We start from the raw sequence: 111,605 nt of genomic DNA on the forward strand, positions 1-111,605 counted from the left end.
GTGTTTATCATGAAGTTTACTATCAATAGGTGGGGTGTCGGCCTTGAGATTGGCGCACTGATTATCAACTTGTTTATAGGCGATCTGTACATAAAGATCCCAAGAGTCGGTGAGTGTGCTTACAACTCTGCTGGCTTTTATCTAGACCCTTGGAAAGCTCCTAAGAAAGGCGTTAAGGAGGCTGAGTGATGGAATCAATGTCATTCGATAAGTCTGGCTTAAGGCGCTTGTGTGAGAGCCTGAGAGTTGTACGAGTGATGTACCCAGAGATGACTCTTAATGCTTTTCATGCCTTCTTGATCTCTGCTTTGGAAGAGGGGACGACAATGGCAAATATGGCAAGTAAAGCGAGTTTCTCTCAATCTTCAAGCTCAAGGAATACATCTTTGTTATCTGCTCATCATCGGTGTGGCAAGGAGGGTTTAGACCTTATTAAGGCAACTGAAGACCCTCAGATGAGGCGTAGAAAGGTTGTCCATCTGACAAATGATGGGAAGCGCTTGGCAAGCTTGTTGGCTGATATTAACAAGGTTGAGTAATTAATAGAATAACAGGGAGCTCTAATATGGTAAAAAGAGCTCTCTTTCTAGTTCACTACAGTATATGTTTTTTTGCTGCCTAATATATTATTGTCAGGATTGATGACAATATATTTAGAGGAAAACCAGACTCTATTCTCATTAATACTGTTTCTATCCAGAGATTCTTTTAGATAATCGTCTATATCTGCCTGAAAAGTTATGTAATAGGCGCCATAACTAGGGATTTCTGAAAAGTAAGTCAGGTTTTTCTGGGCTCCTTGTAATACTACTTGCTCCTCATAGAATTTAGGGTTTTCTCCTAAGTGTTGATAGTATTTAGGGTTTAGTTCTGCTTCTGATTTTATTAAGTCTCTTTCGTAATATATCTTATATATTCTTAATGAATCACTTTTTAATTTAAGCTTAATGTCATGGGTTCCAAGGTTCTTTACTTCTATAGTTACTATCAATGCCTTATTGTTTAGGTGGCTGTCATAACTGAATTCTGTAACGATATTTATATCGCTAGAGAAATTTCCTTCGAGTCTATCTTCAAGTTCTTTTATTTCTTTTTTATTCTTTTGAATTTCACCGGTTGTTTTTATTAGGTCTTCTCTTGCTTTGCTGAGATTGTATTTGGCTATTTCTTCTTGATTAAAACTATAGTAAGAAAATATTGCAAAAACAATTGTTCCAAAAGCCCCCAAACCTAGTAGTAGGAAGTGTACGTTCTCTGCCCATTTTTCATCTTTAAAAGGTGATATGAGCCATTTTTTGATCTTTCTTATAGTACTCATGTGACTGCTCTACATTGGCGTATCTTCAGAGGGTATTGCTTCTGGGAATTTATTGTCAGATTCATATAGGTAATCTTCAGAGCGGCGAAGTTTGAGTTGTAGCGATTTTTTAGTAAATTCAAAAGAATTCTCTTTTGCAACCAATTGGCTGGTCATTAAAACTTTTTCTTGTATGTTTTTTCCTATATTTGAGTGCTCTATTCCTTCTGGAAAAACTGCGTGACATTCAAAAGAATATGCAACTAATAGGGCAAAAACTACTGATTGAAGGCTTTTCTTTGAGGGGAGTCGAGTAAATATATCGCCCGGTGACATGAAGGTTTGCTGAGTTGTCAGGCTGAATTTATATTTATTGATATCCTCTGATTTAAGGGATTTGATGATATCTTCTGGTATGAAATCATCGCCTTTCTCTATGCACTGGCTAATGAAATGAGAAGCTGCTTCTAGATCATCAAGAAAGTTTGAAAGCTTTGTTGATTGTCGATTTGAAATGTAGTCTTTTTGCTCAATACGACAAGAGAAAATTACTTCGTTACTTTCATTGATGTGAAGTGGTAATAGCCACTTATCAATCAAATCGTGATTTTTTGTGATTTCAAATACTGTAAATGGGGTTTTAAATAGCCTATCAAATATTAGAGGAGTCTCATTTTTACTTTTAATCTCTCCCCATCTAACTTTACGTCTCAACTTGTAGTTACAGAAAACCTGATGCTCTTCAGATCCAGAACGTAACAATTCCGTACTTAAGTAGGAGTCATCCATTACTGTTCCAACCATATAGCCAGCAGGAGTAGTGCATATTACAACATCGTTCGGGCTAATATCGCTTATAAAACGATATATTTGTCCTGCTACATTTGAAACACTGCTCTTACTGTTGCCTTCATTCTTCTTACGATAAGCCTCTGTGTAATGAAGAGCTTGCTCTGAAGTCAGTTTCGTATTTATTAATGAGCTTGGTAGTAGCTCATCTAGATGACCTATCGCTGCAACTTGGTAGTCTTTGAATATTTTGAAGAATTCAGCTTCTTTGCCTGATCGAATAAACCAGTAGCGCTTATTGCCTAACAGCTTTGGGACTTTAATCTGTTTCATGGTATCTCAGTTGTTGAATTTTTTAGAGAAGCCTACAGTAAAAAGTCAATTACAACTGTTGTAAGTCTTCCGTGATTACAGAAGTACATTACTATAACTTTAAATTAGAGACCAATATTAATGGGGAAAAATGTGGGGGAAAAGTGTGGGGGAAATAAAAAAGCGGGCAGTCCGTAAGTCTTTGAAAACTATGGGAAACTGCCCGCTCTTAGCATCTGGTGGAGATGGGGGGAGTCGAACCCCCGTCCGCCAGTCCTCTGCCATCGGATCTACATGTTTAGTCACTTCTACTTTTTGACTGTTTACCGCCCGAAGGACAGGGTGTAACCAGCGAGCCTGATTGATCTTAGATCCTTATCCCCAGGCAGGGCATCGGATAGCATCTCGTAATTTATGATACTGCGGAATCCCGGGCTACAAGCAACCTGGGGGCAGCACACTAGCAGGGTATTAAGCTGCTAGAGCGTAGTTTTCGTCGTTTGCGACTATATAGTTGATACATGAGGATTTACGAGATCACGTATCACTCTCGACATGCACCTCAGGTTTTGTAACCGGCGTCGAAACCATGTCATCCCCGAAGTTGCGGCCATTCTAACGAATCTTGGCGGATTACGCTAGTCGCTCGCTCTGCTTCCACACTGTGGAAGCTAAACTTTTGATTTCATTAGGCGTTCTTTATCGCGCGCCCAATCTCGTTCTTTCGCACTATCGCGCTTGTCGTGGTCTTTTTTACCCGTTACCAAGGCGATCTCACATTTAACTTTGTTGCCTTTCCAGTATAGCGCCATCGCCGCACAAGTTTTACCTTTTTGCTCGATGGTTTCGATAATACGGTCTAATTCGCGGCGGTTTAGCAACAGTTTGCGTTGGCGCAAGGGTTCGCACACAACGTGTGTCGAGGCGCTCATCAGTGGTGTAATACGTGCGCCGATTAGGTAAGCCTCGTCTTGGTGGATAATGACGTAGCTGTCCACTAATTGGGCTTTGCCTTCGCGAAGACTTTTGACTTCCCAGCCTGTTAGCGCAATACCGGCTTCAAACTTTTGGTCAACAAAGTAATCGTGGCGCGCGCGCTTGTTTAAGGCAATCGTGCCTGTGCTATTTGGTTTTTTCTTTGCTTTACTCATAGGTAAAAATTATACGGTCGATAGGGCGAAAAGCCTATGCTTTTCTTGAGGTATGCGCCCTAATATAAGAAAATTCAGAACTTTAAGTAAATTCGGTGCAGGCAGCTGTTCTGCTGTATGTTTTAAAATTCGCTTAACTCATTTGAGAGCTTAATGTATGCCCGAGAGTCGCTGTTTACAAGGGATTTGGTCAAACCCTTGGATATTTATTTTTGCCGCTGCCGGTTCTGCCATTGGCTTAGGAAACATTTGGAAGTTTCCTTATATGTTAGGAGCCAACGGTGGTGGCGCGTTCCTGTTGATTTACTGCCTGTGCTTGGTCGTTGTGGGCCTGCCGATGTTGATGGCGGAGGTCGCCTTAGGGCGCACGGTGCGATCTAACCCTGTGGATACGGTGAATGATTTAGCCGAACGTCGTGTGGTGTCGAAGTTTTGGGTGGCGATGCCTTATTTGTCCGGCATCACGGCGTTGTTGATTCTGACCTATTACAGTGTCATCGCGGGTTGGGCGTTTGCTTACTCACGTCGGGCGGTGTTGGGCTCGTTAGAAAACCTCGATACGGCGAAATCCGAGGCGTTATTTCAGGCGTTTCTTGATGCGCCGGTGGAAATGATTTTCTGGCATACCGTCTTTATGGCCTTGGTGGTGCTGGTAGTGGGGCAGTCGGTAACGCGCGGCTTGTCTAATGTGGTGAAGTTATTATTGCCCGCTCTGATCACCATGATGGTGGCTTTGGCGGCTTATGCCATGCTGATGGGCAATAGTGCTGAGGCGTTACATTTCATGCTGCGTTTTGACTGGGAACAGGTCACGTTTGAAGTGGCGTTATCCGCAATCGGTCATGCGTTATTTAGTTTGGGGGTTGGCTTAGGGGCGTTTTTCTCCTATGGCGCTTATATGAGTAAGCGTATGTCGATCGCCAAAGCCGGTGCCATTGTGGTGGGGTTGGATTTGTTGGTGTCGATTCTAGCGGCGTTGATTATTTTTCCGCTGACGTTTGAGTTTGGAATCGACGCGCAATCTGGCCCCAGTTTAACCTTCGTCACCTTGCCGATTATTTTTGATTTGTTGCCAGGTGGGCAGGTCATTGGTCTGGTGTTCTTTGCCTTGTTGGCATTGGCTGCGCTGACCTCAGCCATCGCTATGATGGAGCTGTTTGTGTCTTGGTTGCATGAACGCTTCTATATTGGTCGTTTAAATGCAGCCTTTCGTTTGGGACTTGTCGTATGGTTCTGTGGCATTGCCATTGTGTTGTCGTTTAACCATTGGGACGCGAAGATTCTGCTTGGTAAGAACCTGTTTGAGTTAGTCGATGGGGTGACGTCGTTTGTGATGTTACCCATTGCGGCCGTGGCGTTGTCGATTATGGTGGCTTGGGTGCTTCCTGAGCCAATGTTGAAAAACGAAATGATTGTAAAGACCCCAAGTCACTTTGGCTGGTGGTACACTACGCTGAAATACGTCAGCATTCCGGCGGCGATCTTAATCACCGTGGCCGGATGGATAGGAGTTTAGTTTGAGTCATATTCAGAAGTTTGCTCATGTAAATTATAGTCAGAAACAAATGTACGACTTGGTGAACGATTTTGAGCAATATCCTGCTTTTTTACCGGGCTGTTTAGGGGCTCGCACTTTATCTCGTACGGAACGTGAGATCGTGGCTACATTGGATGTAGGTAAAGGACCCATTCATCAATCTTTTACCACGCGTAATGTGCTGACAGAGCCAAGCCGAGTAGAGATGAATCTGGTGCAAGGTCCGTTTAAAAAGTTGCATGGAGTATGGACTTTCGAGCCTTTGTCAGAAACAACGTGTAAAATTGCTTTAAGTATCGATTTTGAGTTGAGTGGTATGCTCAAATTCGCTTTTGGTGGTGTATTTGGGCAAGTAGCAAACGCTATGGTTGAAGCCTTTAGTGAACGAGCGAAAGTAGTGTATGGCTAAGATTCGAGTAGAGGTAGCGTACGCGCTGCCTGAAAAACAAAAGATTGTGGCATTGGATGTGGATGAAGGCTGTACCGTGATGGAAGCGGTGCGTCTATCGAACATCGATGCGTTTTTTCCTGATTTGGATTTAACAGCGCCTAAGTTAGGTATTTTCGGTAAGGCGGTTCGTAAACCTGAAGAGCAAGCATTGCGTGCGGGTGAGCGAGTGGAAATTTACCGAGAGCTGAAAGTTGACCCGAAACAAGCTCGGGCCAACCGCGCAGCGAAAGCGGACAAAGAATAACTTATTTCTCCTGAATATCTCGTAGTAGACCGTTTTGGAAGGTCAATACAAGATGTTTAACTTCGCTCTGAGTGCTGTCAGGCGTGCTGTAAAGGCTCGTGAACAAGTAGTGCCATTGGTTTGATTTGAAGGTGCTTTGCACCATAGGTGTACCGAGTACGTACAACACCTGTGATTCAGTCATGCCAAGTTGGAGTTGTTGAACTTGTTCTGTTTTAATAACGTTGCCTTGCTCAACAGTTGGCTTATAGGGCGAAGGAAGCAAGCTACACGCGCTGAGTGTGAAAAGTGTAGAAAGTAGGAGAATCGTTTTCTTCATTGGGCTTAATCCTGTGTTGGTTAGGTCAATGATAAAGTAATTATTAACGAGATCGAAATAGAGAATGACTCATGAGCAGTGAAAATCAAGAACTTAAAAAAGCTGGACTGAAAGTAACACTTCCACGAGTGAAAATCTTACAGATTCTAGAAAACGCTGGTGACCATCACATGAGTGCGGACGATGTTTATCGCACATTGTTGGATCAAGGTGAAGATGTAGGTCTAGCAACGGTATACCGTGTATTGACTCAATTTGAGACGGCGGGCTTGGTTTCACGTCACCATTTTGAAGCGGGCACTGCTGTATTTGAGTTGGCGAAAGGCGAGCACCACGATCACATGATCTGTCTAGAAACAGGCAAAGTGATTGAATTCGTCGACGACGTGATTGAACGCCGTCAACACGAGATCGCAGAAGAACATGGTTACGAAATCGAAGATCACAACCTGATCATCTACGTTCGTCCAAAGAAGAGCTAAGCAACTTCAGTAGCCAGGCTACTGAAGTTGGACATTGCCGAGCATCTCTTTAGCGTGAGCGAGAGTTTGCTCGGTAAGTTCAATCCCACCTAATAAACGTGCGATTTCTTGCGTACGGTTGGTTTCTGCCAACGATTCCACTTTTGAAACCGTTGCCTCATTGAGCACTTCTTTGCTGACGCGGAAATGCTGATGACCTTGTGCCGCCACTTGAGCCAAGTGGGTGACACAGAATACCTGGCCACGATTGCCGACCGCGCGCAACATGCGACCGACGACTTCGGCCGTGCCACCACTGATACCCACGTCCACTTCGTCAAACACCAGTGTTGGGATAACCGACGTGTGTGCGGTAACCACCTGAATGCCCAAACTGATACGTGACAATTCACCACCGGACGCTACTTTGCGCAGTGGCTGCGCAGGCTGACCAGGGTTGGAGGCGATCATGTATTCAATCTCTTCGTAGCCATTGGCGCTGATTTGATCGAGTGGATCGCAGTGAATATAGAAGCGTGCGTGAGGCATACCTAGGCCGTGAATTTGCTCTTCGACCCGTTGCGCCAGTTCTTCTTTGGCTTGCATGCGTTTCTCAGTCAACAAGGTGGCGCTCGTGGTCAGCTGTTGGTAGGCCTTTTCTTCTTTTAGCTTCAAGGCTTCAAGGCTTTCTTCTCCGCCAGATAAGCTGCTCAGTTCTGCTTCCACATCTTCTCGTAATGGAATCAAACCTTCTGGCAATACCTTATGCTTACGGGCGGTATCGTAGATATCGCTAAGACGCTGCTCCACATCCTGTAAACGTCCCGGATCTTGCTCAAGGGTATCTTGGTAATGGTTCAAGCTAGCAGACGCTTCTTCCGCTTGGATCAAGGCTTGATGCATCATCTCCAAGGCGTTTTCCAACTCTTTGGTGGGCGGATGAATGGCGCTGGCTTGCTGAATCGCTTGATGTAATAAAGAGCAGACATTGCCTTCATCACTATCGCGTAAGATGCCGCTGGCGGCATAGGCCTTGTATTGCGCATCGGCGATGTTGGATAGAAACGCTTGTTCGTTTTCCAGTTCTTCCAATTCACCTGCTTTTAAATCCAACTGCGCCAGTTCTTCCGCTTGGTAAGACAGCAGTTGTACTTTGGCTTCTAATTCCGCAGAGCGATTTTGCTTGGCGTGCAATTCTTCTTTGAGCTTGCGCCAAGCGTTGTATTCTTCGCGTACTTTGCGCGTGAGATCCGTCAAGCGACCGTATTCGTCCAGCTGTTGGCGCTGGGCACTGCGCATCAGTAGGGATTGGTGCTCGTGCTGACCATGGATGTCGACCAAGAAACTACCGGCTTCTTTGAGATCCGCTAGGGTGCAAGGACGACCATTAATGTAGGCCTTAGAGCGACCTTCTTTGCTGATTACACGGCGCAGTATGCATAAACTCTCACTTTCATTCTCAAGATCACGTTCTTCTAACCAATTTTGTACTGCTGGGTAGGCGCTGATCTCAAAAGTAGCGCTGATATCGGCCTTCTTTTCTCCGTGACGTACCACACCTGCGTCGGTGCGCCCGCCTAAGCAAAGCGATAGGGCGTCCACCATGATGGACTTACCGGCACCGGTTTCACCAGAGATGGCGGTCATGCCTGGTTTGAGTTCTAGGTCGAGGCTTTCAACGATGGCGAAGTTTGAGATAGCAATACTGGTTAGCATGATCTGCTCCTGATAAAGCAAATAAGAGTATGGTTATTTATACAGTATTTTATGTGTTTATTTATACAGTATTTGTTTGATTTTTGACAAGTGCCAGAAAAAGAAATTATTTGCGCACTTTTAATAGGGATTAGGTGTTGAAAGGTAAAAAGACGTCCCCATATACCACGCACAGACAGTGATTACTTTCTGTTATTTGGAGATGAAAATGAGTGATCAAACGAATAAAGCACAGCAAGAAGTCGAGCAAGAAGAATTGCTAAACGAAGCCGATGCAGCCATTGCTGAAGAAGTACTAGAAGGCATGGTTGAAGATGAAGCTTCTGAAGAACTGGTGAAAGCACGCGAAGAAGCGGCCCAGTACAAAGAAGTGGCGCTTCGTGCCCAAGCTGAAGCACAAAACATCCGTCGCCGTGCTGAGCAAGATGTAGAGAAAGCTCACAAATTTGCGTTGGAAAAATTCGCGAAATCGGTAATTACCGTCGCTGATAACCTAGAGCGTGCCTTGTCTTCTGCGACTGAAGGTTCTGAAAATGACCCTATGCGCGAAGGTGTAGAGCTAACGTACCGTGACCTAGTTGAAACGCTAGCACGTTTCGAAATCGCCGTTGTTGATCCTGCGGGCGAACCATTCAACCCTGAATTACATCAGGCGATGACCATGGTGCCAAACCCAAGCATGGAACCAAACACCGTCATGGACGTGGTTCAAAAAGGTTACACCCTAAACGGACGCTTGTTGCGCCCAGCGATGGTAGTGGTTTCTAGCGCAGCCTAAAAAAACTGTCATTTTTTTGACAGTGAGCGCTTGAAATAAAAATTGCCGTACCCAAATACAGAATTATCGAAACTATTAAAGAATTTTTACTGGAGATACAACCATGGGCAAAATCATTGGTATTGACTTAGGTACAACTAACTCTTGTGTTTCCGTACTAGACGGAGACAAGGCTCGCGTTATCGAAAACGCGGAAGGCGATCGTACCACCCCATCTATCGTAGCATTCACAGAAGATGGTGAAACACTGGTAGGTCAGTCTGCTAAACGTCAAGCGGTTACTAACCCAACTAACACGCTATTCGCAGTTAAGCGTTTGATCGGCCGTCGCTTCCAAGACGACGTGGTTCAAAAAGACATCTCTATGGTGCCTTACAAAATCGTTGCGGCGGATAACGGCGACGCTTGGGTAGAAGTGAAAGGCGAAAAGAAAGCGCCACCACAAATCTCTGCTGAAGTTCTTAAGAAAATGAAGAAAACAGCGGAAGACTACCTAGGTGAGAAAGTCACCGAAGCGGTTATCACGGTTCCTGCTTACTTCAACGATTCTCAGCGTCAAGCAACGAAAGATGCGGGTAAAATCGCGGGTCTTGATGTTAAGCGTATCATCAACGAGCCAACAGCAGCGGCACTAGCGTACGGTCTAGATAAAGCAGCGGGTGATTCTACGGTAGCGGTTTACGACCTTGGTGGTGGTACATTCGATATCTCTATCATCGAAATCGCTGACGTTGATGGTGAGAAACAATTCGAAGTACTGTCTACTAACGGTGATACATTCCTAGGTGGTGAAGACTTCGACATGCGCGTGATCGAATTCTTGGCAGCAGAGTTCAAGAAAGACACGGGTATCGATCTACACAACGATCCACTAGCGCTACAGCGTCTAAAAGAAGCCGGTGAGAAAGCGAAGGTTGAGTTATCTTCTTCTTCACAAACAGAAGTTAACCTACCTTACATCACTGCAGATGCGTCAGGTCCAAAACACCTTAACGTTAAGCTAACGCGTTCTAAACTTGAGTCTTTGGTAGAAGACCTAGTGACTAAGTCGCTAGAGCCTTGCCGCCAAGCACTGAAAGATGCTGACCTAACGGGTGCAGACATCGACGAAGTTATCCTTGTAGGTGGTCAGACTCGTATGCCACTAGTACAAGCGAAAGTAACGGAATTCTTCGGCAAGGCGCCACGTAAAGACGTGAACCCAGACGAAGCGGTTGCGATCGGTGCATCGATCCAAGGTGCGGTACTAGCAGGTGACGTGAAAGACGTTCTACTACTAGACGTTACGCCTTTGTCTCTAGGTATCGAGACAATGGGTGGTGTGATGACGGCTCTGATCGAGAAAAACACGACTATCCCAACGAAGAAGTCACAAGTATTCTCGACTGCTGAAGACAACCAGAACGCAGTAACAATCCACGCCCTACAGGGTGAGCGTAAACAAGCGTCTCAGAACAAGTCTCTAGGTCGTTTCGACTTGGCTGACATTCCACCAGCGCCACGTGGTGTACCGCAGATCGAAGTTAGCTTCGATATCGATGCCAACGGTATCTTGAGCGTTTCTGCGAAAGACAAAGCGACTGGTAAAGAACAGTCTATCGTGATCAAAGCCTCTTCTGGCCTAAGCGATGAAGAAGTGGAAAAAATGGTTCGCGACGCGGAAGCGAATGCGGAAGAAGACCGTAAGTTCGAAGAGCTTGTACAAGCTCGTAACACTGCGGACGGCATGATCCACGCAACTCGTAAAACTTTGACTGATGCCGGCGATAAAGCAACTGCAGAAGAGAAAGAAGCGATCGAGAAAGCCATTGCTGACCTTGAAGCGGCACTAGAGTCTAACGACAAAGATCAGATCGAAGAGAAAACCAATGCGTTGACTCAAGCGTCTGGCTCTTTGGCTCAAAAACTGTACGAGCAAGCTGATGCAGCACAGGCTCAAGGTGGCGAGCAGGCTTCTGGCCAGAAACAAGACGACGCAGTTGATGCTGAGTTTGAAGAAGTTAAAGACGACAAAAAATAAGTCTCGCGCTTAAGTTAGGTCGTCGTCCCTAGGGACTTATGCAAAACACGGGACGCTACCGTGTTTTGCTGTATCTAGGGATTTGAACTCACTCTACATATTCAGGAACACCTGCAATGAGTAAACGTGATTATTATGAAGTACTTGGTGTCAGCCGTGACGCGGATAAAAAGGACATTAAAAAGGCCTACCGCTCACTAGCCAACAAGTACCATCCGGATAAAAACCCGGATAATCCAGAAGCACTGGATAAATTCAAAGAGCTTGCGGAAGCTTACGAAGTACTGTCTTCGGAAGACAAGCGTGCAGCCTACGACCGTTTCGGTCACGAAGGCGTGAATGGCCAAGGTGGTCATGGCGGCTTTGGTGGTGGCGCAGGCGGTTTCAGTGACATCTTCGGTGATGTGTTTGGCGATATTTTCGGCGGCGGTGGTGGCGGTGGTCAAAGCCGTACGCGTCGTGGTTCAGACCTACGCTACACACTTGAGTTGGACCTTGAGCAGGCGGTTTGGGGCTGTGAAGAGAAAATCCGCATCCCGACCGCGGTAGAGTGTGATAAATGTGAAGGCTCTGGTGCCAAACCAGGGACTAAGCCAACCACTTGTCCGACCTGTAACGGTGCTGGCCAAGTGCGTATGTCACAGGGCTTCTTCTCGGTACAACAAACGTGTCCACAGTGTCATGGCCAAGGTCAGATCATCTCTGATCCTTGTAATTCATGTCATGGCCAAGGTCGTAAGCAAGAATACAAAACGCTTAACGTTAAGATTCCTGCTGGCGTAGACACGGGTGACCGTATCCGTCTATCAGGTGAAGGTGAAGCGGGCGCATTTGGTGGTCCTGCAGGGGATCTGTTCGTACAAGTATCGGTACGTCCTCATGCGATCTTCGAGCGCGACGGTGCCAACCTATATTGTGAAGTGCCAATCAGCTTTGCCACGGCTGCACTAGGCGGTGAGATCGATGTACCGACGCTAGATGGTCGTGTGCGTTTGAAAGTCACACCAGAGTGTCAGACCGGCAAGCTGTTCCGTCTACGTAACAAGGGTGTGAAGCCTGTGCGTGGTGGTCCGGTTGGGGATTTGATCTGTAAAGTTGTGGTGGAAACGCCTGTGAACTTAACCGAGCGTCAAAAAGAGCTGTTCAAAGAGTTGGCTGAGAGCATGGGTGAAAACTCTGAGCACTCACCAAAACAGAAGAGCTGGTTTGACGGCGTGAAACGCTTTTTCGAAGACATTAAGAAATAAATTAATCTCTTTGCGTTAACTAAAAAGGAGCCTAGGCTCCTTTTTCCGTTAATAGGCTGTCAATATAATGGCGCAGCAAGTTGGCGGCATTGGTGAAGCTGGTGTTGTTCGGGATAATGAAATCGGCCTTGTTGCGGATCTCAATGGTTTTCAAGGAGGCCTGACGAACGTGGCGCATATAGCGACTGGTGACTTCGTTCACGTTGCGGCCACGCTCGGCGATATCGCGTTTTAGGCGACGCACTATGGCGATGTCCATGTCGGTATCGACAAACAGCAAGTAGTCCACTGCATCACGAATAGCGGGATCTTGGAACATCATATGGCCTTCGACCAGAACCACTTTAGACGGTTCTAGATTACGGTAGCCGACGCGCTTGTGCTGCGAGTGATCGTAAACAGGAATTTCATTTGGCTGCTGCTGATTTTTGCAGTTATGGATCGCCAAACAGATACTTTCTAGATCCAAAGAGTTAAGATCATCAAAGTTATAGACGTCCGGGTCGATGTTGCCGCAGCCTTTGTAGAAACTGTCCTGACAAATAACGGTCAACTTATTTCCTAAGCCTTCTGCTAACAGCGAGCACAGGCGGCTTTTACCGCTACCAGAAATACCGGTGATGCCGATTACGAGTGCCATGAGCTACCTCAAGAAAAAATGAATTTGCATTACGGGGTGGAAGAATTAGGCTCTAATTGTATCAAAGAAGCGTTAAAATCGCTTCTTGACTTACTGGTTAATATTGCAAAGAAAAAGAGATCATGTGGAGTTTTCGTCCCGCTTTTAAAAGTGTGTTGCTGGCTACCTGTCTAATGGGAGCCATGGCTTGGGCAAATGAGCCTGAGGCTTCTACCCCAGCTGCAGAGGAAAGTGCCCCTGCAACGCCGGTTTATTCCAAAGGCGCTGAGCTGTTTGGTATTGAGTTTAATGATTTATCGAAAGCCGAGTTCGAGCAACATCTGTCGAAGATGGGCTTGGAACCCTACCCATCGTACCGCCAAGGTGTGGCGAACTATAGCTTAGGGGCAACCGGCATTTTGGGGATAAAAGAGCTCACGGTTGTATACAACCAATATGAGTTCGTTGAGCGTGCGACCATGTCTGGCGTCGTTGAAGATCCAGTTTTGCGCGCGAAATTAGGCACTGTGCTGGAGAAGAAATACGGCCCACCATCGGTTGGTTTTGTGCGTGATGGCTACGGTCGTGCACGTTGGGTCTTGCCAGATGGTACCGAAATAGAGTTACATAACACGACTTTTGATGTGTCGGTGATCTATATGGACCGTTTGCCTAAGCGCATTGCTCCATCTGGTCGTATCGACGTCGAGGCACTTCTTAAACGTAATCAGTAAGTGTATTGATGGACCTAATACTCAACTTTAATATGGATATGGCGCACAAGTTGCGTCCTTACCTACAAGACATTTCTTTAGCGCTGGTCGCGACCATGCTGGTGATTTTCGGCGATCATGTGAACCGAATCCTCAAGCGTGCGGTCGCGAACTGGGTGTTTATCGCTCGCATTGGCGCCTTCGTTTTGATGTGTACCTTTGGTTATGGCGTGCTGACTCTATGGGGGCAGCCCTTGGTCTTTTGGTTACTGACGCATCTTACACCAAGCTTGCGCCCGATCGTGATCCTGTTTTGCTTCTGTTTGCTGGGTGTTTTGGCGGAAAGAAAGCGTTATTTATAAAAAAAATTAAGAAATTTTCATTCATTTTCTGTATGTAAATTACGTAAATTTATGAGATTTCGACCGGTCATTTCTGATAAAACTCTCTAATGTTGTTATTTAATAACATACTTCTGATAGTTACGTTCTTTTCATAAAAAAATGCCCTAAAGCCCCGTTTTTAATGGTTTTTTGTTGCCTTGTTACAATTTGATGTTAGTTCTGTGAATGGGTAGACTGCGCCCAATTTGATGCGAAACGTTTGTTTTTCTCGGGGGCAGATAAATGGCAAACACTTGGTTAGAAACGGTTTCCAAAGTTGAATCAATGATTCCTCTTTTGGGTAAGTTAGGTCGCGAACAATCAGTTAAAGTTCAGCTAGCTGGACAAACACTGATGTCTGATTCAGTTACTGGTTTGGTTGCTTTGTTTGACCAATATCCTGCTGTAGATCTAGCGCGTGTGTATCAAGTGTTAGAGCAATTGATCGCAAACAAAACTGCTAACGCAGTGGTTGAGCTTGAAGAAGCACTAGCAGACGCTGACATCGCGTCACTAGAAGGCTTTGCTCAAGCGGGTTCTGCAACACCAGTGGTACTATACGGTTTTGGTCGTATCGGTCGTCTACTGACACGCCGCATGTGCACACTAGGCCACACTACGCCTGGCATGTACTTAGCAGCAATCGTAGTTCGTAAAGCAGCGGATAACGATTTGGCGAAGCGTGCTAGCCTACTGAAATTTGACTCAGTTCACGGCACTTACGAAGGCGTTGTTAAAGCAGATGAGCAAAACTCTCAGCTAATCATCAACGGCCAGCCAGTTAAAGTGATCTACGCGTCTGATCCAAGCGAAGTAGACTACAAAGCTCACGGTATCGACAACGCATTGCTAGTGGACAACACTGGTCGCTGGCGTGACCACGATGGACTAAGTGTTCATCTTGCGCGTCCAGGTATCGATCGTGTGGTATTGACGGCTCCTGGCAAAGAAATGAAAAACATCGTCTTCGGTGTTAACGATTCTGATATCCAATCCAGCGATCAGATCCTATCTGCTGCGTCTTGTACAACGAACGCGATCACTCCGATCCTGTCTGTACTAGAAGCTAAATACGGCATCGAATCTGGTCACGTTGAAACGGTTCACGCTTACACTAACGACCAGAACCTAATCGACAACGTTCACAAAGGTGATCGTCGTGGTCGTGCGGCAGCGATGAACATGGTAATGACTGAAACGGGTGCGGCAAAAGCGGTTTCTAAAGCGATCCCTTCTCTAGAAGGTAAGCTAAGCGGCAGTGCAATCCGTGTTCCAGTGATCAACGTATCGATTGCAGTACTAAGCTTGAACCTTAAAGCGGCAACATCAGTTGAAGAAATCAACGAAGTTCTGAAAAACGCTTCTGCAAGCGCAGCATTGGCTGGCCAAATCGGCTACAGCGCTGAAGCGGATGCCGTAAGCTCAGACTTCATCGGTAGTGAACAAGCAGGTGTGCTGGATTCTCTATCTACTAAAGTACGTGGTAACCAAGCAACGCTATACGTTTGGTACGACAACGAATACGGCTACAGCTGCCAAGTAGTGCGCCTAATGGAAAAGTTGGCGCAAATGGCTCTAGTTGATAGCAATGCTGTAGAAACTGCAGCAGCGTAATTGACCGGACACATTTAAGCATGTGTGTTAGTTCGGCGACCTTAGGGTCGCCGTTTTTTTTGCCTAAAGAAAAGTAAGTAGATAAGGATTCAGTCACAGCATAAATTTTGGGCAAAAAAAATCGGGCCATGGGCCCGATTAAAATAACTAGCAGTGTTGTGACGTGTGGCGCTCACCAACATCACAGCCTAATACATGGCTGTGGGGGCATGTATTAGGAGAGGCATCAACATCAACAAGGATGCCGAGGTTTGGAAGCAGTACTACCAAAACATGTGGCCCATTTTAGTGGTTGCTAAAAATTCCACAAACGATATAAACTGGGTTTTTGGATTAGCAAATCTAATGCAAGAGAGCCTATGAACAAAGTCTCGTTACCCTTCCTGCACACCTTTGTGGTCGCCGCAAAACATCTTAGCTTTACCAAGGCAGCACACGAACTGTTTTTGACTCAAGGGGCTGTAAGTCAGCAAATACGGCTATTAGAGCAACGCTTAGGTTTTTCCTTATTTGTCCGATACCATCGTAGTCTCGAGTTGACGCCAATGGGTGCTAGGTTGGCGCTACATTTGCGTCACATGTTTGCTGACCTAGATGGGCTTATTGAAGAACTGCGAGAAGAGCGGGACTCTAACATCATTACCTTATCGGTGATGCCTTCCTTTGCCACGCGTTGGCTGATGCCGCGCTTAGGGCGTTTGCAGGAACTTCATCCTGGGTTGCAGTTGCGTATTCAAGCCAATGATCGTGAAGTGAACTTTACCCGTGACCGTATTGATGCGGCGATTGTGCATAGCCATATTCATTCCGGCAGCGCCTATACGGTGCCGTTATTGGTGGATCATGTGTTTCCTGTATGTAGTCCGGCGTTTGCCGAGCAAAATCAATTGCGTATCCCAAAAGATCTGGCCCGTGTGCCCTTGATCAACGATGACTCAGAATGGCGTTTCTTTAGCCCTTATGCGGAGTGGGAAGCCTGGCTGAATAAAGCGGATGTCAAAGGCGCTCGACCAAGTCGCGCCATGAGTTTTAACCGTGGTGACTTGGCGGTGCAGGCGGCCTTATCTGGGCAAGGGGTGGCGCTTGGGCGCACGCCATTGGTGATGGACGATATTCGTGAAGGGCGCTTGTTAAAGCCGTTTGAGCAAGTGTATGACAATGGCCATGTGTATTTGTTTGCTTGCCCAAATGAATACCGCGACCGTGAATCGATTCAACAGGTGCTAAGTTGGTTACAAGATGAGTGTCGCCGCTATATCGAAGAGACGCCTTTATAGTGATTAGCTAGCGCTGATGAGTTTAATGGATAGTGCGATACACATCACAATCACCATCGGGCGGATCAAAGTACTGCCACGGCTTATCACTAGACGTGAACCTATTTGGGCGCCAATCCATTGCCCCAGTCCCATAATAAGACCAATGCCCCATAGTACGTGACCGGTGAAACTGAATAATATGAGTGAGGATAGGTTGCTGGTGGCATTTAGGATTTTGGTATGAGCTGTCGCGGCAATGATGGAATAGCCCATGAGGCAGATAAAAGCAGTGGAAAAAAATGCGCCAGTTCCAGGGCCGATAAGGCCGTCATAAAAGCCAATAGTGAAGCCTGCCAATAGGGCAAACTGCGTCATACTGATGCGCACAAATTTAGCAATCATAGGCTGAATCTTAGGTAGAAGATAAAAGAAAATCGCCACAGCAATCAAAATGGCCGGAATCAGCTTGATCAGCAGACTGCTATCTAGGTAAGACACCAATGCGGTCCCAGAAAAGCTACCAAGTGCGGTCATGGCAATCGGAAAACGCATATCAGAAAGGGAAACTTGCTGGGTTTTAACGAAATGGTAAGACGCTGATAGGGTGCCGGCGCAGCCCTGTAATTTATTGGTGGCAAGGGCTTCTACAGGGGACACGCCAGCGGCAATGAGGGCCGGTACCGTAATCAGTCCGCCGCCGCCAGCAATGGCGTCGATCAGCCCTGCAATAAAGGCGATGCTGAATAGTGCGACGACCGTCCAGACAGACAAATCCGAAAACCACTCCACCTGCATCTCCTTGCCTAAAAAAGTAATAGCCTCAGCAGGGCATCTTACAGTATGTTTACATTACTAAGCTAGCTGGCCTATTTATTAGACAGGGCGTTACGTATTACTACGTAGGTTGGCTTGAGGTTCGTGGCTTAAATGGCTAACTTATGGAACTGATATTGGTTATTTTTGAGGGATTGAATTGATGGCTAAACAATACGCAGAAGTGCATCAAGATGACTTTATGAAATTTGGTGGAGAGCGTCCTAGCTACTTGGATATTGAAGACGCCCTGCTGGCGCTGGGTGGACATGGCGTGTCTGGCAATAATTTCAAAAAAGAAGCACTGAAAATGGCAGGTTGGACCGGTGGTGCATTGACCACTTATGCACAGCGTCCAGTGGTTGCTGCCAACGCATTTAACAAAATCCGTGAAGGCCTAGCGAAAGTGTCGAGCGCGGATGAATTGAAGGCCTTTTTGAAAGGCTAGGCTGATGCCTATTAAAACAAACAATGTATAAGTGAGCAGGGCTAACTTATACATTGTTGCTGTGATTTATTTTGCTTCGGCGTCGGCAATCTCGCGGATGCCATATTCTTCATCAAGAATCTTACCGATGATGTTGTCACCTGCTAGGTGATGTGCGTATTGCATATGTAAGCAACGGATTTGATCCCAGTTTTTAATGCCGCCAATGCCTAATTCTTCAAATAGGTGGGTAAAGCCTTTTTCTTCGATGATTTGCTTGTGCTCATCACTCATGGCATCCCAACGACGGCGTACGTAATCCTCGTGTGATTTGTGGTATGCCGCACGCAATTCTTCATCGTCACGAAGACGTTGTTCCAATTCTTTCACCACGCCTTGGCTTTCAATGCGTGCCAGTGCTTTATCGATGGCGCTGCTCGATAGCCAGTAGAGTGTTGGGAATGGTTGGTCAAACACCCAGGTTTCCATTTCGAGAACTTGCGGTACGCCATTTGGTGAATAGTGGGCAACGCTGCGAATGCCGCTTGGTGTGCGGCCTAATTGCTGAGTAATGATGTCAATATCAGCTTGAGATAGGGTATTAGTCATTAGAAATTTTAAAGTGTGAAAGCAGGGAAGCTGGCAGCAAATTGTTTAATCCACTCCGCCGCGGCTTCGTTATAGTTTAAGCGTCGGCCTTGATGCTTGGCCTGTCGTCGGTAGTGCTCTATTTGTGAGAGCTGCTCAATCATTCGCACACAATAACAATCGTCGTTATTGGGGAACTCAATCGCAATGCGATATTCTTCCTGTTCTTTGTCGCACCAAGCTATGCGGCCCGTCACGCAAAAATGCGGGTCGATTTCTTGTAATGTGATACGCACACAAGTGCCTGCTTGGTATGACAACGGCGCTAAATAGGTGATCCCTACGAAGCCAAGCCGATCGCTACCAACAGTTGGAAAAGACTGGTCTTCGACAATCGTGATGTCTAAAGGTAAGTCTTTAGGATGTGCAACAAATTCCATCGCAACAAGCCAGTTTTTGTTCAATTAATCAGTCTATCGGCCGGACAGCCAGATGGTTTAAGAAGAAAGCGAATTGTACGCTTTTTACTCTGGCTGTACAGACGAAATTTAGGATAAATTTCAATCAACGCATAACTTTTTGTTGATCAAATATCAGAATCTCAGAGTTTTATTCATCCAAGCTAGTGTGCCATCAAAAAAGCCTTCTCGAAAAGCACGGATGCTGCCTAGTACTCCATCCTTTCTGTTCATCTGAATATGTTTCCTTATGCATAAACTAGTCCAACTAACAATCTAGCGCCTTGGTCAGTTTTGTTATGAATTGTAAGAAATGTAAGTGTGGGTACTTGCAGGTTGAACAAATAACGGGCAGTATTTTTAATTAAATGACTATTTAATTAAAAGGCTGAATCAATTTTCCATGGAGTGGTAATTGTTTGAGGCTAGGAGGATGCAATGTCTTTATCCGTTGTCCAGCGAGTATTAGTGGGATTTGTCGTGCTGTTGCTACTGCTATTTGTGGTGGCAGGAGCGGGTGTGGGTGGCTTGAACTCCGTACAACAGCGTATCGAGACTGTAACTGGGGAAATCGCCGGCATATCGGATGGCAGCATGGAAGTCAGTACCAATCTCGCCCAGACCAGCAGTGCGGTGCTGCAATATCTGGTGGCTTCTTCTGACAGCATGTTAAGCGATGCTCAAACTCAGTATCAGTCTGGCAAAGAGCGCTTTTATGTGGACGCGAACGCTCTAAAAGCTCAAGCAGCTGAGTTTTCAGAGGTGTTAGCGACGGTGGCTGAAGTTGAGCAACAAGCTCAAACATTTTTCACGTTGGCGGATGATGCTATTGAGGATCATAGCCGTATGGTGCAGCTTGAACGTGGTATGGCCGATAAAAAACTCGATTTAAAAGATGAACTCAGTTACGTCGTGGAAGATCTCGATGCCATCGCAGACTACCCAGAAAACGATGAACAAGCCTTCGCCGCTGGCCTTGCGAAAACGCAGATGGAAAGTTTGCAGCTGCTGATTGGTGACTATTTTGACTCCACAACTGTGTCTGCGTTGGCCAGTATTCGCAAAGAAATGGGGAAAGCCTTTGCCCCTGTGGACAAAGTGATCGGCAAATTAGGGGATGATTTGATCACTGAGAACATCAATAACATCCGCCAGTCGATTGAAGCCGATGAAGGGGTGGTGAATGAGTTTATGCAATATAACCAAATCCAAGTCGACTCAGAGCAGGCAGCGGCTACTTTATTAAACAGCTTGGTGGATATGAAAGCTTTGCAAGATGTACTTGAAACGCAAGTCACTACGCTGCGTAATCACGCCAAGCTGAACGCCGTAGGCAGCTCCAATAATGCGAAACTTATCTCCTACCTAGTAGTGGCCATTTCTGTGGTAATTGCTTTGGCCATTGCCTACTGGGTAAGCCTCAGCATCCGTAAGCCGCTAGCGAAAATTTTAAACGTCTTAGATCAAATCGCTAATGGCGACCTGACGCAGCGCGTCACCATATCCAGTAAAGACGAGTTTGGTCAGCTGTCTCACTGGGTCAATGCTTTGGTGCAAAAGTTAGGTGAGGTGATCAAGCAGATTGACGACGCCTCCCATCAGGTGGTGTCGTCGGCAGATACTGTGTATCAATCTACCTCACATACCCAAGCGATTATGCAGGAGCAAAATGACCGTACTACCTCAGTGGCAACGGCCATGGATGAAATGTCGGCCACGGTACGAGAAGTAGCGCAACATTCCGAAGTCACGCTAGAGAAGGTGCAGCAAGTTGATCATAGCGCTGAAGTAAGTTTGCAGCGTATGAATACCAATATTGCTCAAGTGGAGCAATTGGTGGCACAGCTGGAATCTTCCGCGCAAGTAGTGCAGCAGGTGGATCAATATTCGCAAAATATCGGTTCCATCTTAGAAGTGATTCAAGAGATTGCCGAACAAACCAACTTATTGGCCTTGAATGCCGCCATTGAAGCGGCCCGAGCTGGGGAGCAAGGGCGGGGATTTGCAGTCGTAGCTGATGAAGTACGCACACTGGCGAATCGCACCCACACTTCGACCGAGGAAATTCAGCAAGTGATTACTGAGCTTCAAGGCGGCGTTAAAGCCACGGTGACAACCATGGCGCAAAGTCGCCAGCATGCCCGCGACAGTATGAAGGAAGCGCAAAGTGTCGGTGAGGTGTTGTCTGATCTGCGTGCCTTTATTGTCGAGATTCGTGACTTGAGTATGCAGATTGCCACGTCGGCGGAGCAGCAATCGAACGTGGCGCAAGACATTAACCGCAGTGTGCACGAGATTTCTCATAGCTCGGAAGGGGCCATGGAAGAGGCGATGGCGAGCCAAGATAATTGCCAACGTATGAATGAACTGGCACAACACCAGCGTACCTTAGTCGGTCAGTTTAAAATTGCTTAATCGCTGTTCTTCTATAATCGCGCTATGATGGTTTATCGTCGCGCTTAATTGGAGAATATGCATGAGTGTACAAATGGGAGATATGTTGCCCTATGGTAGCTTCTTAGTGATGGGGCAAGAGGGGCCAGAAGAAGTTAACGTAACGAACTTTTTTGCTGACAAGACGGTGCTGATGTTTGCTGTACCTGGGGCCTACACTCCGACCTGTAGTGCGCGTCATCTGCCTGGCTATGTTGCCCATTATCAAGATTTTAAAGCTAAAGGCGTAGATGAGATCGTCTGTCTGTCGGTGAATGATGTGTTTGTCATGAATGCCTGGGGCAAAGAGCACAACGCTGGGGCAATTGTGATGGCGGCAGATAATTTGGCGCACTATACCCAAGCGCTCGGTTTGGAAATTGATATTGCTACCGCCCAGATGGGATTGCGCAGTCGTCGCTATGCTATGTTGGTGGAAAATGGTGTGATTAAACAGCTGTGGTTGGAAGCACCTGGCGAGTTTGGTATTAGCTCAGCTGAGCAGGTATTAAGTCAGCTGTAAATCTAGAAAAGCCGCGATTGCGGCTTTTTTTGTCTCAGTGCTGTCTAAGTGATTCGCAGAAATTCGCTTGCAATTTTATTTTCTAGGATCAATATAGTTATAAGACAAGCACATAGAATAAGGAGGGCGATCATGATGTATACAGATCGCGTTGATGCGCTGGTAGCACCAAAAGGCGCATTGGAAATGTTGTCACAGGAAGAGATCGCACGTATGTCAGAAGACAGCGGCGATTTACACGAACTATTTCGCCGTTGTGCATTGGCCATCTTAAATTGTGGCAGTGACTCCGATGATCCCGCTGAAGTTATGGCGGCCTTTAAGGACTTCGAAATCCGTATTATTCAACAAGAGCGTGGTGTTAAGTTGGAGCTTACCAATGCCCCAAGCAGTGCTTTTGTTGATGGTAAAATGATTAGCAGTGTGCGTGAGATGTTGTTCAGCGTATTGCGCGACATCATCTTTACCTACCACGAATACAATGTGGCGCGTGGTCTAAATGATGCGTCATCTGACAAAATCACTAACGTGGTGTTTGAGCTACTGCGCAACGCCAATGTTTTCCGCCGCATTCAATCGCCGGACATGGTGGTGTGCTGGGGCGGTCACTCTATCGCTCGTCATGAATACGACTACACCAAATATGTGGGCCATGAACTGGGTCTGCGTGAGCTAAATATCTGTACCGGTTGTGGCCCTGGTGCCATGAAAGGTCCAATGAAGGGGGCTGCCATTGCTCACGCCAAACAGCGTATTCAAAATGGTATTTACCTTGGTCTGACTGAGCCTGGCATTATCGCCGCCGAATCACCTAACCCAATCGTTAACCAGCTGGTGATTATGCCAGATATTGAGAAGCGCCTTGAGGCGTTTGTGCGAACGGGCCATGGTATTGTGGTATTCCCTGGTGGCGCCGGTACGGCAGAAGAGATTCTCTATATTCTAGGGATTCTATTGCACCCTAAAAATGAAGGCATGCCGTTCCCGCTAGTCTTTACTGGACCGAAAGAAAGTGCACCGTACTTCGAGCAGATTCATGAGTTTATTGGCTCTGTATTAGGGGCTGAAGCGCAAGCGAAGTACCAAATCATCATTGATGATGCGGTAGAAGTGGCGCGTGTGATGAAAGCTGGTATGGAAGAAGTACGTCTGTACCGCAAAGCGCATCAGGATGCTTTCTACTATAACTGGAAATTGCATATTCCCGATGAGTTCCAACGTACCTTTGAACCAACTCACGAGAACATCGCCAGTTTGAATTTATTCTTCGGTCAAGAAACGCATTTGTTAGCGGCCGATCTGCGCCGCGCTTTCTCTTCGATTGTGGCCGGTAATGTGAAGCCACAAGGGGTGGCCAGCATTAAGCAGCACGGTCCATTTGAGATCCACGGTGATAAAGAGTTGATGAAAAAACTGGATGCGCTGTTAGAAGCATTTGTGAAGCAACAGCGTATGAAGCTACCTGGCACAGCTTATGAGCCATGTTATCGAGTGATTACAGATTAATAGCCTTACATAATAGGTAAAAAGCAAAGCCCAGCATCATGCTGGGCTTTTTTATGCAAGTGTCCTTGTTAAGACTCAGCAGCGATGCGCTGAGCATGTTCTAGGATAAGCTGTCCAGAAATACTGGTCGGGTTCGGAATATTGGGTAAATCGTCAAAATCCCACCAGCCCGCTTCAGCGATTTCATCGGGCGCAGGCGTCAGTTCACCACTGTCAAATTCGGCAAAGAAGCCGACCATCAATTGGTGCGGGAAAGACCAAGGCTGACTGCCGCGGTATTCTAAGTTTTTGATGCGCACACCTACTTCTTCAAATACTTCTCGTTGCACCGCGTGCTCTAGGGTTTCGCCGGCTTCGACAAAGCCTGCGATATTGCTATAGCGACCTTCTGGCATAACAAAAGATCGCGCTAATAATAGCTGCTTGCCCTTTCTTACTGAGACAATGATGCACGGCGAAATGCGCGGATAGTGGCGCGTGTGGCAATGATGGCAAAGTTTAGCGTGCTCTTTGTCATGCTTTTGCGTCATGGGGTTGCCGCAACGGCCACAAAATTGATGGTCTGCGTCCCAGGTGGCCAGTTGGTGAGCGCGACTTAAGATACCAAAGTAGCTGTCGTCGGTTTCGAACAGCATGTCTCGTAAGCCCACTTCTTCAAACCCTTTGGGGGGGTGAGGAAAGTAGCAGACGAACAGGTCTTGGTCTTCAAACTTGCCGACGAACACGCTGCGCATTTGTGCTGTGGGATGAAAGTCGGACAAGCGAAATAAAAACTGCTGTTGCAGGGTTAGGACTTTTTGCTTGGCAAGTAAGATGTAGCGCGCATTACTGTGTGGCGATGGGTGCGTGCTGGTTCCAATTTCTAGCATAACTGTCTCGTTCTACAGGTGATTCTATAACGCTACTCAAAGCGCAGCGTCCGCGCAACCATATGGCTATGAATCCTAAATTAATCAAGGGTTTGCCAATCTAATATGACTTTACCAGATTGACCTGAGAGCATGGCATCAAAGCCTTTTTGAAAATCCTGTATGGCGAAATGGTGCGTAATAATGGGGGCGATGTTTAATCCAGATTGCAACATGGCGATCATTTTGTACCAGGTTTCATACATCTCTCGACCGTAGATGCCTTTAATCGTCAGGCCTTTGAAAATCACTTGGTTCCAGTCGATGCTGATGTCATTGCTGGGGATACCTAACTGGGCAATTTTGCCGCCGTGACTCATGTGGCTAATCATACTTTTAAAGGCTGCGCCGTTTCCGGACATTTCTAGGCCAACAGTGAACCCTTCGCTTAATTGTAGTTCTTCGATGACCTGATTCAGGGATTCTCGTTTGCTATTCACCACGCGGGTGGCGCCGAGGGATTTTGCCAATTCTAGGCGGTAGTCGTTGATGTCTGAAATGACCACATTGCGCGCCCCAACATGTTTCGCAATCGCTGCCGCCATGGCGCCGATTGGGCCAGCACCGGTAATTAGTACATCTTCACCGATTAAGTCGAAACTCAACGCGGTGTGGGTAGCGTTGCCTAGAGGATCTAAGATGGCCGCGAGATCATCACTGATGTCATCTGGAAGTTGTACGACATTGCTGGCAGGAATTGCCAAGTATTCGGCAAAGGCGCCAGGGCGGTTAACCCCCACTCCCAAAGTGTCTTTGCAATAATGGCGTTTCCCCGCTCGGCAGTTGCGACATTGACCGCAGGTAATGTGTCCTTCGCCAGAGACTCGATCACCTACCTTTATATGAGAAACTTCGCTGCCAACTTCTACCACGGTGCCGACGAACTCATGTCCCACACTCATATTAAGTGGTACCGTACTTTGCGCCCACTCATCCCAGTTATAAATATGGATATCCGTGCCGCAAATAGCGGTCTTGCGGATTTTAATGAGCACATCACTGTGTCCATAACTCGGGCGTTGAGTAGTGGTCAGCCAAATGCCTTGATCAGCTGTCTGTTTTATTAGTGTCTTCATTGCAGTTCCTTACAGCATCTTTAACTGCTGACCTACTTTATAAAAAGAAGCGATGGCGTGATCAAGGTCGCTCTGGCTCAGAACCGCCGACATTTGCGTACGAATCCGAGCTTGTCCCATGGGAACGACAGGGTATGAAAAACCGACGACTAACACGCCTTCTTCTAATAGTGCATTGGCCATCCGTTGCGCTAAGTTGGCGTCATGGACCATGATTGGAATGATGGGGTGCTGTCCGAGAATAAGCTCAAAGCCTAGTTCTGTCATGCGACTTCTAAAGTAATCAGCATTTTGTTGCAATTGATGTTGTATGCCTTGGCGTTGCTGGAGAAGTTTTAAAATACTTAGACTGGTGGCGGCAATCATGGGGGCTAGGCTGTTTGAAAAGAGGTAAGGGCGTGAGCGTTGGCGCAGCCAATCAATAATCGGTTGGGCGGCGCAGGTATAACCCCCAGATGCTCCGCCAAGGGCTTTGCCTAAAGTGCCCGTGACTATGTCCACCCGTCCCATTACTTGGCAGTGTTCAATCGAGCCTTTGCCATGTTCTCCTAAAACACCCACCGCGTGGGAGTCATCTACCATTACCAGAGCGTGATATTGCTCCGCTAGGTCACAGATGGCATTTAAATTGGCAATGGTGCCATCCATTGAAAAGACGCCATCGGTGACGATCAAGATGGTTTTGCTGTTTTGTTGTGTAGCTCGTTTGAGGCAATCTTCTAATGCCTGCATATCATTGTTGTTATAACGCAACCGGGTCGCTTTGCTTAAACGTATACCGTCGATGATGCTGGCATGGTTCAGGCCGTCGCTGATGATGGTGTCCTGTTCATCGAGCAAGGTTTCAAACAGGCCGCCGTTGGCATCAAAACAAGAGGAGTAAAGGATGCAGTCCTCCATGCCGAGGAATGCACTCAGCTGTTGCTCAAGTTCACGGTGAATGGTTTGAGTACCACAAATAAAACGCACCGAGGCCATACCATAACCATATAGCTCCAGTGCTTGATGGGCCGCAGCAATGACCTCGGGATCGTTGGCGAGCCCCAAGTAATTATTGGCGCATAGATTAATGAGTTTGGGGTGCTTAAAGGTCGCCACTTGGCTGGCTTGAGGGGTGAGTAACACTTGCTCAGCTTTGTACAGGCCTTTTGTTTTAAGGTCGTTAAGCTGGTTATTGAGTTGATCCAATAGGCATGGTGATAGCATGCGCTTTCTCCCTTGGCTTTTTTCTTATTAGTATAGTTGGCCTTGGTGATTAGTGGGGCTTACGTGGCTGTCACCGGTTGGTTGTTTCGCGTACAATTGCCAGCAAAATTTCTCGCTAAGGTTATTCATGTCATTAAAAAATACTCTGCTGGTCAGTGCGCTTATGTGTACGAGTGCCATGGCTGTGGCGCAAGATTACTTACCGATCCTTCAGTATCACCATGTGGATGCCAATACGCCGCGTTCAACTTCCGTGTCACCGGAAGAGTTCAATGAGCATATGGACTATTTAAAAGAAGCGGGGTTTCAGGTGGTTGATCTCGCCAATGCCTTGGCTGATATCAAAGCGGGCGTTGCTCTGCCAGAGAAAGCGGTGGCGATTACCTTTGATGATGCCTATCGCAATATTTATCAAAATGGCTTCCCTATCTTAAAAGCCCATAACTTCCCGTTTACTGTCTTCATTAATACTGGACCGGTTGAAAAGGGGCATGAAAGCTTTTTAACTTGGCAACAGATGAAAGAAATGGAGCGCTCGGGTGCTGTATTTGCCAACCATACGGTGAACCATCCTTATATGTTGCGTTTAGAAGCCGATGAGACATTAGATCAATGGCGCACTCGTATGGCAGAGGAAGTTAGTGCGGTAGAAAATCTGCTCAATGAAAGGCTTGGCCATTCCCCGAAAATGTTGGCTTATCCTTATGGTGAGTCGAATGCCGAGATTCGTGCGCAAGTGGCAGAGCAGGGCATGATGGCATTTGGTCAGCAATCAGGGGTAGTCAATAAATACTCTGACTTTACCAATTTGCCACGTTTTCCGGCAGCAGGCCATTATGCAGAGCTATCGTCTCTAAAGGTAAAGCTCAATGCCAAGCCAATGCCGTTGCTTTTGGTTGAGGATCAAGGTGTTTTTGCGAGCGCAGATCCTGTCTCTATGACGTTACGTTTTCAAGCTGGGGATTACCGCTTAAAAGAATTAGCTTGTTATGTGGCAGGGCAGGGCAAAGCCAAATTAGATTGGCTTGAAGAAAATGCCGTGCAGGTTCAGGCGGAAAAGGCCTTTCCCGCCGGTCGAGGTCGCATAAATTGTACAATGCCTGATCAATCTGGGCGCCATTATTATTGGTTTTCAAATGTCTGGATTCAGGCGGCGGCAGATGAGACTTATGTGACGGAAAAAATTAAAAAAAATTAAAAAAAGTGTTGCACTGAAATTTAGAATCCGTAATATACACCTCGCTCGCAACGGAGGGGTGGCAGAGCGGTTTAATGCACCGGTCTTGAAAACCGGCGAAGGTTAATAGCCTTCCGAGAGTTCGAATCTCTCCTCCTCCGCCATCTCCTTTTAGGGGTTGGTTTGAAGCGAGTTAAAAATTAGTAATTCCCTGATAGCTCAGTTGGTAGAGCAAACGACTGTTAATCGTTAGGTCACTGGTTCGAGTCCAGTTCAGGGAGCCATCGGAGTATAGCGCAGTCTGGTAGCGCGCCTGCTTTGGGAGCAGGATGTCGGGGGTTCGAATCCCTCTACTCCGACCACTAATTTTAAATCAATGGTAATGGTGGGCGTAGCTCAGTTGGTAGAGCTATGGATTGTGATTCCATCGGTCGTGGGTTCGAGCCCCATCGTCCACCCCATTGCCATACATAGTTGGGTCGTTAGCTCAGTTGGTAGAGCAGTTGACTTTTAATCAATTGGTCACTGGTTCGAATCCAGTACGACCCACCAACTATGATAGTCTACAGAAACTATATTTCTGTATTCTGACAATTCCCTGATAGCTCAGTTGGTAGAGCAAACGACTGTTAATCGTTAGGTCACTGGTTCGAGTCCAGTTCAGGGAGCCATTCGGAGTATAGCGCAGTCTGGTAGCGCGCCTGCTTTGGGAGCAGGATGTCGGGGGTTCGAATCCCTCTACTCCGACCAGTCAGATAGTGAAAATTCAAATGTGCGGGTCGTTAGCTCAGTTGGTAGAGCAGTTGACTTTTAATCAATTGGTCACTGGTTCGAATCCAGTACGACCCACCACTTTGATATACGGAGGGGTGGCAGAGCGGTTTAATGCACCGGTCTTGAAAACCGGCGAAGGTTAGTAGCCTTCCGAGAGTTCGAATCTCTCCTCCTCCGCCATTTCACCTGCTATGTGCGGGTTTTATTGTTCCCTGATAGCTCAGTTGGTAGAGCAAACGACTGTTAATCGTTAGGTCACTGGTTCGAGTCCAGTTCAGGGAGCCATTCTAATGCTTATTTATGGTGGGCGTAGCTCAGTTGGTAGAGCTATGGATTGTGATTCCATCGGTCGTGGGTTCGAGCCCCATCGTCCACCCCATTAGCATCATATCTTAGCGTTACAACTTCACTTCTAGTGTTGCATCAATGGGTCGTTAGCTCAGTTGGTAGAGCAGTTGACTTTTAATCAATTGGTCACTGGTTCGAATCCAGTACGACCCACCACTTTTGATGTTTCTTTGATTCTTTTTAGTCTTTCTTTTTAGTTGTTTTAAATAGACTGTTTGTCTGTATCCTATTCTGCTTTCTGCTTTCTGCTTTCTGCTTTCTGCTTTCTGCTTTCTGCTTTCTGCTTTCTGCTTTCTGCTTTCTGCTTTCTGCTTTCTGCTTTCTGCTTTCTGCTTTCTGCTTTCTGCTTTCTGCTTGCGTGGTGCTTGGGGTGAATTAGGCTTGCCTATGAGCTATGAGCTATGAGCTATGAGCTATGAGCTATGAGCTATGAGCTATGAGCTATGAGCTATGAGCTATGAGCTATGAGCTATGAGCTATGAGTGATCGTGTGTAGTTGTCTTTAAAGGAGTCTTGAAGGGGTGTAAGGGAAATGTTGTGCTGATCCTAGCTTACAGCTTACAGCTTACAGCTTACGCTGAGATTTTTTTTGGGTGTTGTAGAAATAAAATACGTGGATTGAAGTAGAGAAAAATGGAGCTTATTGGTATTGAAAAAAGAGAATAACTAAGAAGAGATAGATATTTCAGAAGAGAAATATAAGAAAAGAAAATGGTGGAGGGAGGTGGATTCGAACCACCGAAACTTTCGTGGCAGATTTACAATCTGCTCCCTTTGGCCACTCGGGAACCCCTCCACAGCAGCGAGACGTATATTACTCAGCGCCCCGCTCCTTGTAAAGCACTTTTTCTATTTTTTATTAAGAAGTTGCGTTAATTTTGCCTGCATACGTTCTTCAGCAGTCAAATTGTCAAATTGTGGGTCTTGTTTTGGCTCAGCTTTGTCTTTGTTCGCTGGGCGAGACTGACTTTTCGCTTTGTTGGCGTGAGGTTTGTTGCCTTGTGGACGCTTGCCTTTGTTGCTCTTAGGCATTGGTTTTTTGTTTTCCACGACAGGCTTCTTCGCATTTGGTAGTGCTGGCTCATCGCTAACGGCATTGCCTTCTAGGTCGATGCGAGGTTGGCCTGACAATAGACACTTCTTGTAGCGATCAGAGCGAGTGTAAGCGGCCATGGCGCGTTTTTGCTTGCTGGCATTAAACTCATCATCTAGCACCATGTCTTTGTCGATACCGACTTTTAATGGGCGAGGGTTGTTCCAATCGAATGCTTTTGGGTAGCGCTCTTCTAATAGTTTGATTAGACGGCGGTTATTCTTTTGGTTTTTCTGACGACGCTTCTCCTCGGCACTGAGTGCTGCTGTTTCAGGAGTGTCGCTTTGTGCAGTTGCTTGGGTTTGCTCAACTTCAGTCGCAGCAGTCTCTTGGATGTCAGCGGTGATCGTTGTTTGTTGTTCAGTAGTCATAGGAGAGTCTTTAGTTTCTTTAAGGTCTTCAGTTGGTTGATCTTCAAAAGCATTGTGAAGAAGGTCAAAGTTAAAATGGTTCTGGATTTCGCTCGCAGCAGTGCTTTCTGCTGGCACAGGCTCAGAATGTTCTAAATGCTGTGTGAAATCAGTTAGCGAGGAGGCCGGTGCCAGTAAATCCAAACTGTCTTCGATGTACAGCTGTAGCTGTTCCTCGGTTGAGCGCTTTTGGCTCATGGTTGAAAGCAAATCCAATGACACGTCACTGGGTCTGTTTTCAGGGATAGGGCTTGAGCTTTCGCTTAAACGAGCGATCTCTTGCTGCGCCTGCTTCAGCTGCGCAACTAGGCCATCGATTCGATCTTCAAGAGCTTTGATTAAGCGGTCCATAGGTTAGTTTCCTGCATCGGCTAGCCATAGGGGAACCCGAGGGCTCCCCGTGCGGCCAACCATTTCATTGAGCTGCTTAGAGGTCGGGAGCACTATGTCTGCTGGAGCCTGACTTTCTACCCAGAGATACCCGTTAATCAAAACGATACTAATGATTAAAAATGCAAACAGCTTCATGACGTTTAGAAGGTTAGGCCTGCACCAAGGGTTGCGTGTTTGTCGTAGGCGGTATCGCTGCTGTTATAGACTTTCATAAAGAGGTCTAGGCGTGTGCTGTCGGTGATGCCGATACGAAAACCAATTTCAGGAAAAAACGCAACATTGTCTAGTACGTTGGCACCTAGGCCAACATAGGTCCAGACCGGCGCAACGCCGTTGACGTAGAAAAGTGGTTCAGGCGTGTAAAAGCGCGTACCTAACTGAGCGGCTGTTTCGAAGCTATCGCGTAAAATAAAGGCGAAACCACCGTAAACAGACAGGCTGCGTGGGTAGGTGTATTCCATCGTAGCGTTGATCACGCTGGTGGTGTTACTGGTCGCCGTGGATGGCGTACTGTAAACATATTCGTAGCTAACAAGTGGAGAAAATTGTCCAGCGGCAAATGCGCTGGTGGCCCCTGCAAGCAGTGCCGCTGTAACAAATTTTTTCATGCGCTTAATCCAGTTGGTTAAGTTTGCTTAGCATTTGGTTCAAGCTGTTTTCCCAGTTTGTGCTCTGTTCAGCTTGTTGCGTTAGTTTTGCCTGAGCTTCATCACGTTCTTCAGAAAGCTCGTAGTTTTGCATTTCTAGTTCAGAGATACGTTGACGTAGTGTAGAGATCTCTTCAACTGCAGCATTGATACGTTGCTCTAGGTGATGTAATAGTTCGTTGTTCATGGTACTTCTAATCCTGATCTTTTAAGTTGTGCGCTGATTTTATGTATTTACCAAGCGATCACAACATCTTGTTGTTGTACGTTTAGAATTCTTGCTTCCACCGCCAATTCGCCGATCGCAAAATTCGGCTGCACTTGCGTAATAGTAACATTGATATTGGCATTATTAAGCTGTGTTTGCGCATTCTGTAATTGGTCAAATATCTCATAGCGACGGAAAACTTGAAACTGGTCGCCTTTTTTAATGCCTGCCAACGCACCAGCGTTTAAGTAGATACGATTGCCTTCGGTGCGAAAAATGTTTGCCACAAAAGGCTGGCAGTTCAAATCGTCACTGCTGTCCAGCGACATGGCGGTTAAGGTTTGAGCCACAACTTTGCCGTAATGTAGTGCCCAAAATTGCGCTGAACCAAAACCTACCTTGTTGTTATCTTTGGTGTTCCATTTGCCAATCTCATCGTAACGATGTTGGAAGATTAACGCACCACTAAAACCATCATAAATGTACAAATCCAACACAAATTTACGTTGGTTGTCTTCTTTATTAGCCCAGCTCAGCAAAGAATTGAGCGGTGTCTTCTGATTTGGATGCTTTGGATACACTTCGCCGATATCGCGAATTACGCCGCTGACCACGTATTGTACACCAAGCTCTTCACCAATGCGGGCAACATCGGTCAGTGAACCGTCGTTATTGGCGGAAGTCGGGGCATTAATTAAGTCTGGGTAAACACTTAAGTGGGTGGCGGCTAAGGCGCGCAAATAGCCTTGTTGATTCATGGCGTCCACTAAGCTTTTAGGGAATTCACGGCCAATATTGTGTAAGGCACCTAGGGTTGCTTGCTGTGGTGTTTGTAACGCGAAGCCTGTGACGCCTACCGATTTGCGGTAGGTGTTCGTAGTGCCATTGTCACACATCCCCTCAGTTTCGATATCGGCTTCAATGGTGAGGCTCAATATGTCATCGAATACCTGCTCGGAGAGGATTTTCACATCACTGGCTTGACCTGCGGATTGCACACGAGTGTTGGTGTGCAGGGTGCCATTGCTCAGGCTGTCGCTGGCACGCACCGAAGCACTGGCTTGTAAGCTAGCTTGTTTGATGGCTTGTTGTGTCGCGCGATAGCGGGCGTCATTGATGTCTTGGTTGTAGATTACCGCTTGACCGTCGGCGCGCATCACCTGGCCATGTAGGCCAAGTGACATCAATATCAGCAGAGGCGTGATAAGCGCTTTCATTACTGCACACTATAAAAGGTTGAAGGTTGCTTCTTAGGCACTGACGTCGTGCTGCTCGCGCGTTTGGTGACCTGACAATTTGGATTTAGGCGGATCGCTTCAGGGGAGCTAGCACACTGACGGAAGTTTTCTTGTAAGGCCAGTTCGACCACGGTTTCAAAGCTGCCGTCTTCTAGTTCGCGTTGCGAAATTACCTTGGCACCGACTAGGTAAGCATTGACGTAGGCACGCAGGTCATCGTGCTGTGCCATCATATTGCTTAACGAGCTTGAGCCATCCAAGCTAATACCGTAAACACGCTCTGAAAGGTTGCGGTAGGCATCCAGTTTCGAGCCGCGTAAAGACATTAGACGAGCCTGCGCTTTCGACAGTGATTTATTGGTCACTGGAGCAGAATAGCCCGTGGCGTTGATGATAATAGGATCACGAGGTTCAATGTCGATGATCTCAAGGCTTTGTGCAGAACTATTGAAGTTTAGGTTGCTGCTGGTTTGGCTATTGACGCCGTTCACACAAGGAGACGTAGAATTACACACTGGTGAAATGGGTTGCGTGACCACGCAACCAGATAACAGTGTCGAAAAACATGCTAAAGCAAGCAAGCGACCTTTAAGACTCATTGAAGCTTCTCCATTTCTGCAGCCCACATAGGGTGTCCAATCTAGTATCAAATCTATTGGACGGTATAGATACGATCTTTTCCCCTAGTGTACGGTGTTTGCCACCCAATCATGAAGTAAATTTGCGCAAAGTTAGGGGGGATTTGCGGATTTTTACGATTTTATAGCGGTTTAAGTAAAGGCTGGCTGTCTCCGTGTTGTGGTGAAATGTTGATCGATGTCTATACTTACGGGGATATAGCGCGGGAGGTAGCGTATGATGAATGTTCTTGAACTTAGCTTGTTAAGTCAGGCTCATAATCTGCCAGCCTCATTAGCAGAACGTTTGCGTTTTGAAGTCGAGCAAACTCTGAAAGGATTGTATGCTGATGAGTCCTTGGTAGAGCGTATTGACGATCTCTTTTTGCCGTTCGCAAGATGGGTCAGTGAGTACTCTAAACCTAAGCATGCGCCCTTGGTCTTAGGATTAGGTGGTCCTCAAGGGTGTGGTAAAACCACCTTTTGCTCGGTGGTAAGTCATATTTTGGCCAAGGGTTTTGATTTGAATGCCATTGTGGTCAGCTTAGATGACCTTTACTTACAGCGTTCTGATCGTATGCACTACGCACAAAAAGTACACCCACTATTTGCCACTCGTGGGGTGCCTGGCACCCACGACATTCCGCTGGCACTTAATATCTTTGACCGCTTAAAACACTTGCAAGCGGGTGAAGTCATGTATGTGCCCACCTTTGATAAATCCCTTGATGATCGTAAGCCCGTGCATCGTTGGCAGGAAGTGGCGGGCCCTGTGGATGTGATTTTTTTTGAAGGCTGGTGTGTCGGTGCTCAGCCGATGGCAACAGAGCATCTGATGGATCCGATCAATGTCTTAGAGAAGGATAAAGATGCTGACGGCAGTTGGCGTGCCGCAGTGAACGAGCATCTTGAACATGATTATCGTAAGTTATTCGACTTAATTGATGTGCGCATGTGGATGCAGCCGCCAAGCTTTGATGTGGTATACGATTGGCGTAATAAGCAAGAACGTGTACTGGAAGCGCATTTACACGATATTCATGGTGGGGTACTGGATACCTTAGATATTAAAGTGATGTCGCCGGAAACCTTAAAAGGCTTTATGCAATATTTCGAACGTATCACTCGCCATATGATTTGCTCGATGTTGCAACATGCGGATGTGCAGTTTGTATTAGATGCGAATCAAAAAGTCTTAGAAACAAAGTTGCCCGTGTCCCATTAAGCGTCGCAGTAAGTGCTGAAAAATATGATAGGCTATCGAGTTAAATCGATAGCCTATTTTTTTGGAGAGCCCAGTGTCTGAAGCGCTTGAATACATTACAGTCGATACGTCTGCAAACCCTACCCATGCCGTGATTTGGTTGCATGGCTTGGGGGCAGACTGCCATGATTTTGAAGGCTTGGTGCCGCAGCTAGGTTTATCTCATAAGGCAGTGCGCTTTGTCTTTCCGAACGCGCCAATTCGCCCTGTTACCATTAATGGTGGTATGAAGATGCGTGCTTGGTATGACATCTTAGAAATGTCCCTAGATCGCAAGGTGGACATGGGCAATATTCAAGAGTCGATGGCACAGATTGAAGCGATTATTGAGACGTTAGTTGGGCAAGGTATTCCGAGTGAGCGAATTGTGATGGCTGGCTTCTCCCAAGGGGGTGTGATTGCTTACCAAGTCGCTTTATTTGGTAAATATCCACTTGCAGGCGTGATGGCATTGTCTACTTATTTGGCGGATCCGGATAGCGTACCGACAGCCGAAGCATCGGCTAACGGTGCGACGCCAATTTTAATCCATCACGGTTCGTTTGATCCGATTGTGGCACCAGTGTTGGCGGGACGTGCCCGTGCACGTCTAAACGAATTGGGCTTCCAAACAGAATACCAAGTTTACGACATGCCGCACTCCGTTTGTCCTGAGCAAGTGGGGGATATTGCCAACTGGTTAGCACAACGATTGGTGTAGGAACGCAGCATGGATGATTCATCGGTAAATGAGTGGCTTGGCTATGCCAAAAGTTGGGCTGCTCGCGCTGGCACTATGATGGTTGAGGCTCGTGCAAAAGCGAGTTTTTCAGCAGAGTACAAATCTGGGCATGAGTTGGTGACGAGTACGGATTTGGCCATTGATGCTTACTTGTGCGAGCAGATTAAGCAAACCTTCCCTGAGCATCTGATTCTCTCGGAAGAATCGTCTCCTGATCTTGAATTGGCGACACACAGTGAGGTGCCGGTGTGGGTGATTGACCCAATTGATGGCACCATTAATTTCGCCCAAGGTCTGCTGCATGTGGCGGTCTCCATCGCAGTGTATTATCAAGGTCAGCGTTGGGTAGGGGTGGTGCATGCACCGTTTCTAGCAGAAACCTATTCTGCGATTAAGGGGCAGGGAGCTTGGCTTAATGGTGAAGAGCTTAAAGTGAGTGGTCGTACTGAGTTGCGCAATGCGATTGTGGCGACGGGCTTTCCCTACAATAAAGACACCTTGCCTGAGTTAATGCAGTTGGTTGGTCGAGTGCTGGAGAACTGCCAAGATATTCGTCGCAATGGTTCGGCCGCGCTGGATCTGTGTGCTGTGGCCAGAGGGCAGATGGATGCTTACTATGAATCAGTGAAGCCTTGGGATATGGCAGCGGGTGCTTTGATCGCCACAGAAGCGGGTGCCAAAGTGGGGCATTTTGCTGAATCTAAGCAGGCTTGGCCATCGCCTATAAATGGTGATTATCTGATTGCCGCAACGCCTGATGTGTATCACGGTTTATTAGATCTATTGCAAGTGTCTAAGAATTAAACTGACCTATATCATTCGCCGAAGGCTGGCTGCGTCCTACTCTTGCCAAAAAGGTATTGCTGACTAGGAGGTGGTTATGTTCTCGGATGGTGTGGTGATTGCGAGTGTGGTGGTGATTGGTCTTTGTGCCGTGCTTATGGTCTGGTTCGGGATCATTGCTTATCGCCATATTATGCAGGATAAAAAATGAAAACTTAGGGCATAGTACTCATGTACTATGCCCTGATTCCCTTCTTTTGCTGATCGTTTCCTGAAGCCTGTGTAGAATAGACGCATTACTTGATTCTACTTCAGGGGACTTATGTCTATCAGCGTCTTTTCTACTGTTCTAATCATCTGCTTAGCAGTGATCGGTGTATCCATTTACTTTATTGTCAAACAGCTAAAACTGAATCGTCAGCGTGCTGAGCGTATTCAAGCGGGTGAGCAGCGTCTGAAGGAAGAGCGCGCCAAGCGAATTGAGAGCATTCAGGTGATCATGCAGGCGATTGAGCAAGACGAAAAGCTGACTTGGACCGAGGCTGCTATTCGCGTCAAAAACTTGTTGGATCAATTGAGTATCGATTTGTCTGAGCACGAACAGGTGCAAGCCATCTATGCTGTTGAGGCAGGCACCCAGCATATTCCAACCCATGAACAATGGAATACTCTGCCACTATCAGCGCGTCGTAAATACCGCGACGAAATGGACGCTTTGGAAGCAAAACATATCGAACAATTACGTCAGGCAAAAAACTACTTACTCGCCTATAAGTTTGATTGATCATGGCACAGGTTCTGCTTGCGATACTGATTAGTTTTGTTCTGTTTGTGTCGATCTTGGTGTTTTTTATTCGCTACAAACAGCGCATGCCTTATTATCAGATTGATCAGGCTGGCTGTGTGCGTTTGCTAAGGCAAGCGGTTGAGGGGGAGTTGTTGGAGCGGGACTGGCATGTCTTTATCGGGATTGGCGTGCGTTATGATCTCGAAATAGAGCAGCTACGTCTGCGGTGTATCGTGATTGATGAAAATCATGTTATAAATTCTGTCACCAAAATGGGGCAGACTTATGTCGTTTTCTCCAAGCAGGGCGTGTCTGAGTTACAAGTTCTGTTAGAGGAATGGCAGCATAAAGTGGATTATTTGGCCTAAATTAATAACAGAGTGAGAATACCTATGGATGAATTAGAGAAGTTATTAGATGAAGGGAGTCAGTGGCTACCTTGGTTGACAGAGAAGAGTGTATCGATTGTTGTCGGTATTTTAATCTTCTTTATCGGTAAAATGATTGCCCATCGTTTTGCGGATTGGATTGAAAAACGCCTACTGAAATCCAAAGTGGATAAAGCGGTGGCGGGCTTTGCTTCGAGCATCTTGTATGCTTTGATGTTTGCTGGTGTGGTGTTGATGGCGCTGGGGCAAATCGGTGTTGAAACGACGTCCTTTATCGCTATCTTGGGTGCTGCGGGTCTAGCCGTTGGTTTGGCATTGCAGGGTTCTTTGTCGAACTTCGCATCGGGTGTGTTGATCATTCTATTGCGTCCATTCCGTGCGGGTGACTTCGTCGATGCTGGCGGTCAGTCGGGTACAATCGACCGAATTGAATTGTTCCATACTTACATGAAGACGCCGGATAACCGTGTCATCATCATGCCGAACTCGACCATTATGGACGGTTCTATCATCAACTTTTCACGTGAAGCGACACGTCGTTTGGACTTGGTGATTGGTATCAGCTACGATTCTGATATTAAACAAGCCCGTGAGTTGATGAAGCAAATCATTGAAGCAGATGAACGTGCTCTGAAAGATCCAGCACTGGTCATTTGGGTATCAGAATTAGCGGACAGCTCCGTGAACTTCAGTGTTCGTGTATGGGTAAATGCAGGCGATTACTGGGCACTGCGTTCGGATCTACTTGAAAAGATCAAATACACGTTCGACGAAAATGGCGTTGGCATTCCATTCCCGCAAATGGATGTACATTTGTCAAAAGAAGACTAAGTCTTTTTTCGAGTTACAAAATGGCGCCACGAGCTATCGTGGCGCCATTTTTATTTATTGGGCAGCATAAGTGCTGTCGCAAGGTTTCTGTAGAGAGGTTGTATGAGTCGATATCGCCCACCCGGTGCACCCAAAGGTGCCTACATCACCAAAGAGGGTGCTGATAAGTTGCTGGCGGAACTGAAGTACCTATGGAAAGTAAAGCGTCCTGAAGTAACGCAAAGTGTCAGTGATGCGGCGAAGCTCGGTGATCGTTCTGAGAATGCAGAATACATCTACGGCAAGAAGCAGCTACGCGAAATCGACCGTCGTGTGCGCTACCTAGAAAAACGCTTGGATCAATGTACTGTAGTGGATCGACTGCCAATCGATCGCACGATTGTGTTCTTTGGTGCATGGGTCACCCTAGAGGATGATGACGGTAATCAGGAGCGTTTTCGTATTGTCGGTCCAGATGAAATTGACCATCATGAGGCGTACATCAGCATGGACTCGCCAGTGGCGAAGGCTTTGCTTAAGCGCAATGAGGGTGATGAAGTAGTGTTGCGTCGCGCTGGTGGTGAGAAGACCTTCTTTATCGAGCAAATTGAATACGTGGAAACAGCCTGACCATGATTCGCTTTGGTATGGCCCAGTGGCAGCATCCTGCGTGGGTGGATTATATTTACCCACGCTCTGAGGCCACTGGCTTGCGTTTGGGGCATTACGCTAAGTATTTTCAATCGGTTGAAGTCGGCAGTACCTTTTATACCGATGTGGCGCCCGCGCAAATTGAGCGTTGGGCAGCGCAAGTCCCCGATACTTTTCGATTCAGCTTTAAGGTGCCGCGCGCGGTTGCCCATCAATTTGAAGAGCTCAGCGAAGCGGAATGTTTACAGGCTTGGCGCGCCTTTCAAAATCTACTCAAGCCGATTGAGCATTTGCTAGGGCCGACCATGCTGCAATTTCCAGCATCAGTGGCGCCGCGACAGCTGCCTATCATCACCGCACTGTGCCAGAGCTGGTCGCTTGCTTCTCCTTTAAGCGTAGAAGTCCGTCATCTAGTGTTCTTCGATAAAGCGGAACATGAGGCGGCTTTGTTACGTCTGTTGTCGGATTCTGGATGTGACAAGGTAGTGATGGATTCCCGTCCGGTCTTCTCCACTGAGGCTTATTGTGACAGCCTGATTGATGCGCAACGTAAAAAGCCCCGTGTGCCCTGTCATGCGGTGGCCACGGCGAGCCATCCCGTGGTGCGCTTTATTGGGCATCCTGACTTAGAGCGCAATCATCCTTGGCTGGATCAATGGGCCAATAAGCTTGGTCAATGGTTGCGAGAGGGGCGTGAGCCCACCGTATTTGTGCATTCCTCCGATAATATTGCCGCGCCGACTTTGGCGAGCTGGTTAGACGAAAAGCTACAGCAAGTGGTGCCGAATTACGTTTCCCAAGTGCAATTGCCAGTGCAGCATGAGCAGATGGGGCTACTGTAAAAATGGAGAAGATAAAAATGTATTCGTTGGTATTTTATGTGCCAGAGACGCACTTAGAAGCAGTCAAAGAAGCCGTGTTTGCGGCAGGTGCGGGCCGTATTGGGCAGTACGAAGCTTGTTGCTGGCAGGTCAAAGGACAGGGGCAGTTTCGTCCGTCAGCGGCGGCAAATCCTTTTATTGGTGAGGCGGGCAAGCTTGAGATAGTTGAGGAATATCGGGTTGAGATGGTGTTGCTGGCAGAGCTAAAAGAAGCGGTGATCAGTGCTCTAAAACAGAGCCACCCCTATGAAGAGGTGGCTTATCACCTTATTCAGGTTGAGTGTTGATAATAATGTTGTCTTCGTGGAAACCGTATTGACCGCTTTTATGGTCTTCCAAGAAGAACTCTAGGGTCTTGCTGACGCTACTAAAGGCCAGCTCGTCCCATGGGATCTCAGAAAACTCAAACAGTGCTACCTCAGAACTTTCGGCCGTCGGGTGAAAGTCGGCTTTTTGTAGTTCCGCAATGTAGTACAGGTGTACTTGGTTAACATGAGGAATGCTGATCATTGAAAACGGTTGCTTGATGACCGCTCGTGAACCGCTTTCTTCTAGGGTTTCGCGTAGCGCGCCACCCGCCGTGGTTTCACCGTTCTCCATAAAGCCCGCTGGTAGCGTCCAGTAACCAAAACGTGGCTCGATGTTACGCTTACAAAGCAGCACTTTGCCTTGATACAAAGGGATTGTGCCAGTGATCATGCGCGGGTTGTCGTAATCAATAAAGTCACAGCTTGGGCACACCGGACGCTCGCGGTTGTCTCCATCTGGAATTTCCATATTCACTTTATGACCGCATTTTGGGCAAAATCTCATAAGGTTACCTGCTAGCGTTTGTGTTCTAAGCGCGCGTATTTAACAACTTTGTCTTCGATCTCTTGAATCTCGATCATGTAGTTGTCGACCCATAAGCTGATTGGATGCTCTGGGATAAATTCAAGGGTTTCGATAATCAGACCATTCAAAGTCTTTGGGCCATCCGTTGGGAGGTGCCAGCTCAGCGCTTTGTTGATGTCGCGAATATGAGTGGTACCTTCGATGCGGAATGAGCCATCGTCGAGGATGGTGATTTCCTCTTCTTCATCTTCTTGTGGTGGTGTGAACTCACCTACGATCTCTTCCAGAATATCTTCTAGTGCTGCGATACCTTGTACGTCGCCGTATTCATCCACCACGATACCCATTTGTTGGTGATCTTTCTGGAAGTTTAGTAGCACAGTATTAATCGAAGTGCTTTCCGGAATGAAGTAAGGCTCTAGCGTTGCCTTTAACAAGGCCGCTTTAGTTGGATTTGGTTCACGTAAGAACTGTGCCGCATGGCGCGCATGCAAGATACCAATCACCTTGTTGATCTCGCCGTTGTAAACTGGCATGCGGGTGTGGCGTGATTGACAGATTTGCTCGATGATTTCTTCAATCGAATCTTCAATATCGATACCGATGACTTCGTTACGCGGCACCATGATGTCTTCAACCGAGACTTTTTCAAGGTCAAGAATCGACAGCAACATCTCTTGGTGAGCCGGTGGAATCAAACCGCTGGCTTCATTTACCACAGTACGTAGTTCTTCTGAGCCTAGCTTGTCGTGGTTGCCGTGTATGTGTTTGATACCAAAAAGACGCATCAAACCATTGGACATGGTGTTCACAATCACCACCAATGGATACATGGCCTTCAGTAGAACAGTCAGTGCCCAAGACGCAGGGAAGGCAATCTTTTCTGGGTGGATGGTGGCTACGGTTTTAGGGGTAACCTCGGCAAATATCAAAATGATCAAGGTTAAGGCGCCTGTCGCGATCGCGACCCCGGCATCGCCCCACAAGCGTACTGCGATAATCGTCGCGATCGCAGAAGCTAGGATGTTAACGAAGTTGTTGCCAATCAAGATGACGCCGATTAGGCGGTCAGGGCGCTCAAGTAGCTTGCTCGCCTTTTTGGCTGATTTGTGTCCGCTTTTGACCATGTGCTTGAGGCGATATTTGTTCATCGACAGCATGCTGGTTTCTGAGCTTGAGAAAAAAGCAGAGAGAATGATTAGAAAAAACAGTATTCCAAAGAGAATACTTAAGGGAACTTCGTTCAAGAAAAAAATGCCTCAGTTATTAGATCTGATCGGATTATTAGGGCTTGAGCAGCGAGTGTCAAATGTCGTGCTTAATTACTCAGAATTTCCAATGCAATCTGAGAGCCAAAATAGCCCAACATTAGGAGTACAAAACCACTCAAAGTAAGTTTCACTGCCAACTGTCCACGCCAGCCAAGGAATAAACGCCCAGCCAATAACCCTGCGAATACGAACCACGATGCGATGGTGAAAGCGGTCTTGTGAACCAGGTGCTGTGCGAACATGTCTTCAATAAAGTAGAAGCCAGTGGCCATGGTGATGCTGAGTAAGACAAACGCCGCCCAAATAAATTCAAACATTAATCGCTCCAGTACCTGTAAAGGAGGGACGCGCAATAGCTGTTTAAGATGGTGGTGTTTGAGCTGGTATTCTTGAATGGCCAATAAAATCCCGATGCCGCAGGCTGCGGTAAAGAGGCTGTAAGCCACTGAGGCAATCAGAATGTGCAGGGAAGTGCCCAGCGAAGCGCTGTGCAGCTGTTGTAAATTCCAAGGTTCGACCGCATTAAGGGCAATAATAATCGCCGCCATCGGGAAGGCGATCGAAAGCAGTAGCGAAAGATCTTTGTCACGATTGCTAAACCACAGCAGTAAGTTGCCAATTAGGGCAATCAACAGGCCAATGGTTAAAAAGTCGAAGCCATCTTTGCTCGCCAGTAACTGGATTAAAGCCATGGTATGCAACACGATCGCAATCGCACCAATGGTCTGCGTAGAGCGAAGTCCAGGGCGCAGGTAATAGATGCCCCCAGCTGTGAGCGATAGAATACAAGCAAGCCAAAGCGAAAGATGTGTCATGTATAAGCCGATCCACTGGTTAAAACTATAGGGTGACGATCAAATCTTCGTTATAATAAAGTCAATTTCACCTTGGATAAACTGAATAACGCGGTTTTTTCCATCTAGAGCAAATTTTTGAGGGCAACATGTTTGACAATTTATCAGAACGTTTAACGTCATCCTTAGACCGAATTCGTGGTCGTGCCAAACTCACCGAAGACAATATTAAAGATGTATTGCGCGAAGTGCGCATGGCGCTGTTGGAAGCTGACGTCGCGTTGCCCGTTGTAAAAGACTTTATTAATGCGGTGAAAGAGCGTGCAGTCGGTACCGAAGTGACTCGCAGTTTAAGCCCTGGTCAGGTGTTCCTAAAGATCGTTAAGCAAGAGCTTGAAGCGGTCATGGGGCAGGCCAATGATGAACTGAACCTGCGCGCTAAACCACCAGCGATTATTCTTCTAGCCGGTCTTCAAGGTGCGGGTAAAACCACGTCGGCAGCAAAACTGGCAAAGTTCCTAAAAGAGCGTCAAAAGAAATCGGTCGCAGTGGTCAGTGCCGACGTGTACCGTCCAGCAGCGATCAAGCAGCTAGAAACCCTTGCTAAAGACGTGGGTGTGGAATTCATTCCAAGTGATATTTCACAAAAGCCAATCGACATTGCCAACAACGCTATTGATGTGGCGAAGAAAGCACACAAAGATGTTTTGATCGTCGATACTGCAGGTCGTTTGGCCATCGACGAAGATATGATGGCGGAGATCAAAGCGTTACATACGGCGATTGATCCAGTGGAAACCCTGTTTGTGGTCGACGCCATGACCGGTCAGGACGCGGCCAATACAGCGAAAGCCTTTGGCGATGTATTGCCGTTAACCGGTGTCATCCTAACCAAGACCGACGGTGATGCCCGCGGTGGTGCAGCACTGTCGGTACGTCACATTACCGGTAAACCGATCAAGTTCTTGGGTGTGGGCGAGAAAACCGATGCCTTAGAACCGTTCCACCCAGATCGTTTGGCGTCTCGAATCCTAGGCATGGGTGACATGCTGTCGTTGATCGAGCAAGCAGAGCAGAAGATCGACAAAGAAAAAGCTGAAAAGCTAGCGGGCAAACTTAAAAAAGGTAAAAGCTTCGATTTAGAAGACTTCCGTGAGCAGTTGCAGCAAATGAAAAACATGGGCGGTATGGCCTCTATGTTGGACAAGCTTCCGGGAATGGGGCAGCTGGGCGATATCCAGGATAAAGTGAACGATAAAATGTTCGTGCAAATGGAGGCCTTGATTAATTCCATGACGCCAGATGAACGTCGCAACCCAGATGCGATCAATGGTTCACGTAAGAAACGTATTTCTGCCGGTGCGGGTTTACAGATCCAAGATCTAAACCGTTTGTTGAAACAACATAAGCAAATGCAGAAAATGATGAAGAAATTCAGCTCAGCAGGCGGCATGAAGAAAATGATGCGCGGCTTGGGTGGAATGATGCCAGGTGGTTTTCCTGGCGGCGGGAACTTCCCGAAATTCTAAGACATGTGCTTAGAATGAAAAAATGTTTAAAGGGCGATCAATTCGCCCTTTTGTTTTTCGGTCGAATCGACTAGAATATGCCGCCTTCTTGTAGTAGGTCTCATAAAGAGGCCGACAAGAGGTGTTTCGTTAAGCAATAAGGAACCAATCATATGGTAACTATTCGTCTTTCTCGTGGTGGCTCTAAGAAGCGCCCATTCTATCACTTGAGCGTGGCAGACAGCCGTCGTGCACGTGATGGTCGTTTTATCGAGCGCGTAGGTTTCTTTAACCCAGTTGCTCGTGGTCAAGAAGAACGTCTACGTGTTGACCTAGACCGTGTAAATCACTGGGTAGGCCAAGGCGCTCAGCTTTCTGACCGTGTTGCTCAGCTTGTTAAAGAAGCTGGCAAAAACGCTTAATACTGAGGTAATGCTATGTCTACGTTAAAGCAGGCGAAAGCTCCTGAGCAGGCGCTTGTAGTGGGACGCATTACATCAGTTTATGGTGTTAAAGGGTGGGTTAAGTTGTATTCCCACACCGAGCCAATGACTGGAATCTTTGATTACAAGCATTGGTGGCTGAAAACTCCTAGTGGGTGGAAAGTCATAGAACTAAGCCAAGGTCGCACCCAAGGGCGCGGTTTGGTGGCAGCAATTAAAGGATATAACGATCGCGATCTTGTTAAAGAGATCTGTGGTTTGGATATCTATATTGATGCAAAAGATCTTCCTAAGCTTGAGGACGGTGAATATTACTGGTCGCAGCTAGAAGGTCTAAAGGTGATTACCAAAGAGGGTGTTCTTCTAGGTAAGGTCTCACAAATGATGGAAACCGGCGCAAATGATGTGTTGGTGGTACGAGCTTGTGAGGGCAGTTACGATCGTGAAGAGCGTTTGATTCCCTACGCACCGGATCAGTTTATTCTAAACATCGATTTAGAAAAGCAAGAAATGGTTGTGGACTGGGATCCAGACTTCTAAATAGATCGAACGAGGCCTAGCGTGCGAATCGGTGTTGTGACGCTGTTTCCAGAGATGTTTCAAGCCATTACCCAGCATGGTGTAACGGGCAGAGCTGTCAAATCTGGCATTGTCGAAGTGGATTTTTTTAATCCTCGCGCCTTTGCGTACGACAAACACAAAACGGTCGATGACCGTCCTTATGGTGGTGGCCCAGGGATGCTGATGAAAGTTCAGCCCCTAAAAGATGCGATTGAGAGCGCCAGACAATGGGTTCCCAATGCAAAAGTTATTTATCTATCCCCTCAGGGGCGCACGCTCACACAGGAAGGCGTGCAACAGCTTGCTAAAGAAGCAGAATTTATTCTGGTAGCAGGCCGTTATGAAGGCGTTGATGAGCGTTTGATTCAATCTCAGGTTGATGAAGAATGGTCGATTGGCGACTTTGTCCTAAGTGGTGGAGAGTTACCGGCTATGGTGCTGATGGACGCTGTCTTTCGCATGGTACCGGGAGTGCTTGGTAAGCAAGCCTCAGCAGACGAAGATTCGTTTGCCGATGGATTACTTGATTGCCCTCACTATACTCGCCCCGAGGTACTTGAAGGTGAACCTGTACCACCTGTACTACTTAGTGGCAACCATGAGGCGATACGGCGCTGGCGATTAAAGCAAAAGCTCGGAAGAACTTGGCAACGTCGGCCTGACCTCCTGCAAGACCTTGAGTTGGACAAGGAACAGCAAGAGTTGTTAAAAGAGTTTATTCGTGAAACTGAAGTTTCAACCTCGGCAGAGTAAGAATCACGAGCTTGTCAGAACGTTAAACCTTCGCGCTGATAAGAAACCATATTCATTAGGAGTCACATCCATGAGCAATAAAACTAAACTGATTCAACAACTTGAATCAGAACAAATGACAAAAGAGATCCCAGCGTTCGGCCCTGGTGATACTGTTGTTGTTCAAGTAAAAGTTAAAGAAGGTACTCGTGAGCGTCTACAGGCTTACGAAGGTGTTGTAATTGCAAAACGCAACCGTGGCCTAAACTCTGCTTTCACAGTACGTAAAATCTCTAGTGGTGTAGGCGTTGAGCGTGCATTCCAAACTTACAGCCCACTAGTTGATAGCATTGAAGTGAAACGTCGCGGTGACGTTCGTCAGGCGAAAATCTACTTCCTACGTGATCGTTCAGGTAAATCTGCACGTATCAAAGAGAAATTGGCTAAGCGCTAATCTCTCCGTAGAACTAAAAAAAGGCGACCTCGGTCGCCTTTTTTTATGGAACTTCATCAGGGTATGATGGCCTAATGGAGCAATCATAGAGAACAGAGGTGGATATGGGATATGTAGCCAAGACGGTGTCAGCACTCGCTTTGACACTATTCGGGATGACTCAAGTACAAGCGGGTGAGCAAGAAGTCCGTGACGCCATGGCAAATACCTTGCCGCAATACACCATTGAATCCATCGACGCCCACGCGGGCAGTGGTTTGTATGTGGTGACCTTGAACAATGGCCCGATCCTGCATGTAACGGCAGATGGTAAGTATTTTGTCGCGGGCGATCTGTATCAGGTAGACGGTCAGAACTTGGTCAATGAAACTGAGCAAAAGAAACTGGCTAAGATCGAGCAAATCCCCGAATCCGAAATGGTGGTGTTCAAGGCGGCCAACGAGAAAGCCCATATCTCTGTCTTTACGGACATTACCTGCGGTTACTGTCGCATGTTGCACAAAGAAATCGATGAGCTAAATGAGCAGGGCATTACCGTGCGCTACCTTGCTTACCCTCGCGCTGGCGTCGGTTCTGAAGCCTACAATCAAATGGTCAATATTTGGTGTTCTGACGATCCGAAAAAATGGATGACGGCGGCAAAATTAGGCAAAGAAGTACCTGAAAACAAATGTACCAACCCTGTGGCAAGCCAATATCGTTTGGGTAATGCTGTGGGTGTGCGTGGTACGCCAAGTATCATTTTGGACAATGGTAAGTTCATTCCTGGATACCTCCCAGCCAAAGAGTTGGCGAAAGAACTGAACCTTTAGTTATTTCGACAAATAATCTACCAAACTATGGCGTAGTTCAGGCTTTTCGACGTTGGGTTTATGCGCTACTGTCGGTATAATCCTTGGACACCTAAATCGCTTTATATTTAGCGTTAACAAAATTATTAGAACCGTCAGTTGTGGGGTATCGTTTTGAAACCGGTAAAAGTCGGAATTTGTGGGCTTGGAACAGTAGGTTCCGGTACGTTTAACATCCTGCGTAACAACGCAGAGGAAATTACACGACGTGTTGGCCGTAGCATTGTTGTTGAGCAAATTGCTGCACGTCAAGTTAACCCTACCTGTGACACCACTGACATTAACACCACGAGTGATATTTTTGATGTGGCAAACAACCCTGAGGTTGATATCGTTGTTGAGCTGATTGGCGGCACAACGGTAGCCCTTGAGTTAGTGATGACCGCGATTGAAAATGGTAAACACGTAGTCACTGCGAACAAAGCGTTGATCGCAGTACACGGCAACGAAATTTTCGCTAAGGCGCAAGAAAAAGGCGTTATGGTTGCCTTTGAAGCTGCGGTAGCGGGTGGTATTCCAATCATCAAGTCGCTGCGTGAAGGTCTATCTGCCAACAAGATTGAATGGCTAGCAGGTATCATCAATGGTACTGGCAACTTCATCATGACTGAAATGAGCGAAAAAGGTCGTGCTTTTGAAGACGTGCTAAAAGAAGCGCAAGCACTAGGCTACGCTGAAGCGGACCCAACCTTTGACGTAGAAGGTATCGATGCGGCGCACAAGCTAACCATCCTAGCGTCGATTGCCTACGGCATTCCGCTACAATTTGAAAAAACTTACACCGAAGGCATCAGCCGCATCACGGCAGAAGACGTGTCTTATGCCCGTGAGCTGGGTTATGCCATCAAACACCTAGGTATCGCTCGTCGTACTTCTGCAGGTGTTGAATTGCGTGTACACCCAACGTTGATTTCACAAAAAACCTTGCTTGCTAACGTGAACGGCGTAATGAACGCTGTCATGGTAAAAGGCGATGCGGTAGGTCCAACGTTGACTTACGGTGCCGGTGCTGGCGCTATGCCAACGGGTTCTTCTGTGGTGGCTGACATCATTGATGTGGCACGTACGCTAACGGCTGATCCAACCAACCGTGTACCACACTTAGCGTTCCAACCAGAGCAGTTGTCTCAGGTGAACATGTTGCCAATCGAAGAAGTGGAATGTGGTTTCTTCTTGAACATGAAGATCCAAGACCGCGCAGGTGTGTTGGCGAACATCACACAAATTCTATCGAACAACGGTATCAGCATTGAGTCTGTGATCCAGCGTGAAGGTACTGATCTAGTACCGCTAGTTGTGATGACCCATGATGTGAAAGAACGCAATATGAATGCTGCCATTGCAGCAATCGAAGCTTTGCCAGATGTAGCGGGTCCAGTACAACGTATCCGTGTTGAAAATCTGGCGTAAGAGGACCAAGTAATGAAATACATTTCGACTCGTGGCCAAGCTCCTGCATTAAGCTTTGGCGATGTACTATTGGCCGGTTTGGCAAGCGACGGTGGTCTTTACGTACCAGAGCAGTTGCCAACTTACTCACAAGAAGAAATCGCTTCTTGGGCGTCTTTGAGCTACCAAGAATTGGCGTTCAAAGTGATGTGGCCATTTGTAGAAGGCGAAATTCCTGAGCAAGAATTCAAACGCATGATTGATGAAGCCTACGCTGGCTTCAATCACTCTGCGGTTGCGCCTATGGTGCAAACGGACAACAACGAATGGGTGTTGGAATTGTTCCGTGGCCCAACGTTGGCGTTTAAAGACTTCGCTCTGCAATTGCTAGGCCGTCTAATGGACTACGTACTAGGTCAACGTGGCGAGAAGCTAGTGATCCTAGGCGCGACCTCTGGTGACACAGGTTCTGCGGCGATCGAAGGTTGCCGTCACTCTGAGCATCTAGATATCTTTATTCTGCACCCGTACCAGCGCGTATCTGAAGTACAGCGTCGTCAAATGACTACTGTCATCGATGACAATGTTTTCAACATCGCGGTGAAAGGTAACTTCGACGACTGTCAGGGCATGGTGAAATCAAGCTTTGCTGATCAATCCTTCTTGAAAGGCGCGAAATTGGGCGCAGTCAACTCGATCAACTGGGCGCGCATCATGGCGCAGATCGTTTACTACTTCTCTTCTGCGTTGGCAGTGGGTGGTCCGCACCGTAAAGTGTCGTTCTCTGTTCCGACGGGTAACTTTGGTGACATTTTTGCCGGTTACTTGGCGAAGCAAATGGGCTTGCCAATTGATCAGCTAGTGGTCGCGACTAACCAGAACGATATCCTACACCGTACCATCGCAGCGAACGATATGAGCCGTCACGCACTGAACGTAACGCTGTCGCCAAGTATGGACATCATGGTGTCGAGTAACTTCGAGCGTCTATTGTTCGATGCCCACGGTCGTGACAGCGCTGCGCTAGCGGATCTAATGGCTCGTTTCAATGCTGGCGATGTCACGCTAAACGATGACGCTTGGTCATTTGTGAAAGCGAACTTCGATAGCTACAAAGTAGACGATGCGCGTACTTGTGAAGTGATTTCTGAAGTCTTCAACGCGACTCAGTACTTGCTTGATCCACATACAGCGATCGGTCTTGAAGCGGCACGTAAGTGTTGGAAAGACAAGTCTGTGCCAATGATTACCTTGGCTACGGCGCACCCAGTGAAATTCCCTGAAGCAGTGGAAAAAGCGGGTTGTCAGTCTCCAAGTCTACCTGAGCACATGAAAGATCTGTTTGAGCGTGAAGAAGCGTACGAAGTGATCGACAACGATCTATCTGCTGTACAAGGCTTTGTTGCTAAGCACATCTAAGCTCTATTCGGGTAAGCAGGCCATCTGCTTACCCGTTATTCCTTCCTTTTGTCTGGTTTATCCTGCCTATGAACCTAATCTTGCTTGCCTCTGATCAGGCGTTGTCTGACTCTGTTTACCAACTCAATGCTCGTCAACAAGAGCACATTGCCAAGGTACTAAAAAAAGCCCATGGTGACACCTTACGTGTCGGCTTGCTCAATGGCTTGATTGGTGATGCGGTGCTTGATCTTGAACATTGGCAAGTAACCCTTGGTCAGTTAGCGATTCAACCGCCAAAGGCCTTACCGATGGAGTTGGTGTTGGCTTTGCCACGCCCTAACATGCTCAAACGCACCTTGATGAACATCACGGCGATGGGGGTCAAGACAGTACATTTGCTGCATTCGGCGAAGGTCGAAAAAAGCTATTGGCAAAGTCCGGTGCTGACAGAAGCGTCGATTCATGAGTACCTTATTGAAGGCTTGGAACAGGCCCGTGATACCGTGCTACCGACAGTGCATCAGTACACCCGTTTTCGTCCGTTTGTCGAAGACGTTTTGCCGACCATATTAGAAGGGCGTTTGGGTTTAGTGGCACATCCTTATCAGGCCGAGTCTTGCCCTGTCGATCTACAACAGTCTTGTGTCTTGGCCATTGGCCCAGAAGGCGGCTGGAATGAGTTTGAAATGGAAAAGTGGACCGCAGCGGGCATGCAAGTGGTGCATTTAGGCGATCGTATTTTAAAAGTAGAAACCGCCGTGCCAGTGTTATTGTCACGTTTGTACCCAGCAAAATAATAAAACTTTACTATCCAGTTGGTTGAGTTTTAAGCTATTGTCTTGTGGATTTAGTGAACAGGTGAGTCTTATTTAGCATGCCTAAGAGCAACCCGATGTCATGGCATCAGAAGTGGAAACAATGGTTTGCGACGACTCTCAATGCGGGAGCGATAAACCATTCATTCACCAATAGCTCTCGTCGCGCCTTTATTATCAATTTATTCTGTTTGGTGGGCGTGCTGTTTACTGCGCCATTGGGCGTGCTATCGCTTGTAAAAGGTAATCTGTTAGTCGGTGGTGGTTTACTGACCATCGCGATGATTTATACCCTAAATCACCTTTATCTTCGCGTCACTAAGAACTATCTATTTTCCGCCAACGTCATCTTATATCCCCTGTATGCGCTGATGCTGTATTTGGTTTACAGTGGCGGCGTTCATGGCACGGGGCATGTTTGGATCTATTGTATTCCGCCGGTTTCGCTGTTCCTGCATGGATTGAAACGGGGCCTGTTAGAAGTCTTTTTATTTATTCTGGCGTTGGTCTTTATCCTGTTTTATGTGGATACACCCTTTAACCATTTGGGCTATCATCCAGACCTTAAGTCGCGCATTATCTACTCGTTTATTTTGATCGCCTTCTTATCGACGATTTATGAGTACATCTCCTCACGTTTTAACCAGTCGTTGCAAGAGTTATCGGTAAAGCTTGAGCTGGCGGCGACCACTGATCCACTAACGGGCTTATTAAACCGACGCGGTTTAGAGCAGCAATTAGAGAAAAAAGCCTGGGATGCGCCGGCATTGATGCTGATGGATGTGGATCATTTTAAGAAGATTAACGATGTGCATGGTCATGAGTATGGCGATGCTTACCTGCAGTTGGTGGCCTGTACCCTTGAAGGGGTATTAGCAAAATATCCTACTCTTATCTCGCGTTGGGGGGGAGAGGAGTTTTTAGTGATACTCGAACATCCTGCCAGTATGAAAGACGTGGCAGAACTAATTCGTAGGGCCATAGCGGAGGCCACTCTGATGACACAGCAGGGCGAGACGATTGCCACAACGATCAGTATCGGTGTGACTGAGGTGAAGGTCGGTGAGAGTGTGATTAAGGCCTTGAGCCGAGCAGATGAAGCCTTATATCAAGCGAAGCACACTGGACGTAACAAGGTTGTGTTCGCAAAGAAAGCGTAGTGGCTGATTGCAAAGCATCATTTTTAGTAGCCAATAAAAAGCCCTTTTAGGAATACCTAAAAGGGCTTTTTTAATGCTTTATCGAGACACCTGTTAATGGCGTACTTTTGAGCCGACTAGGCCGTAGAAAGCGATGTATAGGTAACAGATCACTGGTAGTGCAAAGGAGATCTGCAAACCAATGCTATCCGCTAGACCACCTTGCATCACTGGGACAATGGCACCCCCAACAATAGCAAGACACAGCAAACCAGAGCCGCGGCTAGTGTTCACGCCAAGACCTTTTAGGGCCAAACTAAAGATGGTTGGGAACATAATCGAGTTACATAGGCCCACCAACAAAATAGAGTACATCGCCAAGGCGCCTTCGCTTGAGATGGATAGCGCGATCAACGCTGCTGCGGCGACACTGTTAAATGCCAGCAATTTACCTGCGGCAATTTTCTGCATTAGGATGGCACCGGCAAAACGACCCACCATAGCACCGCCCCAGTAGTAAGCAATGTAGTGTGCGGCTTCTGATTCAGGTAGACCTGCGATGTTCTCTAGACCGAAGTAGTTCACCAAGAAACTGCCCACGGATACTTCGGCACCCACGTACATAAAGATCGCCACCGCACCTAATACCAAGTGACGGAATTCTAGTAGGCTGCTTTGTGCATTGCCGGCTTGAGCGTCTTCTTCAAGGTTTGGAGTCGGTAGAGAGATGCGTGTGAAGATCAGTGCCAGCACGATCAAGGCAATGGCCAAACCAAAGTAAGGCACGATGACGCTTTCTGCTTCTTGAGCTTTCGTCGCGAATTCTGCGGTAGCCGAGAAGATCAGGATGCTACCAATGATAGGAGCAACCGTTGTCCCTAGCGAGTTGAAGGCTTGGGTCATGGTCAGGCGGCTAGAGGCAGTGTCTTCTGGCCCCATAATGGTTACTAATGGGTTCGCCGCCACCTGTAGAATGGTAATGCCAGAGGCCAACACGAACAGTGCTGTTAGAAACACCCAGTAAGTTTGTGCTTTAGCAGCGCCGATAAACAATAAACAACCCGCGGCTGCAATCATCAGTCCTATCCCTAGACCGCGTTGAAAGCCCACTTTTTTCACCAAGTTACCTGCCGGAACAGACACTAGGAAGTATGCACCAAAGAAACACAGCTGGATCAACATGGCTTGTGTGTAGTTTAGCGAGAACACAGATTTAAGATGGGGAATCAAAATATCGTTCAGTGACGTAATAAAACCCCACATGAAGAATAATGATGTCAGTGCCACCAACGCGAAGCGTTGACCTGATGCACCTTGGCCCACAGTAGCGGCTTGATTGCTCATAAAACCAACCTTTTAATATTTATGAAATGGGATAGTGAGTGGGCGTGGATGATAACTGAGCTTGTTTCAGAAGCGACGTAAAAACGCACTATCAGCGCAGTAAATTCATTAAACCTGCAAACTGCAGCGGCTTATGTAACGCTTTCTTGCGTATCCTAAAAAACTCTATGTTACCGGTAAAAAAGGCTGTTTAAAGCAAGCCACCTATGACAGCAAATTTTAGCGGAGCGTTTGCGCCACCATGGTGTGCCGCTTAACAAGGAAGAAGTATGTTAAAGTGGCGCTTTCATTGGTTTGTTCAAGCAAGGCTTAATTGTTTTTATGCGCATCGTAAATCGAGCTCCTTCCCATGAGGTGGCCAATCATTTCCCGCCGCAATTCCCCACTACCTTAGCGCGGATTTATCGTGCCCGCGGCGTCACTGGGCCAGAGGAGCTGGAATACAAACTCACCAGCCTTGAGCATCCAAAGCAGTTTTTTGATATTCAAAACGCCGCCACGCTGTTGGCCGATGCCATTGAACAAGAGCAACGTATTGTCATTGTTGGCGACTTTGATGCGGACGGCGCCACCTCGACCACCTTGGGGATTCTGGCACTCACGGCCATGGGGGCGATTGAACCACAATATATTGTGCCCAACCGTTTTGAATACGGTTACGGACTGACCCCTGAAATCGTTGCACTGGTGCAAGAGCTGGAAGCGGATGTGTTAGTGACCGTGGATAATGGCATTGCCAGTATTGATGGGGTGGCGGCCGCGAAAGCCGCTGGTATGAAAGTGATTGTTACTGACCACCACTTGCCAGGAGATACCCTGCCACAAGCGGATGCGATTGTGAACCCAAGCCATCCTTTGTGTCAGTTCCCTAGTAAAGCCTTGGCGGGTGTGGGCGTGATTTTCTATGTGATGTCGGCCCTGCGTGCGGTACTGACTGAGCGACAATGGTTTGAAAAAGCCCATATCCCACGCCCGAACATGTCCGACTATCTAGACATAGTCGCCCTCGGCACTGTGGCCGATGTGGTGCCACTGGATGCCAATAACCGCATTTTAGTTCAGCAAGGCTTGGCGCGGATCCAAGCGGGGAAAGCGCGTCCTGGCATCCTTGCCTTATTAGAAATCGGTGGTCGTGATCCAAGTCGTGTCAAAGCCACCGATCTGGGTTTTGTGGTGGGGCCGAGGCTTAACGCCGCAGGTCGCTTGGACGATATGTCGATTGGCATTGAATGTTTGCTCAGTGAGCAGGTGATGCTGGCGCGCTCCTATGCGGAGCAATTGGATCAATTTAACCGCGAACGTAAAGCCATCGAATCGGATATGAAGCAGCAGGCCGAGCGCTCGTTAGCGGAATTAGATGCGGGTACGGATTTACCTTACGGCATGTGTTTCTACCGCGAAGACTGGCACCAGGGGGTGATCGGTATCCTAGCCTCTCGGATGAAAGAAAAATGCCATCGTCCTGTGATAGCGTTTGCCAAAGCAGATGAAGAAACGTTAAAAGGCTCAGCGCGCTCGATTCCTGGGGTGCATATTCGTGATGCCTTGGATCTGTTGGCGAAGCGCTACCCGCATATCCTGACCAAATTTGGTGGTCATGCCATGGCGGCGGGGATGTCAATTAAGGCACAGCATTACGAAGAGTTTGCCAAGGCATTTGACGCCATTATTGAAGAGTGGGTCACACCGGAGCAGTTAGAAGCCACTATCTATACGGACGGTGAACTCGCGCCAGAAGATTTTAGTTTGGAATTTGCTGAGCAGCTGCGTGTGGCAGGGCCATGGGGGCAAGCGTTTCCTGAGCCTTGTTTTGATGGTGAGTTTGAACTGCTGCAACAGCGTATTGTCGGTGAGAAGCACCTTAAACTCACCCTGCGGGATCCGAAAACTGGCCTATTGGTGGACGGCATTCACTTCTTTTGTGATCTGTCGGTCTGGCCAAATACTGCACAACAGGCAAAGTTGGTCTACAAATTAGACATCAATGAATTTCGTGGACAGCGTAATTTGCAGCTTTTGGTAGACCATATCGAGCCAGTTGCAAGGAAATGAAAGAATAAATAGCGGCTATTTGCATACATGGGGGCGGCATTCTTCCGATAATAGGATATAATCGCCGTCCCTCACTCAACCACCGAATATTTTTTGCAGGAGTTCATTCATGGCTGCACTGGTTCTTGACGGCAAACAATGCGCGATAGAGACCGACGAGCGTTTAGCAAAACAAGTTGCTGAACTAAAAGAACGTACCGGCGGTACCCCGATTCTGGCTACAATTCTAGTAGGCGCGGACCCTGCTTCTGCGACATACGTGAAAATGAAAGGCAATGCTTGCCGCCGTGTCGGAATGGACTCTCTTGCGATTGAGCTACCAGAAACCACCACGACTGACGAATTGCTTGCGAAGATCGAAGAACTTAACGCAAATCCTGATGTTCACGGTATTTTGTTACAACACCCTGTGCCAGCACAGATCAACGAGCGCGCCTGTTTCGATGCGATCGCAGCGCACAAAGACGTTGATGGTGTGACCTGTCTTGGCTTTGGCCGCATGGCGATGAAAGAGCCAGCATACGGCGCAGCCACTCCAGCGGGTGTGATGCGTTTGCTACAGGCGTACAACATTCCTCTAGAAGGCAAACATGCCGTGGTAGTGGGTCGCAGTCCGATCCTTGGTAAACCAATGGCTATGATGCTATTGAATGCCAATGCCACAGTGACCATCTGTCACTCACGTACACAAGGCTTGTCTGAGATTGTCAAACAAGCAGACATCATCGTTGGTGCAGTAGGGAAGCCTGAACTAATCAAAGCAGATTGGATCAAAGACGGTGCGGTGGTTGTGGACGCTGGTTACCATCCTGGTGGTATCGGCGATATCGAATTGGGACCTCTATACGAGCGTGCCAGCGCCGTGACACCAGTGCCTGGTGGCGTTGGTCCAATGACGATCAACACATTGATTCTACAAACCCTTGAAGCGGGTTTGAAACACTTAGGTTAAACTTGAAGTCACCCTAGGTGATCCTCATATAAGTGATAGCGAGCCGTGCCTTTGGTACGGCTTTGTTTTTTGTTGAATTTAAAGGTTGCTTTGCATGTCCACTGAAATGTTACTCGATGCGCTGGATTTTGATCTGATCGCCGACGTATTTGTCACCGAATCCATTTCTGCGTCACCCGCTGAACTGCACGGTCAATTGTGTGGCTACCTAGCGTCTGGTGTGGGTTTGCCATTAGAAGACTGGCTCACCATGGTGGCAGAGTTCTGCGATATCGAAGGCTGGAAAGAAGACGCCAGCCGTGCTGCCATTGTTGAACTGTACCAGTCGACCATTGCCCTGTACCAAAACGGCGAATACGCCCTCGTGCCTTGTATCAGCGATGACGATGCGCCACTCAGTGAGCGTGGTACCACCTTGTCGCAATGGGCGCACGGATTTCTAGCAGGCTATGGCTTGTCGGGTCATAAACCAAACTTGTCGGACGATGCCAAACAAGTGCTGCAGGACTTCGCTAACATCTCGGCGATGCAAGCGGATATGGCGGATCTGGAAGACAACAACGACAATGATAATGACCTAACTGAATTGGTTGAATACGTACGTTTGTCCGCCATGATGCTGTATTCCGAGCACCATTCGCCATCAGATGACAGTAATGCAGGCCAAGCACCGCTTTTCCATTAATCACCCCATTGTGGTGTAAAAGGAGTAGGGAATGAACTTATCGAAAGAAATTTATCGTGAACGCCGTCAGCGTTTGATGAATAACCTCGGCCTAGAGAACGCCGTTGCGGTGCTACGCTCCGGTGAAATGGTCACCCGTAACAACGATTGTGAGTACGAGTTTCGAGCGCATTCCAGCTTCTTTTACTTAACCGGCTTTAAAGAGCCCAATGCAGTGGTGTTTATCCTACCGTCAGGCGAAAGCCATATGGCGGTATTGCCCAAAGACCCAGAGCGTGAGCAATGGGATGGCTTCCGTCATGGTATCACTGGCGCTATGCAAACCTTTGGTTTAGACCAAGCGGTGGAGCTGGATGAGCTAGATGATTTGGCGTTAGAGCTGTTGGATGGCACGGAACACGTCGCTGTGTTGATGGCTGATGAATATCAGCGTGATCAAGTGCTGCATTGGCGTGATCAGCTAGCAGCTAAGGCTCGTCAAGGTGCTGTGGCGCCTACGAATCTAGTGGATTTAAGTGATACCTTACATGAAATGCGCCTGATCAAGGATATTGGCGAGATTGAAATCATGGAGCGTGCCGCGCACATCAGTGTCCAGGCCCATATTGCTGCGATGCAGGCGGTGAAGCCTGGCATGATGGAATACGAACTGGAAGCCGAGCTGAACTATATCTTTATGAAGAATGGTGCGCGCGTGCCAGCGTACAACAACATCGTGGCCTCCGGCAGTAATGCCTGCGTACTGCACTACATCAAAAACGATGAAAAAATCGAAGACGGCGATCTGATTTTGATCGACGCCGGTGGTGAATTAGGCTGCTACGCCTCAGACATTACCCGTACCTTCCCAGCCAATGGCAAATTCAGCGAACCGCAAGCTCAGCTATACCAATTAGTGCTGGATGCTTACCACGAAGCCATGACCCATATGCAGGTCGGCAAACCTTACGAAGACTTCCATAATGCCGCGGTCGCAGTGCTGACCAAGGGCTTGGTCGAGCTTGGCTTGTTGAAAGGTTCTGTGGAAGAGCTGATTGAGAACAAGGCCTACCGCGAGTTTTATATGCACAATACTGGCCACTGGCTGGGTTTGGATGTACACGATTGTGGCCGTTACAAGATCAACGGTGAATCGCGTCCGTTTGAAGCAGGTATGGTGGTCACCCTAGAGCCAGGTTTGTACGTCAACGCTGATAATGAAAATGTGGATCCTAAGTGGCGTGGTATTGGCATTCGTATTGAGGATGACATTCTCATCCGCGAAGACGGTCCCTACGTACTGACCCAAGGGTTAGCAAAAGAAATTCATGAAATTGAAGCCTTAATGGCATCGAAAGCCTTAATGGCGTCTCATTAAGTTGTAGTAGAGGTTTGGCATGGCCAGAGAATACGATGTAATCATTGTGGGTGCCGGTATGGTGGGCGCATTAACCGCCGTTTTAACCGCGCAAAAGGGGCTCACCGTCGCCTTGATTGATAAGCACTCTGGTCGCTATACCTTATCCACACCGCCTGCCTACGATGCGCGTGTGAGTGCTATTTCAAAGTTATCCCAACAACTGCTCGAAGAAGCGGGTGCGTGGCAACGTATCGCGCAAAATCGTCTCGCGCCGTACCATAAAATGGCGGTTTGGGACGGACTTGGGGATGGATATGTGGATTTCGATGCAAATTATCAACAGGCGGGCGATTTAGGTCAGCTTGTGGAAAACACCGTGTTGTGCGATGCCTTGATGAAAAGCGTACACGATACCCGTGGTATTGATCTGTATTTTGACGACAGCGTCGCTGCTCAGCGTCATACGGAAGCGGGCGTGGAAATTGACTTGGCGTCAGATCGTCAATTACAAGGCGCGGTCTTGATCGCTGCCGATGGCGCCAATTCACAACTGCGTCAGCAAAATGGTTTTGACACCATTGAGTGGGATTACGGCCATCATGCCATCGTCACCACGGTGGAGATCGATCAGCCCCATGAAAGCACTGCTTGGCAAGCGTTTGGCGAAGAAGGCATCTTAGCGTTCTTACCCCTACCAAGCGTGGACGATAAGCACTATGTGTCGATTGTTTGGTCGGTAGCGCCAGAAGATGCTGAGCAATTGGTCGCCCTAGACGAAGCTGATTTCTGCAAGCGTTTAACCTACGCCATCAATCGCCGTTTTGCAGCGTTATCGATTACGGTACCGCGTATGGCGATTCCATTGCGTCAGCGTCATGCGAAACAATATGTGCAAGAGGGCTTAGTTTTGATTGGCGATGCGGCCCATACGATTCACCCATTAGCAGGGCAAGGGGCGAACCTGGGGTTTGCCGATGTCAGTGCGCTAGTGCCGATTTTGATCAAAGCACATCAACGTGGAGAGGCAATTGGCTCATTGAAAATCCTACGTCGCTACCAGCGTGCGCGTATGCTCGACAACATTGCCATGTCCGCATCGATGGAAGCCTTTAAACGCATGTTCACTACACAACAGCCGATTGTGGTGCAGCTACGCAACATGGGGCTAAAACTGTGTCAGTCTTCGCCGATGATTAAGCGGCAATTGGTGGCGCATGCAGCCGGTGTGCGCTAAATATCGTTACACTTGAATTACCTTACATTGCAAAAAACACCGGAATGACTACGGTGTTTTTTTTACATTCAACTTACATGCTAAGTAGTTATAATTAGATTAACACTTATATAAAGTAACTTTCATAAAACTAGATTAACTCCTATACTAAAAGTTAGATGGTATGGAGTTGATTGATAATGGAACATTTTTATCACCTTGTTGAAACAGAAAAAACGATAGATATAGGCTCTATTCGTATTGAAGCGGATAGTGAAACTTTATCATTCGGCGTTGAGCACCCAATGTCACACAAAGGTGTGTTCATGCTGTTTACCAGTGAGGGCAATCCAGTATTTGAAGCAAACGCCTACATAATGAGTCGTCGGGTTATTGAGGGTGTCAAAGACATAAAACCTACTTGCTTCCATCTATTGAGATATTTCCGATTCCTTGGATCAAACCATTTATCTTGGAATGATCAGCATGAAGAATTACAACGACAACCAATCTTCCTCTATAGAGCCTTTCTGCTTCGTGAAATTGATAATGGGAATTTAAAACGATCCGTTGCGGTTGCTGCAATGTCAGTAGTAAGGCGCTTTTATCTGTTTTGCTATCGGCATGGCTACACATCAGAGTTACCATTTGCTGTGACTGGTCATACAAAGTACGGGCAAGTTCTTACTGACTGTTCTATACGAGGCGCATCAAGAGAAACAAACCTACAGCCTTTAAATGAACTCGATTTACAGCATGTACGTGATAATTGGCATTGTAATGGCTTGTCGCTTGAATTTCGTTTGATGATTTCCGTGGCGTTGTGTTCAGGTTTGCGCTCTATTGAAATAACCGACATAAAGCCAAGACATTTCGCTATTCCCAAAGGGTTTACAGGAAAAACCTTAACGGGTATTTGGATCGGTCCTGATCACGACTGTAAGACTAAGTACAGCGTTAATCGTCAAATATCCATGCCTATCTGGTTATTGGAGAAAATGGACGTTTATTTTCAAAGTGAGCGCTATCTAAAAAGAAAACAGTTGTACTTCATGAACACTGGTGACGTTTCCGCTCCTGCTTTTATTAACAAGGATGGAGGCATGTTTACGACACAAAGCATCAATACGCAATGGGCTAAGCTTCGTGCAGCCATAAGGGAAAATAGCAATCCACACTTCAACCATAAACAGCATGATTGTAGAGCCACTTTTGGAGCAAACAAACTAGAGTCTTTAGCAAACATAGAAGGCTTGTCTATGATACAAGCGCTGACATTACTAAAAAATGAAATGGGGCATAAAGACCTTGATACAACTATGTTGTACCTCAAACACTATGAAGGCAATCCTGAGAAAAACCTAATACCAGAAATTACAATGAACTTGCTAAAGGATGAGGTGGTTTAGTGACGGATTCCATGAATGGTGACAACGCTCGTTCTTACCGCTCGATACCCACGAGCCAGATGCTCTCTGACAATACGTTGAAGGTCATCACAAAATGGAAGTATGTGTGGAAGGATGGCGGCGGCGGCAATTCAACCTGTGATTTTAATGAATTTAAAGCGTATGCCACAGATGAGCATATCCGCTTACTGATTTCCAAGTTTGAATTATCTGGTTGGGCGGATACTTCAAAGGTACATCATTTTCGATCAATCAGGATGGTTTTGCGTTATGCCTATGAAAGTCAAGATGATAGAAAGAAGTCAAAGGTGGCGTTTTCTCCTGACACTTGTACTCGGTACATCCATGCAAACTATTTATCCATGGCAAGCAAGGGTATTGGGATTCACGGTAAACAAATTAGTGCAAAGAGTCTTGGCTGGATAGGATCAAACCTGAATTCAATCTGTAAAAAATGTGGCTTAGGCACGATTCCCAAAGGGGCGCGTAACCTTAATACGCACTCTGCCTCATTGGATTCTGATAACTACACCACAAAGCAACTACGTTCTATTGCGTTAGCGTTGTTAGAAAACCGCACCCTGTTGTTGAGGCGCTATCAAGATGCTTCGCTCTCGCAATATGAAAGAAATCTGGCCTTTGATAAATTGGTTTATAACGCCGTGTTTTTAACTATTTACTATCTTGGCACTGGTCAAACAGAAACCCTAAATATGTTTTTGGATGACGAATGGACTGTTCAAACGTCAGGAGCTGGCCGTATCAGCATAGAAGGCTTCAAGACACGCACAAATACCGTTGAGCAACGTACATTTACCCCTAGAGCGTCTTGTAAGAGTTTTTTTGAGTCTCATCTAAAACTTTCTAAAGCTCATTCAATTTCACTTGGACTAGACAAGCACTTCCTTTTTAGAAAAGTTAACGGTAACGCCCCTCCTGTTAAGAGCCTATTTAGGTATGCACAAGAGTTTCTGCCGAAGCACTCTAAACGCCTTCAGAATTTAATTAAAGAAAACCCTGAATTTCGCCTGAATTGTAATCTCTTAAAATCCTCTATCAAACAATATGCAGAGCAGAAGCTAGGACGCATTCAGGCAGCTTCTAATACACGAAATGCTGTGGGGACGTATGACTATGCTAAGTATGGAAAAGTCACTAAGGGCGAGGCTAGAAGCCAACTGGCACTTGGTTTAAGTGCTTTGCACAACGTAGGGTTAAACCCAACTGGCGGTACTGTTGTCGCGGTGGCAAAGGCTAAAGAGGCAGCGAATGCAGTGATTTCTCAGGATGAGTGGATCGCTTTAAAAGAAAGCGACACAGAAAATCAAATTGTAAAGGTTGTTAATGGCGGCTTTTGTAAAGGCGCAGAGACTCCGCAAAAGAAAGACTTTCAGAAAATTGCCGAGGCCAGTGGCGTCTTATCTAACGAAGATAAAGGTAATTTAGGTTGTGGATTTGTAGTGAAGTGCTTTGGCTGTTCCAATTTAGGGATAGTGGATGTACCACACGATATTTGGCGGCTTTTATCATTTGAAAAGCGCTTAAATGAAGCCATGATGCTGCATCAAAATATCGAACACTTCATCACCAATTTCGGTGAGATCAAAGCCAATCTCAACGCCCTAAAAGCTCGTTTTAAAAAAACTCATCTAAAAGCTGCAATGAAAATGCTGGAACGAGAGTGTCACCCTTTGTGGGACGAGAACTCAATTATGGATATTTTCAGAGGGTAGACAATGTATAGCGTTAGCAACGACTTTGAATTGTTTGATCAATACGCATTACCACAAAAACGTGAGTCAGGTGAGTTTGTTATGCCCGATGACGATACGGTGGTGAGTATTAATAAGGAAGCTCAACCTGTCTCTTATTTTCGAGATGACATTTGGGACTTCAATGCATTTTTTAACCTTACGAGAGAAATAAAATCAGTTTACCAAATAAACTTTCATTCGGATAAGCATCAGCCTGAATTACTGCTTGAACTAAAGCAACGCATCTACTTCTTAATATGGGGATCAAAAGGCGAACTGCTACACATGGGGGATAAGACTTTCCGAAAGTTTAGTCAATGCCAAAATATAGCTAAGAGAGCAAATGCTTGCTTGAGAGTATTTAAAGGCTCCTCCGTGAAGTCTTTTTCCTTCCTAAGCAACGAGTTGGTATTCACTCAAATTTTGCATGAGCAAAAAAAACATAGCGAAAAAAGCACAAAGCTTTATCTAGAAGCATTTAGCGTTTTAACACAGCTTAACAATCACTTTCCTGATAATCGCCATTTTTCACTAGGGATTCCAGAAGGAAAAAGCCTAGCGCAAATCGCTAAGCAGTATTCATCTAGTGGCCAAGGACACCACCCAACCGTGATTCCAGCCATTTATGAGCAACTCATGGGACGTTTGATTAGCGATGTGGAAGCAGCGTATAGCAAGTTGGAAGACCTTCGTGATGTTAAGAAGTACGCAAAAAAATATCGCCTAACAGAGCGCAATGCGGTGGATGCGTTTCGTGCTATAGAAGGGGCTTGTTTTCTGACGATCTCTGCTTTCACTGGTATGCGTATTAGCGAATTAACACAAATTGATTCAAGCTCATATAAAGAAGTTGACCTTGATGGCATGGTGTTATGCACATTACGATCTTGGACAAGAAAGCTTGAAAAACTTCCAAGAGAAGATTCGTGGGCTTGTGCGCCCATCTGCGAAAAAGCCCTGAAAGTTTTAACAGAACTAAATGACGATTATCGTACCCAAAAAGGCGATATTCATGAGTCTCCTAGATTTGCAATGGATGGTATTAGTAGATCAGGTGAAAACATTTCAACGCAACTAAATAGCGTTATTTTGAATGAATCTGGGCTTCGTGCCCTCTTCAAAATTCATTCAAAGCACCTTGATATTAACTATGTCCCAGAAGAAATGGACGAGATTTATCGTTTGTTAAACCCTGTTATTCCAGATCAATTCAACCCTGTTAGAAAGCGAGAAGATGGCTCATTTTACTGGCATTTTTCAACCCACTCTCTGCGCAGAACCTTCGCTCACTTTGTCGTTGGGAATGGTCTTGTAACACTTGCCGCATTAAAGCATCAATTCAAGCATATCAGTTTATCTATGACAGCGATCTATGCTAGCCATACAGAGGTTTTAACCCTGTTAGGCATAGAAAATCCAGCCAGTGTTAAAAAGGCCGTAGAAGACGCTGAAATGGAAAGTCACAAAATTTATTTGCGAGACATGCTAGACCATCCAGAGAAACAATCTGGTGGATTCATGAAAGCGTTTGAAGGTGATCCAAAGGTCTTAACTGGTGAACAATTTGAAAAGCTCGCCAAAGAGACTAAAGGCGCTAACAAAACGACAGGCTATGGTCGATGCTTTGCAGGTTTCCAATGCAAGATGACCCACTTATTTGAAGCGTCTACTTGTATAGGGCGAGATTGTGAAAACCTAAATATCAACCATGATGAAGCCTTGCGATGGCAAGCGAGACACAAACACATTGCGGGTAAAATTCAGCAAATGAAAGAAATGGGGTTCTACAACCAAAACACTTTGGCACGAGAACTCACCGACATTCGTGCTGCTGAGAAAGTTATGAAAGACCATAACATAGCATTTGAGCGATTCGAGCTAGGAGATTTGTAATGGCAAACGTAAGAGCTAAGCTGCTAAAAGCATTTGATGAGCTTAAAAAAGAAGGCAAGAAGATCAGCCCTTTTGCAGTGGAAAAGCGGGCTGGTGTCGCCAACGGTTCGTGTAAAAATCACCCTGCAATCCTAGAGATGGTTAGGGATGAGAAAGCACGATACCACCCAAATCCAGAGGTAGCTAAAAAGACCAACGTAGCTGAACGTAAAAAGCATTCTGATAAGAAAAAGAACGATGCGCTCGAAAATAGCAGCAAGCGTCTAAAAGCTGAAAATGACCAGTTGAAGCAAGAAATGGCTGTGATGGCAACGTCAGTAGCTCAGTTAACATGGGAGCTACATCGCCATAAAACAGCAACTCGGAAACAAAGATCAAACGTAGAGCCATTTTCCAATTAGCCTATTTTATTTGCTCTTGTATACAAACACTTTATTAATATCTAAGGGAATAGTTAATTATCATGAACTCAATATTTTCTGAACAAGAACAGAATGTTGCCTTTCTAATGGAAGAAATGAAAGCTACTGCTGCTGAGATGCGTACCTTGATAGTTTCCATGCCACCAGAAGAGCTTCTAGGGTATATCCAATCTCGACGCTTGCTGGTCAGTATTAAAGATGCAGATATTGATGGTTCAGTTAACTCAACTAGTGAAATACAGTTTCTTCTTGAGTATGTTCATGCCGTATTGGCATCAGATATTGGCTTAGATAAAGTTGAATTTGACGAGTCCAAATGTACAAAACTGTTTGATCTTAGCTCCAAGCTACGGAATCTGTCTATGTGCTTCGCAGCGCGTTCATCTGCCATATCAAAAAATAAGGAATTTGGTTCAAACACATCAGATATAGAGTATCACATAAAATCTTCATGGGTTTCTCTTAGAGGGAACCGCTATCAGGTTCTAGAAGAAGAGTTTTATAATTATGTACTCGCACCGCATGACGATGTTTTGAAAGAGCATTATGGAGTTGGCTCTACCGAGGTAGCAAAAGGCTTTCAAAGCATTGCTAATGCCGCTCGTGTGGGCCATGGAAATGCCATAAAGGAGATAATGGAATTTTCCCAAGAAGCAAAAAAACTTTCTTTGGAAAGAGGGCAGACTTTTGAAGAGGCCATCAAGGGCTGGATTTCAGAAAATGTAGGTCAGTCAAATTTAGCTGCACTTGCAATAGACAATCTGTTTTATGGAGGGGTCTCGAATGTCACACGCCATACCGATCTACCATCTAAACTTCTGGAAGATTTAGCATACAAACGCGGCGAAGAAAAAGATTTTTTTTCTCAAGGCGATTTTTCAGGAACCCCATTCAGAACTCTCCCTGCGCGTAAAAAACCGCTAATTAAACTTGGTCAAGAGTATTATGCTATTGACTATTGTTTTATCCGAGATTCAGGGTATCGGTCACTTCTTTTTAATTTATTACAAAGAAATACTAGTTATAGTAAATTATTTAACGATCGTCAGAAGGTGATGAGCGAAGAGGCATTTCATGATATTCTTACAGAGCAGTTGCCTGGAGCTACAGTATTTCAAGAAGTTTATTATAAAGACCCTATGACTGGGAAATGGGTTGAAAATGATACTTTAATTGTTGTTGATGATGTGCTTTATCTAGTTGAAGCTAAATCTGGAGCGGCAGCAACAATTGCTTCTCCAGAACTTGATTTTGAACGTCACGCGCAGTCAGTTAAGGATCTGATTATTAAGGCTTACGAACAATGTGAGCGCTTTTTTAAATACCTTAAATCAGCAGATGAAGTTTCACTGTATACTTTAGAAAAGGGTAAGTATAAAGAGTGTGGTCGAATCCGATACTCTGACTTCCGGGTTATGATTCCTATCGGATTGACTGTAGAATCACTTTCTCCATTAGCCTCTTTTTGTAAGGAGCTACCTCAAATACAGCCAATTCTTGGTAAGCATGCATTTGTGTCAATGTCGATAGATGACCTATTTGTTTTAAGGCGTATTTTACCGACATCAGGAGTCTTTACACATTATATGGAAGTACGACAGGCAGTAGCAGGAATAAAACGAGGCTATTTGTTTGATGAGATAGATCATCTAGGAGCCTATATAAAGATAAACCGCTTTGATGAATACCTTAAAAAACAGCTGACTAATAATCAAGAAAGTTTTGCCATATTAAGCGATACGAATACTGTGATCGACAGTTTTTTTTCAGGGAAGGAATGGGAAAACAATCTAATTCCAACACAGGAGTTCCCAGATGAACTTCTGGAGCTACTAGAATCACTCGATACTAACCGTGCAAAGGGATGGCTTGCTGCCGATAGTCTAATTCGTAACTACGATAAACAAGCTCGCAATGATTTTGCTGACTTAATGTCAAGAATGAAATGCACTGTAGAGAGCCGTTCAGAGCGCTTCTTTGTGTTTTTTTATAATGGTCAACCTCTATTTGTTTTTATGAAAAGCAAAGGCAAATCTGTAGATTGGAATATGATAAAGGACAAAGCAAAAGCCTTCGCTTTATCAATTGACTCACCTAAAGTTGCAGGCTTATTTGTTGAGATTAGTAAGAGTAGCTCTTATGAAAATGCTCAGTACTTTAAAGTAGAAGCCCCTCTCAAGAAGAGTGATAAAAATGCTCATATCTTTGATGATGCCCAAAAAATCAGACAAAAAACAAGAGAAATAAGTTTACAGCAAACTACTTCATCAGGTCACGAAGCTTCAAAAATAGGTCGTAATGATCCTTGTCCATGCGGAAGTGGTACGAAGTATAAGAAGTGCCATGGACGTTAATATCCATGGCAGGTTAAAGCCAAACTTTAAAAAATAATTTAGTAGTGACTCTTAGTAATCACTGTGATCCGTCAGCTAACATCAGTTTAACCTTAAGAAGTGTAAGTTTTCTATCATCACTTTTTCTAAACTTAAACTTGCCGTTAGTGACGGCGTTTAAACGATCAATATAGTAATCTAATAGCGCGTCATATCTGCCAGAATAAATCCAAGAGTAAAACTTTGGAAGCTCATAACTTAACTCACGCCTAATATCTGAATGCTTTTCAAAATTAGAGCTAGTCTTCAAGTCAACTATGTTCATCGATTGGAGGTTTTGTTTGATTTCTTCGATGGTAGGTAATAACGACGCTTTATAAGAGTTAGCCAAAGGCACAAGCTCAGTATCAATCACTTTTGCTTCAAATATCATAATTAGGTCCTCTATTTCACCATTATAATATTCATTATCCAATCGATTCTCTGATTCAACTTTAAGAATGTAGAGCTGCTCTAGAGGGTCAGGTGTGGTCTCAATGGTCTGATTTGAGAGAATACTCCGATACTCCTCAAACAAAATCTGTATCTGCTCAGCGATTATATCGAGATAGTTGTATCGAGTAGTAAGAAACTCAATAAGCTCGTTTATGCGAAGCTGTAGCGTTAGATCATCTTCTTCAATATCCCTGCTATATAAATGTACAGTTAAGTCCGAACCATTTAGGTGGCTCTTGAAAGGCCAACTAGCAAACCGTTTTGATCCGTTTTGTCTTAGATCAGTTGGGTGGGCTCCAAAGCAGGCTCTTAGTGTTATGAAGTAATTATCATCATCTTCGTTTACAAAAAGGCGATCTTTAAAGCATTTCTTGTCACCTTTAAAAGGAGTTGTCTTTTCATCAACAAAAACTCTGTGTAGTTGTGTTATAGACTTAGAAACTAGGTCAATGGAGGATATGAAAGAGTAAAGCTGCATACACCGAACGTCTATGTTTGAATCAAATTCAGGTGAATTCTCTATATGTCGCACTGACACGCTAATCCAATCCATACATGAGCAAACAAGATTAAAAAGGTTCTTACCATCTTTGTTTTTGAAAATTTGGTAAACGAACTTTGAATTAGAATTTACCAACTCTCTAAAGCCAGAAATTTTGTCGTCACTTACAATCCCTTTCATTTGTCTCTACCATCAATCATAAATCAGTCTAACGTACCACAAAGTCGCCACTTAGTATTAACTGAGCCTTGGGGTTAACACATAAGAATCCTGAGGTTAACAGCTGGTAATAGTTAGACTGGATTGGGTAGGGAAATCTAACTTTTAAACGTTCTAAATTGAGTTCTAGTATGTAAGGTTGGCTAAAAAATTAGCTTTTTTAGATAAAAGTTAGAGAACTACCCTGAAACCCTTGTCAGAACTAGGTTCTCTAACTTCTGTATCTAAGTTTTAGTTAGATGTATCTTTTTTGTCTGGCATATAGTTAATTCATATTCATCAGTGAGGATGGGATATGAAACCGACCGATTTACTTAGCCAAGCCGATAAACTACCAAACGTTCCTGAAGTGGTACGGGAGCTGATCGTGGCGCTGGATAACCCCAACGCCAAGTACAATGAAATCGCGGCTAAGGTCGCCAAAGATCAAACCTTGTCTCTAAAAGTGTTGCGAATAGTGAACTCGGCCTATTTTGGCCTGTCACGCAAAGTGGCTTCGATTGATGAAGCGGTTGTCATGTTGGGCATGGAGCGCTTAAAAACCCTAGTGATTGCCTCTGGCTTTGCCAGCAGTGTCTCAGGCGTTGAGGGAGTCGATCTGAAAAAGTTCTGGGCAGAGACTTTCCGCATTGCTGAAATGTCCAAGTGGCTGGCAAAACATTCTCCTTTGGTAAATGCCGACACCGCCTTTGCCACCGGTGTGTTACATAACATCGGTCGTTTGATGCTGCATTTGGCGGAACCAAACCGCGCGAAAGCGGTGCAACAATTGATCCAAGAGAAGAAAGTGAGTCGCAGCAAAGCCGAGATTGAGCGCTTTGGTTTCACTTCCCAAGAAGTAGGACGTGAGCTGTTGATTAAGTGGCATTTCCCGCAAGAAATTTGTGACGCGCTGGTGCAATACCGCAAGCCGATGGCGGAAGAAACCAGCCATTTAGCGCGTATACTACATTTGGCTGCCTACCTAAATGCCTGCGTTCGTGAAGGTCGCTCGAAAGAAGAGATGGTCAGTGAATTTCCGATTAAAGTGGCGATGGCAGCGGAAGTGGAAATGAAGGTGATCAATGAGCTGGACAACATTATTGCCCGTGGCAAAGAGCTAGAAGCACTGGCAGCCTAATTGGTCTAACATTCCTTTATCAAAAAGAGAACCTTGGTTCTCTTTTTTTGTCTATTCAAACCGCTAATTTAGATTTACAGCAAGTCCGCGACCCTAGTGGCGGAAAAGCTATGTAAACAAAAACAGTTTTCATTTATAGTAATGTTTAAATCATTAGGTTACACACTCATGTGTCGAGCTTTGGATAGATAGGTTGTTACGATGAAAGGTCTTGCACAAGTTTTGGGCGCTAGCCCACGTTCTCAAATGGTCAAAGGTTTGTCTCTGTCTGCGCTTGCGGGTGCACTGTTTGCTAGTTCATTGGCCACAGCTGCCGGGGAAGTGAATGTATACTCGGCACGTAAAGAAGCCTTGATTGCGCCAGCACTGGATGCGTTTTCAAAAGCTCATGACGTTACCGTTAACCTAGTAACAGGCGATGCCGACGCGCTACTACGCCGTTTGCAAGTCGAAGGCTCTGCAAGCCCTGCGGATGTCTTTATCACGGTGGATGCGGGGCGTTTATACCGCGCCAAAGACGCTGGCGTATTGCAGTCGTTTGAAACCGATGTGCTAAACGATGTGGTGCCAGACAATCTGCATGACCGTGATGGTTACTGGTATGGTTTGTCGCAGCGTGCCCGCGTGATTTTCTACAATCCAGAGAAAGTCGACGCGAGTGAGTTTTCAACTTACGAAAACTTAGCGGATCCAAAATGGAAAGGCCGTATTTGTACTCGTTCTTCATCGAATATCTATAACCAATCCCTAGTGGCTTCAATGATTGAAGCCGATGGCGCGGAAGCGACGCAAGCTTGGTTGAATGGTTTCGTGAGTAACCTAGCGCGTCCGCCATTTGGTGGTGATACCGATCTATTAAAAGCCGTCGCAGCAGGTGTTTGTGATGTGACGCTAGCGAATACTTACTACTTTGGTCGTTTAGGGCAAAGTGAGAATGCTAAGGATCGTGAAGTGTATGACAAGGTGGCGCTATTTTGGCCAAACCAAGGTGAAGGCGACCGTGGTGCCCATGTTAACGTCAGTGGTATTGGCTTAACGGCGTCAGCCACTAACATCGACAATGCTAAGCTGTTGGTGGAATACCTCACCAACCACGAAAGCCAAGTATGGTACGCAGATGTGAACAATGAATACCCAGTGGTTGAGGGCATTGATCCACCGAAGAGCCTACAACCATTTGGCGAATTCAAAGCTGACTCTATGTCTCTAAGCGTACTGGGCGACAACAACCGTCAAGCGGTTGAGATGATGGACGCTGCGGGTTGGAAATAAGTTCACTGAATTAGAGTAAGTGTTTTAATGTCGACATTGACCCATGCTAATCCCACTTCGACGCAACGAAGTGGGATTTCTTTACTTAAGCTAAGTGCGATTCTAGTCGCCTTAACGTTGGCGATTCCGGTATTGATCATAGTGGTCAATATCTTCCTCGGCGGCAGTGGGGTGTGGCAGCACCTGTATGACACGCTGCTGTTTGATTATGTCTCGAACTCCTTTCTACTGATGCTTGGGGTGACCCTTGGCACCTTAGCCATGGGCGTGCCAGCGGCTTGGCTCACCAGTGTTTGTGACTTCCGTGGTCGTGGCTTCTTTTCCTGGGCTTTGTTGTTGCCACTGGCGATGCCGGCTTACATCATTGCCTACACCTATACGGGGTTGTTTGATTTCGCCGGTCCGGTGCAAACCTTTATCCGTGATGTGACAGGCCTTGGCTACGGACAATACTGGTTCTTTGAAATGCGCTCATTGGGCGGCGCCTTTGCCATGCTGTCCCTAGTGCTGTACCCCTATGTTTATCTGATGAGCCGTGCGGCGTTTTTGGAGCAATCGGCCAATACTTTGGAAGTCTGTCGCACGCTGGGCTATTCCACACCGCAAGCGTTTTTCCGTTTGGCCTTGCCGATGGCGCGTCCAGCAATCGTGGCTGGCGTGACCTTGGCGATGATGGAAACCTTAGCCGACTACGGTACTGTGCAATACTTTGGTGTGACCACCTTTACCACTGGCATCATGCGTACCTTCTATGGTTTTGGGGATTTGGCGGCAGCATCGCAATTAGCCGGTATCCTGTTATTGTTTGTGGCAGTGTTGATGTTTGCTGAGCGTTATTCTCGCCGAGAGATCAGCTACCATGGTTCAGGCTTGCGTAAAGCCAGTCAGCGTAAAATCGAGCTGCGCGGCATCTATGGTGTGGTTGCTTTTATTGCCTGCGCTATCCCTGTATTGGCAGGCTTTGTCATTCCCGCACTAGTATTGCTGTATTGGGCAGTATTTGAAGCCGAAGCGGTGGGTTGGGACTTTATTCAGCTGTCTTGGAACTCATTTTACCTAGCGGCGTTAGCGTCATTGATCACGGTATCTTTAGCCTTGGTGCTGGCGTATGCCGGACGTTTACATAAAGAGAAAAGCGTCCAAGCGGCAATCATTACCTCGGGTATGGGCTACGCGCTACCAGGCACCATTATTGCCATTGGTGTGATTGTGCCCTTGGCGTGGCTGGATCACCGTATCATTGCCTTTGTTCAGCACACCTTTGATACCAAAATTGGCTTATTGTTTTCAGGAACCATCATCGCTTTATTGTTAGCCTACACGGTGCGCTTTATGGCGGTATCCTTGGGCTCGGTACAAAGTGGTTTAGGTAAGATTAAACCGAGTATGGACATGGCGGGACGCTCATTAGGTTGCTCGCCGGCGCAAGTGTTGCGTCGTATCCATGTGCCCCTGCTGAAAAGTTCAGTACTGACGGCGCTATTGATCGTGTTTGTAGATGTGCTCAAAGAGCTGCCTGCGACGCTGATCTTACGTCCCTTTAATTTTAATACGCTGGCGGTGCGTGCTTTTGAGCTCGCATCCGATGAGCGTTTGGTTGATGCGGCACCAGCCTCGCTGATGATTGTCGCAGTGGGTCTGATCCCAGTAATTTTATTAAGCCGCTCGATTTCATCGAGTACGCACTAGGCTTAATGGGGAATAACATGACGGCAATGCCACCAAATAAAATGTTAAAAGAACTCAAATTAAACAACGTTGCTGTGGGCTACCAAGGTATCCCAGTCGTAGAAGAGGCTAACTTTCGCATTGTCGAAGGGCAGATCGGCTGTTTGCTTGGCCCAAGTGGCTGTGGTAAGTCGACTTTGCTGCGTGCGATTGCGGGCTTTGAACCTTTGCTAGGCGGAGAAATTACGCTCGATAATGAGCTGCTTTCCTCTGCTACGAAAACTCTCAGTCCTGAAAAACGCAGCATCGGCATGGTGTTTCAGGACATTGCCTTGTTTCCTCATTTAACCATTGGCGCCAACATCGCCTTTGGTTTAAAAGGTTGGTCGAAGAAAGACGCCAACGCCCGTATTGATCACCTACTCGAGTTGGTCGGATTAACGGGCTACAAAGACCGCTACCCGCATTCTTTATCGGGCGGTCAGCAGCAGCGTATCGCCTTGGCGCGTGCGATTGCGCCCAAGCCAAAATTGCTGCTGATGGATGAGCCATTTTCGGGTTTAGACGCCAAGCTACGGGAAGAGTTAGTACCCGATATCCGTGCGATTTTACAGTTGGAAAAGGTCAGCGCGATTTTGGTCACACACGATCAGGCGGAAGCCTTTGCCATGGCAGATCAGGTGGCCATTATGGAATCGGGACGTATTTTACAGGTGGGCACACCGTACCAAATTTATCACGAGCCCGTGTCACGTTTTGTCGCCATGTTTATCGGGCAGGGAGACTTCTTACCTGCGGTGGTATGCGGTGATAACTGCGTGCATTCAGATTTGGGGGAAATCCGTGGTCAGCTTAACCATGGCTTTGCCGCCGGTACCAAGGTGGATTTATTGGTTCGTCCAGACGATATCTTGCATGACGATGACAGTGAGTTTCAGGGGCTGATCGTAAGTAAGTGGTTCCGCGGTTCTTACTTCCTGTATCGCGTGAAACTACCCTCTGGCAAGGTGACCTATTGTTTTTCGTCGTCTCACCACAACCATGCGGTTGGCCAAGAGATTGGTATCAGTGTCAATTTAGACCATTTGGTGATGTTTCCAACGGAATAAACTCCGACCATTAAAAAAAGCGCCTAGGGCGCTTTTATTAATGGTTTAAATATGTCCGATGCCTTGTTCGCGGCAGGTATCAATAATGCCTTCAAAATCGTATTCAGTGAGTTCCAAATGCTCTAGGGCATAATGGCTAACCTGCATCCATTCGTAATCTTCAGCGGCTTTGCCAAGATGTTTGTAAGTGGCGCTAATATGTTCCGCCATTTTTAGGATCGACATAAAAGTCAGGTATTTGCTGTCACCGGCGATGCGTTCTTCAAACAGTTTTAGTGCTCGGTGATGATGAGCGATCACATAGCAGCAAGCTTTTGGCAAAGCCCATGATTTAGCTAAATAATACCCTACGACCGAATGGTTGGTGCGAAACTTCTTATTCTCCATATCGGTCAGTTCAAAATCGTAGCTTTGGTAGCCCGCTTCCAACACTTCTTTGTAGCCGTCAAAGCGGCTCATCATCAATGGAATACCCGCATTATGGAACAGGCCTAGGGCGTAACACTCGTCTTGATATTTGAAACCGATCTGATTGGCAATGCTAGAACATATGGATGCCACGTCCATGGCGTTGTCCCAGAAATTATGCAGTTGTTCGATGGCTCCATCGGACAGTTCACTTTTTACCGCCAAGCCATTAACAATGTTGGCTATGGAATGGATGCCGAGCATCATCACGGCTTGCTGAATCGAGGAGATCTTGCGTGGTAAACCATAGTAGGCCGAGTTGACGAATTTCAGAACCGCCGCCGAAAGTCCCACATCTTGAGAAATGATTTGCGCGATGCGTCCCATGTCAGGCTCTGGCATGGCCTGTTCCATATGCAGGTCCACCATGACCTGTGGTTGAGGAGGAATGGTGATCCCTTGCAACACCCGCTTTAATTGCTCGTCATTTAAACCTGTAGACATGGTAACCCCTGTGAATATGGCGCTGGAAAGTAGAGTGAATTACGCCGACAACGTAGAAATCCCTAACCGAACACTTATAATAGCGTTTTTTTATGTAACCTTGGTGAGTACTTTGAGTGTAATTAGGTTAAAAGGGCAAGCAGACAGAAGACTTCGTGCTGGCCATCAGTGGATTTATAGCAATGAAGTGAATACCGATGCGACGCCTTTGAAGCAGTTTAATGCTGGGGATCAAGTGATCGTGGAAACGGCACACGGCAAACCAATTGGTGTTGCCATGATCAACCCTAATACACTGATTTGTGGTCGTTTAGTGAGCCGTAGCACAGACACTGTGTTGAACAAATCAACCATAGTGCATCGTCTAAAGATTGCTTTGTCGCTACGTGAAATGAGCTACCCTGAGCCTTACTACCGTTTGGTGTTTGGTGACTCGGATGGTTTGTCTGGCCTAGTGGTCGATCGCTTTGGCGATATTCTCGTGGTACAGATTTCTACCGCGGGTATCGAGCGCGTTAAAAACGAAGTCATCGAAGCCCTGCAAGAAGTGGTTAAGCCAAGTGCCATCCTAATGAAGAACGACGGCAAGATGCGTAATGTGGAAGGCTTAGACACCTATGTGGAAGAAGTCTTTGGTCACGTGCCGGAAGTGGTTTACCTAAAAGAAAACGATGTGCTATTCCAAGCGCCGGTTTGGGACGGTCAGAAAACGGGTTGGTTCTATGATCACCGTGAAAACCGCAAAACCATGCAGACTTTCTGTTCTGGTAAGCGAGTGCTAGACGTGTTCTCTTACGTCGGTGGTTGGGGTGTTCAAGCCGCCGCCGCAGGTGCGACGGATGTGACCTTTATTGATGCCTCAGAAGCGGCGTTGGAGCATGTGAATGCTAACTTGGCGCTGAACCAATACGAAGGTGAAGCCAACCTAATGCAGGGTGATGCGTTTGAAGCAATGCAATCTCTAATCGAAGAGAAGCAGCGCTTTGACGTCGTGGTCATGGATCCTCCAGCCTTTATCGCGCGCCGTAAAGATATCAAAGCCGGTGAAGGGGCTTACCATCGTGCTAACCAGTTGGCTATGCGCCTAGTGGCAAAGGGCGGTATCTTGGTATCGGGCTCATGTTCGATGCACCTAGAAACAGGCCGTTTGCATGATATCGTGCGTAGCAACAGCCGTCAGCTAGAGCGCTTCTCGCAGCTGATTTACCGTGGTACCCAAGCGCCGGATCACCCAGTGCACCCAGCGATTCCGGAAACGGAATACCTAAAAGCACTGTTCTACCGAGTGCACAATAATATGGGTCTGTAAGACCTTAAAAAACGCAGCCTAGGCTGCGTTTTTTGTTTGGCGTAAATACCCTTTGCATTGCAGGTGTTTGTCGTTGCTGTAATGTGGCCTTAAGAATGCATCATTAATCTAGAAAAAGGAGCTGATCTATGTTGCGAATAAATGCCCTAAAAACGCTGTTGATCCTTGCCGTCACACTGTTAAACCAGATGGCCTTGGCCAACGACAAGCCTTATCACACGGATATTAAAACCTTGGTGATAGTGTCGCATCCTTATCCGGAACGCTCGGTCATGACCAAAGGCATGCAAGCGGCGGCGGAGAGTGTTGATGGGGTGACGGTGCGCAACCTAGAGACGCTATATGGCTTTGATACTCGTGCCATTGATGCACAACTGGAAAAGCAGCTGACTCGTGAGCATGACCGCATTGTATTTATGTTCCCAACTCATTGGTTCAACATTACGCCGATGATGAAGGCTTACATGAATGATGTTTGGGGCAGCGTCGGACCAGGTCTTTGGAAGGGCAAAGAAATGCTCTTAGTGACGACTGCCGCAGGGGGCAGCACCACCTATGGTGAATCCGGTCGTATCGGAGTTCGATTGGAAGATGTATTTATGCCAATGAAGGCCAGTGCTTTGCACGCTGGAATGACCTACTTGGAACCCTTGGCGTTCCAAGCGATTTCTTCTGCTAAACTGCCAGAGTATCAACAACAATTGATAGAGCGTTTGCAGCGATAAATTTGACCAAGCTTAACTGGAGCCAATAATGAAAAGAATCCTAAGTGCTTTTGCTTTAATCGCGGTATTACCTATGGTTGGCTGTGCTTCAAAAACCGTCACGCCAGAGCTTTCGATGGGCACAAGTGTGCTATTAGATGGCATTGAAGATCAACGCGGCAATGTATTTGACCACCAAGATACGATGCAAACGCTGTTATTTGTCGATGGCATGGCTGCGAAAAAGGTGGCGAGAAATAGCCTAAAAAGCCTAGATTCTGATTGTATGGAACAAGGTAAGCTGGTCTATCTGGCGGATATCAGCGGTATGCCCAGCCTGATTTCTAATCTGATCGCGATTCCTAAAATGCGTCATTACCCCTATCCCATCTGGTTAGATCGTGAAGGGGATGTATCAGAGTCTCTGCCAGTGCGTGATGGTCAGGTGACTGTGATCGAGGTGCACAACCAAGCGATTGAATCGGTTACCTTTGCTGGGGATGCGCAAACGCTAACGGCGCAGATTCAAACTATCTGTCCAGCCGCTAGCAGCATCTAAGCGCTGTAGCGGGAGAGAACATAAAAAAGCGAGTCATCGAGACTCGCTTTTTTGTCTGGTGCAGCCACGCTTACCAAGAATTACCGCGTAGAGAAATATGCGGCCAGCCGCGCTCTTTGGCGATATCGGTTAGCGTTGGATCCGCGTCCACCGCAATCGGGTGATCGACCAGCTCTAGCAATGGCAAGTCATTACGGGAATCACTGTAGAAGTAGCTGCCTTCCATTGAGTGGCCAGTTTCTTTTAGCCAATCGTTCAGGCGCGTTACCTTGCCTGCTTGGAAGCTTGGTATGCCGACGATGTTACCTGTGTATTCATCGTCAATCACTTCTGGCACGGGCGCAATAATGTGATCCATGCCCAACTCATCTGCAATAGGACCTGTCACAAACTGGTTAGTCGCTGTGATCAAGAGTAAGAAATGGCCTTGGTCTTTGTGGAATTTCAAAAGCTTGGTGGCTTCTTCTTGCATCATGGGACGTACTTTGTGGTCCATGAACTCTGCGTGAAGGGCATCGCGTTCAGCTTTGCTAAAACGTGTCAGTGGTTTTAGGCTAAACGCCAGGTATTCAAAAATGTCTAACGTACCGGCTTGGTATTGCTCAAAAAAGCGGTCGTTCGCTTCCTTATATAGCTTTACATCTACCAGTCCTTTCTCAACTAGAAATTGTCCCCAGTTGTAGTCGCTGTCGCCGCTCAGCAGCGTGCCGTCTAAGTCAAAAATTGCCAGTGTCACAGCATCACCTATCGATTAAATTGTGCTACACAGTATAGCGATGGCATTGACAAATAACAGCCCGATTAATTGTGTGGAACACGGAATTATGGAACAATGCTGTGCATTAGATTTTAGTTATAAGGTGAGAGCTCGTGATTGATGCAGACGGATACAGACCGAATGTTGGCATCATCTTGATGAACGAGCGAGGCCAGTTGCTTTGGGCGAGACGCGTAGGTCAAAACGCGTGGCAATTCCCCCAAGGCGGCATTAAAGCGGATGAAACGCCAGAACAAGCTTTGTATCGCGAACTCAAGGAAGAAGTGGGTTTAGAGCCACATCAAGTTGAGATCGTCGGTAGAACGCGAGGCTGGTTGCGTTATCGTCTTCCTAAGCGAATGCTTCGTCATAACAGCAAACCCCTGTGCATCGGACAGAAACAGAAATGGTTTTTGCTTTCCATTCGCTGCGCGGATGCGTGCGTATGTGTTGACGGAACAGACTGTCCTGAGTTTGATGGATGGCGCTGGGTAAGCTATTGGTATCCGCTAGGCCAAGTAGTTGCGTTCAAAAAGGATGTCTATCGTCGTGCGTTGAAGGAATTAGTGCCTAATGCACACAGATGGCTAAAGCGTAGGAACAAGCCTGTATAAGCTTCATCCTACTCAAGACTGTTGAGGATATATGTTAAGTTTATTGAGACGAATCACCCAAGAGGTTACCGCAGCTCAGTCGCTTCAGGCTGCGCTCGAAATCATCGTGCGTCGTGTACGCCGCGCGATGCGCTCTGAAGTGTGCTCAATTTACTTAGTCGATCCCAATACCCAAGATTATATCTTAATGGCGACTCGCGGCTTGAACGCAGACGCGGCCGGTAAACTGAGCTTGAAGTCCGACGAAGGCTTGGTCAGTTTGGTCGGACGTCGAGCGGAGCCGGTGAACCTTGAAGACGCTCATGTTCACCCTGCGTTCCACTATCTAAGCGGTACTGGGGAAGAGCGTTATAAGTCGTTCTTGGGGGTACCGATTATTCACCATCGTCAAGTGCTTGGCGTACTGGTAGTGCAGCACGAAGAACGTCGTCGCTTTGACGAAGGTGAAGAAGCCTTTCTGATTACCTTGTCAGCCCAGCTGGCCGGGGTTATTGCCCACGCGGAAGCAACGGGCGCCATGATGTCGCTGACTTCCAATACACCAGCGGGCTCCGACTTCCGTTACAAAGGTGTGGCGGGCAGCTCTGGTGTAGCGATCGGTAAAGCCGCCGTGATATTCCCGCCCGCAGATTTGGATGTGATTCCAGATCGCGTACCACAAAACGTGGAGTCTGAGGTCGAGGACTTTTACCAAGCCTTAGAAGCAGTGCGTTCTGATATTAAGAAAGTGAGTAGTCGTTTAAGTCAACACATTAGCAGTGATGAAAAAGCGCTGTTTGATGTCTATTTGAAGATCCTTGACGATAATTCACTGGCCGCAGAAATCATTAAAAAGATCGAAGAGGGTAACTGGGCGCCCGGTGCACTGCGTCAGGTAGTGAAGTTACATATCTCTTTCTTTGAGCAAATGGAAGACCCGTACTTACGTGAGCGGGCCACGGATATCCGCGATCTAGGTCGTCGTATCCTATCTCATTTGCAAGAGAAAACCCCAAGTGTCACCGAAGAATTAACGGAACCAGTGATCATTGTCGGTGAAGAGCTGACCGCGTCTATGTTGGGGGAATTCCCGCTGGATAAGGTCAAAGGTCTTGTCTCCGTTATGGGCTCAAGTAGCTCTCACGTGGCGATTTTGGCCCGCGCCATGGGCATTCCTACGGTGATGGGGGCGGTCGACTTGCCTTACAGCAAGTTGGATAAAGTCGATCTAATCGTCGATGGCTACTCCGGCCAAATCTTTACTTATCCTTCGGAAGCCATCATCGACAGCTACCAGCAAATTGTCGATGAAGAGCGTCAATTAGAAAGCGAATACGAACAGCTCAAAGACCTGCCTTGCGAAACCTTAGACGGTCAGCGTATAGGTTTGTACGTGAACACGGGGTTATTAGCGGATGTTAGCCGTTCTTTAGATCGTGGTGCCGAAGGTGTCGGTCTATACCGTACTGAAGTGCCCTTTATGATTCGTGATCGTTTTCCAACTGAAGCCGAACAAGAACAAATTTACCGCCAGCAACTAGAAGGCTTTGCCCCAGCGCCAGTGACCATTCGTACCCTGGATGTGGGCGGTGATAAGGCCTTGCCTTATTTCCCTATTAAGGAAGAAAACCCATTTCTAGGTTGGCGCGGGATTCGTGTTACCCTCGACCATCTTGAAATATTTATGGCACAAATTCGTGCCATGATTAAAGCCAGCGCTGGGCTGCACAACTTGAAAATCATGTTACCGATGATTTCCAACGTGGCCGAAGTGGAAGAAGCCTTAGCGCTGATTCGCCGTGCTTATGCGGAAGTCAAAGAAGAAGGCTACGATGTGGTGATGCCACAAGTGGGCGTGATGATCGAGGTGCCAAGTGCCGTGTACCAGGCCAAAGAGTTGGCTGGCATGGTGGACTTTATGTCCGTGGGCAGTAACGACTTGACCCAGTACTTGTTGGCGGTTGACCGCAACAACTCTCGTGTGGCGAACCTTTACCATACTTTCCATCCAGCCGTATTGCGTGCCTTAGCGGACATCGTTGAGCGCACCAAGGGCGAAGGCGTGAAGCTGAGTGTGTGTGGCGAGTTAGCTGGTGATCCATTAGGCGCTATTCTGATTATGGCGATGGGTTACAACACCTTGTCCATGAGCTCAACCAGCTTGCCGAAAGTGAAAGCGGTATTGCGTAAGTTAACCATGGAACAAGCGCAAGACATGCTGCGCCAAGTATTGCCGTTAGTGCACTCGGATGCAGTACGCCAAACCATGATGAAACTCGTGCGTGAAGCCGGTGTCGAACGTCTGATCCGTCCGTCCAAAACGGCTGCGCTTCAATAATTCAACAGACTGTAGACCCTTTATGATTGCCTATCCAAATATCGATCCGGTAGCGGTATCGCTCGGTCCTATTGCCATTCATTGGTATGGCCTGATGTACTTAATCGGTTTTGTTTCTGCCTATTACCTAGGTGTGTACCGTGCCAAACGTTCCAATGGCTTGTGGACCTCAGAACAAGTCAGCGACATGATTTTCTATGGCGCGGTGGGCGTCATCCTCGGTGGTCGGATCGGCTACATCTTGTTTTACCAATTCCCATCTTTTATTGATAATCCTTTGGTGCTGTTTCGCATTTGGGAAGGGGGGATGTCGTTCCACGGCGGCTTGCTCGGTGTGATTGTCGCCATGTGGTGGTTTGCTCGTAAGACGCAAAAGCACATTATCGATATCCTAGATTTTGGCGCGCCGTTTGTGCCGATTGGCTTGGGCCTAGGTCGTCTCGGTAACTTTATCGGTGGTGAACTGTGGGGGCGTCCAACGGATGTGTCATGGGCGATGATTTTCCCTGGCGATCCTTTACAGCTGGCTCGCCATCCATCACAGCTATACCAGTTTGCCCTAGAAGGCGTAGCGCTGTTCACTATTCTTTGGTTCTTCTCGCAGAAATCCAAGCCGCGTTACTGTGTATCAGGCATGTTCTTACTGTTCTACGGCATCTTCCGTATCCTCGTAGAATTTGTGCGCGAGCCAGATCCACAGCTTGGCTACATTGCCTTTGGCTGGCTCACCCAAGGCCAACTTTTGTCATTGCCAATGGTGTTGTTAGGTGTTGGCTTATTGGTACTAGGCTTTAAAATGCAGCGTTACCCTGAAAAGTAACGATTCTAAGTACTGCGATCCCTAAAACGAAAAATGCCGCCAATTTGACTCAAACTGGCGGCATTTTCATATCTGAAAAGAGCGGTCTAAACCGAGAAAGGGTAAGCGATCGCTTCGTGGTACTGATAGCCTTCTAACTCAAAGTCATCCAGCGTCACCCAAGTTTCCAAATCTTCCAGCGTCTTAATCTCTGGATTAATTTTGAAGGTTGGGGCAGCGAATGGCTCACGTTTAAGCTGAACATCACGCATTAGTTCGAGCTGATCTTCGTAAATGTGAGCGTTGACGATCTTGTGGTAGGCCTTGCCCGGTTTCTTACCGGTGATCTGCGCCATAATCGCCAATAGGAAATACACTTGCACCATATTGAAATTAAGCCCTAGCGGCACATCACAGCTGCGCTGAGTGCTGTTTAAATAAAGTGTGTCACCTAATAGGGAGAAGTGGTGGCTGTACATACAAGGACGCAGACACGCCATATGCAGCGCACCTGGGTGGTAGAAGGTAAAGATCTCGCCACGGTTATCAATGCCTTTAGTCAGGTCATCGACAATCAAGCGTAGCTGATCGACAGAACCACCGTCGGGTTTCGGGAAGTTACGACCAATGGCACCGTAGCAAAGGCCCATATCGTCTTCGCCTTTGCGGTAAGGGTTGTTCAGCCACGCAGGGTTGTCATTGGCGTTGGCATCCCAGGTTTTGGTGCCTAAGGCTCGAAAATCAGCAGCATTGTCGTAACCGCGTAGGTAGCCAAGGATTTCGGCAATGGCCGATTTCCAGTAGCTCTTGCGTGTGGTCACCAAGGGAAACTCGCCAGCACCGACATCATAAGTGAGATCCGCGTTAATGACCGTTAGGCAACGCTTGCCAGTACGTTCGTTCGCTACCCATTCGCCTTCATCAATAATGCGACGACAAAGATCTAAATATTGTTTCATGCAATTGAGTCCATGGTCGGTATAATATTGGCGCAAAGTATATCAAATTGCCTCAGAGTTCGGAGAGAAAATGCTATCCCTAATCGTTGCTATGTCGACTAACCGTGTCATCGGTATTAATAATTCCCTGCCTTGGCATTTGCCAAATGACCTTAAATACTTCAAGCAAGCGACCATGGGTAAGCCAATTGTTATGGGGCGTAACACCTTTGAGTCGATTGGTAAGCCGCTGCCAGGCCGTCGCAATATTGTTATTAGCCGTAACCCTGATTACCAGCCAGAAGGCGTAGATGTAGTGCGTTCCTTGGACGAGGCGATTCGTCTAGGTGAAGACATTTGCCTAGTGGATGGTCAAGAAGAAGTGATGATCATTGGTGGTGCGCAAATCTATTCCTTGGCGCTTGAGCGTGCCGATCGTTTGTACATCACTCACGTGGATGCAGAGATCACAGGCGATGCCTTTTTCCCAGAAGTAACCTGGGAAAACTACGAAAAGATTGCCGAGGAAGCCTTTCCAGCCGAAGGTCCAAACCCATACGACTACCGTTTTAGCGTGTACCAAAAGGGCTGATCACAATGTGGTTGCAAAAAGAGATCCAGCTGTCATCACGCCAACGCGGCTTTCATCTGGTCACTGATGAGATCTTGCGTCAATTGCCGGAGCTGAGAAAACTCGAGGTCGGCTTGCTGCATGTGTTTATCAAACACTCTTCGGCATCGCTGACCATTAATGAGAATGCCGATCCGACCGTACGTGACGATTTTGAACGCTACTTTAACCATGCGGTGCCGGAAAACGAGCCTTACTATCGCCACGTTTATGAAGGGAGTGATGATATGCCGGCACACCTTAAGAGCAGTATTCTCGGCTCAAGTGTCACCATTCCCGTAACTCGTGGCGACTTGAACTTAGGCATTTGGCAGGGTATTTACCTGTGTGAACATCGCAATCATGGTGGTGCTCGTAGCTTGGTATTAACGCTACACGGCGAATGAGCTTTTCATACAACAAAAAAGGAGCCTAGGCTACTTTTTTGACTTAATAATAGCGCCTAATTATTCGGCAATGGAAATTGCAACACCAGCCATACGGCCTTTTTCCACCGCGGAGTTGGCACTTTGCGCCATTTCTTCGATGGTTTCACCATCTTCAGGGAAAGTAGCTAAGCCAACGCATAAATTCAAATGGCTGGCATCAGAGAACTCTAGAACTTTTTGTTCTTCAGCGCTTGGTGATAAGAAACCATTGATTAGCTTCTGTGCGTCTTTCAGGCTGGTGTTCGGCAACAGTAACAGCAACTTATCATGTGCAACGCGGGCTAAAATATCCGCTTCGCGGATCTTCTTGTAGATAAAGCGTGCGGTGGTGTGAATCGCCGTATTGCGTTTTTCCAATGGCATATCCGCAAGCAAGCCGCGGGCGTCAAGATCAATCTTAGCCATGGTCAATGGTGTGTATTGACGACGCGCCAAGCCAAGTTGCTTGGTAAAGTGCGTCAGCGCCGCGCCACGGTTTAATAGACCAGTCAGCTCGTCAAAGGTTGCCTGTGAGCGAAGGTGCTCTTCTAGGGCTTTCTGGGAGCTGATGTCTTCAATAAAGCCGATCACTTTAGCGACTTCAGCATTCGGGCCTTGGCTGTAAGTACGGCCACGTTCACGAATCCAGATGTACTCATCGTTACCACGACGGATGCGGTACTCAGATTCGTAGTAGCGTTGCTTGTGCTTTACGTGCTCTTCGATGGTCCGCTGCATTTTTGGCAAGTCATCTTTGTGCACACGACTGCGCCACGCTTGGCTGTTATGGGGCGTATCTTCTAATGAGCAGCCCAACAAGGAAGCAATCGATTGCGAACAAGAGATGGTGTCTTCTTCCACTTCCCACATCCAAATACCGGCCGAGGATTCGGTCAGGGCGAACTTCAACAAGGTGTTTTCCGCGACGCTGAAATCCAAATGCTCGGTGTGAGAGATGTAGCCCAACACGTGTTCATCGTCTAACTCGGTCAGAGAAATCTCCGCGGTTAGGAAGCGGTCACCCACTTCTAGGCGAGCGCTGATGCGCTCAATTTCACCACGTTTTAGTTTGGCAACAATCTCTGCCAAATTGGATTGGTTATCGTTGACCAATGACTGCCACGTCTCTTGGCGAGCGGCGCCGACATTTAAGTAAAGACTCTCTAAACGTTCATTGGCCGCTACGATGTCACCACTTTGAATCTGTGCGATAAACGCGGGAGTAGGCATATGATGAAATGCCGTGGTAAACGGGATGGACATTTAAAGACTCCTTATCAAGTCAGCGTGCTCGCCTCTCGAGCATTACTCTGGGGTAATCCAACGTAGTTGGAAGTGTGCGTCTTGGTCTTCCGCCAACGCATCACGTAAAAATGGAAGGAACTCTTCGGCTTCTTTTTCCAGCGTCCAAGGTGGGTTAACAACGATCATGCCGCTGCCAGCCATACCGCGCTTGGTTTCGGTTCCGCGAATGTTCAATTCCAATAATAAAGTATTTCTAATTTTGGTTGCCGCGACCGCATTAAGCAAATCGTCCGCTTGGCGGCGATTCAATACCGGATACCAGATAGCGAAGGTACCCTGAGAGAAACGCTTATGGCCGTCTGCTAAGGCTGTGACTACTTTCTTGTAGTCATTTTTTACTTCGTAAGGCGGGTCCATCAATACGAAGCCACGTTTTTGTGGCGGTGGTAACATTGCTTTAACAGCAAGGAAACCATCATCTTTTACCACATTTGCTATTCTTTTTTTAGGGAAAAGTGCAGCAAGTACTGGGTAGTCATTTGGGTGCAACTCACACAAATGCATTTTGTCTTTCTGACGTAGGTAATGGTTTACCACCATTGGGCTACCTGGGTAAACCTCTAATTCACCTTCAGGGTTAAGCTCTTTAACGATCTCAACAAACTGCTCAACGGGCTCAGGCAGATCGTTACGTTCCATTAGGCGGCTAATACCGGTGTCGTACTCTTGGTTTAACTGGGCTTGATCCGAATCCAGTTCATACAAACCAATGCCAGCGTGAGTATCTAGGTAAAAGAAAGGCGCGTCTTTTTTGGTTAAATGACGGCAGATTTGGCTAGCAACAAGGTGCTTGAGAATGTCGGCGTGGTTGCCAGCATGGTAAATATGGCGATAGCTGAGCATGGCATAGGGTCCAATATAATTAAAAAAAGCCGCTCCTCTTGTGGAGGCGCGGCTTTCAGAGGTTTAACGGTAAGCTTAGTCTAGTTGGTCTAGATCGCGAACCGCACCTTTGTCTGCGCTGGTTGCAAAGTGTGCGTACACTTTCAGTGCAGGAGATACTTTACGTGGGCGAACTTCGGCAGGTTTCCAAGCGTCCGCGCCTTTTGCTTCCATTGCTGCACGACGGTGAGCTAGCTCTTCGTCTGATAGCAATACATTGATGGTACGGTTAGGGATGTCGATCAGGATGCGATCGCCATTTTCGACTAGACCGATAGCACCACCGGCTGCGGCTTCTGGAGAAACGTGACCGATCGATAGACCAGAAGTACCGCCAGAGAAACGACCATCTGTCAGTAGGGCACAGGCTTTGCCTAGACCTTTAGACTTGATGTAAGACGTTGGGTACAGCATTTCTTGCATACCTGGACCGCCTTTAGGGCCTTCGTAGCGAACGATAACGATGTCGCCTGCTTCCACTTTGTCAGCCAAGATGTTGCTTACAGCTTCGTCTTGCGATTCTGTTACGTGAGCACGACCTTCGAATACAAGGATCGACTCGTCTACACCGGCACTCTTCACCACACAGCCATCTAGGGCGATGTTACCGTAAAGAACAGCTAGACCACCTTCTAGAGAGAAAGCGTTTTCAAGAGAACGGATACAGCCGTTAACACGGTCGCCGTCCAGTGTTGGCCAACGGCATGATTGACTAAACGCCACTTGCGTTGGAATGCCACCAGGACCTGCTTTGTAGAATTCCACTACTTCTGGAGTAGGTGATTCCATGATGTCCCATTTTTTCAGGCCATCAAGCAGGGTATCAGAGTGTACTGTGTGAACTTGGTTGTGCAGAGCGCCAGCACGGTTCAATTCACCTAGTAGACCGAAGATACCACCAGCGCGGTGTACGTCTTCGATGTGGTATTTCTGAGTGTTCGGTGCCACTTTACATAGCTGTGGTACTTTACGAGAAAGACGGTCGATGTCTTTCATAGTGAAGTCCACGCCCGCTTCACGAGCCATGGCTAGCAAGTGCAGGATAGTGTTGGTTGAGCCACCCATGGCGATATCTAGTGTCATCGCGTTTTCGAACGCTTCGAAAGTTGCGATAGAGCGTGGTAGCCACTTCTCTTCGTCTTTTTCGTAGTAGTTCTTAGTGATTTCAACGATGCGACGGCCTGCTTCTAGGAACAGACGCTCACGGTCAGCGTGCGTCGCAACCACAGTACCGTTACCCGGTAGACTTAGACCTAGCGCTTCGGTTAGACAGTTCATCGAGTTCGCTGTGAACATACCAGAACATGAACCACAAGTAGGGCAGGCAGAACGTTCGATTTCAGCAACGACTTCGTCAGAAACGCTGTCGTCCGCTGCGATAACCATGGCATCAACAAGGTCAAGTTTGTGCTCAGAAAGCTTAGTCTTACCCGCTTCCATTGGGCCACCAGAAACGAAAATCACTGGAATGTTTAGGCGCAAAGCGGCCATCAACATCCCCGGTGTGATCTTGTCACAGTTAGAGATACAAACCAGTGCATCGGCACAGTGTGCGTTGACCATGTATTCAACTGAGTCAGCGATTAGGTCACGTGATGGCAAGCTGTACAGCATACCGTCGTGGCCCATGGCGATACCGTCGTCTACCGCGATCGTGTTGAATTCTTTTGCAACACCGCCAGCCGCTTCGATTTCACGGCAAACAAGTTGACCTAGGTCTTTTAGATGCACGTGACCTGGTACGAACTGAGTGAACGAGTTCGCGACCGCAATAATTGGTTTATGAAAATCTTCATCCTTCATGCCTGTAGCACGCCATAGCGCACGAGCACCGGCCATGTTACGGCCGCCAGTGGATGTTTTGGAGCGGTATGTTGGCATTTCTATCCCCACAATTTATTTTGCTTTCTTTATGCGCTTCATGTTACCAAGTTTATTGCCCTCGCCCAAAGCGAAATTTGGCAATATACTGCTTAATAGTAGCACCTTTACATCAGGCTATTGCTACACTGCAGATAACGTTCAAAAGGTATCAGAACATATGATGTATCACGATGTTGCGTTAGCTCGACAACCTATTGTGGATAATAAGTTATCGACAATGGGCTACGAACTGTTGTATCGCCGCGACGCTGACGCCACCAATGCCGACGTCTATGACCAAGTTGGCGCCACCGCACAGGTGATTACCACCTGTCTGCTGGATCTTGGGATGCATAACATCGTAGGTACCGGTAAGGCCTTCGTAAACTTTCCCCGTGGTTATTTGGTGAACCCAAGTGGTGTGCCGCTTCCGAAAGAACACACGGTGATTGAGGTATTGGAAAGTGCTGGCTTCGATGCGGTGTTATTGGCGTCGTTACGCCGTTGGCACAATGCAGGTTTCAAGATTGCCTTAGATGATTTCGTTTATGAACCACGCTTAACTCCGTTTGTTGAGATCGCGGATTACATCAAACTAGACATGGTGGCGTTGGGCAAAGATAAGTTTCACCAGCAGGTTGAGGCGTTGCGTCCTTACAATGCCAAGCTGATCGCTGAGAAGGTCGAAACTTGGGAAGATTACCACTTCGCTAAGTTATTAGACGTGGACTATTACCAAGGCTACTTTTTTGAAAAGCCCCAAGCGATTGCTAAGAAAGCCTCCAATGTGAATCAGATGACGCTGATGCATTTGATGGCATCTTTGATGCGCGCTAACGATATGTCGATAGAAGAGTTGGAACAGATCGTTGGTCAAGACATCGGTCTAGTGCACAAGCTATTAAAATATTTGAATTCACCGCTGATGGGCTTAGTGGCTTCCGTCGATTCGTTGCGTTTAGCCATTATGTTGATTGGTACCGAGCAGCTAAAATCCATTACCAACCTGTTGCTGATGTCGGACATGACTGCTGACCGTGAAGTTTTGCAGGGACAAGTATTGCTGCGTGCTAAACATGCCGAGTTATTTGCCAAAGCACAGCGTTACGCCAATGAAGAGCGTTATTTCCTAGCCGGTATGCTGTCGATGATCGATGTTTGCGTCGGTATTGATCTAGATGACATTCTAGCCGAGTTGCCATTGCCGCTTGAGTTTACCAATGCCATCTTAGAGCGTACTGGGCGCGTGGGTTACACCCTAGATTTGATTGAAGCCTACGAGAAAAATCGCCCGATCAAATCAGAAGAAGACATGAAAACCCTCGCTCAGACCTATCAAGAAGCGGTAACTTGGGTTGAAGGCTTCCGTGCAACGATCTAATGAATCTATTTTTGTAGGGAAATTCCTACAAGTCTTGTAGGGGATTTCTGAGATATTGCAAGAAAATGGGAAGAAAAGCTGATGCTTTATCTTAACTTTATGATTTTAAAGGGGAAATAGATTGTTTTGTCTATTTCCCCTTTTTTTGCAAATTGCCCAGAAAGCCGTATAGTTAACTCATCCAAAGGGAACTCAAGGACTGAGTGGCACATGGAGTGCAGCAAGGTAGGACACTTTGCGGGATAGAAAACGGATGGGTAAGGGATACTCTAAGACGGATTTTAAAATTAGGAAGCAGGCTCTAAGGATCAGAGTCTTGGCACTAGGATTTGGTGAATCTCAAGGACTGAGTCGTTAGGATAACGATTACTCAATGGATGAGCGCTTTAAAGGATTTAGAGCACAACGACGGGCAGCTTAGGCTGCCCTTTTTTGTTTTTGTCGTTTACTCATACAGAAAGATTCTAAGCTGTACGGGCTATTTTTGTAGGGAATATCTGACAAGAGTGTAGGGCTTTTCGGTAATGTGCGCAGGATAACGGAAAATTATCCAATGAAATTATCTAACCTTATGATTTTATTGGTTAATTTTTGTTTTGTAGGTTTTGTTCACAAGTTGCATCTGGCTCAGAATAGGGTACATTTAACTTATCCAAACGGAACTCACGGATTGAGACAGCACAGAGACGTGCAGCAAAGCAAGAGGCTTTGTGGGATAACTGGAACAGAGTGAGGATCACTCTAAGACGGATTTTGACAGGACAAACTAACTCGACGGATTTGAGTTACTGGCCAAGATGGCAAGTTACGGACTGACAGCGACGGAATCGCACACTCAAGGAACGAGCGCTTTAACGGACTAAAGCAAAAAACGGGCAGCCTAGGCTGCCCTTTTCTTTGCCTGAAATTTATCCAACGCCTTTTTACAGGCATAAAAAAAGCAGCCGAAGCTGCTTCTTTTCAAGTATTCAAGCTTAGCGCTCTAGGTACTCAAGCTTGTCTTCAACACCGTCCCATTGCGCAGCATCTGGAAGAGCATCTTTTTGCTCAGTGATGTTTGGCCAAATTAGAGACAGTTCTTGGTTTAGCTCAACGAATACTTCTTGGCCTTCTGGTAGCTCGTCTTCAGAGAAGATCGCGCCCGCAGGACATTCTGGTTCACAAAGAGCACAGTCGATACATTCGTCTGGGTTAATCGCTAGAAAGTTTGGGCCTTCGTAAAAGCAATCTACAGGGCAGACTTCTACACAGTCTGTGTATTTACAACGGATACAGTTGTCAGTAACGATGAAAGCCATTCGACTTCTCCTAGAATCAGTTCAAAATTTTGCCAGTATTTTAGTGGCATAGGCTGTAAAGCGGCAAGGGACAATTGGCTGTCCCTCTAAACTTTCTGATCTTAGCTTATGCAGCTACAGACCACTTTTCAATTTATGTAATAGATTAAGCGCTTCCAGCGGTGTGGTGTTGTCTATATCAACCGCGGCAATTGCCTCTTTTAATTGGCTCGCGGCGTCTATTGCAAACATATCCGCTTGCATTGGTGCCGCTTTACTAGCGCTCTTAGCGATAGGCGCTGGCGCTGGCTCCGCCAGCACGGCTCTGACTGGCTCAATGGCGGTTGCGATAGGCTGTGCGACACGTTCACCCTCTAATTCACCTAGCTTTTGGCGTGCTTCCAGAATCACACTACGTGGTACTCCGGCCAATTGCGCCACTTGCAGACCATACGACTGACTTGCTGGACCATCGTGTACCTGGTGCATAAAGACGATCTCGTCTTCGTATTCGGTGGCGGTTAAATGGACGTTGGCAGCGTTTGGCAAACGATCTGCTAGCGTGGTGAGCTCAAAGTAGTGGGTAGCAAATAAAACGTAGCTGCCCAATTCATTAGCAAGGTATTCCACCGCAGACCAAGCCAATGACAGGCCATCAAAGGTACTGGTGCCTCGGCCCACTTCGTCCATTAGGACCAAGCTGTCTTTGGTGGCGTTATTTAGGATATTGGCCGTTTCGGTCATTTCCACCATAAAGGTCGAGCGCCCGCCCGCGAGGTCATCCGATGAGCCCATACGGGTGAAAATGCGATCGACCACAGAAATCGAGGCAGACTCGGCCGGGACAAAACTACCGGTATGCGCCAACAGGGTAATGATGGCGATTTGGCGCATGTAGGTGGATTTACCGCCCATGTTCGGACCTGTGATCATCAGTAAGCTGCGACCTTCATGCAGAGCCAAATCATTGGGAATAAAAGGCTCAGAGATGACCGCTTCCACCACTGGGTGACGACCCGCTTGGATCGCTATGCCACCACGGTTGTGCACCTCTGGACAGCAGAAACTCAAACGGTTAGCGCGCTCGGCGAAACAAGCTAATACGTCCAGCTGAGACACGGCTTGGCTGGCGGTTTGTAGTGGCCCCAGTACTTCGTTTAGCTTATCTAGCAGTTGCTCATACAGTTGCTTTTCACGGGCTAAGGCTTTGGACTTGGCGCTTAGGGCTTTGTCTTCAAACGCTTTCAATTCTGGGGTGATAAAACGCTCAGCGTTTTTCAAGGTCTGGCGACGAACGTATTCCGTTGGCGCTAAGTCAGAATGCAAGCGGCTGATTTCAATGTAGTAACCGTGAACGCGGTTGTAACCCACTTTAAGCGAAGCAATGCCGGTGCGCTCTTTTTCGCGACGCTCCATTTCCGCCAAGAACTCAGTGGCATTGGTGGATAGGGCGATCAGTTCATCCAGCTCTTCATCGTAGCCTTGCGCCATCACGCCGCCATCACGAATCACTGCTGGTGGGTTTTCTACCAGAGCACGTGCTAATTCATCGGTCAGTTCAGGTTGCTCAACTAGACGGTCATGCAGCTGTGCCAAACGGGTGTTGTTCGGAATGTCCCGTAGAATACGACGCAGTTCAGGCATGGTTTCCAGTGCCATACGTAGGCGCACGAGATCACGTGGACGCGCCGAACGCAGTGCCACACGAGACAGAATACGCTCCATATCACCGACTGCTTTGATGGTGCTTTGCAAGGTTTCAAAGGCAAAGTTATTCATCAGATCACGTACCGCCTGCTGGCGACCGTGAATTTCTTCAAGGTTACGGATCGGCGTATGCAACCAGCGTTTTAATAGGCGCGAACCCATTGGCGTGGTACAGCTATCGATCACGCTCATCAAGGTGTTACTGGTGCTGCCGTTTAGGTTTTGGTCGATTTCCAAATTACGGCGCGTGGCACCATCGATCAGAACTGAATCATCACGTTGCTCGACGCTGATGGATTGAATGTGCGGTAGCGCCGAGCGCTGAGTATCTTTGGCGTACTGTAGCAAAGCACCGGCTGAAGCAATCGCGGCAGTCAGGGCTTCACAACCAAAGCCAGACAGGTCTTTAGTGTTGAATTGTTGAATCAACTGGCGGTAGCTGGACTCATAATCAAAGTGCCAAGGGCCCAGTTCGCTGACACCCCGCTCAAGGGTAATCAGATCACGGGCAGGGAAGTCCTCAGACAGAAGAATTTCTTTGGGTGATAAACGCTGTAACTCACTCGCCAGCGCTTCATGGCCATCCACTTCAAACACACAGAAACGGCCGCTGGCCATGTCTAGGTACGAAAAGCCAAACACATCAAGGCCTTTACGTTGTACGTGAGCGACAGATAACAGCAAGTTTTCACGTTTTTCCTCAAGGAAGGCTTCATCGCTGATGGTGCCAGGTGTCACAATGCGTGCCACTTGACGCTCGACTGGGCCTTTGCTGGTCGCCGGATCGCCTACCTGTTCGGCGATGACCACGGATTCACCCATACGTACTAGGCGGGCGATGTAGTTTTCCGCGGCGTGGAACGGGATGCCCGCCATCGGGATCGGTTTACCACCAGAATGGCCGCGAGCCGTAAGCGTAATATCTAACAATTCGGCAGCGCGTTTGGCGTCGTCGTAGAACAGCTCATAAAAGTCACCCATGCGATAGAACAGCATCTGATTGGGGTGCTGTGACTTGAGGCCAAAGTATTGGCGCATCATGGGGGTATGATTGTCTTTGTCTGATTGGCTCATGTGAGGCTCACGTTGTGTGGATGAAACAGGGCCGATATTCTAAGGCATAATTTATTGATATTTAAGGGAACAACATGGTTCAAGAAAAATTCCTTAAAGACTTGGTGAAACAAGTAGCAAATCGCTTATCTGAACGCCAACAAATGTTGGTCACTGCCGAGTCCTGTACCGGTGGTTTGATCGGTGCCTACTGTACTGAGTTGGCGGGTAGTTCGGAGTGGTTTTACGGTGGCGTGATCAGCTACGCCAACGAAGCCAAAGTCGCGGCATTGAACGTCTCAGAAGTGACCTTGAATACCGAAGGTGCGGTGAGTGAATCGACGGTTCGCCAAATGTGTGCTGGCGCTTTAGCGCTCGGTGGGGATGTGGCGGTGGCAGTCAGCGGTGTGGCGGGCCCAAGCGGTGGCAGTATTACCAAGCCAGTGGGTTGTGTCTACATTGCTTGGCAGGTAAAAGGACAGCAAGCGATGATCGAACGTTGCCAGTTTGAAGGCACGCGTCGAGCGATTCGCCGAGAGACCGTGGCGCGGGCGTTACAGGGAATTTTGGAACTGACAAAATAAAAAATCTGTATTTTTATACAGTATTTTCTTGAGCGTTATTTTAAAACGCGCTACATTAAGCTCAGTTTAAATCTACGGATATACCACTTAGGATTGAAATATGGCTACCACGGCAGACAACAAGAAAAAAGCGTTAGACGCTGCGCTTTCTCAGATCGAGCGTCAATTTGGTAAAGGCGCCATCATGAAAATGGGTGAAGGTGCAAAATTAGACATCGAAACCGTTTCAACTGGCTCACTAGGCTTAGACATTGCCCTGGGTGCTGGCGGTCTGCCATACGGTCGTATCTGTGAAATCTACGGTCCAGAATCTTCAGGTAAAACCACGCTGACTTTAAGTGTGATCGCCGAAGCGCAAAAACAAGGTAAAACTTGTGCCTTTATCGATGCGGAGCACGCGCTAGATCCATCGTACGCGGAGAAGCTTGGTGTAAACATCGGTGAGCTATTGGTATCTCAGCCTGATACGGGTGAACAAGCCCTAGAAATCTGTGACATGTTGGTTCGCTCGAACAGTGTTGACGTGGTCATCGTTGACTCGGTAGCAGCCTTGGTTCCTAAGTCTGAAATCGAAGGCGAAATGGGGGATTCTTCTGTCGGTGTACAAGCGCGTCTACTATCACAAGCGATGCGTAAACTGACTGGCTCCATCAAACACGCTAACTGTCTGGTTGTCTTCATCAACCAGATCCGTATGAAGATCGGTGTGATGTTCGGTTCACCTGAAACGACAACAGGTGGTAACGCGCTAAAATTCTACAGCTCGGTTCGTCTAGACATCCGTCGTATCGGCTCGGTGAAGCAGGGCGATGAAGTGATTGGTAACGAAACCCGCGTTAAGGTGGTTAAGAACAAGATTGCGCCGCCATTCAAACAAGCCGAATTCCAAATCATGTACGGTACCGGTATCTACCGCATGGGTGAAATCATCGACTTGGGTGTGAAGCAAGGCTTCATCGACAAATCGGGTGCTTGGTACGCTTACGGCGGTAACAAGATCGGTCAAGGTAAAGCCAATGCCGCGCAATACCTAGCGGATAACCCAGCGATTGCACAAGAAATCGAAGGCATGATTCGTGAAGCTTTGTTGACCAAAACGAAGCGTACCGAAGAAGCAGTCAGCACATCTGATGCAGACGATGCGTTAGAGAGTGAAGAAGAACTGGACTTCTAAATTCCAGACAAAAGTTTCAAAAGCAGCCTCTTGGCTGCTTTTTTTATGCCTGAACGGAAGCAAATTTGTAGCAAAAACCATTCTTATGCCTTTTGCGAGCAATAAAAAATTGTTCCCAAGCAAAACAGTAGGGCAACTGACATATTTTTCCGTTATCTCATATTGCATGGCCGCTCATGGTTTGGACTATCATGCCCATGCTTCTCTACATAGCCCTCTCTCTGGGGACTATGACTGATGATTGCCTCGATAAGGAAATATAACAATGAATCGAAATGACGCTCCACCTTTACAAAATGCCCCGCGACAGAGTCTCTTTAGTCCGAAGAGTTTGATTGTTGTCGCGGATGTATTGTTGTTTGCCATCTTATACAACACGCTACCGTTTGAGCCCAATGTGGTACTGGGCATCAGTATGTTGTCTTTTATTGCCATCCTTTGGTTAACCGAAGCACTGCATGTGACCATTACGGCGATTTTAGTGCCGGTTATGGCGGTACTGTTTGGTATTTATGATACCCAGGCTGCACTGAATAACTTTGCCAACTCGACCATTTTCCTATTCCTTGGCGGCTTTGCGCTGGCGGCGGCCATGCATGTACAGGGTTTAGACAAAGTCATTGCCGATAAAGTGCTGCATTTGGCCCGTGGCCGTATGAGTCTTGCTGTATTTATGTTGTTTGGTGTCACTGCGCTACTGTCCATGTGGATCAGTAATACGGCGACGGCAGCAATGATGTTGCCATTGGTGTTAGGGGTGTTGAGTAAGGTCGATCAAGACCGTGGTCACAGCACTTATGTGTTCGTTTTGTTAGGTATTGCCTACAGTGCCAGCATTGGGGGGATTGCTACCTTGGTAGGGAGTCCGCCAAATGCGATTGCGGCTGCGCAAGTGGGTCTGTCTTTCACCGATTGGATGAAGTTCGGTTTGCCGGTATCGGTACTGATGCTGCCAGTGGCTGTGGCCTTGTTGTACTGGGTGTTCAAGCCAGATTTACGTGGCAACTTTGACCTAGATGTTGAACCGGTGCAATGGAATCGTGGCAAGGTGCTGACCTTGGCGATCTTCTCTCTCACCGTATTTATGTGGATTTTCAGCAAACCCATTAATGGCATGTTGGGTGGAATTAAGAGCTTTGACACCATCATTGCCCTAGGCGCGATTATTCTGGTGTGTTTCTCTGGTGCGGCCAAATGGAAGGATGTGGAGAAAACCGCTGACTGGGGCGTATTGCTACTGTTCGGTGGTGGTATTTGTTTGAGCAATGTGCTCAAGCAAACCGGTACCAGTATGTTTCTGGCCAATGAGTTGAGTGCCATGATTGCTGACCTGAATATTGTGGTCGTGATCTTGGTGATTGCTACCTTCGTGGTGTTTTTGACCGAGTTTGCCAGCAATACTGCCAGTGCCGCCCTGTTGATTCCGGTGTTCAGTGGTTTGGCGGAAGCCTTTGGCGTGTCGCCTGTGATTCTAGCGGTATTGATTGCGATCTCGGCGTCTTGTGCCTTTATGTTGCCAGTGGCGACCCCGCCGAATGCGATCGTCTTTGCTTCGGGGCATATCAAGCAAAGTGAGATGATGCGCATTGGCTTTATCTTGAATATTGCCTGTATTGCCATGTTAACTGTGATTGCGGTGCTTTTCTGGTCATAAGGCGTCATTGCTAAAGCGTCGAAGCGCCAGAGCAGGCGCTTCGACTGTTAAAAATAGTAAGGCCTATGGTGTCTGAATTTTTTAACCACTATCCTAAAGAGAAACCATTAGGATCTAGGGATTTAGCATGAACTTGTTTTGGCTGCTCGTAAGTGCATTAGTGATATCAACGGCGCTGCTGCTAGTCAGTGCTGGCTGGTACCTTGTTGCCAAGCGTAAGCTAAACTCGCGTGATACAAATTCTAGCACTGAGGTCGAGGATTCCAGCCTGCCGATTTTGTCTGAAGCTGAGCAAGTTTTATCGGATAAGGCGCAATGGTTGGCGTTGCTTGATCAGCAGCAGGCCATTTGTCATGAGCTTTTGGAGCAGCAGCGGGTGACAGGAAGCGATGATTTAGCGCTACGTTGCTGGAACAGCTTTTTAGACATCGAGCGGATTCTGCTAGAGCAAGAAGACGCAAAATTTGAAGATTACCTCGATAAGTTCGAATTTGTGCTCGAACTCCTAAAGCATGCTCAAGAAATTGATGAGCTGCTGAAACAACTGACCGTCAGTAATCAACTGCTCAAGCAACTGAACCAAGTGGCGCAAAAAACCGGTGATTCTGTGTTTGAACAGATGAACATCACCGCGCACCTCAATTTAAAACTCGATCAACTACAAGACCGCCTGCAAGAAGAAGTCGCTCTAGATAAAGAGCTAGCAGAAGTGCGTGCTGAATTAGCCAGCCTGTTTGAGTTTGCCGAACGCTTAAAGCAAAAGGTGGATACCAAAAACGAACATGACGAAGACTATATGAGCGTCTTGTCTGAGTTTTTAGGCAGTACGGCGACGGTTGGCTTCCTGACTACCATGAAAAGTGAGTTGGATGAAAAAGTCGAGGAGCTACAAGAGCTAGCCGACTATCGTAGCCATGTTATTTCTGAGTTAAAAGCGCGCTTGAAAACATTGCGTCATGAAAACCATGATCAACGAGATCATGTGGCCGAATGCGATGTTGCCTTTGTGCGCTTTGAAAAGAGTTTGCTGGAGAGTAATCGGGTGATCAAAGCGCTAGAGCAGAAACTCGAAAGTTTGCAGACTATCAAGTACAACCTGAGTGTGGACGTGCGTAAGCGCGATGAAGAACTGAAGATCAAAGATGCGACACTGCGTGCCAAAGGTGTGGAAGCGAAGCTGAAGGCTCAGGCTGCCATTGCTAAAGAGCAGAGTTCGGTCAACGCGCTCGTAGACTTTATGGACCAAGTACCGCTGCGCCCTGAATATTCTGATTTTGAAACAAAGCAAAGTGAAAAGCTCGCGACATTACAGCTACTGGTGAATGAATCGGAACTGTATGTGAATGTGCTGGAGCGTGATCTTGAAAAAGAGAAAGTTGAGCATGAGCGGCTGTTGGCGCGCTTGGAACATCAGTCTCCTGAGTCTCTGGAGCTGTCAGATCAGGAGCGTGATGAGCTGCGTAATCTGCGTGAAGTCAATGGCGAGCTGGAAGAGGAAAAAATCCGCCTGCTCGCCCAGTTATCGAATGCAGATGAAGACAGTGACGCGATTCAAGCGTTGCAACAAAAAATCAAAGAACTGGATATGAAGATAGAAACGGTCCAGATCAATTACGTTAGCATGGAAGAGCGTTACCTCAATTCCTTAATGTCTTAGTCCTCCTCGGACCATTCGGTGGCGTACTTCACCTCATCAAAACTGAAGCCGCGATAGATCAGATAACGAGTCTGCTTGGCGCGGGCTTTAAAGTCTTTTTCAACCTCAAAACCAAATTTGCGCTGCTTTAGCTGCAAGGCTAATTCAAACCAATCCACGTCTAATGAATTGAGTGCCTGCTTTGCCATGGCCTCAGGAATGCCTTTCATACGTAGCTCATTCAAAATGCGCTGTTTGCCCAACGGTTTGGCGGCTTTGCTGCGACTAAAGGCCTCGGCATAACGCTCATCACTAAGATAGTTAAGGTCCAATAAGTAGTTAAGAGTCTCGTCAATCGCGTCTGGCTCGTAGCCCTTGCGCGCCAGCTTTTGTTGCAGTTCTTTAGTGGAGTGTTCGCGGGCACCGAGTAGCCATAATGCGTAATTCTTGGCGTCTTGCTGCGACATGGGGCGTCCTAGATAAAATGAAAATGATTATAGCTGAAATGATTGAATATTGAATTTATATGAAACACTTTAAAAATTGATTTTATAAGATGAAAGTTCTTTATTTTAGTTTATTTATGGTGTGATATTTTTAATATGTTTTGCAAAAATAGCGAATAATTCTTCTGTAGAGGTTTGCTATGAAAGTTTGTATTTTGGGCGCAGGTGTTATCGGTCTGACATCAGCTTATTATCTGGCTAAGAAAGGTATGCAGGTCACCGTGGTGGATCGTCAGCCGGATGTGGCGTTAGAGGCGAGCTTTGCCAACGCAGGTCAAGTATCACCAGGCTATTCCGCGCCTTGGGCTGCACCAGGTGTGCCGTTGAAAGCCATTAAATGGTTGTTTGAGAAGTATGCACCGTTAAAAATTAGCCCAGAATTAGAGCTTAAAAAAATAGCATGGATGTCGAAAATGTTGGCCAACTGTACGGCGTCCAAATACAACACCAATAAATCACGTATGATGGCGTTGGCGGAGTACAGCCGAGATTGTTTTATCGATCTGCGTAAAGAGATCGGTATCCAATACGATGATGGCCAAGGGGGCACCTTACAGTTGTTTCGTAGCGATGCCCAAGTTGAAAGCTCGGAGAAGGATATCAAGGTGCTGAAATCTTTGGGGGTGGCGCACCAAGTGTTAAACCCAGCAGAGATCTTAAAAGTCGAACCCGGCTTAGCGCCCGTGATTGATAAGTTTAAGGGCGGTCTACGTCTAACGGGGGATGAAACGGGCGACTGCTTCATGTTCTGTAACGCATTGAAAAAACAGTGTGAAAGCTTGGGTGTGACGTTTAAGTTTAATACCAATATCACTAAGCTAGTGGTGGAGCAGGGTAAGATTCAAGCCGTTGCCACGACAGAAGGGGATATTGGCTGTGAGCAGCTGTTAGTTTGTTTGGGTAGCTACTCGAAAGAAATGCTCAAAGCAATTGGCATCGATGTGCCGATTTACCCAGTTAAGGGTTACTCTTTGACAGTACCTATTAGCGACGCTAAGTTCGCGCCGACATCGACCATTATGGATGAAACCTATAAAGTAGCGGTCACCCGTCTTGGCGATCGTATTCGTGCCGCAGGCACGGCCGAACTGGCTGGTTATAATCTAGACTTACCTAAAGCGCGCACCGCGACCATTACTCACGTGGTCAGTGATGTTTTCCCGCAAGGTGCTGACTTGGCTGAAGCGGAGTACTGGACCGGCTTGCGCCCAATGACACCCGATGGCACGCCCATTATTGGCGCGACCTCAATTAAAGGACTGTATCTCAACACAGGACATGGCACATTAGGTTGGACCATGAGTTGCGGCTCAGCAGCCGTTATTGCTGATATCATGGCAGGTGAGACAACGGCGATTGATTCGTCAAGCCTGGCAGTAAAACGTTACGCAAACTAAGGGGCAGAGATGTCAAGGCCACTTACAGCGACCGTCGATTTAGAGGCGATCCTGTCCAATTATCGTTATGCAAAGCAACTGCACCCAACATGCAATGCCTTTGCCGTAGTAAAAAGTAATGCTTACGGCCACGGTGCTGTGCGCGTTGCACAATATCTAGAAGGCGATGCAGACGCCTTCGCAGTGGCTTCCATTGAAGAAGCCATGGAGCTTCGTGAAGCAGGGATTGAAGCGCCGATTATGCTGCTTGAAGGCATCTTCGAACCTTCCGAATGGGAATTATGTGTCGAGCATAATTTCTGGACTGCCTTGGAAAATTCCATGCAGTTGGAAAGCCTGTTGGCATTAGGCAAGTCGATCGAGAAAGTATTCGTTAAGTTAGATACGGGGATGCACCGTTTAGGTGTGAGCAAAGAAGTGGCGGCGCAATACGTTGCCACGTTACGCGAATCAGGCTTGGTGGGTGAAGTCTTGTTGATGACACACTTTGCTTGTGCCGATGATTTGGCGGATTTAACCACCATGAAACAGCTGACCTATTTCGAGCAAGCACGTCAGCTGATCGGTGGCATCGAAGCCAGTGTGGCCAACTCAGCGGCCATTATGAAGTGGAGTGTGCCCGAGGGCGGTTGGATTCGTCCGGGTATCATGCTCTATGGTATTTCGCCGTTTGCTGAAGTCAGTGGTGTCGAGCTAGGTTTAAAACCAGCCATGACACTTACCTCTAAAGTGATCTCTGTGCGAGATGTGAAAGCGGGCGATCAAGTAGGCTACGGCCTATCTTATCAAGCCGAACAGGATCATCAGCTGGTGACCATTGCGGTGGGCTATGGGGATGGTTATCCACGCGCGGCCGACCACGGCACGCCGATGTTAATCAAGGGTAAAGCCGGTGAGCTGGCGGGACGGGTTTCCATGGATATGATTACTGCTAAGTTTTGTTCCAGCCCGAGCACGCCAGCCAAGATCGGTGATGAGGTGGTGCTGTGGGGCAATGGCGTACCAGTGGAGAAGGTCGCTTATTGGTCTGAGACCATCGGTTATGAGCTGGTAACCCGTATGACGGCTCGTCCGAAATTTGTCTACAAGGATGAAGCATAAGCTTCATCTGACTCTTCTTTGCACGATTTGGTGATGATAAAGCATCACCAAATCGCTATTTTTGATCAAAAATTAACGAAATTCATTTTTTAGGTTTTGATCAACTACGCCGTTTGCGTGTACTATTTTCTACCTTTCTAAAGCACTGAAGCGGCCTTCTTGTTAAGGCGGTCGTGCTGTTTTATTCGCCAGATATTTTTAGAGATAGAGTCTCATCCAATTATGAAGAGTTCTGAGTTACGCCAAGCCTTTTTGTCTTTCTTTGAAAGCAAACAGCACCAGATCGTGGAATCAAGCTCCTTGGTTCCAGGTAATGACCCGACCCTGTTGTTTACCAACGCGGGCATGGTGCAATTTAAAGATGTATTCCTAGGTGCTGATCAGCGTCCTTACACACGTGCGGCCACGTCCCAGCGTTGTGTACGTGCCGGTGGTAAACACAACGACCTTGAAAACGTAGGTTACACGGCGCGTCACCATACATTCTTCGAAATGTTGGGTAACTTCAGCTTTGGTGATTACTTCAAAGAAGACGCTATCTCTTACGCGTGGGAATTCCTAACCGGTGTTCTTGGTCTGCCAAAAGAAAAGCTGCTAGTGACGGTTTACGCAGAAGACGATGAAGCCTACAACATCTGGAAAGATAAGATCGGCGTACCGACTGAGAAAATCATCCGTATTGGTGATAACAAGGGCGCACGTTACGCATCAGATAACTTCTGGGCGATGGGCGATACTGGTCCTTGTGGTCCATGTACGGAAGTCTTCTACGATCACGGTGAGCACATTTGGGGTGGGCCTCCAGGTTCTCCAGAAGAAGACGGCGACCGTTTCATCGAAATCTGGAACGTCGTATTCATGCAGTACAACCGCTCTGCGGACGGCACTATGGCGAATCTGCCTAAGCCTTCTGTGGACACAGGTATGGGTCTTGAGCGTATTTCTGCGATTTTGCAGGGCGTTCACTCTAACTACGAAATCGACCTATTCCAAAACCTAATTAAAGCGGCAGCAGCAGCGGTCGGTACAGAAGATCTGTCTTCTCAATCACTACGCGTTATTGCTGACCACATCCGTTCATGTTCCTTCATGATCGTCGATGGTGTGGTGCCTTCAAACGAAGGTCGTGGCTATGTACTACGTCGTATTATTCGTCGTGCGGTACGTCACGGTAACAAGCTTGGCCAGAAGCTACCGTTCTTCCACAAACTAGTGGCAGCACTGGATGCGGAAATGGGCGAAGCTTATCCAGAGCTAAGTAAGTTGGCTGACCGTGTTGCTTCTATCTTGCTAAAAGAAGAAGAGCAGTTCGCGAAAACCCTAGACCAAGGTATGCGTATCCTTGAAGAAGCCATCTCTAACCTAGGCGATAGCAAAACCATCCCAGGTGAGACCATCTTCAAACTGTACGACACTTACGGCTTCCCTGCGGACTTAACTAATGACGTGGCACGTGAAGCGGGTCTTGAGATCGATGAAGCGGGCTTTGAAGCGGCAATGGACGAGCAGCGCGCTCGTGCTCGCTCTGCTAGCAACTTCAGCATGGACATGTCAGGTTCAGTCAGTGTTGACGGTAAAACGGAATTTACGGGTTACAAACACCTAGAAGGACAAAGCCCAGTTGAGCAAATCCTGGTTGAGGGTGAGTCCGTTGATACGCTACAAGCGGGTCAAAAAGGTCTAGTGATCCTAGCAGAAACTCCGTTCTACGCTGAGTCCGGTGGTCAGGTCGGTGACCAAGGTTGGTTCCGTGGTCCAGCAGCGGTCAAAGTAAGCAACACGACTAAGCAAGGCAAAGTACATTTGCACCATGTTGAAGTCCGTGAAGGTACGTTGAAAGTTGGTGATGTGGTGACAACCGAAGTAGACAAGTCACTGCGTAATGCGATTGCATTGAACCACTCGGCAACGCACTTGCTACACGAAGCGCTGCGTCGCGTGCTAGGTGATCACGTTCTGCAAAAAGGTTCTTTGAATGATCCTGAGCGTCTACGTTTTGACTTCTCTCATTTTGAGGGCATGACACCTGCAGAGCTTGAACAAGTAGAAGACATGGTTAACGAGCAGATTCGTCTAAACCACGAAACTGTGACGGAACTGATGGATGTGGAGTCAGCGAAAGCAAAAGGTGCGCACGCACTGTTCGGTGAGAAATACGAAGCCGAAGTTCGCGTTCTAACAATGGGTTCTGAATACTCGATCGAATTGTGTGGTGGTACGCACGTTAAGCGTACTGGTGACATTGGTCTATTCAAGATTGTTCAAGAAAGCGGTATCGCGGCAGGCGTGCGTCGTATCGAAGCGGTAACGGGTAAAGCTGCGATTGACGTAACACGTCAAACAGATGCGTCTTTGTCTAAAATTGCCGGTCTGTTTAAGGCAAGCAAAGAAGCGGCACTAGATAAAGTTGTTGCTCTGAATGATCAAGCACGTGCACTACAGAAAGAAATCGACCAGCTTAAGTCTAAGTTGGCGGCGCAAGCAGGTGCGGACTTGGCTTCTCAAGCAGAAGACATCAATGGTGGTAAGCTGTTGGTGGCACAAGTTGAAATCGACGATCCAAAAGGTCTACGTGATCTATTGGATGAGCTGAAGAGCAAACTTGAGTCGGCGGTGATCTTGTTAGCGGCGGTCAACGATGACAAAGTTAGCTTGATTGCTGGTGTGACCAAAGAATTGACGTCTAAAGTGAAAGCTGGCGACCTAATCAAAATGGCGGCTCCATATGTGGATGGTCGCGGTGGCGGTCGTCCTGATATGGCACAAGCAGGTGGTAGCAAGCCTGAGGGTGTGGCTGAGGTACTGGCTGTGGTTCCTGACTGGGTCAAGGAACGAGTATAGTTAAGTAATACGCGCCCCTCTGGGGCGCTTTTTATTTGGGATGACGAAATATGGCATTGTTAGTTCAAAAATATGGCGGCACCTCAGTGGGCTCGGTAGAGCGTATTGAAGCAGTGGCTGATCGTGTCTTGAAACACAAGCAGCAGGGAGACGACATTGTTGTCGTGGTGTCGGCCATGAGTGGTGAAACCAATCGCTTAATCGAGTTGGCGAAAAGCATTCAAGGTACGCCTGATGCCCGTGAAATGGATGTTCTGTTATCCACTGGTGAACAGGTCACCATCGCGCTATTGAGTATGGCGCTGATTAAGCGTGGCTTGCAGGCAAAGTCTTACACGGGTAGCCAAGTTCGTATCACCACCGATAACGCACACGGTAAAGCGCGTATCCAAGATATTGATACGGAGTCCATGCGTGCCGATTTAAACGAAGGCAAGGTGTTGGTCGTGGCTGGCTTCCAAGGGGCGGATGAATTCGGCAATATTACCACCCTAGGGCGTGGTGGTTCGGATACCACAGGGGTGGCGCTCGCGGCGGCGTTGAAAGCCGATGAGTGTCAAATCTACACTGATGTGGATGGTGTCTACACCACCGACCCGCGAGTGGTTGACAGTGCCCGTCGTCTAGAAAAAATTACCTTCGAAGAAATGCTTGAGATGGCGAGCCTTGGCTCGAAAGTACTGCAGATTCGTTCTGTTGAGTTCGCCGGTAAATATCAAGTGCCATTACGTGTGCTGTCGAGTTTCACCGAAGGTGAGGGCACGCTTATTACAACTGATGGAGAGGTCTCTATGGAACAGCCAGCGGTTTCTGGTATCGCATTTAACCGAGATGAAGCAAAACTCACCTTGAAAGGTGTGCAGGATGTACCGGGTGTGGCGTCTAAGATTCTTGGTCCAGTCAGTGATGCCAATATTGAAGTGGACATGATCGTTCAAAATGTATCGAAGGATGGTACCACTGACTTTACCTTTACGGTTCATCGCAATGACTACGAAAAAGCACTAAAAGTGTTAGAGGTGGTTGCAAAAGAGCTCAATGCCAAAGAAATTTTGTCAGATGATAAGATTGCCAAAGTCTCTATCGTTGGTGTCGGAATGCGCTCCCATGCTGGCGTTGCGACGAATATGTTCAAAGCATTAGCAGCTGAGTCAATTAATATTCAACTTATCTCCACATCTGAGATCAAAGTGTCTGTCATAATTGATGAGAAATATATGGAACTAGCCGTACGCTCATTACATTCGGCATTTAAACTTAACGAACCGAATGCAGGTGTTAGCGAAGCTTAACACTTTGATACAAGTTCATAGTTAAGTTGTATAGATTCGAACCAAGAGAGCGGCTACAATTCACCTTGTAAGGAAATCCCTACAAACGTCGTAAGGGGTTTCTGACATATCACAAGGATATTAAAGGAGAAGTGTAATGCTTATTTTAACTCGTCGCGTTGGTGAAACTCTAATGGTTGGTGATGAAGTATCAGTAACGGTACTAGGCGTCAAAGGCAACCAAGTACGTATCGGTATCAATGCACCGAAAGATGTTTCTGTGCACCGTGAAGAAATCTATCTTCGCATTCAGAAAGAACAAGACGACCAATCTTCAGAAGATTAAAATTTTTTTAAAAAAAGTCTTTACATAACAAATGGGGTCTCTATAATACGCCGCACTTGTTACGGAGAGTTGGCCGAGTGGCCGAAGGCGCTCCCCTGCTAAGGGAGTATGGGGTGAAACTCATCGAGGGTTCGAATCCCTCACTCTCCGCCATTTTAAATGTGCTGTGCATCCGTAGCTCAGCTGGATAGAGTACTCGGCTACGAACCGAGCGGTCAGAGGTTCGAATCCTCTCGGATGCGCCATTTAAAATACAGAGAAGACAAGTTAAAATTAGCTAAAACTATCCTTTTAGTTAATCGTGAAAATTTTAGATATGCATCCGTAGCTCAGCTGGATAGAGTACTCGGCTACGAACCGAGCGGTCAGAGGTTCGAATCCTCTCGGATGCGCCATCTAAAATGACAAACAAGTAGTTACGCATCCGTAGCTCAGCTGGATAGAGTACTCGGCTACGAACCGAGCGGTCAGAGGTTCGAATCCTCTCGGATGCGCCATTACTTACCTTTCTCAGTAAGTTCTAGATTTCCCTTTTATTTTTTATCTACCAATGATTCTGCTTGTTCATAGCGGATTTTGCGTTTTTGAATTTTAGATCTCTACTGATTGTTTTTATTAAGATTTTTAAAAATCTTACGGTATTTTGGGTTGCGTTTGTGAGACTGAGTATTCATAATACGCAACACATCGACGGAGAGTTGGCCGAGTGGCCGAAGGCGCTCCCCTGCTAAGGGAGTATGGGGTGAAACTCATCGAGGGTTCGAATCCCTCACTCTCCGCCATGTTTTTAAATGTGCATCCGTAGCTCAGCTGGATAGAGTACTCGGCTACGAACCGAGCGGTCAGAGGTTCGAATCCTCTCGGATGCGCCATTTAACCCTTCTAAGACATCCTGTCTAATTTGCTTCCCTAATAAATTTTTCGTTTCAGTTTTGTATTGATCGCATCAATGCCTTTAGCTCGTCTGTATGCTGTGTGCTACGAATCGCTCTGAGATTTTCAGCAATCACTGGCCAATTCTGGCGTAGGTGGGCGCTCCACTGTTTGATGCGACCTAATGTGGCAAAGTTATCGTAGTGTTCCAGTAACTCATCAATGTAACCATTCATCAGTGCGAACAGCTCTTCTAAAGTGCCTTGCTTACCACCTTTTAGTTCACGGAAGATAAATGGGTTGCTTAGGCTGCCGCGGCCAATCATAAAGTGCGTACAGCCCGTAATGGCTACACAACGTTCTAAAGACTCGCGATCAAGAATGTCACCGTTAGCAATGATGGTCATGTTTGAGCGTTGCACCGCTTCACCAATCTTCTCCCAGCGTGCCGCTGGACCATAACCATCTTTTTTAGTGCGACCATGAATGGTCAAGGTGCTAGCACCTGCTTGTTCAATCGCATCTAAGTTTTCAAAGAATAGCGTTTCATCTAGATAACCGAGACGCATTTTAGCGGACAGTGGGATGTGTGTTGGCAAAGCTGAGCGTACTGCGTGAACTACAGCGTACAATGCTTGCGGATCTTGTAGTAAAAATGAGCCGCCACCGTGTCCGTTAACACGCTTAGCAGGGCAGCCAAAGTTTAAATCAACGTGAGTGGCGCCCGCTTCCCCCGCTTCACTAGCGGTTTGTGCCATGGTTTCAATATTAGAGCCAAGCAGTTGCAAGTGGACCGGATGGCCGTTGGGCGTTTGGGCTTGGTGATTGAGCTCGGGTACTAGGCGTTTTAAAGAGTGGGCTGGAACACAGCGTTGTGTTACGCGGACGAACTCAGACACTAGGTAATCCATTCCTCCGACACGTGATAAAAGTGTCCGCATTGTATGATCCATGACACCTTCCATTGGTGCGACCGCCAGTATGATATCCGATGGTGATTGATTAGCGGTGGCGCGATTTAGCATGTTCACGTTGTCAACATCCAAGCAAAAAAATATGAAAACTATATGCTTTGTGATACAAAAGAATGCATATTGGGGAATTATTGTGCATCACAGCATTTGTGGAGTACGGATAACCGCGCCCTGAATTATTCAGATTTTAATGGAAAGTGCTATGAATAACTTAATTAACGATGGCTTTGGCTTGATGTTGCTAGGGATGGGGTTTGTGTTTGTCTTCCTGTGCCTATTGATTGTGGCAACAGGGTTTATGTCGAAACTGATTAACCGATATTTTCCTGAAGCCGCTCCGGTAATGAAGAAGCCTGCTATGACGGCAAGTTCTACGCCAGCAGCGGGTGCTTCGGCAACGGACCCGAAAGTTGCTGCCGCGATTACTGCAGCCATTCACCAACATCGTAACCGTTAATTCTCATCAGAAACGATTAGAGGCCACAATATGTCTAACAATAAACAACCACTTGGCATCACGGATGTCGTATTACGAGACGCTCACCAATCCTTGTTCGCAACGCGTATGCGTATCGATGACATGCTTCCTATTGCGGAGAAATTGGATCAAGTTGGTTTTTGGTCATTAGAGTCATGGGGCGGCGCGACCTTTGACGCATGTATTCGTTTTATTGGTGAAGACCCATGGGATCGCATTCGTGAACTGAAGAAAGCGATGCCTAATACACCACAACAAATGTTGCTGCGTGGTCAAAACCTTCTGGGCTACCGTCACTATGCAGACGATGTGGTGACAAAATTCGTTGAGCGTGCGGCGAAAAACGGTGTGGATGTGTTTCGTATCTTTGATGCGATGAACGATCCGCGTAACCTTGAAACCGCGATTAAAGCAGTGAAAGCGGAAGGTAAGCACGCCCAAGGTACTATCTCGTACACTAAGAGCCGCGTGCATACGCTGCAAAACTGGATTGACTACGCGAAAACCCTAGAAGATATGGGCGCGGATTCCATCGCTATCAAAGACATGTCCGGCATTTTAACGCCGTACGATGCGTTTGAATTAGTTGGCAAACTAAAAGACCAAACGCAATTGGAAGTGCAATTGCATGCTCATGCGACCTCTGGTCTATCTGATATGACCATTCTTAAGGCGGTCGAGGCAGGTGTTGACCGTGTTGATACGGCGATTTCATCAATGTCGATGACTTACGGTCACTCGGCGACAGAATCTATTGTGGCAGCACTTCAAGGTACAGATCGAGATACAGGCTTGGATCTGGCGAAACTTGAAGAAATCGCAGCCTACTTCCGTGGTGTGCGTAAGAAGTACGCTAAATTTGAAGGCTCTCTACGTGGTACCGATTCCCGCATCCTGATTGCTCAGGTTCCAGGTGGTATGTTGACTAACATGGAAAGTCAGCTGCGTGAGCAGGGCGCTTCCGATAAGTTTGATCAGGTACTTGAAGAGATCCCTCGTGTTCGTGAAGATCTTGGTTTGATTCCTTTGGTCACACCAACGTCGCAAATCGTAGGTACTCAAGCGGTACTGAATGTTCTAACAGGCGAGCGTTACAAGTCGATCTCTAAAGAAACGGCGGGCGTTCTTAAAGGTGAATACGGTGCGGCACCAGCCGAGTTCAATAAAGAGCTGCAAGCGCGCGTACTGGATGGTGCTGAGGCGATTACTTGTCGTCCGGCAGATTTACTTGAGCCTGAGATGGACAAGCTGTCTGCAGAATTGACGGCGTTGGCGAAAGAGAAAGGTGTGAAACTCGCGTCTGAGCAAATTGATGATGTACTGACCTATGCCTTGTTCCCTCAGATTGGTTTGAAATTCCTACAAAATCGTGGTGATACATCTGCGTTTGAACCAGCTCCAACGCTAGAAGATGCGGCGCCTGCTGCGGCGCCAAAAGCGGCACCAACTGACGGCCCTGCTGTATACACAGTAAATGTATCGGGTCAGAGTTTTGTGGTGCAGGTAACGGAAGGCGGTGATGTGAGCAATATCCAACCTGTTGCCGCTGCACCACAGGCGGCCGCTGCTCCGGCACCAGTCTCTGCTGGTGAGGATGTGCCAGCACCGCTTGCGGGTAATATCTTCAAAGTCTTGGTTGCTCCAGGCCAGCAAGTGGCAGAAGGTGAAACCGTGATGATTATGGAAGCGATGAAAATGGAAACAGAAATCTCTGCGCCCAAAGCTGGCACAGTAGCATCTGTCTATGTGAAAGAGGGTGATGCCGTTCAAGTTGGCCAAGCCCTGCTTGCATTGTAATAAGGTTGATAACGAATGGAACACAAACTACTCAACCTGTATCACGATACAGGCATTTACCAACTAGAACTTGGCCAAGCTATCATGATGGCTGTGGGTTTGTTGTTGGTGTACCTAGCGATTAAAAAAGGTTTTGAGCCTTTACTACTATTACCTATTGGTATTGGTGCTGTGTTAGTAAACATTCCAGGTGCGGGCTTTATGTCGGCACCGGTTTACGATGCGGCGGGTCATATGGTGTCACCAGGTGGATTGCAGTACTACATCTATCACGGTGGTATCGAGACAGGCCTATTCCCATTACTTATCTTTATGGGGGTGGGGGCGATGACCGATTTTGGACCAATGCTTGCTAACCCTAAGACTCTGTTATTAGGGGCAGCAGCACAGTTTGGTATCTTCGCAACGGTCATTGGTGCGGTGCTGTTGGGGGCTTCTGGCATCATGGACTTTACCCTAGCGGATGCGGCGGCAATCGGTATTATCGGTGGTGCGGATGGTCCGACGGCAATTTTCGTTGCTAGCCGCTTAGCACCAGAGCTATTGGGTGCAATTGCCGTAGCTGCCTACTCATACATGGCGCTTGTACCATTGATTCAGCCACCGATTATGCGTGCACTGACGTCAGTGGAAGAGCGTTCCATCAAGATGGAGCAGCTTCGTCATGTGTCTAAGGGAGAGAAAATCGTCTTTCCTATTACGGTAACCATTCTAGTAGCCATGTTCTTACCATCGGCAGCACCTCTATTAGGTATGTTCTGTTTCGGTAACCTGATGCGTGAATGTGGCGTAGTAGATCGTTTAAGTGATACCGCACAAAACGCCTTGATCAACATCGTAACGATTTTCCTTGGTCTTGGTGTGGGTTCAAAGCTAAGTGCAGAAGCCTTCTTGAATATCGAAACACTTGGTATCTTGTCGCTAGGTTTGATTGCCTTCTCGATTGGTACCGCTGCGGGTGTTTTGATGGCGAAGTTGATGAACAAGTTTTCATCAACAGCGATTAACCCTCTTATTGGTGCGGCAGGTGTTTCGGCAGTACCAATGGCGGCACGTGTTGCGAACAAAGTGGGTCTTGAGGCTAACAAACAAAACTTTCTACTTATGCACGCGATGGGACCAAACGTTGCAGGTGTAATCGGTTCTGCTGTAGCGGCCGGTGTGATGCTTAGTTATGTTGGTGGCTAATTAGCATAACCCAGAGTGCGTTTTCTAAAAGCCCGCTACTGAAATCAGTAGCGGGCTTTTTGGTTTTAGGGCTACGGCTAATTTTTTAACCCCCTCCCAGCCTCCCCCTTGGCAAGGGAGAGGGGCTTAGTTCTGTGGCTATGCGATATTTCATGTTCCCTCCCCTTAGTAAGGGGAGGGCTAGGGTGGGGTTGGAGATCGTGCAACCTCCACGGAAGACCATTGATAACGACTTTGTCTATTTATTGATCGGTAAATGCTTGATTGCGATCAATAAGTAATCAATTTTGCGTTTTTCTCTTATAAATTCGATGTTTTTTAAAATTATTTCAAAAAGTGCTTGCGCGGAAAATTCTGA

At 47.1% G+C, this 111,605-nt stretch carries 104 protein-coding genes, 19 tRNA genes and 1 other RNA gene; 90 read left to right on the forward strand and 34 right to left on the reverse strand.

Going from position 1 to position 111,605, the window contains the following annotated elements; translation table 11 throughout:
• Together ACOSVP_RS15460 and ACOSVP_RS15465 are read left to right on the forward strand one after the other, a co-directional pair.
• Positions 1-189: hypothetical protein (locus ACOSVP_RS15460; RefSeq protein ID WP_487348392.1), on the forward strand; the 189-nt coding region annotated here is incomplete at its 5' end.
• Positions 186-539 (forward strand): hypothetical protein, encoded by a 354-nt coding sequence (locus ACOSVP_RS15465; protein WP_487348393.1) that lies wholly within the window; start codon positions 186-188, stop codon positions 537-539. The genes ACOSVP_RS15460 and ACOSVP_RS15465, both read left to right, overlap by 4 nt.
• Positions 540-586: 47 nt before the next feature.
• Here the strand turns inward: ACOSVP_RS15465 and ACOSVP_RS15470 are convergent, their stop codons facing one another.
• The 4 genes from ACOSVP_RS15470 to smpB all read right to left on the reverse strand — a co-directional run bounded on the left by ACOSVP_RS15470 (position 587) and on the right by smpB (position 3,549).
• Entirely contained in the window at positions 587-1,318 is a 732-nt protein-coding gene (locus ACOSVP_RS15470) for a hypothetical protein (protein WP_487348394.1), read from the reverse strand.
• A gap of 9 nt (positions 1,319-1,327) precedes the next feature.
• Entirely contained in the window at positions 1,328-2,419 is a 1,092-nt protein-coding gene (locus ACOSVP_RS15475; RefSeq protein ID WP_487348395.1) for a hypothetical protein, read from the reverse strand.
• A gap of 216 nt (positions 2,420-2,635) precedes the next feature.
• Positions 2,636-2,998: a transfer-messenger RNA gene (gene ssrA, locus ACOSVP_RS15480) on the reverse strand.
• 71 nt (positions 2,999-3,069) lie between these two features.
• Positions 3,070-3,549 carry an SsrA-binding protein SmpB gene (gene smpB, locus ACOSVP_RS15485; protein ID WP_487348396.1) on the reverse strand — a complete coding sequence of 160 codons (480 nt, stop codon included), beginning with the start codon at positions 3,547-3,549 and terminating at the stop codon, positions 3,070-3,072.
• A gap of 157 nt (positions 3,550-3,706) precedes the next feature.
• Between smpB and ACOSVP_RS15490 the strand changes: the two genes are divergently transcribed.
• Genes ACOSVP_RS15490 through ACOSVP_RS15500 form a run of 3 tightly spaced genes read left to right on the forward strand, consistent with a single transcriptional unit; the run spans position 3,707 to position 5,781 of the window.
• Positions 3,707-5,065, forward strand: a complete 1,359-nt coding sequence (locus tag ACOSVP_RS15490; protein ID WP_487348397.1) for a sodium-dependent transporter — start codon at positions 3,707-3,709, stop codon at positions 5,063-5,065.
• Between the two features lies 1 nt (position 5,066).
• Positions 5,067-5,495 (forward strand): type II toxin-antitoxin system RatA family toxin, encoded by a 429-nt coding sequence (locus ACOSVP_RS15495; protein WP_487348398.1) that lies wholly within the window; start codon positions 5,067-5,069, stop codon positions 5,493-5,495.
• Complete coding sequence (locus tag ACOSVP_RS15500) at positions 5,488-5,781, forward strand: RnfH family protein (RefSeq protein ID WP_487348399.1); 294 nt, start codon at positions 5,488-5,490, stop codon at positions 5,779-5,781. The genes ACOSVP_RS15495 and ACOSVP_RS15500 overlap by 8 nt, the downstream gene beginning before the upstream one ends.
• A gap of 1 nt (position 5,782) precedes the next feature.
• Here ACOSVP_RS15500 and ACOSVP_RS15505 read toward each other — a convergent pair whose 3' ends face one another.
• Entirely contained in the window at positions 5,783-6,100 is a 318-nt protein-coding gene (locus ACOSVP_RS15505; protein ID WP_487348400.1) for an outer membrane protein assembly factor BamE, read from the reverse strand.
• 71 nt (positions 6,101-6,171) lie between these two features.
• Here ACOSVP_RS15505 and fur point away from each other — a divergent pair, with 71 nt between their 5' ends.
• A complete protein-coding gene (gene fur / locus ACOSVP_RS15510; protein ID WP_487348401.1) occupies positions 6,172-6,582 on the forward strand; it encodes a ferric iron uptake transcriptional regulator in 411 nt (136 codons plus the stop codon).
• An 18-nt stretch (positions 6,583-6,600) separates the two neighbouring features.
• Here the strand turns inward: fur and recN are convergent, their stop codons facing one another.
• Positions 6,601-8,277 carry a DNA repair protein RecN gene (recN, locus tag ACOSVP_RS15515; RefSeq protein ID WP_487348402.1) on the reverse strand — a complete coding sequence of 559 codons (1,677 nt, stop codon included), beginning with the start codon at positions 8,275-8,277 and terminating at the stop codon, positions 6,601-6,603.
• A 208-nt stretch (positions 8,278-8,485) separates the two neighbouring features.
• Between recN and grpE the strand changes: the two genes are divergently transcribed.
• The 3 genes from grpE to dnaJ all read left to right on the forward strand — a co-directional run bounded on the left by grpE (position 8,486) and on the right by dnaJ (position 12,322).
• The gene (grpE, locus tag ACOSVP_RS15520; protein ID WP_487348403.1) at positions 8,486-9,055 is read left to right on the forward strand and encodes a nucleotide exchange factor GrpE; all 570 of its coding nucleotides are present in this window, start codon (positions 8,486-8,488) and stop codon (positions 9,053-9,055) included.
• 103 nt (positions 9,056-9,158) lie between these two features.
• Positions 9,159-11,075 carry a molecular chaperone DnaK gene (gene dnaK, locus ACOSVP_RS15525; protein ID WP_487348404.1) on the forward strand — a complete coding sequence of 639 codons (1,917 nt, stop codon included), beginning with the start codon at positions 9,159-9,161 and terminating at the stop codon, positions 11,073-11,075.
• Positions 11,076-11,191: 116 nt separating this feature from the next.
• Positions 11,192-12,322 carry a molecular chaperone DnaJ gene (gene dnaJ / locus ACOSVP_RS15530; protein ID WP_487348405.1) on the forward strand — a complete coding sequence of 377 codons (1,131 nt, stop codon included), beginning with the start codon at positions 11,192-11,194 and terminating at the stop codon, positions 12,320-12,322.
• A 31-nt stretch (positions 12,323-12,353) separates the two neighbouring features.
• Here the strand turns inward: dnaJ and ACOSVP_RS15535 are convergent, their stop codons facing one another.
• A complete protein-coding gene (locus ACOSVP_RS15535; protein ID WP_487348406.1) occupies positions 12,354-12,962 on the reverse strand; it encodes a uridine kinase family protein in 609 nt (202 codons plus the stop codon).
• 122 nt (positions 12,963-13,084) lie between these two features.
• On the opposite strand from ACOSVP_RS15535, the gene ACOSVP_RS15540 reads away from it, so the two are divergent.
• From ACOSVP_RS15540 to ACOSVP_RS15555, 4 genes are all read left to right on the forward strand, one after another.
• On the forward strand, positions 13,085-13,675 hold the full coding sequence (locus ACOSVP_RS15540; protein WP_487348407.1) for a uridine kinase: 591 nt from the start codon (positions 13,085-13,087) through the stop codon (positions 13,673-13,675).
• 8 nt (positions 13,676-13,683) lie between these two features.
• Complete coding sequence (locus ACOSVP_RS15545; protein WP_487348408.1) at positions 13,684-14,016, forward strand: DUF3392 family protein; 333 nt, start codon at positions 13,684-13,686, stop codon at positions 14,014-14,016.
• A gap of 264 nt (positions 14,017-14,280) precedes the next feature.
• A complete protein-coding gene (locus ACOSVP_RS15550) occupies positions 14,281-15,651 on the forward strand; it encodes a glyceraldehyde-3-phosphate dehydrogenase (protein WP_487348409.1) in 1,371 nt (456 codons plus the stop codon).
• 359 nt (positions 15,652-16,010) lie between these two features.
• Positions 16,011-16,928, forward strand: coding sequence for a LysR substrate-binding domain-containing protein (locus tag ACOSVP_RS15555; protein ID WP_487348410.1), 918 nt, complete (start codon positions 16,011-16,013; stop codon positions 16,926-16,928).
• Positions 16,929-16,931: 3 nt separating this feature from the next.
• Here the strand turns inward: ACOSVP_RS15555 and ACOSVP_RS15560 are convergent, their stop codons facing one another.
• Entirely contained in the window at positions 16,932-17,699 is a 768-nt protein-coding gene (locus ACOSVP_RS15560) for a TSUP family transporter (protein WP_487348411.1), read from the reverse strand.
• Positions 17,700-17,886: 187 nt separating this feature from the next.
• Here ACOSVP_RS15560 and ACOSVP_RS15565 point away from each other — a divergent pair, with 187 nt between their 5' ends.
• Positions 17,887-18,171, forward strand: a complete 285-nt coding sequence (locus ACOSVP_RS15565; RefSeq protein WP_487348412.1) for a hypothetical protein — start codon at positions 17,887-17,889, stop codon at positions 18,169-18,171.
• A gap of 66 nt (positions 18,172-18,237) precedes the next feature.
• On the opposite strand, the gene ACOSVP_RS15570 is transcribed toward ACOSVP_RS15565, so the two are convergent.
• A complete protein-coding gene (locus ACOSVP_RS15570; protein WP_487348413.1) occupies positions 18,238-18,759 on the reverse strand; it encodes a DUF501 domain-containing protein in 522 nt (173 codons plus the stop codon).
• Positions 18,760-18,767: 8 nt separating this feature from the next.
• Positions 18,768-19,202, reverse strand: coding sequence for a PilZ domain-containing protein (locus ACOSVP_RS15575; RefSeq protein ID WP_487348414.1), 435 nt, complete (start codon positions 19,200-19,202; stop codon positions 18,768-18,770).
• 432 nt (positions 19,203-19,634) lie between these two features.
• On the opposite strand from ACOSVP_RS15575, the gene ACOSVP_RS15580 reads away from it, so the two are divergent.
• From ACOSVP_RS15580 to ppnN, 3 genes are all read left to right on the forward strand, one after another.
• On the forward strand, positions 19,635-21,611 hold the full coding sequence (locus ACOSVP_RS15580) for a methyl-accepting chemotaxis protein (RefSeq protein ID WP_487348415.1): 1,977 nt from the start codon (positions 19,635-19,637) through the stop codon (positions 21,609-21,611).
• 61 nt (positions 21,612-21,672) lie between these two features.
• Complete coding sequence (locus ACOSVP_RS15585) at positions 21,673-22,152, forward strand: redoxin family protein (protein ID WP_487348416.1); 480 nt, start codon at positions 21,673-21,675, stop codon at positions 22,150-22,152.
• 132 nt (positions 22,153-22,284) lie between these two features.
• A complete protein-coding gene (gene ppnN / locus ACOSVP_RS15590; RefSeq protein WP_487348417.1) occupies positions 22,285-23,658 on the forward strand; it encodes a nucleotide 5'-monophosphate nucleosidase PpnN in 1,374 nt (457 codons plus the stop codon).
• A gap of 68 nt (positions 23,659-23,726) precedes the next feature.
• Here the strand turns inward: ppnN and nudC are convergent, their stop codons facing one another.
• From nudC to ACOSVP_RS15605, 3 genes are all read right to left on the reverse strand, one after another.
• Entirely contained in the window at positions 23,727-24,527 is an 801-nt protein-coding gene (nudC, locus tag ACOSVP_RS15595; RefSeq protein ID WP_487348418.1) for an NAD(+) diphosphatase, read from the reverse strand.
• Between the two features lie 80 nt (positions 24,528-24,607).
• On the reverse strand, positions 24,608-25,642 hold the full coding sequence (gene tdh / locus ACOSVP_RS15600; RefSeq protein ID WP_487348419.1) for an L-threonine 3-dehydrogenase: 1,035 nt from the start codon (positions 25,640-25,642) through the stop codon (positions 24,608-24,610).
• A 9-nt stretch (positions 25,643-25,651) separates the two neighbouring features.
• Positions 25,652-26,848: a glycine C-acetyltransferase gene (locus ACOSVP_RS15605; RefSeq protein WP_487348420.1), complete on the reverse strand. Its 1,197-nt coding sequence runs from the start codon at positions 26,846-26,848 to the stop codon at positions 25,652-25,654.
• 127 nt (positions 26,849-26,975) lie between these two features.
• Here ACOSVP_RS15605 and ACOSVP_RS15610 point away from each other — a divergent pair, with 127 nt between their 5' ends.
• From ACOSVP_RS15610 to ACOSVP_RS15670, 13 genes are all read left to right on the forward strand, one after another.
• The gene (locus ACOSVP_RS15610) at positions 26,976-28,046 is read left to right on the forward strand and encodes a polysaccharide deacetylase family protein (RefSeq protein ID WP_487348421.1); all 1,071 of its coding nucleotides are present in this window, start codon (positions 26,976-26,978) and stop codon (positions 28,044-28,046) included.
• A 52-nt stretch (positions 28,047-28,098) separates the two neighbouring features.
• Positions 28,099-28,189, forward strand: a tRNA-Ser gene (locus ACOSVP_RS15615).
• A 44-nt stretch (positions 28,190-28,233) separates the two neighbouring features.
• Positions 28,234-28,309, forward strand: a tRNA-Asn gene (locus tag ACOSVP_RS15620).
• Position 28,310: 1 nt separating this feature from the next.
• Positions 28,311-28,387: transfer RNA gene (locus tag ACOSVP_RS15625), tRNA-Pro, on the forward strand.
• Between the two features lie 23 nt (positions 28,388-28,410).
• Positions 28,411-28,486, forward strand: a tRNA-His gene (locus ACOSVP_RS15630).
• Between the two features lie 15 nt (positions 28,487-28,501).
• Positions 28,502-28,577 (forward strand) — tRNA-Lys (locus ACOSVP_RS15635).
• 43 nt (positions 28,578-28,620) lie between these two features.
• Positions 28,621-28,696, forward strand: a tRNA-Asn gene (locus ACOSVP_RS15640).
• A 2-nt stretch (positions 28,697-28,698) separates the two neighbouring features.
• A tRNA-Pro gene (locus ACOSVP_RS15645) sits at positions 28,699-28,775 on the forward strand.
• Positions 28,776-28,801: 26 nt separating this feature from the next.
• A tRNA-Lys gene (locus ACOSVP_RS15650) sits at positions 28,802-28,877 on the forward strand.
• Between the two features lie 11 nt (positions 28,878-28,888).
• Positions 28,889-28,979: transfer RNA gene (locus ACOSVP_RS15655), tRNA-Ser, on the forward strand.
• Positions 28,980-29,008: 29 nt separating this feature from the next.
• Positions 29,009-29,084 (forward strand) — tRNA-Asn (locus ACOSVP_RS15660).
• 18 nt (positions 29,085-29,102) lie between these two features.
• Positions 29,103-29,178, forward strand: a tRNA-His gene (locus ACOSVP_RS15665).
• A 49-nt stretch (positions 29,179-29,227) separates the two neighbouring features.
• Positions 29,228-29,303, forward strand: a tRNA-Lys gene (locus ACOSVP_RS15670).
• A 556-nt stretch (positions 29,304-29,859) separates the two neighbouring features.
• On the opposite strand, the gene ACOSVP_RS15675 is transcribed toward ACOSVP_RS15670, so the two are convergent.
• From ACOSVP_RS15675 to ACOSVP_RS15700, 6 genes are all read right to left on the reverse strand, one after another.
• A tRNA-Tyr gene (locus ACOSVP_RS15675) sits at positions 29,860-29,943 on the reverse strand.
• A gap of 53 nt (positions 29,944-29,996) precedes the next feature.
• Entirely contained in the window at positions 29,997-31,001 is a 1,005-nt protein-coding gene (locus ACOSVP_RS15680) for a ProQ/FINO family protein (RefSeq protein ID WP_487348422.1), read from the reverse strand.
• A gap of 182 nt (positions 31,002-31,183) precedes the next feature.
• A complete protein-coding gene (locus ACOSVP_RS15685) occupies positions 31,184-31,651 on the reverse strand; it encodes a hypothetical protein (protein ID WP_487348423.1) in 468 nt (155 codons plus the stop codon).
• Between the two features lie 4 nt (positions 31,652-31,655).
• A complete protein-coding gene (locus ACOSVP_RS15690) occupies positions 31,656-31,877 on the reverse strand; it encodes a cell division protein ZapB (RefSeq protein ID WP_487348424.1) in 222 nt (73 codons plus the stop codon).
• 47 nt (positions 31,878-31,924) lie between these two features.
• On the reverse strand, positions 31,925-33,115 hold the full coding sequence (locus ACOSVP_RS15695) for a flagellar assembly protein T N-terminal domain-containing protein (protein WP_487348425.1): 1,191 nt from the start codon (positions 33,113-33,115) through the stop codon (positions 31,925-31,927).
• Complete coding sequence (locus tag ACOSVP_RS15700) at positions 33,115-33,735, reverse strand: LPP20 family lipoprotein (RefSeq protein WP_487348426.1); 621 nt, start codon at positions 33,733-33,735, stop codon at positions 33,115-33,117. Before ACOSVP_RS15700 ends, ACOSVP_RS15695 begins: the two co-directional genes overlap by 1 nt.
• 256 nt (positions 33,736-33,991) lie before the next feature.
• On the opposite strand from ACOSVP_RS15700, the gene ACOSVP_RS15705 reads away from it, so the two are divergent.
• From ACOSVP_RS15705 to ACOSVP_RS15745, 9 genes are all read left to right on the forward strand, one after another.
• Complete coding sequence (locus ACOSVP_RS15705; protein ID WP_487348427.1) at positions 33,992-34,978, forward strand: hypothetical protein; 987 nt, start codon at positions 33,992-33,994, stop codon at positions 34,976-34,978.
• A gap of 73 nt (positions 34,979-35,051) precedes the next feature.
• The gene (locus ACOSVP_RS15710; protein WP_487348428.1) at positions 35,052-35,717 is read left to right on the forward strand and encodes an alpha/beta hydrolase; all 666 of its coding nucleotides are present in this window, start codon (positions 35,052-35,054) and stop codon (positions 35,715-35,717) included.
• Positions 35,718-35,726: 9 nt separating this feature from the next.
• Positions 35,727-36,542, forward strand: coding sequence for an inositol monophosphatase family protein (locus ACOSVP_RS15715; protein WP_487348429.1), 816 nt, complete (start codon positions 35,727-35,729; stop codon positions 36,540-36,542).
• Between the two features lie 301 nt (positions 36,543-36,843).
• Positions 36,844-37,305 (forward strand): DUF2489 domain-containing protein, encoded by a 462-nt coding sequence (locus tag ACOSVP_RS15720; RefSeq protein WP_487348430.1) that lies wholly within the window; start codon positions 36,844-36,846, stop codon positions 37,303-37,305.
• Between the two features lie 2 nt (positions 37,306-37,307).
• Positions 37,308-37,676: a hypothetical protein gene (locus tag ACOSVP_RS15725; RefSeq protein WP_487348431.1), complete on the forward strand. Its 369-nt coding sequence runs from the start codon at positions 37,308-37,310 to the stop codon at positions 37,674-37,676.
• Positions 37,677-37,700: 24 nt separating this feature from the next.
• The gene (locus ACOSVP_RS15730; protein ID WP_487348432.1) at positions 37,701-38,528 is read left to right on the forward strand and encodes a mechanosensitive ion channel family protein; all 828 of its coding nucleotides are present in this window, start codon (positions 37,701-37,703) and stop codon (positions 38,526-38,528) included.
• 102 nt (positions 38,529-38,630) lie between these two features.
• Complete coding sequence (greB, locus tag ACOSVP_RS15735; protein WP_487348433.1) at positions 38,631-39,137, forward strand: transcription elongation factor GreB; 507 nt, start codon at positions 38,631-38,633, stop codon at positions 39,135-39,137.
• A 2-nt stretch (positions 39,138-39,139) separates the two neighbouring features.
• Positions 39,140-40,000, forward strand: a complete 861-nt coding sequence (locus tag ACOSVP_RS15740; protein WP_487348434.1) for a DUF72 domain-containing protein — start codon at positions 39,140-39,142, stop codon at positions 39,998-40,000.
• Positions 40,001-40,017: 17 nt separating this feature from the next.
• Entirely contained in the window at positions 40,018-40,326 is a 309-nt protein-coding gene (locus ACOSVP_RS15745; RefSeq protein ID WP_487348435.1) for a YqfO family protein, read from the forward strand.
• Here the strand turns inward: ACOSVP_RS15745 and ACOSVP_RS15750 are convergent.
• The 3 genes from ACOSVP_RS15750 to ACOSVP_RS15760 form a co-directional block, all read right to left on the reverse strand.
• The gene (locus ACOSVP_RS15750) at positions 40,307-40,852 is read right to left on the reverse strand and encodes an NUDIX hydrolase (protein WP_487348436.1); all 546 of its coding nucleotides are present in this window, start codon (positions 40,850-40,852) and stop codon (positions 40,307-40,309) included. The two genes, ACOSVP_RS15745 and ACOSVP_RS15750, sit on opposite strands and share 20 nt — an antisense overlap.
• A gap of 11 nt (positions 40,853-40,863) precedes the next feature.
• Positions 40,864-42,120 (reverse strand): HlyC/CorC family transporter, encoded by a 1,257-nt coding sequence (locus ACOSVP_RS15755; protein WP_487348437.1) that lies wholly within the window; start codon positions 42,118-42,120, stop codon positions 40,864-40,866.
• A gap of 71 nt (positions 42,121-42,191) precedes the next feature.
• A complete protein-coding gene (locus tag ACOSVP_RS15760; protein ID WP_487348438.1) occupies positions 42,192-42,959 on the reverse strand; it encodes a cytochrome C assembly family protein in 768 nt (255 codons plus the stop codon).
• A gap of 128 nt (positions 42,960-43,087) precedes the next feature.
• Between ACOSVP_RS15760 and ffh the strand changes: the two genes are divergently transcribed.
• The 10 genes from ffh (at position 43,088) to ACOSVP_RS15810 (ending at position 52,252) form a co-directional block, all read left to right on the forward strand.
• The gene (ffh, locus tag ACOSVP_RS15765; protein WP_487348439.1) at positions 43,088-44,467 is read left to right on the forward strand and encodes a signal recognition particle protein; all 1,380 of its coding nucleotides are present in this window, start codon (positions 43,088-43,090) and stop codon (positions 44,465-44,467) included.
• A gap of 152 nt (positions 44,468-44,619) precedes the next feature.
• Positions 44,620-44,868 (forward strand): 30S ribosomal protein S16, encoded by a 249-nt coding sequence (rpsP, locus tag ACOSVP_RS15770; RefSeq protein ID WP_055464159.1) that lies wholly within the window; start codon positions 44,620-44,622, stop codon positions 44,866-44,868.
• Between the two features lie 15 nt (positions 44,869-44,883).
• Positions 44,884-45,429 carry a ribosome maturation factor RimM gene (gene rimM / locus ACOSVP_RS15775; RefSeq protein WP_487348440.1) on the forward strand — a complete coding sequence of 182 codons (546 nt, stop codon included), beginning with the start codon at positions 44,884-44,886 and terminating at the stop codon, positions 45,427-45,429.
• Positions 45,430-45,450: 21 nt separating this feature from the next.
• Positions 45,451-46,203 (forward strand): tRNA (guanosine(37)-N1)-methyltransferase TrmD, encoded by a 753-nt coding sequence (gene trmD / locus ACOSVP_RS15780; protein ID WP_487348441.1) that lies wholly within the window; start codon positions 45,451-45,453, stop codon positions 46,201-46,203.
• Positions 46,204-46,273: 70 nt separating this feature from the next.
• The gene (gene rplS / locus ACOSVP_RS15785; RefSeq protein ID WP_487348442.1) at positions 46,274-46,636 is read left to right on the forward strand and encodes a 50S ribosomal protein L19; all 363 of its coding nucleotides are present in this window, start codon (positions 46,274-46,276) and stop codon (positions 46,634-46,636) included.
• A 104-nt stretch (positions 46,637-46,740) separates the two neighbouring features.
• Positions 46,741-47,448 (forward strand): thioredoxin fold domain-containing protein, encoded by a 708-nt coding sequence (locus ACOSVP_RS15790; RefSeq protein WP_487348443.1) that lies wholly within the window; start codon positions 46,741-46,743, stop codon positions 47,446-47,448.
• 153 nt (positions 47,449-47,601) lie between these two features.
• Positions 47,602-48,897, forward strand: a complete 1,296-nt coding sequence (locus ACOSVP_RS15795) for a homoserine dehydrogenase (protein WP_487348444.1) — start codon at positions 47,602-47,604, stop codon at positions 48,895-48,897.
• A 12-nt stretch (positions 48,898-48,909) separates the two neighbouring features.
• Positions 48,910-50,295 carry a threonine synthase gene (gene thrC / locus ACOSVP_RS15800; protein ID WP_487348445.1) on the forward strand — a complete coding sequence of 462 codons (1,386 nt, stop codon included), beginning with the start codon at positions 48,910-48,912 and terminating at the stop codon, positions 50,293-50,295.
• A gap of 68 nt (positions 50,296-50,363) precedes the next feature.
• Positions 50,364-51,074: a 16S rRNA (uracil(1498)-N(3))-methyltransferase gene (locus ACOSVP_RS15805; protein WP_487348446.1), complete on the forward strand. Its 711-nt coding sequence runs from the start codon at positions 50,364-50,366 to the stop codon at positions 51,072-51,074.
• A 95-nt stretch (positions 51,075-51,169) separates the two neighbouring features.
• A complete protein-coding gene (locus ACOSVP_RS15810) occupies positions 51,170-52,252 on the forward strand; it encodes a GGDEF domain-containing protein (RefSeq protein WP_487348447.1) in 1,083 nt (360 codons plus the stop codon).
• A gap of 93 nt (positions 52,253-52,345) precedes the next feature.
• On the opposite strand, the gene ACOSVP_RS15815 is transcribed toward ACOSVP_RS15810, so the two are convergent.
• Complete coding sequence (locus ACOSVP_RS15815; RefSeq protein WP_487348448.1) at positions 52,346-53,575, reverse strand: sugar MFS transporter; 1,230 nt, start codon at positions 53,573-53,575, stop codon at positions 52,346-52,348.
• Positions 53,576-53,896: 321 nt separating this feature from the next.
• Between ACOSVP_RS15815 and recJ the strand changes: the two genes are divergently transcribed.
• The 10 genes from recJ (at position 53,897) to ACOSVP_RS15865 (ending at position 67,648) form a co-directional block, all read left to right on the forward strand.
• Positions 53,897-55,627 (forward strand): single-stranded-DNA-specific exonuclease RecJ, encoded by a 1,731-nt coding sequence (gene recJ / locus ACOSVP_RS15820; protein WP_487348449.1) that lies wholly within the window; start codon positions 53,897-53,899, stop codon positions 55,625-55,627.
• 109 nt (positions 55,628-55,736) lie between these two features.
• Entirely contained in the window at positions 55,737-56,579 is an 843-nt protein-coding gene (folD, locus tag ACOSVP_RS15825) for a bifunctional methylenetetrahydrofolate dehydrogenase/methenyltetrahydrofolate cyclohydrolase FolD (protein WP_487348450.1), read from the forward strand.
• A 94-nt stretch (positions 56,580-56,673) separates the two neighbouring features.
• Positions 56,674-57,264 carry a UPF0149 family protein gene (locus ACOSVP_RS15830; RefSeq protein ID WP_487348451.1) on the forward strand — a complete coding sequence of 197 codons (591 nt, stop codon included), beginning with the start codon at positions 56,674-56,676 and terminating at the stop codon, positions 57,262-57,264.
• A gap of 31 nt (positions 57,265-57,295) precedes the next feature.
• Positions 57,296-58,621 carry an aminopeptidase P N-terminal domain-containing protein gene (locus tag ACOSVP_RS15835; protein ID WP_487348452.1) on the forward strand — a complete coding sequence of 442 codons (1,326 nt, stop codon included), beginning with the start codon at positions 57,296-57,298 and terminating at the stop codon, positions 58,619-58,621.
• A 19-nt stretch (positions 58,622-58,640) separates the two neighbouring features.
• Positions 58,641-59,837: a UbiH/UbiF/VisC/COQ6 family ubiquinone biosynthesis hydroxylase gene (locus ACOSVP_RS15840; RefSeq protein ID WP_487348453.1), complete on the forward strand. Its 1,197-nt coding sequence runs from the start codon at positions 58,641-58,643 to the stop codon at positions 59,835-59,837.
• A 179-nt stretch (positions 59,838-60,016) separates the two neighbouring features.
• Positions 60,017-61,225 carry a site-specific integrase gene (locus tag ACOSVP_RS15845; RefSeq protein ID WP_487348454.1) on the forward strand — a complete coding sequence of 403 codons (1,209 nt, stop codon included), beginning with the start codon at positions 60,017-60,019 and terminating at the stop codon, positions 61,223-61,225.
• Complete coding sequence (locus ACOSVP_RS15850) at positions 61,225-62,958, forward strand: hypothetical protein (RefSeq protein WP_487348455.1); 1,734 nt, start codon at positions 61,225-61,227, stop codon at positions 62,956-62,958. Before ACOSVP_RS15845 ends, ACOSVP_RS15850 begins: the two co-directional genes overlap by 1 nt.
• Positions 62,959-62,961: 3 nt before the next feature.
• Positions 62,962-64,872, forward strand: a complete 1,911-nt coding sequence (locus ACOSVP_RS15855) for a site-specific integrase (RefSeq protein WP_487348456.1) — start codon at positions 62,962-62,964, stop codon at positions 64,870-64,872.
• Entirely contained in the window at positions 64,872-65,273 is a 402-nt protein-coding gene (locus ACOSVP_RS15860; protein WP_487348457.1) for a hypothetical protein, read from the forward strand. Before ACOSVP_RS15855 ends, ACOSVP_RS15860 begins: the two co-directional genes overlap by 1 nt.
• Positions 65,274-65,335: 62 nt before the next feature.
• Positions 65,336-67,648 (forward strand): YecA family protein, encoded by a 2,313-nt coding sequence (locus tag ACOSVP_RS15865; protein WP_487348458.1) that lies wholly within the window; start codon positions 65,336-65,338, stop codon positions 67,646-67,648.
• Between the two features lie 58 nt (positions 67,649-67,706).
• On the opposite strand, the gene ACOSVP_RS15870 is transcribed toward ACOSVP_RS15865, so the two are convergent.
• On the reverse strand, positions 67,707-68,804 hold the full coding sequence (locus tag ACOSVP_RS15870; RefSeq protein ID WP_487348459.1) for a hypothetical protein: 1,098 nt from the start codon (positions 68,802-68,804) through the stop codon (positions 67,707-67,709).
• Between the two features lie 334 nt (positions 68,805-69,138).
• On the opposite strand from ACOSVP_RS15870, the gene ACOSVP_RS15875 reads away from it, so the two are divergent.
• The 4 genes from ACOSVP_RS15875 (at position 69,139) to ACOSVP_RS15890 (ending at position 74,012) form a co-directional block, all read left to right on the forward strand.
• Positions 69,139-69,963 carry an HDOD domain-containing protein gene (locus ACOSVP_RS15875; protein WP_487348460.1) on the forward strand — a complete coding sequence of 275 codons (825 nt, stop codon included), beginning with the start codon at positions 69,139-69,141 and terminating at the stop codon, positions 69,961-69,963.
• Between the two features lie 201 nt (positions 69,964-70,164).
• Complete coding sequence (locus tag ACOSVP_RS15880; protein WP_487348461.1) at positions 70,165-71,235, forward strand: Fe(3+) ABC transporter substrate-binding protein; 1,071 nt, start codon at positions 70,165-70,167, stop codon at positions 71,233-71,235.
• Positions 71,236-71,262: 27 nt separating this feature from the next.
• The gene (locus tag ACOSVP_RS15885; protein ID WP_487348462.1) at positions 71,263-72,924 is read left to right on the forward strand and encodes an ABC transporter permease; all 1,662 of its coding nucleotides are present in this window, start codon (positions 71,263-71,265) and stop codon (positions 72,922-72,924) included.
• A gap of 17 nt (positions 72,925-72,941) precedes the next feature.
• A complete protein-coding gene (locus tag ACOSVP_RS15890) occupies positions 72,942-74,012 on the forward strand; it encodes an ABC transporter ATP-binding protein (protein WP_487348463.1) in 1,071 nt (356 codons plus the stop codon).
• Between the two features lie 45 nt (positions 74,013-74,057).
• Here the strand turns inward: ACOSVP_RS15890 and ACOSVP_RS15895 are convergent, their stop codons facing one another.
• Positions 74,058-74,924: an HDOD domain-containing protein gene (locus tag ACOSVP_RS15895; protein WP_487348464.1), complete on the reverse strand. Its 867-nt coding sequence runs from the start codon at positions 74,922-74,924 to the stop codon at positions 74,058-74,060.
• Between the two features lie 112 nt (positions 74,925-75,036).
• Here ACOSVP_RS15895 and ACOSVP_RS15900 point away from each other — a divergent pair, with 112 nt between their 5' ends.
• The 3 genes from ACOSVP_RS15900 (at position 75,037) to ACOSVP_RS15910 (ending at position 77,496) form a co-directional block, all read left to right on the forward strand.
• Entirely contained in the window at positions 75,037-76,233 is a 1,197-nt protein-coding gene (locus tag ACOSVP_RS15900) for a class I SAM-dependent rRNA methyltransferase (RefSeq protein WP_487348465.1), read from the forward strand.
• A gap of 128 nt (positions 76,234-76,361) precedes the next feature.
• Positions 76,362-76,958, forward strand: a complete 597-nt coding sequence (locus ACOSVP_RS15905) for an NAD(P)H-dependent oxidoreductase (RefSeq protein ID WP_487348466.1) — start codon at positions 76,362-76,364, stop codon at positions 76,956-76,958.
• 28 nt (positions 76,959-76,986) lie between these two features.
• Positions 76,987-77,496 (forward strand): YajG family lipoprotein, encoded by a 510-nt coding sequence (locus ACOSVP_RS15910; RefSeq protein WP_487348467.1) that lies wholly within the window; start codon positions 76,987-76,989, stop codon positions 77,494-77,496.
• A gap of 70 nt (positions 77,497-77,566) precedes the next feature.
• On the opposite strand, the gene ACOSVP_RS15915 is transcribed toward ACOSVP_RS15910, so the two are convergent.
• The gene (locus tag ACOSVP_RS15915) at positions 77,567-78,232 is read right to left on the reverse strand and encodes a histidinol-phosphatase (protein ID WP_487348468.1); all 666 of its coding nucleotides are present in this window, start codon (positions 78,230-78,232) and stop codon (positions 77,567-77,569) included.
• A gap of 134 nt (positions 78,233-78,366) precedes the next feature.
• Between ACOSVP_RS15915 and ACOSVP_RS15920 the strand changes: the two genes are divergently transcribed.
• From ACOSVP_RS15920 to lgt, 3 genes are read left to right on the forward strand one after another with little or no spacing between them, the layout of a single operon-like run.
• The gene (locus ACOSVP_RS15920) at positions 78,367-78,867 is read left to right on the forward strand and encodes an RNA pyrophosphohydrolase (protein ID WP_067211989.1); all 501 of its coding nucleotides are present in this window, start codon (positions 78,367-78,369) and stop codon (positions 78,865-78,867) included.
• A gap of 31 nt (positions 78,868-78,898) precedes the next feature.
• Positions 78,899-81,184: a phosphoenolpyruvate--protein phosphotransferase gene (ptsP, locus tag ACOSVP_RS15925; RefSeq protein WP_487348469.1), complete on the forward strand. Its 2,286-nt coding sequence runs from the start codon at positions 78,899-78,901 to the stop codon at positions 81,182-81,184.
• Positions 81,185-81,206: 22 nt separating this feature from the next.
• Positions 81,207-82,004 (forward strand): prolipoprotein diacylglyceryl transferase, encoded by a 798-nt coding sequence (gene lgt / locus ACOSVP_RS15930; RefSeq protein ID WP_487348470.1) that lies wholly within the window; start codon positions 81,207-81,209, stop codon positions 82,002-82,004.
• Between the two features lie 86 nt (positions 82,005-82,090).
• Here lgt and ACOSVP_RS15935 read toward each other — a convergent pair whose 3' ends face one another.
• Entirely contained in the window at positions 82,091-82,942 is an 852-nt protein-coding gene (locus tag ACOSVP_RS15935) for a thymidylate synthase (RefSeq protein ID WP_487348471.1), read from the reverse strand.
• A gap of 70 nt (positions 82,943-83,012) precedes the next feature.
• Between ACOSVP_RS15935 and folA the strand changes: the two genes are divergently transcribed.
• Both folA and ACOSVP_RS15945 read left to right on the forward strand, forming a co-directional pair.
• Complete coding sequence (folA, locus tag ACOSVP_RS15940; RefSeq protein WP_487348472.1) at positions 83,013-83,513, forward strand: type 3 dihydrofolate reductase; 501 nt, start codon at positions 83,013-83,015, stop codon at positions 83,511-83,513.
• Positions 83,514-83,518: 5 nt separating this feature from the next.
• A complete protein-coding gene (locus ACOSVP_RS15945) occupies positions 83,519-83,938 on the forward strand; it encodes a secondary thiamine-phosphate synthase enzyme YjbQ (protein ID WP_487348473.1) in 420 nt (139 codons plus the stop codon).
• A 60-nt stretch (positions 83,939-83,998) separates the two neighbouring features.
• On the opposite strand, the gene ACOSVP_RS15950 is transcribed toward ACOSVP_RS15945, so the two are convergent.
• The 3 genes from ACOSVP_RS15950 to ilvD form a co-directional block, all read right to left on the reverse strand.
• Positions 83,999-85,222, reverse strand: a complete 1,224-nt coding sequence (locus ACOSVP_RS15950; RefSeq protein WP_487348474.1) for a PAS domain-containing protein — start codon at positions 85,220-85,222, stop codon at positions 83,999-84,001.
• 42 nt (positions 85,223-85,264) lie between these two features.
• Positions 85,265-86,107 (reverse strand): 23S rRNA (adenine(2030)-N(6))-methyltransferase RlmJ, encoded by an 843-nt coding sequence (locus ACOSVP_RS15955; protein ID WP_487348475.1) that lies wholly within the window; start codon positions 86,105-86,107, stop codon positions 85,265-85,267.
• A gap of 75 nt (positions 86,108-86,182) precedes the next feature.
• A complete protein-coding gene (gene ilvD, locus ACOSVP_RS15960) occupies positions 86,183-88,027 on the reverse strand; it encodes a dihydroxy-acid dehydratase (protein ID WP_487348476.1) in 1,845 nt (614 codons plus the stop codon).
• A 160-nt stretch (positions 88,028-88,187) separates the two neighbouring features.
• Between ilvD and ACOSVP_RS15965 the strand changes: the two genes are divergently transcribed.
• Complete coding sequence (locus ACOSVP_RS15965; RefSeq protein WP_487348477.1) at positions 88,188-89,390, forward strand: EAL and HDOD domain-containing protein; 1,203 nt, start codon at positions 88,188-88,190, stop codon at positions 89,388-89,390.
• Between the two features lie 974 nt (positions 89,391-90,364).
• On the opposite strand, the gene fdxA is transcribed toward ACOSVP_RS15965, so the two are convergent.
• Both fdxA and mutS read right to left on the reverse strand, forming a co-directional pair.
• Positions 90,365-90,688 (reverse strand): ferredoxin FdxA, encoded by a 324-nt coding sequence (fdxA, locus tag ACOSVP_RS15970; protein WP_055464194.1) that lies wholly within the window; start codon positions 90,686-90,688, stop codon positions 90,365-90,367.
• Positions 90,689-90,802: 114 nt separating this feature from the next.
• Positions 90,803-93,448 (reverse strand): DNA mismatch repair protein MutS, encoded by a 2,646-nt coding sequence (gene mutS, locus ACOSVP_RS15975; RefSeq protein WP_487348478.1) that lies wholly within the window; start codon positions 93,446-93,448, stop codon positions 90,803-90,805.
• Between the two features lie 74 nt (positions 93,449-93,522).
• Between mutS and ACOSVP_RS15980 the strand changes: the two genes are divergently transcribed.
• From ACOSVP_RS15980 to ACOSVP_RS15995, 4 genes are all read left to right on the forward strand, one after another.
• Positions 93,523-94,011 carry a CinA family protein gene (locus tag ACOSVP_RS15980; RefSeq protein ID WP_487348479.1) on the forward strand — a complete coding sequence of 163 codons (489 nt, stop codon included), beginning with the start codon at positions 93,523-93,525 and terminating at the stop codon, positions 94,009-94,011.
• A 100-nt stretch (positions 94,012-94,111) separates the two neighbouring features.
• Complete coding sequence (gene recA, locus ACOSVP_RS15985; protein WP_487348480.1) at positions 94,112-95,185, forward strand: recombinase RecA; 1,074 nt, start codon at positions 94,112-94,114, stop codon at positions 95,183-95,185.
• A gap of 265 nt (positions 95,186-95,450) precedes the next feature.
• The gene (locus ACOSVP_RS15990) at positions 95,451-96,839 is read left to right on the forward strand and encodes an SLC13 family permease (RefSeq protein ID WP_487348481.1); all 1,389 of its coding nucleotides are present in this window, start codon (positions 95,451-95,453) and stop codon (positions 96,837-96,839) included.
• A 127-nt stretch (positions 96,840-96,966) separates the two neighbouring features.
• On the forward strand, positions 96,967-98,496 hold the full coding sequence (locus tag ACOSVP_RS15995) for a coiled-coil domain-containing protein (protein ID WP_487348482.1): 1,530 nt from the start codon (positions 96,967-96,969) through the stop codon (positions 98,494-98,496).
• On the opposite strand, the gene ACOSVP_RS16000 is transcribed toward ACOSVP_RS15995, so the two are convergent.
• Positions 98,493-98,942, reverse strand: a complete 450-nt coding sequence (locus ACOSVP_RS16000) for a regulatory protein RecX (RefSeq protein WP_487348483.1) — start codon at positions 98,940-98,942, stop codon at positions 98,493-98,495. The two genes, ACOSVP_RS15995 and ACOSVP_RS16000, sit on opposite strands and share 4 nt — an antisense overlap.
• Positions 98,943-99,121: 179 nt before the next feature.
• On the opposite strand from ACOSVP_RS16000, the gene ACOSVP_RS16005 reads away from it, so the two are divergent.
• The 11 genes from ACOSVP_RS16005 to ACOSVP_RS16055 all read left to right on the forward strand — a co-directional run bounded on the left by ACOSVP_RS16005 (position 99,122) and on the right by ACOSVP_RS16055 (position 106,809).
• Positions 99,122-100,378 carry a D-amino acid dehydrogenase gene (locus ACOSVP_RS16005; RefSeq protein ID WP_487348484.1) on the forward strand — a complete coding sequence of 419 codons (1,257 nt, stop codon included), beginning with the start codon at positions 99,122-99,124 and terminating at the stop codon, positions 100,376-100,378.
• A gap of 9 nt (positions 100,379-100,387) precedes the next feature.
• Positions 100,388-101,479, forward strand: coding sequence for an alanine racemase (alr, locus tag ACOSVP_RS16010; RefSeq protein ID WP_487348485.1), 1,092 nt, complete (start codon positions 100,388-100,390; stop codon positions 101,477-101,479).
• A gap of 222 nt (positions 101,480-101,701) precedes the next feature.
• Positions 101,702-104,320: an alanine--tRNA ligase gene (gene alaS, locus ACOSVP_RS16015; protein ID WP_487348486.1), complete on the forward strand. Its 2,619-nt coding sequence runs from the start codon at positions 101,702-101,704 to the stop codon at positions 104,318-104,320.
• Positions 104,321-104,370: 50 nt separating this feature from the next.
• A complete protein-coding gene (locus ACOSVP_RS16020; RefSeq protein WP_487348487.1) occupies positions 104,371-105,612 on the forward strand; it encodes an aspartate kinase in 1,242 nt (413 codons plus the stop codon).
• 136 nt (positions 105,613-105,748) lie between these two features.
• Complete coding sequence (gene csrA, locus ACOSVP_RS16025; RefSeq protein WP_067211923.1) at positions 105,749-105,937, forward strand: carbon storage regulator CsrA; 189 nt, start codon at positions 105,749-105,751, stop codon at positions 105,935-105,937.
• Between the two features lie 63 nt (positions 105,938-106,000).
• Positions 106,001-106,090 (forward strand) — tRNA-Ser (locus ACOSVP_RS16030).
• Positions 106,091-106,105: 15 nt separating this feature from the next.
• Positions 106,106-106,182: transfer RNA gene (locus ACOSVP_RS16035), tRNA-Arg, on the forward strand.
• A gap of 73 nt (positions 106,183-106,255) precedes the next feature.
• Positions 106,256-106,332: transfer RNA gene (locus ACOSVP_RS16040), tRNA-Arg, on the forward strand.
• 25 nt (positions 106,333-106,357) lie between these two features.
• Positions 106,358-106,434 (forward strand) — tRNA-Arg (locus ACOSVP_RS16045).
• Between the two features lie 195 nt (positions 106,435-106,629).
• Positions 106,630-106,719 (forward strand) — tRNA-Ser (locus ACOSVP_RS16050).
• A 13-nt stretch (positions 106,720-106,732) separates the two neighbouring features.
• Positions 106,733-106,809, forward strand: a tRNA-Arg gene (locus ACOSVP_RS16055).
• A gap of 54 nt (positions 106,810-106,863) precedes the next feature.
• Here ACOSVP_RS16055 and ACOSVP_RS16060 read toward each other — a convergent pair.
• Positions 106,864-107,835, reverse strand: a complete 972-nt coding sequence (locus tag ACOSVP_RS16060) for a tRNA dihydrouridine synthase (protein ID WP_487348491.1) — start codon at positions 107,833-107,835, stop codon at positions 106,864-106,866.
• 151 nt (positions 107,836-107,986) lie between these two features.
• Here ACOSVP_RS16060 and ACOSVP_RS16065 point away from each other — a divergent pair, with 151 nt between their 5' ends.
• Genes ACOSVP_RS16065 through ACOSVP_RS16075 form a run of 3 tightly spaced genes read left to right on the forward strand, consistent with a single transcriptional unit; the run spans position 107,987 to position 111,247 of the window.
• Positions 107,987-108,241 (forward strand): OadG family protein, encoded by a 255-nt coding sequence (locus ACOSVP_RS16065; protein WP_487348488.1) that lies wholly within the window; start codon positions 107,987-107,989, stop codon positions 108,239-108,241.
• Positions 108,242-108,271: 30 nt separating this feature from the next.
• A complete protein-coding gene (gene oadA / locus ACOSVP_RS16070) occupies positions 108,272-110,059 on the forward strand; it encodes a sodium-extruding oxaloacetate decarboxylase subunit alpha (protein WP_487348489.1) in 1,788 nt (595 codons plus the stop codon).
• A gap of 15 nt (positions 110,060-110,074) precedes the next feature.
• A complete protein-coding gene (locus ACOSVP_RS16075; RefSeq protein ID WP_487348490.1) occupies positions 110,075-111,247 on the forward strand; it encodes a sodium ion-translocating decarboxylase subunit beta in 1,173 nt (390 codons plus the stop codon).
• Positions 111,248-111,605: the final 358 nt, after the last annotated feature.

It is taken from the genome of Marinomonas sp. HM11-D (genome assembly GCF_057626615.1).

Coding starts and splice junctions, on each gene's coding strand:
- ACOSVP_RS15470 (WP_487348394.1), bottom strand. CDS start 1,318: ATGAGTACTATAAGAAAGATCAAAAAATGGCTCATATCACCTTTTAAA.
- ACOSVP_RS15475 (WP_487348395.1), bottom strand. CDS start 2,419: ATGAAACAGATTAAAGTCCCAAAGCTGTTAGGCAATAAGCGCTACTGG.
- smpB (WP_487348396.1), bottom strand. CDS start 3,549: ATGAGTAAAGCAAAGAAAAAACCAAATAGCACAGGCACGATTGCCTTA.
- ACOSVP_RS15490 (WP_487348397.1), top strand. CDS start 3,707: ATGCCCGAGAGTCGCTGTTTACAAGGGATTTGGTCAAACCCTTGGATA.
- ACOSVP_RS15500 (WP_487348399.1), top strand. CDS start 5,488: ATGGCTAAGATTCGAGTAGAGGTAGCGTACGCGCTGCCTGAAAAACAA.
- ACOSVP_RS15505 (WP_487348400.1), bottom strand. CDS start 6,100: ATGAAGAAAACGATTCTCCTACTTTCTACACTTTTCACACTCAGCGCG.
- fur (WP_487348401.1), top strand. CDS start 6,172: ATGAGCAGTGAAAATCAAGAACTTAAAAAAGCTGGACTGAAAGTAACA.
- recN (WP_487348402.1), bottom strand. CDS start 8,277: ATGCTAACCAGTATTGCTATCTCAAACTTCGCCATCGTTGAAAGCCTC.
- grpE (WP_487348403.1), top strand. CDS start 8,486: ATGAGTGATCAAACGAATAAAGCACAGCAAGAAGTCGAGCAAGAAGAA.
- dnaK (WP_487348404.1), top strand. CDS start 9,159: ATGGGCAAAATCATTGGTATTGACTTAGGTACAACTAACTCTTGTGTT.
- dnaJ (WP_487348405.1), top strand. CDS start 11,192: ATGAGTAAACGTGATTATTATGAAGTACTTGGTGTCAGCCGTGACGCG.
- ACOSVP_RS15535 (WP_487348406.1), bottom strand. CDS start 12,962: ATGGCACTCGTAATCGGCATCACCGGTATTTCTGGTAGCGGTAAAAGC.
- ACOSVP_RS15540 (WP_487348407.1), top strand. CDS start 13,085: ATGTGGAGTTTTCGTCCCGCTTTTAAAAGTGTGTTGCTGGCTACCTGT.
- ACOSVP_RS15545 (WP_487348408.1), top strand. CDS start 13,684: ATGGACCTAATACTCAACTTTAATATGGATATGGCGCACAAGTTGCGT.
- ACOSVP_RS15550 (WP_487348409.1), top strand. CDS start 14,281: ATGGCAAACACTTGGTTAGAAACGGTTTCCAAAGTTGAATCAATGATT.
- ACOSVP_RS15555 (WP_487348410.1), top strand. CDS start 16,011: ATGAACAAAGTCTCGTTACCCTTCCTGCACACCTTTGTGGTCGCCGCA.
- ACOSVP_RS15565 (WP_487348412.1), top strand. CDS start 17,887: ATGGCTAAACAATACGCAGAAGTGCATCAAGATGACTTTATGAAATTT.
- ACOSVP_RS15570 (WP_487348413.1), bottom strand. CDS start 18,759: ATGACTAATACCCTATCTCAAGCTGATATTGACATCATTACTCAGCAA.
- ACOSVP_RS15580 (WP_487348415.1), top strand. CDS start 19,635: ATGTCTTTATCCGTTGTCCAGCGAGTATTAGTGGGATTTGTCGTGCTG.
- ACOSVP_RS15585 (WP_487348416.1), top strand. CDS start 21,673: ATGAGTGTACAAATGGGAGATATGTTGCCCTATGGTAGCTTCTTAGTG.
- ppnN (WP_487348417.1), top strand. CDS start 22,285: ATGATGTATACAGATCGCGTTGATGCGCTGGTAGCACCAAAAGGCGCA.
- nudC (WP_487348418.1), bottom strand. CDS start 24,527: ATGCTAGAAATTGGAACCAGCACGCACCCATCGCCACACAGTAATGCG.
- tdh (WP_487348419.1), bottom strand. CDS start 25,642: ATGAAGACACTAATAAAACAGACAGCTGATCAAGGCATTTGGCTGACC.
- ACOSVP_RS15605 (WP_487348420.1), bottom strand. CDS start 26,848: ATGCTATCACCATGCCTATTGGATCAACTCAATAACCAGCTTAACGAC.
- ACOSVP_RS15610 (WP_487348421.1), top strand. CDS start 26,976: ATGTCATTAAAAAATACTCTGCTGGTCAGTGCGCTTATGTGTACGAGT.
- ACOSVP_RS15680 (WP_487348422.1), bottom strand. CDS start 31,001: ATGGACCGCTTAATCAAAGCTCTTGAAGATCGAATCGATGGCCTAGTT.
- ACOSVP_RS15685 (WP_487348423.1), bottom strand. CDS start 31,651: ATGAAAAAATTTGTTACAGCGGCACTGCTTGCAGGGGCCACCAGCGCA.
- ACOSVP_RS15690 (WP_487348424.1), bottom strand. CDS start 31,877: ATGAACAACGAACTATTACATCACCTAGAGCAACGTATCAATGCTGCA.
- ACOSVP_RS15695 (WP_487348425.1), bottom strand. CDS start 33,115: ATGAAAGCGCTTATCACGCCTCTGCTGATATTGATGTCACTTGGCCTA.
- ACOSVP_RS15700 (WP_487348426.1), bottom strand. CDS start 33,735: ATGAGTCTTAAAGGTCGCTTGCTTGCTTTAGCATGTTTTTCGACACTG.
- ACOSVP_RS15705 (WP_487348427.1), top strand. CDS start 33,992: ATGATGAATGTTCTTGAACTTAGCTTGTTAAGTCAGGCTCATAATCTG.
- ACOSVP_RS15715 (WP_487348429.1), top strand. CDS start 35,727: ATGGATGATTCATCGGTAAATGAGTGGCTTGGCTATGCCAAAAGTTGG.
- ACOSVP_RS15720 (WP_487348430.1), top strand. CDS start 36,844: ATGTCTATCAGCGTCTTTTCTACTGTTCTAATCATCTGCTTAGCAGTG.
- ACOSVP_RS15725 (WP_487348431.1), top strand. CDS start 37,308: ATGGCACAGGTTCTGCTTGCGATACTGATTAGTTTTGTTCTGTTTGTG.
- ACOSVP_RS15730 (WP_487348432.1), top strand. CDS start 37,701: ATGGATGAATTAGAGAAGTTATTAGATGAAGGGAGTCAGTGGCTACCT.
- greB (WP_487348433.1), top strand. CDS start 38,631: ATGAGTCGATATCGCCCACCCGGTGCACCCAAAGGTGCCTACATCACC.
- ACOSVP_RS15740 (WP_487348434.1), top strand. CDS start 39,140: ATGATTCGCTTTGGTATGGCCCAGTGGCAGCATCCTGCGTGGGTGGAT.
- ACOSVP_RS15745 (WP_487348435.1), top strand. CDS start 40,018: ATGTATTCGTTGGTATTTTATGTGCCAGAGACGCACTTAGAAGCAGTC.
- ACOSVP_RS15750 (WP_487348436.1), bottom strand. CDS start 40,852: ATGAGATTTTGCCCAAAATGCGGTCATAAAGTGAATATGGAAATTCCA.
- ACOSVP_RS15760 (WP_487348438.1), bottom strand. CDS start 42,959: ATGACACATCTTTCGCTTTGGCTTGCTTGTATTCTATCGCTCACAGCT.
- ffh (WP_487348439.1), top strand. CDS start 43,088: ATGTTTGACAATTTATCAGAACGTTTAACGTCATCCTTAGACCGAATT.
- rpsP (WP_055464159.1), top strand. CDS start 44,620: ATGGTAACTATTCGTCTTTCTCGTGGTGGCTCTAAGAAGCGCCCATTC.
- rimM (WP_487348440.1), top strand. CDS start 44,884: ATGTCTACGTTAAAGCAGGCGAAAGCTCCTGAGCAGGCGCTTGTAGTG.
- rplS (WP_487348442.1), top strand. CDS start 46,274: ATGAGCAATAAAACTAAACTGATTCAACAACTTGAATCAGAACAAATG.
- ACOSVP_RS15790 (WP_487348443.1), top strand. CDS start 46,741: ATGGGATATGTAGCCAAGACGGTGTCAGCACTCGCTTTGACACTATTC.
- thrC (WP_487348445.1), top strand. CDS start 48,910: ATGAAATACATTTCGACTCGTGGCCAAGCTCCTGCATTAAGCTTTGGC.
- ACOSVP_RS15805 (WP_487348446.1), top strand. CDS start 50,364: ATGAACCTAATCTTGCTTGCCTCTGATCAGGCGTTGTCTGACTCTGTT.
- ACOSVP_RS15810 (WP_487348447.1), top strand. CDS start 51,170: ATGTCATGGCATCAGAAGTGGAAACAATGGTTTGCGACGACTCTCAAT.
- ACOSVP_RS15815 (WP_487348448.1), bottom strand. CDS start 53,575: ATGAGCAATCAAGCCGCTACTGTGGGCCAAGGTGCATCAGGTCAACGC.
- recJ (WP_487348449.1), top strand. CDS start 53,897: ATGCGCATCGTAAATCGAGCTCCTTCCCATGAGGTGGCCAATCATTTC.
- folD (WP_487348450.1), top strand. CDS start 55,737: ATGGCTGCACTGGTTCTTGACGGCAAACAATGCGCGATAGAGACCGAC.
- ACOSVP_RS15830 (WP_487348451.1), top strand. CDS start 56,674: ATGTCCACTGAAATGTTACTCGATGCGCTGGATTTTGATCTGATCGCC.
- ACOSVP_RS15835 (WP_487348452.1), top strand. CDS start 57,296: ATGAACTTATCGAAAGAAATTTATCGTGAACGCCGTCAGCGTTTGATG.
- ACOSVP_RS15840 (WP_487348453.1), top strand. CDS start 58,641: ATGGCCAGAGAATACGATGTAATCATTGTGGGTGCCGGTATGGTGGGC.
- ACOSVP_RS15845 (WP_487348454.1), top strand. CDS start 60,017: ATGGAACATTTTTATCACCTTGTTGAAACAGAAAAAACGATAGATATA.
- ACOSVP_RS15855 (WP_487348456.1), top strand. CDS start 62,962: ATGTATAGCGTTAGCAACGACTTTGAATTGTTTGATCAATACGCATTA.
- ACOSVP_RS15860 (WP_487348457.1), top strand. CDS start 64,872: ATGGCAAACGTAAGAGCTAAGCTGCTAAAAGCATTTGATGAGCTTAAA.
- ACOSVP_RS15865 (WP_487348458.1), top strand. CDS start 65,336: ATGAACTCAATATTTTCTGAACAAGAACAGAATGTTGCCTTTCTAATG.
- ACOSVP_RS15870 (WP_487348459.1), bottom strand. CDS start 68,804: ATGAAAGGGATTGTAAGTGACGACAAAATTTCTGGCTTTAGAGAGTTG.
- ACOSVP_RS15875 (WP_487348460.1), top strand. CDS start 69,139: ATGAAACCGACCGATTTACTTAGCCAAGCCGATAAACTACCAAACGTT.
- ACOSVP_RS15880 (WP_487348461.1), top strand. CDS start 70,165: ATGAAAGGTCTTGCACAAGTTTTGGGCGCTAGCCCACGTTCTCAAATG.
- ACOSVP_RS15885 (WP_487348462.1), top strand. CDS start 71,263: ATGTCGACATTGACCCATGCTAATCCCACTTCGACGCAACGAAGTGGG.
- ACOSVP_RS15890 (WP_487348463.1), top strand. CDS start 72,942: ATGACGGCAATGCCACCAAATAAAATGTTAAAAGAACTCAAATTAAAC.
- ACOSVP_RS15895 (WP_487348464.1), bottom strand. CDS start 74,924: ATGTCTACAGGTTTAAATGACGAGCAATTAAAGCGGGTGTTGCAAGGG.
- ACOSVP_RS15905 (WP_487348466.1), top strand. CDS start 76,362: ATGTTGCGAATAAATGCCCTAAAAACGCTGTTGATCCTTGCCGTCACA.
- ACOSVP_RS15910 (WP_487348467.1), top strand. CDS start 76,987: ATGAAAAGAATCCTAAGTGCTTTTGCTTTAATCGCGGTATTACCTATG.
- ptsP (WP_487348469.1), top strand. CDS start 78,899: ATGTTAAGTTTATTGAGACGAATCACCCAAGAGGTTACCGCAGCTCAG.
- lgt (WP_487348470.1), top strand. CDS start 81,207: ATGATTGCCTATCCAAATATCGATCCGGTAGCGGTATCGCTCGGTCCT.
- ACOSVP_RS15935 (WP_487348471.1), bottom strand. CDS start 82,942: ATGAAACAATATTTAGATCTTTGTCGTCGCATTATTGATGAAGGCGAA.
- folA (WP_487348472.1), top strand. CDS start 83,013: ATGCTATCCCTAATCGTTGCTATGTCGACTAACCGTGTCATCGGTATT.
- ACOSVP_RS15945 (WP_487348473.1), top strand. CDS start 83,519: ATGTGGTTGCAAAAAGAGATCCAGCTGTCATCACGCCAACGCGGCTTT.
- ACOSVP_RS15950 (WP_487348474.1), bottom strand. CDS start 85,222: ATGTCCATCCCGTTTACCACGGCATTTCATCATATGCCTACTCCCGCG.
- ACOSVP_RS15955 (WP_487348475.1), bottom strand. CDS start 86,107: ATGCTCAGCTATCGCCATATTTACCATGCTGGCAACCACGCCGACATT.
- ilvD (WP_487348476.1), bottom strand. CDS start 88,027: ATGCCAACATACCGCTCCAAAACATCCACTGGCGGCCGTAACATGGCC.
- ACOSVP_RS15965 (WP_487348477.1), top strand. CDS start 88,188: ATGATGTATCACGATGTTGCGTTAGCTCGACAACCTATTGTGGATAAT.
- fdxA (WP_055464194.1), bottom strand. CDS start 90,688: ATGGCTTTCATCGTTACTGACAACTGTATCCGTTGTAAATACACAGAC.
- mutS (WP_487348478.1), bottom strand. CDS start 93,448: ATGAGCCAATCAGACAAAGACAATCATACCCCCATGATGCGCCAATAC.
- ACOSVP_RS15980 (WP_487348479.1), top strand. CDS start 93,523: ATGGTTCAAGAAAAATTCCTTAAAGACTTGGTGAAACAAGTAGCAAAT.
- recA (WP_487348480.1), top strand. CDS start 94,112: ATGGCTACCACGGCAGACAACAAGAAAAAAGCGTTAGACGCTGCGCTT.
- ACOSVP_RS15990 (WP_487348481.1), top strand. CDS start 95,451: ATGAATCGAAATGACGCTCCACCTTTACAAAATGCCCCGCGACAGAGT.
- ACOSVP_RS15995 (WP_487348482.1), top strand. CDS start 96,967: ATGAACTTGTTTTGGCTGCTCGTAAGTGCATTAGTGATATCAACGGCG.
- ACOSVP_RS16000 (WP_487348483.1), bottom strand. CDS start 98,942: ATGTCGCAGCAAGACGCCAAGAATTACGCATTATGGCTACTCGGTGCC.
- ACOSVP_RS16005 (WP_487348484.1), top strand. CDS start 99,122: ATGAAAGTTTGTATTTTGGGCGCAGGTGTTATCGGTCTGACATCAGCT.
- alr (WP_487348485.1), top strand. CDS start 100,388: ATGTCAAGGCCACTTACAGCGACCGTCGATTTAGAGGCGATCCTGTCC.
- alaS (WP_487348486.1), top strand. CDS start 101,702: ATGAAGAGTTCTGAGTTACGCCAAGCCTTTTTGTCTTTCTTTGAAAGC.
- ACOSVP_RS16020 (WP_487348487.1), top strand. CDS start 104,371: ATGGCATTGTTAGTTCAAAAATATGGCGGCACCTCAGTGGGCTCGGTA.
- csrA (WP_067211923.1), top strand. CDS start 105,749: ATGCTTATTTTAACTCGTCGCGTTGGTGAAACTCTAATGGTTGGTGAT.
- ACOSVP_RS16060 (WP_487348491.1), bottom strand. CDS start 107,835: ATGCTAAATCGCGCCACCGCTAATCAATCACCATCGGATATCATACTG.
- ACOSVP_RS16065 (WP_487348488.1), top strand. CDS start 107,987: ATGAATAACTTAATTAACGATGGCTTTGGCTTGATGTTGCTAGGGATG.
- oadA (WP_487348489.1), top strand. CDS start 108,272: ATGTCTAACAATAAACAACCACTTGGCATCACGGATGTCGTATTACGA.
- ACOSVP_RS16075 (WP_487348490.1), top strand. CDS start 110,075: ATGGAACACAAACTACTCAACCTGTATCACGATACAGGCATTTACCAA.